Raw genomic sequence first — 111,902 nt, 5'->3', positions numbered from 1 at the left:
GATTGCACTGCTGCAACCAGCGCCGCGGAGTGACGCCGTTGGTCTTGTTGTTGATCCGATCCGGATAAAGGCGGTGCAAGTCGGCAAAGACCGTCTCCTTCATCAGTTCGGTATGCAGTGCGGCCACGCCGTTGATCGAATGGGCCCCGGCAAAGGCGAGGTTGGCCATGCGCACGCGCCGCTCTCCGCCTTCGTCGATAAGCGAGATCGCCGCGATCTGCGCGTCGTCGCAGCCCGCCTTGCGCGCCTCGCGCAGGACCCGGCTGTTGATTGCATAGATGATCTGCATGTGGCGCGGCAGCAGCCGTTCGAACAGCGGCAGCGGCCAGGATTCCAGCGCTTCGGGCAGCAGGGTGTGATTGGTGTAGGAAACGGTCTTCTGGCACAGCGCCCAGGCCTCGTTGAACTCCAGCCCGTGTTCGTCGACGAACAGGCGCATCAGTTCGGCCACCGCGACCGAAGGGTGCGTATCGTTGAGCTGGATCGCGGCTTTTTCCGGCAGGGTCCGGATGTCGTTCTCGTATTGCATGTGCCGGCGCACGATGTCCTGCACCGATGCCGCAGTGAAGAAGTACTCCTGCCGCAGCCGCAGTTCCTGCCCGGCCGGGGTCTGGTCAGCCGGATAGAGCACGCGCACGAGGCTGTCGGCCCGCACCTGCTCTTCCAGCGCGCCGAAGTGGTCGCCCGCATTGAAGGCATCGAGCCGGATCGGATCGAGCGGACTCGCGGTCCACAGGCGCAGGGTGTTCACCCGCTTGCCGCGCCAGCCCACGACCGGGGTATCGACGGCCGTCGCCTCGACCGCCTCGGCCGGATTCCAGGTCACGTGGTCGCCCTTGGCCACGACCTCGCCGCCAAAGCCGATCCGGTAGGAACATTCCATCCGGTCGAATTCCCAGGGGTTGCCGTGGGCCAGCCAGGTCTCGGGCAATTCGACCTGCCAGCCGTCGCTGATGCGCTGGCGGAACATGCCGTTCACGTAGCGGATGCCATAGCCGTAAGCGGGAATGTCGAGCGTCGCGAGGCTTTCCATGAAGCAGGCGGCAAGGCGCCCGAGCCCTCCGTTGCCGAGCGCCGCGTCGGGTTCCAGCTCCTCCAGCTCGGCAAGGTCGAGGCCGTGGGCCCGCAGAGCCTGCTCCATCTGGCGGGTCATGCCCATGTTGGACAGCGCATCGCGCAGCAGCCGCCCGATCAGGAACTCCATCGAGAGGTAGTACACCCGCTTGTCGCCGGCATCGTAGGTGCGGCGCGTCGATTCGATCCAGCGGTCGATAATGGCATCGCGCAGGGCATAGATCGACGCATTGTACCAGTCGTGCTTCTTGGCCGCCTTTTCGTCCTTGCCGATGCGGTGACGCAGGACCCGGACGATATGTTCGTCGAACTCCGACTGGAACGCGGTCTTGGAAGCGAGGACAGGATCAGTAGCCACGGGCGCACTCCTGAACATGCCGTCCGGGCCGCCCGTACAGGCGCCAGGATGCGGCACCGATTATCGCCGATACGGGGGCGACACCCTCCTCTCGATCCCAATCTTCCGATACATGGCTAGCACAGCCCCACCGCTCTACAAGAGCCATTGTGCAGTGCCGCAAAAAATTTGCGCGCAGCGTCAATCGGTGATCTATGTTCGCGCTGAGCCCCCAGCCGCGAAAGGTGCGCATGAGCCTGCCCGAGACCGCCCATTCGACGCCCTGGTGGAAGGGCGCCGTGATCTACCAGATCTACCCGCGCAGCTTTCAGGATTCGAATGGCGACGGCATCGGCGACCTGCCGGGAATCACCCGGCGGCTTGACCATGTCGCTGCGCTGGGCGTCGATGCCATCTGGATCTCGCCCTTCTTCACCTCGCCGATGCGCGATTTCGGCTACGACGTGGCCGACTATTGCGATGTCGACCCGATCTTCGGCACCCTCGCCGACTTCGACGCACTGGTCGCACGCGCGCACGAGCTGGGCCTCAAGGTCATCATCGACCAGGTCTATGCCCATACCTCGGACCTGCACCCGTGGTTCACCGAGAGCCGCGCCTCGCGCGAAGGCGACAAGGCCGACTGGTACGTCTGGCACGATCCCCGGCCCGACGGGGGACCGCCGAGCAACTGGCAATCCGTGTTCGGCGGCCCGGCATGGACCTGGGACGCCCGCCGCCGCCAGTACTACATGCACACGTTCCTCAAGGAGCAGCCGCAGCTCAACATGCATGAACCGGCGGTGCAGCAGGCCGTGCTGGACGTTGCGCGGTTCTGGCTGGACCGCGGAGTCGACGGGTTCCGCCTCGATGCGCTGAACCACGCGATGCACGACCCGCTGCTGCGCGACAATCCGCCTGCGCCGGAGGATGGCCGCGTCCGGACCCGGCCCTTCGATTTCCAGCTCAAGACCTACAGCCAGTCGCACCCAGACATGGTCCATTTCGTGCACAGGCTGCGCGCGCTTTGCGACGAATATGGCGCGGGCGCGATCCATACCGTGGCCGAGATCGGCGGCGACGAACCGCAGGCCGACCGGCGCGCCTATACCGCGGGCGAGAATCGCCTCAACAGCGCCTACGGCTTCGACTTCCTCTATGCCCCGCTGCTGAGCGCCGATGTCGTTGCCGCGACGCTCGAGCGCTGGACCGAAGGACCGGATGACGCGGGCGGCTGGCCGAGCTGGGCTTTCGAGAACCACGACGCACCGCGCGCCGTCTCGCGCTGGTGCGCCGGAGGCGACATGGCCCGTTTCGCCCGTACCAAGCTGGCCCTGCTACTCGCCCTGCGCGGCAATGCAATCATCTACGAAGGCGAGGAACTGGGCCTCGAACAGGACACCATCCCCTACGATCTGCTGCAGGACCCGGAGGCAATCGCCAACTGGCCGCTGACACTGTCACGCGACGGGGCCCGCACGCCGATGCCCTGGGACGAAAGCTGGCAAGGCGGGTTCACCACGGGCACGCCCTGGCTGCCCCTCTCGCCGCAGAACCTCTCACGCGCGGTCTCGCGGCAGGAAGACGATCCGCAATCGCTCCTGCAGTTCACGCGCAGGCTTCTTGCCTTGCGCAAGGCCCATCCCGCACTGCGGCTTGGCGATCTCACCGATTGCCGGGCGCAAGGCAACCTGCTGTCGTTCATCCGCAGCTTGGGCGAAACGCGCATCCTGTGCCTCTTCAACCTTGGCGAAGAGCCGGTCGCACTGCCCGAAGCGGCGCAGGGCGAAGTGCTGCTGCTGGTGAACGGGGGCGGCGACGGCGCCCTTCCCGGCTTCGGCTCGATCTGGCTGGAACTGGGCTGACGCGGCGGCGCGTGAACGCTGGTGCCCGCCGATTCCGTCCGGGCGAGCTAGGAAATCGTTGCAGGTCAGGCTAATGTCCCGCCCATGCATGACCTGACCGCGTTCGACGCCGCCGCGATCCTCATCGTCCTTGCTGCCGGGCTCGGTTACTTCAACTACCGCGTTCTCAAGCTCCCTTCGACCGTCGGACTGACGGTCATGGGCACGCTCGCCTCGCTGCTGATCGTCGCTTACGACAAGCTGGTGCCCAGCAGCAGCATGGCCGAGAAATTCGGGCGCTTCCTCAACGACATCGACTTCAGCACCACGCTGATGGAGGGGATGCTCTCGTTCCTGCTGTTCGCCGGTGCGATGCACGTGAGCTGGTCGAACATGCGCAAGGGCCGCTGGCCGATCCTGGTCTTCAGTACCGTGGGCGTAGTCCTGTCGACGGCAATCGTCGGCTTCGCCTTCCACTACCTGACCATGCTGCTCGGCCTCACCGTGCCCCTGATGTGGAGCCTCGTCTTCGGCGCGCTGATATCGCCGACCGACCCGGTTTCGGTCATGGCGGTGATGAAGCGTGCGGCCATGCCCGATACCCTGCAGGCCACGGTCGCGGGCGAGAGCCTGTTCAACGACGGCATCGGCGTCGTCGTCTTCACCATCCTCGTCTCGCTGGCGACCGGCGCCGAGACCTTCAGCTGGTCCTTTGCCATCGGACATTTCGTGCAGGAAGCGCTGGGCGGCGCAGTGCTGGGCCTCGTGGTCGGCTGGATCGGCTACGTCGCGATGAAATCCATCGACGAGTACAACATCGAGGCAATGATCAGCCTTGCCGTCGTGATGGGCGGCTACAGTCTTGCCATGGCGCTCCATGTCAGCGGACCGGTAGCGATGGCGGTCGCCGGCCTGATCATCGGCAATGCCGGTGTCGCCCATGCCATGAGCGACGTGACGCGCGACTACATCATCAAGTTCTGGGCGCTGATCGACGAGATTCTCAACGCCGTCCTGTTCCTGCTGATCGGCCTCGAAGTCATCGCCCTCGAATTCGAAAACACGTATATCCTCGCCGGGCTCGGCGCGATCGTGATCGTGCTCATCGCCCGGATGATTGCGGTCGGCGTACCGCTGGCAGCCATGAAGAGGATGATCGACATGGGTCCGCTCGCCTTTCCCACGCTGGTCTGGGGCGGACTGCGCGGCGGCATTTCGGTGGCGCTCGCGCTGGCCCTGCCCGCCTCGGTCATTCGTGACGAACTGCTGGTCGTCACCTACATCGTCGTCCTCTTCGCGGTCGTCGCGCAGGGCAGCACCATCTCCGGCCTGATCAGCCACATCAGGAACCGCCAGGCAACGGCCCCGGCACAGAAAGCCTGACCATGAACGACACCCCGACGGCCATGCCCGACGACCCTTTGCCGGGTCAGTCGAACCCATCCGGCGCTGGCCGGTCTTCCCCGCACGACGCACGCGAACCCAACGCCGCATTCGCCAGCCGGGTCGAAGCCGCCTGGAAGAAGCGGCCCATGTGGATACGCCGCGCCGAGGCATTCGTGCACCTCATGCGCCTGCGCCTGGCCCACGCGGTGCTGTTGCCGCAATTGACGCCGGATCAGGCCTACGACTTGCGCCAGCACGTGCGCAAGGACGGGGAACTGACCAACGGCTATATCCTGATGTCCGCACTCGCCGCAGGCATTGCCACGCTCGGCCTGCTGCAATCCTCGACTGCTGTCGTGATCGGCGCGATGCTCGTCTCGCCGCTGATGGCGCCGATCGCCTCGATGGGCTTCGGCTTCGCCTCGCTCGACGGCCATCGCATCCGCGACGCGGCCAAGGTGGTGGCGGTGGGCGCGGCCATCGGCATCCTTACCGGAATGCTGCTGACATGGCTTTCGCCGATCCGCAACGCCACGCCCGAGATCCTCGCGCGCACCGAACCCAACCTGCTCGACCTCGCCATCGCGCTGTTTTCGGGGATTGCCGGCGGCTACTCGACGGTGATCGGCAAGGGGGGCACTGCCATCGGCGTTGCCATCGCCACTGCGCTGATGCCGCCGCTGACCGTCATCGGCTACGGCATCGGCGTGTTCCAGCCGATGTTCGCGATGGGCGCGCTGCTCCTCTTCCTGACCAACCTTGCCGCGATCACTTTCGCCTTCGCGCTCATCGCGCGGCTATCCGGGGCTGCCCGTCCCTTCGGCAAGGTCGAATGGACGCCGCGCTACGTGACCATCCTTGTCGCGGCCTTCCTCGCCCTCGGCACGCCGCTGTCGATGACGCTGATGAAGCTGTCGACCGAGGCCAAGATCCGCACCGCCGCGCGGGCCGCGATCCTGCAGGCTTGCGGCACCAAGGGCGTCACCATTGCCCAGCTCGACGTCAAATCCGGCGTGTTCAGCGCGCCCTCGGTCGACGCCCTCGTGATCGCCCGCAGCTATACGACCAATGCCGAAGCCTCCGCCGAGGAGCTGATCCGCAAGGCCCTGGGCGACGAGGTGACTATCAACCTGCAGCAGGTTCTGGCCGCCGACGTGCAGGCCCAGACCCGAGCCATGGTCGATGCGGCGATGGAGCGCACGGCGGCCGGCATCGCGGCAGACGTCCCGCCGTTCAATGCCATCCGCCAGAGCGTGGGCCTGCCCACGCGCTCGGTATGGAGCGACCGCGCCCAGCGGATGGTCTATGTCGAACCGATACCAGCGCCCGGCTGGACCCTGGCGGACTATCGCACGACCGAACAGGCTGCGAGCAAGGAGACGCAGGGCTGGACAGTCCGAATAGTGCCGCCGGCACAGGCCGTCATGAACGTTGCCCTGTCAGGCGAGAACGGCAGGAAGCACCCGGAAGGCGCGATTTCCGCCGATCTGGCGCTATGGGCGCTCCAGCGCTGGGGCATGGCCAGGGTTTCGGTTTCAAGCGAAGACGAGGAACACCTCGGCGCCCTGGTGAAGTTCTTCTCCGATGCCGGGATCGAAGTGCAGGTCCAGCATCCGGTGCCCGCCCCGGGCGCCTCGCCAAAGCCGAAGGACACGGTCAGGCCGGGACAGGCGACGGATGAGGAAAGCGAAATGCTGGTGCCCACGGCGACAGTCAGGGTCTATGGGCAAAGCCCTTCGCAACAGGCTGCCGAAGCTGCACGCGCCACCGCTCAGAAGGCGGCAGCGGATAAAGCCGCGGCGCAGGACGCCGCGGGGCAGCAGACTTCGGGGCGATAGACCGCTATCAGGCAATCATCCGAAGCGGCGGCGAAGCTGAATTGCGCACCGAAGTCAGGAACGTGCGGTGGTTGCGGTGCAAGTGCTCGACGACCGGCGCATAGAGTGGCTGGACGAAGCGGATGCCAGCCTCGCGGCCAATGACCCAGCGCACTTCACCGCCCAGTCCTTCGAGCATTTCGGGGCGGACCACGACGATGTCGCCGACCCGCAAGGTCACCGCGCAGCTCTTGATCCGGCAACCGCCGGTGGAAATGTCATATACCATCACCTGGTCGCGAAACCCGTTGCGCAGGCGGCAGACGGCAGGGACCATGACGGACAACCTCTCTGCCTGGCGCGATGCGCGATCACCCTGATCCATTCCTGAAACTCCGACCCGATTTTATCTGCCGGGCAGATGCGACCCTTCGCCCGGCTCATGATCGGATAGGACGGCGACGGCGAAACAAGGTTAATAGGGGCAGGCCCTGAGTTCACCCTTAGGATTGCAGGAATACTGAGAGTCCGGCGGGCTGGCCGCCGGTTCCTGTCAGCCAATCGCGAAAAGCGCGATCGCGACGGCAAGGCCGATCGTCGGCACCACGACGGTGAGCAGGCCCACTGCAGGATAGGCATCGCGGTGGGTCTCCCCGCAGATCGCCCGGATCGTCGTTACCACGTAGCCGTTGTGCGGCAGACTATCGAGCGCGCCGCTGGCAATGGCCACGGTACGGTGGAGTTGCGAAGGGTCCGCGCCCATGGCCAGATAGCCGGGTGCCAGCAAGGGCAGCGCGATCGACTGGCCGCCCGAAGCAGATCCGGTAAGCCCCGCGATTACGGTCACCGCAATGGCCGCGCCGATCAGCGGATCGCCCGGCAGGTGCTGGACGGCATCGAGCGCCGCCTGAAATGCGGGCGACAGCGATGCCACGGCCCCGAAGCCGACGACCGCGCAAGTATTGGTGATCGCCACCACCGCCCCGGTCGCCCCGCGCGAAAACGCGGCGGGCATCGCCCCGCGCGAGCGCAGGCCGATCAGGACCGCGATTGCCGTGCCCGCGCCCAGCGCGACGACCAGCGCCCATTTGCCCAGCGACGCGCCGGGCAGCAGCGCCGCCAGACCGGCTATCGCCTGCGGATACTGGAAAAGCATGAAGACGCCGAGCACGGCGACAAGCGGCAGGATGCACAATAGCGGATGGGGCAAGTGCCGGTCGGCGGAACTGGTATCGTCGCCCGGCCTGCTCTCGAAGCGCTCACCGCGCGCCACGGCCCGCTTCACCATGCGGTCGAGCAGGAAATAGCCCAGGCCCGCCATCAGCAACGCGACGACGAGGCTGACCTGCCAGCCGGCGTAGGCGTCGGTACCCAGATACTGCATCGGGATCAGGTTCTGTATCTCGGGAGAACCCGCGCTCGTCATCGTGAAGGTCACCGAACCGAAGCAAAGCGCGCCAGGGATGAAGCGGCGCGGCATGTCTGCCTCGCGGAAAAGGTGCACGGCCAGGGGATAGACCGCGAAGCCGACGATAAAAACCGACACGCCCCCGTAAGTGAGGATGGCACAGGCCGCGACGACCGCGAGCACGGAGTGACGGATGCCGATTTTCCTGACAACCCAGTGCGCCACGCTGGCAGCCGCACCGCTTGCACCCATGACTTCGCCGAAGATTGCGCCCAGCAGGAACATCAGGAACCAGTCGCCGAAGAATCCGGTGAAGCCTTTCATGTAGGCAGTCGCGAAATCCGGCGCGCCTTGGGCAGCGAGCGGGGGCAACCACGCCAGCCCGCTCGTCCACGCGACGATCGCGGCGGCAATGGGCCCGGCAAGAAGGATGTTCACGCCCCGCACCGTCATCCAGATCAGCAGGATCAGGGCTCCTGCAAGACCGATGGCACTGATCAAGACCTCATTCTCCCTCAAGCATTGCCCGTCTTCGGCGAACGCGCGCATCCCTTGCGGATTTATCGCGTGTTGTCCTCATGTTGCAGTGACGGGCGCGGCTTGTCCATGAAGCAATGTGTCAGTTGGTTAAACGACCGTTACCCAAAGAAACCATAACCTCTTTTAACGCTATGACCCGTAACCTGCGGCTACTGACAAAACTTGGCGGTCGCATGGCGTTAAAGAAAATTTCCACGTCCCAGGTCGAACTGGGCATGTTCATTCACGGTTTTCAGGGAAATTGGCTGAGCCATCCCTTCTGGAAGGCCCGCTTCGTCTTGAGCGATGAAGACAAGCTCGAGACCTTGCGGGCAAGCAAGCTGGACGCCATCATCATCGACACCGATCGCGGCATCGACCTGCCCGCAAACGAGGACAGGGCTGCAGCGACCGTGGTTTCGGCGCCGCGCCCGAACGGCACCATGCAGTCCCGCCAGTTCGAAAGCCGCACGATGCCCCGCCCAGCCCCCGTCATCGCGCGTCCGACCGGCGGCGATTCAGCCGCGTTCAGGTCGGGGCCCGTTCCCATGGCGCGCGAATTCGGCAAGGCCCGGCAAACTGCAGGCAAGGCACGCAAGGTCATCTCCAAGGTCTTCCTCGAGGCACGCCTCGGCAAGGCGCCGCGGGTTGCCGAAGTGACTCCTGTAGTCGAAGACATCTACGCCTCGATCCAACGCAATCCTTATGCCTTTTCCGGCCTGATGCGTTGCAAGGCGGAAAGCGAGACGATCTACCAGCACATGCTCTCGGTCAGTGCGCTGATGATCTCACTGGCCCGGCAGATGAAGCTGTCGCCCAACGACACGCGCAATGCCGGGATGGCCGGGCTGCTGCTCGACGTCGGCGTGAGCCGGCTCTACGTCAACATCGATCCCCACGCGGGCGGCATCAGCGCGATCCCCAGCGACGTCTGGCATCGCCATCCCTACATCGGCAAGGACCTGCTCGAAGCGGCAGGAGAAGTTCCAGAGGACGTACTGAACGCGGTGATGCGCCATCACGAACGGCTGGATGGAACCGGCTTTCCGCAAAACCTCTCCGGCTCGCAGGTCGACCTTCTCTCACGCATGGCTGCGGTCTGCGACACGTACGACCACATCGTCTCGGGCATGCTCAACGGGCATGCGGCGGACCCTGCCAATGCCATGCAGGAACTGATCGAGATGCGCGACGTGTTCGACGGCGAAGTGCTGGACCGCTTCGTCGAGGCGCTGGGCGTCTATCCGGTCGGCTCGTTCGTGCTGCTGCGTTCTGAACGGATCGCCATGGTCATCGACCAGAACCCCGAAGAGCCCGCCGCGCCGACGGTGCGCACTTTCTACTCGCTGGCGAACCGCAAGCGTATCGTGCCCAAGACGATCGTGCTGTCCAACTGCTTCGGCGAGGACGCGATCATCGGCGTGGAATCGCTGGACGGTCTGGGCCTGCCCCCGGTGGAGGAACTGCGCGAGCAGATCCTGACCGGAAAGTCCGCTCAGGACTAGGACGCAGGCGCTGCAATTGCGCAACTGCCCGTCGCCTCGGCGCCGTCCGGGATAACAGGTAGTTCCGGGATGACTGGCAGTCAGTCGGTGACTGGCGCCTAGATTCCGTACCAGTAAACCAGCGTGGTCGAAAGCGCGGCGACCATGATCAGCACCAGCGGGATGCCCGAGCGCAAGTAGTCCGCGAAACGGTAGTCACCCTCGGTCAGGATCATCATGTTGGTCTGGTAGGCGACCGGGGTCGCGTAGCACAGGTTGCAGCCGAACAGCACCGCCAGCACCAGCGGCTCGGGCGGCAGGTTGAGCTGGCTGGCGATGTTGAAGGCGATAGGGGTGCCCACCGCCGCTGCCGCGGTGTTCGAGGCGAAGTTGGTGAGCATGGTGACGAAGACCATGATCGCGGCCAGCACGCCTGCGGGCGGCAGGTACTGCAGGCCGCTTGCCAGCAGTCCGCCCATCCATGCCGCGGCGCCCGAGACGAGGATGAACTTGCCGAGCGCAATCGAGGCGGCGACAAGGACGATGACCTGCGCTGACAGCGCCCGCCCCACCCTCTCGAAGCGTACGCACCCCGTCACGAACATCAGGATCGCACCGGCCAGCGAGGAAATCGCGATCGGCACGAGACCGACGCTGGCAAGGCCGACGGCGCCGGCCATGATCGCAAGCGCGACCGGAGCCTTGGTGGAACGCGTCACTTCCTGCCCGCCTTCCAGCTGCAACAAGCCGTCGCTCTCCGCAAAGCGGCGCAGATCGCCGGCCATACCCATGACCAGCATCACGTCGCCTTCCATCATGGGTGCATCGGGCGAATGCAGGCGGGTATCGCGGAACGGCTGGCGGGCGTGGTGGATGCCCAGCAGCGCCACGCCGACGAAGCCTGCCGTCTTGGGCGTCAGGCCGATCAGGCGGCTGTCGGGAGCAATGATCATCTCGGCGACCATCAGATCGTCGCCGGTGCGGCTGGAATTGGCGCGAATGCGCTCCAGCAGCCAGGTCGGCGCGAGCTTCGCGGAGAGCTTGCGGGCGGCCTCCTGCAGGTCTTCCAGCGTGCCCGAGGCCATGACCCGGCGGTCGACCGAGCCGTTCGCGCCGACCGGCAGCCAGACGCTCACCCCGGCAGGTACGTTGCCGCGCACTTCCTCGATGGTCTTGCCGCGCATCGGCGAATCGCCCTCGACCCGCAGCTTGGCAAGAAACGTGCGGCTCTCGACCGCCACGGCCTTGGTATTGTCGGGGAGCAGCCGCGGCATGACCAGCCAGATGTAGGGCAGCGCGAAGACCATTGCGCACAGAACAATCGGGGTGAAGTGGAAGACCGTGAGCGTCTTCATGCCCAGGTCCTGCGCGATCGAGACGACCAGCAGGTTCGTCGAGGTGCCGATGGTCGTCGCCATGCCGCCGATCAGGATCGCGGCATTGACCGGGATCAGCGTCTTCGATGCCGGCATGCCCCCGCGCCCCGCCAATTGAGCCAGAATCGGGATCATCAGCACCAGCACCGGAGTGTCGTTGATGATCATCGAGAGGAACATGCACATGACCACTGTCAACAGCAGGCCAATCGACCGGTTGTATTGCCATACCCTGGCCAGTGCCCGCGCCGCCGGGTCCAGTGAGCCGGTCACGACCAGCCCTCGACCGAGGATCATCAGCGAACAGATCGTCACCAGCGCGTAGTGCCCGAACCCCTCGAAGGCGAGCGCCAGTCCTGCATACTTGTCCTGCCCCGGCATCGGCAGGACGTAGAGCAGGAGCGCGATCGAACCGATCGTCAGCAGCGAAACGATTTCCACGCGCAGGGTGCCGTTGGCAAAGCCGTAGAACATCCCCAGCGCGATGAACATCGCGCCGAAGGCGTGGAGGTCTGGCAAGGCCATTGCGGGTTCCCCGGCCTCAGGCCTGCTGCTGCGTCCACTCGACCCGGTAAAGGTCGAAGCGGCGGTCGCGCAGGTTCTGGACGGTTCCCGACTGACGCGCGGTCAGCAGGGAATCGAGCGATAGATCGGCAATGGCGATGGTCTCGGTGTTGGCGGGAGCATGGGCCGCCACGCCATCGCGCGAGAAAGGAAAGTCCGAAGGCGTCAGGATCGCGCTCTCGGCATAGTGGACGTCCATGTTCTCGACGTTCGGCAGGTTGCCGACGACGCCCGAGGTCACGACGTAGACCTGGTTCTCGACCGCGCGGGCCTGGCAGCAGTAGTGCGCGCGCAGGAAGCCGCGCCGCTCGTCGGTGCAGAACGGCACAAAGAGCATGAGCGCGCCCTGATTGACGAGATGCCGCGCCAGTTCCGGGAACTCGCTGTCATAGCAGATCATGACCCCGATCGGGCCACAGTCGGTGGGAATGACATTGGCACCGTAGCCGCCCTGGATGTTCCACCACCTGCGCTCCGAGGGCGTGGGATGGAGCTTTTCCGATTCGTGCACTGCACCGTCGCGCAGGAAGGTGTAGCCGATATTGCGGATCTCGCTGCCGCCGCCTTCGCGCTTCACCTTGGTCGGGTGCGAGCCGCCGACAATGTTGACGTTGTAGCTTACCGCCATGCGCGACATGAACTCGACGAAACGGTCCGTATAAGTAGCGACTTTCTCGATCGCCTGGGCCGGCTGCAGCTTCTTCTCCTCAATGGAGAGAAGTTCGAGCGTGAACAGCTCGGGGAAGACCACGAAGTCGGACTCGTAATCCGAAGCGACGTCGACCCAGTACTCGACCTGTTCCTCGAACTGGTCGATCGTCTCGATCTTGCGCATCATGAACTGGACGGTTGCAACCCGCACCGAACTGGGCACGCGTTCCTTCAGGCCAGGCACGGCCTTGCCGGTATCGCGCGGTGCCAGCGGGTTGGTCCAGTACATCAGGACCGCGAAGCCACCCGATTCCTTGTCGTTGGGAATGTAGTCCGGCATGATTCCGCGCGGCTCGTACCCTTCGTTCATCTGGAACAGGATGACCTGGTCGCGGACTTTCTTCTCCCGCACGGCCTGCACGTAATCGGCCGGGTTGGGATACTGGCGGCGGCGGCGCGCGTAGCCGGGCATGCGCCCGGCAAAGGCGATGCCTTTGAGCTCGAAATGCTGACACAGTTCCTTGCGCTTGCGGTACAGGCGCTGGCCGATGCGCAGGCGGCGGAAGTCGGGATCGACGCAGACCTCGAAACCGTAGAGGACATCGCCGTCCACGGCCGGCGGGCGGCCATAGCCGCCGTTGCTGATCTCTTCCCAGGTATGCGGCTTGAACGCGAGATCGGCACTGACGATCATCGTCGCGCAGTGGCCGACGATCTTGCCTTCGTACTCGGCGACGAACTGGCCTTCGGGAAAGTTGATGAGCTGGCCGCGGATTTCGGCGCGGGTGAAGGAGTCGGCCTTGCCATAGACCTTGATGGACAACCGCGCGATGGCCGGAGCATCGGCAACCGTCGCTGGGCGAATGATGAGTCTTGCTTTGGTATGATCCATGTGCCGCCTTCTTACGCGCAGCCGCGCGCCGGGTTCCAGTGTCTATTGCATCGAAAGGAAAAAATCCGCGGACCGCGCCATCGAGGCTCCCGCGGCACGATGCAGTTGCGAGGTGTGGCATTTCTCACGCGCGACCATGGGACATTGCCCACATCGCGACCCGCAGTTCCCGCCTACAAATAGGATGCGCGTTGCAAGTTGCAATGCGCGCCCGGAACCAACGCCCTGAACGGCAATGCTTTTTCGTGGATCGCAATTTTCTTGCCCGGATCGGGATACTTTTACGCATCCGCTCCGTTATTTCTGATGAAAGGAGACATAGGCATGAGTGCTACACTGATCGCCCTCGCCCTGTTCGGCTGCAGCGACGACGGCAGCGCCTGCGAACGCCTCCGCATGCCGGTGGAAACCTATCAGACCCGCGCGCAATGCACGGCCAGGCTCGACGAAGCGCTGGGCAGCGACGCCGCCATACGCGCCGAATATCCCACCGTCTACGCCCAGTGCCTGTCGAGCAGGCAACTCTCGATGCTGGGTGGCGGCAAGGTTGACCTGCGCCGCGTTAACGGCGTGAATTTCGCCGCTGCGGGGCTTTAGCCGCGCCCGCGGTAGCTCTGCACGCCCTGATCGGGAACCCAGAGCCCATCGGGTACCGCGCCCGACTGCCAGAAGACGTCGATGGGTATGCCGCCGCGCGGATACCAGTATCCGCCGATACGCAGCCAGCGCGGTTTCATCTCGTCGAACAGGCGCTGGCCGATCCCGACCGTCACGTCTTCGTGAAAGCCGCTGTGATTGCGGAAGGAGCCGAGGAAGAGCTTCAGGCTCTTCGATTCCACGATGGTCTCGCCAGGCGCATAGTCGATCACGAGATGCGCGAAATCGGGCTGACCGGTGACCGGACACAAGGAAGTGAATTCCGGCGCGGCAAAGCGGACCATGTACAGGGAACCGGCGCGCGGGTTGGGCACATAGTCCAGCACCGCTTCGGTCGGAGACGCGGGAAGCGCGCTCTGCTGGCCAAGGTGAAGGGGGTTCGCGGGTGTATCGCTCATGCCCCGGCCATGACCCGAACGCGCCGCGATGACAAGCCTGATATGGCAGCGACGGAAGCAAGCAAGCGCCGGTTTGGCGGCAGGCCGCAACGGCTCGGCGCGGAGAGCCCGCGCATTAACTTTCGGTTCAGCGAGAATCCTGTGATGGCTCGCGCATGAGGGGCTTGAACGGGACTCACACTCGCATCACTCTTGCGCTGCTGCTAGCGGGCACACCGGTCATCGGCCATGCGCAGCCGGTCGGCTCGTGGAGCTTGCCCGAACCGGACTCGGCCTCCAGCGCACCTGCGCCGCAAGGGCCGGTCGACGCCCAGCACCCGATCCTTCGCCCGGAAACCGTTGAGACCGCTCCGTCGGCCAAACCTGCCGCCAGTCCGACGCCGGCTCCACTGGTCACCGCGCCGCCGCCTCCGCCTGCCGAGCCCACCGCACGCACGGCGGCCAAGCCCGCCACGCCCAAGACGACCGCGCCCTCCCAGCCCTCAGCCTCGCAGCGCCCAGCAGCGCAGGTCCCCGCCCCGGAGCCGACCGCAAGCGAAAGCCCCGCGCCCGTCGAGCCCTCTGCGCAGCCTGAACACCCCCCTGCCCCGCAGACAATCGAGCCCCAAGCCTTCGGCGCCGAGCCCCCGTCGCGGCCCGCATGGTGGTGGGCGCTTCCCGCAGGCATCGCCGCGATTGCCCTGGCGCTGTTCCTCCTGCGCCGACGCCGTCCGCAGGACCTGGAGTGGGAAGAAACCGGCGAGACCGCTACCGAGGCGCATCCGGAGAGCCCCCCTGCCGCACCCCCGCTCGATGCCGCGCCGACGCTCGATTCCGCACCGAGGCGTCCGCTGCCCGAACCCGCCTTCACGCCGGCTCCGCGCAAACCGGTCGTACCGCCACGCCCGGCCCCTGCCGCGGGCAGCCCAGCGCAAATTGGCGTCGATCTCGAACCGGTCGCAATGCGCCTCTCGCTGTTCTACGCCACGCTGCAGTACCGCCTCACGCTCACTGCCGAGGAAGCGCGCGGGCCGGTCACGGTGTCGGGAGACATGATTTCCGCCCACGCCTCGCTCTCGCAGGATCGGCAGCTGGCCCCGCAAGTGCAGGACATGGCCCGGCTTCATGACCTGCAGGGCCTTGAAGCCGGCGGGACAGCGCAGCTCAAGGGCGAGATCCAGCTGCCGCTGGCCGAGATCCGCGCCATGCGCCAGGGCGGCGCGGCGCTTTTCGTGCCGCTGGTGCGCCTGTGCCTGACCGGTGCCGATGGACTGGCGCTGCGCCGTGTCTTCACACTTGGCATTCCGGGCAGCGGCACCGGCCTGTCACCCTTGCGCACCGACACCGGCCCGCGCACCTTCGAGCCGCTTGCCGCCCGCGAAATCGAGGCCGCACGGCAAATACCCTTGCAAACGGGGACCTTGCCTCTCGACCCTCAACGCGCAGCGGGCTAGGCTTCTCCGCGCGACAGCGGAGATGATCTTGAGCGATTCAACGGGGCTGAAAAACAAGGCACATGCCACGAAGCTGGTCGGAGCCGGCCGGCGCAGGGAATGGACCGGAGCGGTCGTCAACCCGCCGGTCTGGCGTGCCAGCACGCACTTATACGATAGCACGAAGGACCTCGCGGAAGGACCGCGCCGCAACGAGGACGGTCGGTTTTTCTACGGCAGGCGCGGCGCGCCCACGCAGTGGGCCCTGTGCGATGCGCTGACCGAAATCGAACCGGGTGCCGCCGGTACGGTGCTCTACCCCTCCGGCGTGGCGGCCATCGCCGGCGTTCTCTTGACCCTGCTGCGGCCCGGAGACGTGCTGCTGATGACCGACAATGCCTATGACCCGAGCCGGGCCATGGGCAGGGGCCTGCTCCACGACCTTGGCGTCGAGACCCGCTTTTTCGACCCGCTCGACCTGTCCGCCTACGAGGCCCTGTTCTGCGAGAAGACGCGCGCAGTCCTGCTGGAGGCGCCGGGCAGCCTCTCGATGGAAGTGTGCGACGTGCCCGCGCTCGCCCGCATCGCCCGCGAGAAAGGCGCGGTATCGGTGCTCGACAACACCTGGGCCGGACCGCTGGGCTTCGCCGCTCTCGACAAGGGCGTGGACATTAGCCTGATGGCCCTCACCAAGCATGTCGGCGGGCACTCGGACCTGATGATGGGCTGTGCCAGCGCGGGGCCGGAACTCTATGCGAAACTGCGCCAGCGCGCGCAGCAGCTGGGCACCGTCGTCTCGCCCGACGACGCATCGCTGGCCCTGCGCGGCCTGCGCACGCTCAACTTGCGGCTCGGTCAGGAAACCGCCTCGGCTCTCGCCATTGCCGAATGGCTCTCGCGGCGGCCCGAAATCGCGCAGGTCCTGTGCCCGATGCTGCCCGGATCGACCGGCCATGAGTTCTGGAAGCGCGACTTCACCGGTGGCTGCGGCCTGTTCAGCTTCACCTTCAAGGGCGGCGACGGGGCAAGCCGCAACCGCTTCATCGATGCGCTGGAGCTGTTCGGGATCGGCTATTCCTGGGGCGGCTACGAAAGCCTTGCCCTGCCGATAGAGCCTTCGCACTATCGCACATGCATGGCCTGGCCGCCGCACGGCGGCGATCCGCAGGACTGCCACGGCGTGCGCCTGTCGATCGGGCTGGAAGACCCGAACGACCTTATCGCCGACATCGAACAGGCGCTCGCGCGGATGCAGGGATCGTGAGCGCCCCGCTCGATCCCGCGGCGGCGGGCACGCCTCTGTCCGATTCGACCAGCGCAGTCGATCCCGGCGTGCTGGTCCCGGCCCCCTCGCCCACCCCGATTGACGATCAGGCGATCTCAGGGGCAGAAGGGCTCAAGAACGCCGTCGCTTCGAAAAGCGGCACCGTCGGCGACATCATCAACTCGCTCGACAGCCTGGCGGTACAGGTCGGCGGGACGCGCATATCGGTGTGGGACCTGATCGTCGTCATGCTGGTCTTGGCGCTCGTGATCACGGTCGCCTGGGCTGCCAGCAAGTTCGCCGCAAGGGTGATCGGCCGCATGAGCCGGCTCGACACGACCCAGCATCTCCTGGCCGAAAAGATGGTCAGCCTCGTCATCTGGGGCATCGCGATCCTCGTGGGCATCGATGTCCTCGGCATAGACCTGACAGCCTTCGCGGTCTTTTCCGGCGCCTTCGGTCTGGCCATCGGTTTCGGCCTGCAGAAGACCTTCGGCAACCTGATCGCGGGAATCATCCTGCTGATGGACAAGTCGATCAAGCCCGGAGACGTCATCGCCATCACCGACCAGGCGGGCAATTCCACCTTCGGCCAGATCCGCCGCATCGGCATTCGCGCGGTTTCGCTTACGACCCGCGACCAGAAGGAATACCTGATTCCCAACGAAAACCTGATGATCAATCAGGTGGAGAACTGGTCCTACTCGTCCAAGAACGTGCGCATCCAGGTGCCGGTCGGCATCTCCTACAATGCCGATATCGTGAAGGCCGAGGAACTGATGCTGGAAGCGGCGCGCGGCGTGAAGCGCATTCTGGCAGCGCCGCCGCCCACCGCATGGCTGGAATCCTATGGCGACAGCTCGGTGAATTTCATCGTCCACTGCTGGATCACCGATCCCGAAGAAGGCACCGGAAACGTGCGCTCGGCGGTGCTCAAGAACCTGTGGCACCTGTTCCACGAGCACGGCATCGAGATCCCGTTCCCGCAGCGCGACATCAACTTGCGCCAGAACGAGGCGCTTCGCGACCTGATCGAGGCCATGCGCGAGAGCAAGGCAAGCAGCGGGAAGAACGCAGGACCCGGGCCCGAAGCCTGATCCGTCCGCCCCGAACGCGCAGCCCGAACGCTCAGTGCGTGGCTACGGGACGTTCCTTTTCCAATTCGAGGCGGTTACGCCCCTTTGCCTTGGCGCAGAACAGCGCAAGCTCGGCCCGCTCGATGGTCCGGTCGAGATTGTCGCCGATGTGGGCGATGCTGGCACTGGCGGTGATGGCAAAGCGGCTCTCGCCCACCTTCTGGCGCAGTTCGGCCAGCGTCGTCACCACGCGGTGGCAGATCGCCTGCGCCTGCTCGGTAGAGGTCCGCGGCAGCAGCACCGCAAAGCGCTCGGAACCGATCCGCGAAATGATGTCCTCGGCCCGCAGCATCTCGCGAAGCAGATCGGCGAAGACCTGCAGGACCTCGTCCCCGGTCGACTGGCCGTACTTCATGTTGATGGTGCGGAAGAAATCGATGCTGAACAGCGCCAGGCAGCCGTCCATGTTCGATTCGATCATGTGTTCGAGCATCGAGATAAAGGCGGCGCGGTTGGTCAGGCCGGTCAGTGGATCGGTATAAGTCGCGGCGAAGAGCTGGTCCTTGAGCTGGCGGCGCTCGTCGATGCTGCGCATGATGCTGAGCGCGCCGTAGATTTCGCCCTCGTCGTCGCGCAGGGCGCGCGCCTGGATCTCGAACCAGTGCTGGCGTTCGTCGGCGGTGACAGCCGGGAATTCGACCCATCGGCCCACTTCACGCCCCTCTAGCGCATCGGATAGCGCACGGCTGACCATGTCGCGGTGCGAGCTTTCGACGATGTCCAGCAGGTTGGGCGATATCAACGATCCGGGGATGCGGAAGCCAAGCCGCTCGAACGCCGGCGAGGCATGGACGATGAAACCTTCACGGTCCGTCTTCAGGATCACATCGGAACTGCTGTCGGCCAGCAACCCGTAAAGTGCCGAAGTCTCCTCTACCGTGAAATTCATGCCCATCGTCATAAGCCCCGGACTCTCGCTTCCCTACTGGACCGGAGAGCACCCGGGGCCCTGCCCCGGCGCACACATCCGTCCGATAACTGACGGAAACATCCGTCGCGTTAGCCCTGTTACCTAACGAAACTAAATATTTCCTTAATATTCAGTTATTTAACATCGAAAAACGGAACGGAAAAGCGGGATTCTCAGGGGTTGGGCCGGTTAACCATCTTTTATGCACAAGGCTTACGGGGCCGATCCCTCCAAGCCCCTGAATCTTGGGAAAGATGGAGCTTCACAGCTCGATCATGATCTTGATCTTCTCCGGAGTCGTTTCGACCGCTTCGGCAATCTGGCTGCGGCAGCGGGCGATCAGTTCGGGCAGGCCGACGATCGTGCGAGTCGGCTTGAGATCGGACGCCGTGACGCCCAGAGCCTGTGCAATCGGCTCGATGCGATCCTCGATCGGCCGCGCACGGTCCTGTTCCCAGGCCCATACGGTCGGTTTGCTGACGCCCAGCTTCTCGGCGAGTTCGCCCTGGGTCATGCCGCGCAACTTGCGCAGGCGGTGCAGTCGCTCGCCCAGCGTTTCGCCGCCGATCGCGGCAACGCCCTGGACCTTGGCCGAACCGTCCGGCTCGACACCCGGTTCGACCGCGCCGCGCAATTGTGCCGCGCTCAGTGCGAAAGCGGACAGCGCCTTGTCGAAGCTGCAGCCGTAGAGCGTGCCGCTTGCCCATTCGACCGTCGCGTGGACCTGGCCCGCCTCGGGGAAATCGAGGTCGATGGCCTCGCCGATCTCCAGTTCGGTCTTGCTCTCCATGAGCATGCCCGATTCGGAGAGGTTATGAATGACGACGGAGGTCTCGGTGCCGGACTCCAACGCACCGCGCGCTTCCAGCCGCAGCTTGCGCCTGTGCGCGCGCGGTCGGGCCGCATCGACCGGTAGTTCATCGAATTGAGCGGCAATGGCCATGCACGTAACCTCCTGAAAGATCCCCAAATCGTCACCCCTTACGGTTAAGATTTGGTTAGGAGGGCCTCCGCAGTCCGCCCCGGCATGTTTCGGACCACTGGCGAAACATGCGAAACTGGCGGAATTGCGCGCGCCGGAAGCCTCAACGGTTCGTCGCAACCGTGGCCTAAAGCTCCCCTTACCCCCTCGAAAGCCATTATGGCTGGCAATGGCGGGCCATCGCGGCCAAATGGCGCACCATGCAAGCGAATCCCGCCACTACCGGTCAGGAAGGCCGCATCGGCACCGTCTATCTCGTCGGTGCAGGCCCGGGCGATCCGGACCTGCTGACGCTGCGCGCCGCGCGGCTGCTGATGTCGGCCGGCCTAGTCGTGCACGATGGCCTTGTCGATCCGGCGATCCTCTCCATGGCCCGCTCGTCGGCGCGACTGATCTCCGTCGCCAAGAGCCGCTCGCGCCACACCATGGAGCAGGAGGCGATCTGCGACCTGCTGGTGAAGGAAGCGCTTGCCGGCAACGACGTCGTGCGCCTCAAGGGCGGCGATCCCTTCGTCTTCGGGCGTGGCGGCGAAGAAGCCGAAGCCTGCCGCGCTGCCGGGGTCCCGGTAGAGGTCGTGCCCGGCATCTCCTCGGCGCTGGGCGCATCGGCGGCGGCGCAGATCCCGCTGACCCACCGCGACCACGCCTCGATCGTCTCGTTCGTCGCCGGTCAGTGCAAGGGCCTTACCGATCAGGACTGGTCGGGCCTTGCCGGCAAGGGCCGCACCCTGGTGATCTTCATGGGCCTGGCCACCGCCGCCCAGATCTCGGAAAAGCTGATCGCCGACGGCCTGACGCCGGAGGTTCCGATCGCCGTCATCGAGAACGCGACCCGCAAGCAGATGCGCGTGCTGCGCGCCTCGCTGGCCGGCCTTGCCGATCTTGTTCGCGATGAGAGGGTGCAAAGTCCCGCCCTCATCGTTATCGGCGACGTCGCACGCGCCGAATCCGGCGATACCGACAATTCCATTCGCGCCCTGGCGCTTGAGGCCCAGAACATGGAGATAGGGCAGTGAAAATTCTTACGGGCAACGACCTGAAGACCGGAGCGGTCATCTGGTGGACCGGCGTGGGCTGGTCGCTGGACGTCAACGAATCGGCCGATGTCGGCGAGCATGGCGCGGCGGTCATCGCCCGCGAGGAAGGCGCGCAGAACGTCTTCGCCGCCTATATCATCGACGGCCAGAAGGACGCCGAGGGCGTTCGCCCCGCCCATATCAAGGACCGCATCCGCGCCCTGGGCCCCACCGTGCGCCCCGACCTGACGCTCAAGCCGTCCGAACCCGAAGCCGTGAACTGGGTGATCTGATGTACAAGTACGACCAATACGACCAGCAGATGGTCGACACGCGCGTCGCGGAATTCCGCGACCAGGTGAAGCGCCGCCTCGCCGGCGACCTGACCGAGGACCAGTTCCGGCCGCTGCGCCTGCAGAACGGCCTGTACCTCCAGCTGCACGCCTACATGCTGCGCGTTGCGGTGCCCTACGGCACCCTCAACTCGACGCAGATGAAGATGCTGGGCGACATCGCGGACAAGTACGACCGCGGCTATGGCCACTTCACCACCCGCCAGAACATCCAGTACAACTGGATCAAGCTGGAAGACACGCCCGACATCCTCGCCGATCTCGCCTCGGTCGAGATGCATGCCATCCAGACCAGCGGCAACTGCATCCGCAACATCAGTTCGGACCAGTACGCCGGTGCGGCTGCCGACGAAGTGATCGACCCGCGCCCCTATGCCGAGCTGCTGCGCCAGTGGTCGAGCTTCCACCCGGAATTCCTCACCCTGCCGCGCAAGTTCAAGATCGCCGTCATTGCCAGCGAGACCGACCGCGCGGCGATGAAGCTGCACGACATCGGCATCAGGATGGTCAGGAACGACGCCGGCGAGATCGGCGCGCGCTTCTACGTCGGCGGCGGCATGGGCCGCACCCCGATGATCGCGCCGGTCATCCGCGAATTCGTGCCGCTCGACCAGCTGATCACGTACTCCGAGGCGTGCCTGCGCGTGTACAACCGCTATGGCCGCCGCGACAACAAGTACAAGGCGCGCATCAAGATCCTCGTCCATGAACTGGGCAAGGAAGAATACACGCGTCAGGTCGAGGAAGAGTTCGCGCACCTGATGTCGCAGGGCATCGAGCCGCCGCTGGCCGAGCTTGAGCGCATCAAGCAGTACTTCGTCGACCCCGCCTACGAGACCGGCCTGTCCGACGAACTCGACCTGACCGATCCCGACTTCCGCCTCTGGGTGGAGCGCAACTGCCAGGAACACAAGCAGGCCGGCTACATCATCGCCACTGTCTCGCTGAAGCCGGTGGGCGGCATTCCGGGCGACGCTTCGGCCGACCAGATCCGCCTGATGGCCCAGCTCGCCAAGGACTACAGCTTCGATGAACTGCGCGTCACCCACGCCCAGAACATCGTCTTCCCGCACGTGAAGAAGGCCGACCTCTACACGCTGTGGCAGAAGCTCGACGAGGCCGGTCTCTCGACCGCCAACCTCGACACCGTGGGCGACATCATCGCCTGCCCGGGCCTCGACTACTGCAGCCTTGCAAACGCCCGCTCGATCCCGGTGGCGCAGAAGATTTCTGAGCGCTTCGGCAGCGCCGAGAAGCAGGCCGAGATCGGCGAGCTGAAGCTGAAGATCTCCGGCTGCATCAACGCCTGCGGCCACCACCACGCGGGCCACATCGGCATCCTCGGCGTCGACCGCAAGGGCGTGGAGAACTACCAGCTCCTGCTCGGCGGCTCGGAAGGCGCCGACACGTCACTGGGCAAGATCACCGGCCCGGGCTTCGACGAGGACGGTATCGTCGATGCCGTCGAAAAGGCCACGCAAGTCTATCTGTCCAACCGCGAGGACGGGGAACGCTTCCTCGACACGTACCGCCGGATCGGCATGGATCCGTTCAAGGAGGCTATCTATGGTTGATGTCCAGTTCCGCTTCCGTGACGATGAAGCGGTCAACGATCCCGCCGTCACGGTCGATGCTTTCACCGAGCAGAGCAATGCCTCGGCCGTGCGCATCGAGCCGGGCGACGACGCCCGCGACCTGCTGCCCCACCTCGACCGCATTGCGCTGGTCGAAGTGAATTTCCCGGCATGGACCGACGGGCGCGGCTATTCCTCGGCCCGGGTCCTGCGCGAAGCGGGATTTACCGGCGAGATCCGCGCCGTGGGCGATGTCGTGATCGACATGCTCAGTCATCTCAAGCGCTGCGGCTTCGACGCTTTCGCGCCCGACAAGCCGCTCAACCCGACCGACGCGCAGAACGCGTTCGAGCGTTGGGACAACGTCTATCAGGCGACGGCTGACGGCCGCCAGCCTATCTGGGCGCTACGGCACCCGGCCTGAGGCCGGCGCCAGACCCGGAGCTTCACCGAGGATTTCCGATATGACCGAAGCGACACGCATCCGCGACCGCATTGACACCGGCCCCCGCTTTGCCGAGGCCGATGCCGTGCGCCTCAACCGCCTCTTCCGCGGTACCGACACGATCGAAATGCTCGAGACGGTGCTCAAGGAAGGCATGGCGGGCGATGTCGGGATCGTGTCCAGCTTCGGTGCGGAATCCGCGGTGCTGCTCCACCTCGTCTCGCAGGTCGACCCCGGCGTGCCGGTCCTGTTCCTGGAAACCGGCAAGCACTTCCCCGAGACACTCGCCTACCGTGACCTGCTGATCGAGCGCCTTGGCCTCAAGGACCTGCGCAACCTGACCCCGGATGCCGAGGAACTGGCCAAGAAGGACGAATCCGGCCTGCGCTGGTCCTACGATCCGGACGGCTGCTGCGACATCCGCAAGGTGAAGCCGCTGGCAAAGGCCCTGCTCGGCCTGGATGCCTCGATCACGGGACGCAAGGCTTTTCAGGCCTCGACCCGCGCGACGCTGCCGCGTTTCGAGATCGACACGACCGACGAACAGGGCCGCCTCAAGATCAATCCGTTGATCGACTGGTCGCCCGAACGGATTGCCGCCTATATCGAGGAGCACGACCTGCCGCCGCACCCGCTGGTGGCCGAAGGCTATCCCTCGATCGGCTGCATGCCGTGCACCAGCAAGGTCGCACCGGGCGAAGACCCGCGTTCGGGCCGCTGGCGCGGTTGGGACAAGACCGAGTGCGGCATCCACGTCGCGCATCACACACCCGACCATACCGAGCAGGTTGCACCGGAATTCGACCCGGGCCTCTAAGGGCTCCCTAGCGACCCCACTACCAACCCGGCTGCGTAACCGCGCCCTTGTGGTTCCGCCCAAGGAAGGGGGCTTACCCGCCTGATGTCGGGTCCGGCTCAGCTTGTCGCGGGCGCGGTGCCGCCGGGGTGCCTCCCTGCCCTTTGCGGCAGAACTGCAATCAGCAGGACGATGCCGAGGACCAGCACCGCCGTTGCGATCGGGCGGCTGAAATCGAGCCCGCCCTGCGCCAGCGGCTTGTCGAGGAAATCGCCAACGGTGGCGCCCAGCGGGCGAGTGAGCACGAATGCCACCCAGAACAGCGCCACGCGGTTCGCCCGGGTAAAAGCCCAAAGCGCAACGAGCGCCAGCAGCAGGCCGCCGAAAAGGGCCGCGCCTCCCAGATAGCCCAGACCGCCGTCATCGGCGGCCCAGTCTCCCAGCGCGGTTCCAAGGGTCTGCGAAAATGTGATGGTCAGCCAGTAAAAGGCCTCCGTACGCGCCGAAACGACCGTATCGACCGACACCGAGCCATTCACGGCTTTCCAGACGAGCAGCGAGCCGATCACCAAGGCTCCCAGAACAAGCGTTCCGCCGGGATAACCGATACCAAGCGAGCGGGTGGCGAAGTCGGCCATTGTCGTGCCGGCCGTGGTCGAGGCCACGATCGTCGCCCAATAAAGCCAGGGGCGAAACTGCACAGCCCGCACCTGGGCCAGGATCAGGAGGACGAGCGGCACGAAAAATACCAGGGTGCTCAGCCAATAGCCAAGGTCGTAAGTCATCGACAGCGTATCGCCGCCGGTTTCGCCCAGCGTCGTCGCCAGAATCTTGATGATCCAGAAACCCAGCGTAATCGCCGGCACTTTCGTCGCCTTATGTCCCATCATGCCTCGCCGCATCGAATTGCACGTCTCTGAATGATGCCGCGGGACGGCCCATTCCTCAGTGCCTGCCCAGATTTTTCAAGGGTCGCTTGCGGTTGCATGGAAAGAACCGGGGCGTGAGATAAACGCAAGGCCGCTGCCCTTACCCTTGCTGGCGCAGGGCACTACATCGCGAACATGTCCATACCGCAGTGCAGCATCAACGAGTCGAGCGGCGCCTCCGCCCGCGCGGTCCACCCCTTTCTCGTCACACTGGCGCTGGCAATGGGTGCCTTCGCGATCGGCACGACCGAATTCGCGGCGATGAGCCTGGTGCCCTATTTCTCCCGCGATCTAGGGATTACCGAGCCCCAGGCCGGCCATGCGATCAGCGCCTATGCCTTGGGCGTGGTGGTGGGCGCTCCGGTCATCGCGGTACTGGCCGCGAAGCTGCCGCGCCGCGCTCTGCTGATCGGGCTCATGGCCATGTTCGCGCTGGGCAACGGCCTGTCCGCCATGGCCCCAAGCTATGACCTGCTGTTGCTCTTCCGGTTCCTAAGCGGCCTGCCGCATGGGGCCTATTTCGGGGTCGCCGCGCTCGTCGCAGCCTCGCTGGTGCCATCGAACAGGCGCGCGCAGTCCGTTGCGCTGGTCATGTCCGGCTTGACGGTCGCGACGATCATCGGCGTGCCGCTGGCGAACTGGCTCGGACAGGCAATGGGCTGGCGCAGCGGCTTTGCCGTCGTATCGGGCCTTGCGCTGCTGACGATGGCTCTCGTCGCGCTGTTCGCGCCGCACCAGACTGCCGCGAAAGGCGCCAGCCCGATGCGCGAGTTGGGCGCACTGCGCCGCCCGCAAGTCCTGCTGACGCTGCTGACCGGCGCCATCGGCTTCGGCGGCCTCTTTGCCGTCTATACTTACGTCGCCTCGACCCTGATCGAGGTCACCCACGTCTCGGAAAGCATGGTGCCGGTGATCCTGGCCGTGTTCGGCGTCGGCATGACGGTGGGCAACCTGTTCTGGGCCTGGGCCGCCGACCGCGCCCAGAACCGCGCGGCCATAGGTGCCCTGCTGTGGAGCGCGGTCGCCCTTGCGCTGTTCCCGCTGGCGGCGGGCAATATCTGGAGCCTCACTGCGGTCATCCTCCTGATCGGTTTCGGCGGCGGGCTCGGCACGATCCTCCAGACCCGGCTGATGGACGTTGCCGGCGAGGCGCAGGCGCTGGCCGCCGCAGCGCACCACAGCGCCTTCAACATCGCCAATGCCCTTGGCCCATGGCTGGGCGGGCTGGCGATCACGGCGGGCTATGGCCTCACGTCGACCGGATGGATCGGCGCCGCGCTTTCACTTGCCGGTCTCGGCATCTTCATTGTGACGATAACGCAGCATCGCAAGCAGGTGGACCTGCAGCCCGCCCTGGCCTGATGCTTGCGGAAGGCTAATGCTCGACGCGGCGTTCGAGTTTCATGTGCACGGTGCCCGGTGTCGTTTCCACGGCGCTGACAAAGAATTCCTTGCCCGGCTTGCCAGGCCCGAACAGGGGCGTGCCGCCGCCGGTTTCCTTGGCAATGACGCGCAGCCACATCTCGTCGGCCATGCCCGACAGCAAAGCGGCCTGCACCGTGCTCGCCTCGCCGATGGCAAGGACGGCTTTCTCTCCGGCTGCCTGCTCCGCCCGCTCGAACGCTTCGGTGAAAGTGTCGAGGAAATGGAACCGCAAGCGTTCGTTTTCCTTGGGGTAGCGTGCTGGCGGCGGATCGTCGGACACGACGAAAATCGGCACCTGCAGCTCGTAATTGTCAGCGAACCAATCCGGGTCCGCCACCGTATCGAAGCTGCGGCGGCTCATCACCACCGCACCGCAGGCGGATACCAGCGGCTGACGCAAGTCCGCACGGTTGAGGGCCTCGATGGGAATGATGCTTTGGCCACGAGCATCGGCACAGAACCCGTCCATGCTGGTGGCGGCATCGATAATCATCCTGCCCATTCCACTCACTCCCGACTTCGTGCCACGCCGCATGCAGTGGCACACTAGCGGTAACAATCCGCCCAACCCCGTCAGAGTTCCCATAGGTCGGTCAGGCGGTGCTGCGACTAAACGACCACAAGGGGCATAGTGTACCATGCTCCTATCCAACCGGGCTACGTCTTTATGCGAGGGTCCCTGCCCCATCGCCGCCATGTCATCCGCAGTATGGAAATTGCGTCGCAATAAGGATTAGCCAATTGTCCTTTTGACGCACGGCCTCAATGATCGCCAACTGTTCCTTCGGTCAGGCAGCAATCGGGCCGATTTCGACAATAGACCATCCAGAGCAACAGTTTAACCGATCATCATCAAGCTCGCATTGCCGCCTGCTGCGGTCGTGTTGATAGAGATGGAGACTTCCTCCAGCAGGAAATCGAGCGGCCACTCCAGATCCTTGCCCGGCAGAGAAGCGTGGACCGTGACAATCGCGCCGGGGCGTCTTGCGACTGCCTCGCAAGCCTTGCGAACGTCCTCGCTACCCCCTTCGACAAGCACGGCACCGAACGATTCGTCCGAGTCGCTTTCGAAGAAGGACGCCACTTGTGGCGGCAAGTCGGCGGGAAGCGCCATGCCTTCCACCACCGCGCGGTTGCCCGTTGCCAGTGCTGCGGCGATCTGTGCGAAGAGCCCTTCGCGCGTCTTCGGGAACAGCAGGATCCGGCCGCGCGGATGCAGCGCATAGAGGTTACGTTCTCCGACCGGGCCCGGCAGCGCAAGCTCGGTGCCGAGCGCGCTGGCCGCACCCATCGCGCGGGCGCGATCGGCGGCCGCAGTCTCGCCTTGCCTCTCCAGCCACTCGATAAAAGCACCAAGCGCATCGAAAGGTTTTCCCGAGGGCGGGAGGACCTGCGGCGGAACCGTGACCAACCGCCCCTGGTAGAGCGGCCCGCCGGCCTTGGGGCCGGTCCCCGAAAGGCCGCGCCCACCGAAAGGCTGCACCCCGACGATGGCACCGATGATGTTGCGATTGACATAGAGGTTGCCTGCCTTCGCGCGCGAAGTGACTTGTGCCACGGTACCGTCCAGTCGCGTATGCAGGCCGAAAGTCAGGCCGTAACCAGTAGCGTTGATCGCATCGACCAGCTTGCCGAGGTCCGCCCTGCGGAAACGCAGCACGTGCAGGACCGGGCCGAAGACCTCGCGGCCGAGATCCGCAATACTGTCGATCTCGATGATCGTCGGGGCCACGAAAGTGCCATGGGCTGTCTCGTCAGCGGGGACCGCGACCTGCTCGACCTTGTGCCCGCGCTTGCGCATCGCTTCGATGTGCGCGTTGATGTTGTCCCGGGCCTCGGCCGTGATGACCGGGCCGATGTCGACGGCCAGTTGCTGCGTGTTGCCGATGCGCAATTCGGCCAGCGCCCCCTTGAGCATGGTCAGGGTCCGCTCGGCGATATCTTCCTGCAGGCACAGCACGCGCAATGCCGAGCAGCGCTGGCCCGCACTGTCGAAGGCCGAAGCGATGACGTCGCCCACGACCTGTTCGGCCAGTGCCGAGGAATCGACGATCATCGCGTTCTGTCCGCCGGTTTCGGCGATCAGCGGGATCGGCTTGCCGGCCGGCGACAGCCGCGAGGAAAGCTGCCGCTGGATCAGGCGCGCCACTTCGGTGGACCCGGTGAACATCACCGCTGCAACCTTGGAGGCGGCCACCAGCGCCGCGCCGACCTTGCCGTCTCCGGGAACGAGTTGGAGCGCATCCCTGGGAACGCCGGCCTCGTGCAGGATACGCACGGCTTCGGCAGCAATCAGCGGGGTTTCCTCGGCGGGTTTGGCCAGCACCGGATTGCCCGAGACAAGCGCGGCGGTGACCTGCCCGATGAAGATTGCCAGAGGGAAGTTCCACGGGCTGATGCAGACCACAGGGCCAAGCGGCGCCTGATCCTCGCCCAGCGTATCGCGGGCCTGCGTGGCGTAGTAACGCAGGAAATCGATCGCCTCGCGCACTTCGGCAATGGCATTTGCGGCCGACTTGCCCGCCTCGCGCATGACGAGACCCATGAGCACCCCGATCCGGTCCTGAAGGACGTCCGCGGCGGTTTCCAGCATAGCCGCGCGCTCGGCTACCGGCACATGCTTCCAGCGGCTGAGCGCCGCGCGTGAGACTGCCATTTCCGACACTTGGGGCGCGGCTTCGAAGACGCAGCCCACGACGTCACGATGATCGGCCGGGTTCAGGACCGGGCGCTCCTCTCCCTGCCCATATTCGGGCATGGCATACCAATCGATACTTGCGGATTTGCGCAATTGACCGGCCAGGGCCGCCAGCTCGGCTTCGCTGGACAGGTCGATACCGTCCGAATTGCGGCGATGAGGGTAGAGGTCGCGCGGCAGGGCGATCAGCGGATGTCGCGCACCCGGCTCGGGCATCGCGCGCACGACGTCGACCGGGTCGGCGGCCAGTTCCGAAACGGGCACCGACGGATCTGCGATGCGGTTCACGAAAGACGAATTCGCGCCGTTCTCCAGCAGGCGCCGCACAAGATAGGCCAGCAGCGTCTCGTGAGTCCCGACCGGCGCATAGATGCGGCAGGGCCGATCGAGGTTATCCTTGCCGACGACCTGCTTGTAAAGCGGTTCACCCATGCCGTGCAGGCACTGGAATTCGTATTGGCCCACGCTGAAATCCGGCCCCGCAAGGTGGTAGATCGTCGCCAGCGACTGCGCATTGTGGGTCGCGAACTGGGGGAACACCGCGTCCGGCGCGGCCAGCAGCTTGCGCGCGCAGGCGATGTAGGCAACGTCGGTATGGACCTTGCGGGTATAGACCGGGAAGTCCTCCAGCCCGTCGACCTGAGCGCGCTTGATCTCCGCATCCCAATAGGCGCCCTTGACGAGGCGGACCATGATCCGCCGCTGCGCCCGGCGGGAAAGATCGACGATCCAGTCGATGACGGCGGGACAGCGCTTGCCATAGGCCTGGACCACGAAGCCAAGGCCGTTCCAGCCAGTAAGTTCGGGATCGAGCGCAAGGCTCTCGAGCAGGTCCAGCGACAGCTCGAGCCGGTCGGCTTCCTCGGCATCGATGTTGAAGCCAATGTCATACCGCTTCGAAAGTACCGCCAGCGCCTTCACCCGCGGCAGCAGTTCGTCCATCACCCGCCCTGCCTGCGCCCGACTGTAGCGCGGATGTAACGCGGAGAGCTTGATCGAGATGCCGGGGCCTTCATAGACGCCCTTGCCGCCCGCAGCCTGGCCGATGGCGTGGATAGCGTTCTCGTAGTCCGCATAGTAGCGAGAGGCATCGGCCGCCGTCGTCGCAGCCTCGCCGAGCATGTCGTAGCTGTAGCGGAAGCCCCTGGCTTCCAGCTCGCGTGCTCGCTTCACGGCTTCCTCGATAGTCTCGCCGGTGACGAACTGCTCACCCATCATGCGCATCGCCAGATCGACGCCACGGCGGATTACCGGCTCACCGGCACGCGCGATCAGCCGGGTGAGTGCAGCGGACAGACCCTTGTCATCGACGCTGCCGACAAGCTTGCCGGTCACCACCAGCCCCCAGGTCGCGGCATTGACGAAAAGCGACTTGCCATTGCCGAGGTGGCCGCTCCAGTTGCCCTCGGCGATCTTGTCACGGATCAGCGCGTCGCGGGTATCGTCATCGGGGATACGCAGCAGCGCCTCTGCAAGGCACATGAGCGCGACGCCTTCCTGGCTGGAGAGCGAGTATTCCTGCACGAGCCCTTCCACGCCGCTGCCCCTGGGACCGCTGCGCAGTGCAATCACGAGACGGCTGGTGGTATCGCGGATATCCGAACGCAGCTTGTCGTTCAGGCTCGCCGCACCGAGCAGAGGAGCCATGCACTCGGCTTCGTCCCGGCGATAGGCGGCCGTTATTGTCTCGCGCAGCGCGGAAGCGGGGCGGACGGGCGGGGCGAAGTCGGAAAAGGGCTCGATCTGGGTCATGCCGTCATGTTAATCCAAGGCAATGCGGCAATCTGCCTTTTCAGATGCCATAGGAAGATCTATTTTCCCAATTATCAGGATAATTTTAGGCCATGTGAATGACTTTGACCGACAAAGAGGTCGATCTGGATAGAACGGATCGGAAAATCATCGCGGCACTGCGGGAGGACGGGCGCATGACCGTGACGGACCTCGCGCGGGGAGTCGGAATCAGCAAGACGCCCTGCCAGGTGCGCCTGCGCCGCCTGCTGGAATCCGGGGTCATCCGGGGCTTTCGTGCCGTCGTCGACCCGGCCAGCCTCGGCCTCGATCACGTCGCCTATACCGAGGTGAAACTGTCGGACACGCGCGAGCAGGCGCTGAGCGAATTCAACGCGGCAGTACGGCGCCTGCCGGAAGTCGAGGAATGCCACATGATCGCCAGCAGCTTCGACTACCTGCTCAAGGTCCGCACGGCTGACATCCGTCGCTACCGCATCGTGCTGGGCGAAAAGATCTCCAGCCTGCCCCACGTGTCTAGCACATCGACTTTCGTGGCGATGGAAACGGTCAAGGACGCCAACAGCTGACCGGGAAATTGCCCGAACGACGGTAAAATAATACCCATGCGCTGCTCGGCCGCGCGATACATTCCGCTGGCCAGAACCGACAGTCGGCAAGGCTGCCTCAGGTCATCGCAACAGAGCAATGAATCGTCGCTGTGACAAGCATGAAAGTCACGGTTTCGGAGACATGCACGAATTTCTGGCCGTCGGTGGTTCAGTTATATATTTCGATCTGATAAGCACCCCATATTACTAGGAGTAACCAGCACGAGCACCGGCAGTGCGGCCGGCAGGACGGTAAAAGAACAATCCCTACGCGAAAGTCCCTAGACCGGAGGCCCCGACTGACCTCCGCAAGTCGATCGCTTTCCCCTCGTGCAATCCGGCGCGAAACCCCGCGCAAGCCGCGTCACCTGCGGCTGTCCGGCACCCTGATCGCGGCAGCCATGGCCATGTCGGCCATCCCTGCGGCCGCAATCGCTGCACCGGCTCCGTCCTTCTCTGCCAGCGAACCGCTTTCCAGCGACACCGGCTATACCACGCTGGACTGGGACGCTTCGGGCGAGGTTGTCATCCAGCAGGCACGCAAGGCGGATTTTTCCGACGCCCGGACGATCTACGAAGGCCCGAACCATGCGCTGTTCCTTTCCGGACTCTCCGGCGGAACCTACTACTTCTCGCTGCGCGACGAGACCGGGGCGCAATCTGCGCCGCTCAAGCTCACGGTCACGCACCAGTCGCTGACCCAGGCGCTGATCCTGACCGCAATCGGCTTCCTCGTCTTCATCGCCACGGTCGCGGTGATCTTCCGGGGAGCGCGCGATGACAAGTGAAGCCGCCCTCCTTCCGGCCGGCGTCGGATGGGCCCTGCTCGCCGCCTTCAGCGTGCTGTGGATCGGCCTCGGCATTTACTGGGGCCGCCGCAACAAGAGCTTCGAGGATCATGCCCTGGCCGGGCGCAATATCGGCCTCGCGCTGGGATCGGCAACGGCAGCGGCGACCTGGATCACCTCGAACACGACGATGCTGGCCCCGCAATTCGCCCTGCAACTGGGCGTATGGGGCATGCTCGCCTACTCGACGGCGGCGATCGGCCTGCTGCTCTTCGCGCCGATGGCAGGCCGCATCCGCAAGCTGATGCCCAACGGCTATACCAGCGGGGACTTCTTCCGCCTGCGCTACGGCCGCGTCGCCTGGGCGGTGTTCCTGCTTTTCACCCTGTTCTACTCGCTGACCTGGCTGGTTTCGATGGCGATGGCCGGCGGCATCCTGCTCAACACGCTATCGGGCATCCCCTATGCCTGGGGCATGTCGGTGATCCTGGGCGTTTGCGTCCTCTATACGATGCGCGGCGGTTTGGCCGCGGTGATCGGCACGGACTTCATCCAGAGCCTGATCATCATCGTGGGCATCGTCATTGTCGGCGTGGCGGTGCTCTCGCACGTCCCGGTCGAGAAGATCCACTCCAATCTCGCCACCGAGCGCCCTGCCCTGCTCGACGTGCTGTTCCCGGCGGCGATCATGGCGATCTTCAACAACCTGCTGTTCGGGCTGGGAGAGGTCTTTCACAACAACGTGTGGTGGAGCCGCGCCTTCGCCTTTCGGGAGGGCGTGGCGGGCAAGGCCTTTGCGCTGGGCGGCCTGATCTGGTTCCCGATCCCCTTCGCGGCCGGTTTCGTCGCTTTGGCCTCCGGCGCGCTCAACGTGCCGGTGCCCGCCGCCGACATGGTGGGCCCGCTGGTCGTCGCCGAAGTGCTGGGTGAAGCCGGTGCCATCGGCATCTTCATCATCGTGTTCTGCTCGCTCGCCTCCAGCATCGACAGCCTGCTGGCGGCAACCGCAGACCTGATGACCGAGGACGTCTATCGTCGCATGTTCCGGCCTGCCGCCCATCCCGAGACGCTCAAGAAGATGGCGCAGTGGGTAACGCTGGGGCTCGGTCTGTTCACCTGGGCGGTATGTTTGCCGCGCATCGGCACGCTGGCGACGGTACTGTTCTTTGCCGGCCCCCTGGTCGGCTCGATGATCTGGCCGATCGTCACCGGTCTTTACTGGCGCCGCGCCAACACGACCGGCGCAGTCGGCGGGATGCTGCTGGGCGCCGGCGTCGGCCTGTTCTTCTATTTCGCTATCGGCTTCTACGTGGCATCCTTGATCGCCACTGCCGTCTCCATGATCTGGGTGCTGGCCTGCAGCGCCCTGTCCAAGACCCGTTTCGACTGGGCCCTGCTGAGGGAGGCTGAATGACCTTCTCGACCCAATTCCTGTCCGTTCTCGTCTATGGCTCGCTGGCATGGTGCGCCGTCACCGCGCTGGGACTGGGCGCCCTGCTCATCCGCGACATCGCGCGGGGAGAGATCTGGTGACCCTGCCGGCATCGCGGGTCGACCACGCCCCCGCCATCGTCAAGCGCCCGGGCAAGATCGGCAATTGCCCGAACCCGGTCGACTTCATCGCGAAATCGCCCAAGCTCAAGCTGCACGTGCTGGACCAGTTGCGCGGTGCATCGGTGCTCTCCGCCGCGCAGTTCGACAAGGACCTGCTGTGCGAACTGGCCAAGTTCGCGGCCTACCTGCAGCTCAAGCGGTTCGAAGTCGGCCGTGCCATGGACGACAAGATCATGGCCGCGGCCTTTTTCGAACCCAGCACCCGCACCCGGCTTTCCTTCGAAAGCGCCATGCTCCACCTCGGCGGCAAGACGATCAGCGTCGCCGACGGCAAGACCACCGGCGTCGCCAAGGGCGAATCGATGCGCGACATCGGCCAGATGTTCAATTCCTACGCCGACGTCGTCGTGGTGCGGCATACCGAGCAATCGGCCGTGAGCGAAATGTGCGAGTACTTGCGCGTACCCCTGCTCAACGGCGGCAACGGCTCCGACGAACATCCCACGCAGGCGCTGGCCGACTGGTACGCACTGCTCAAGTGGCGGCCCGAGATCGCCTGGGCCAGCCTGCCGGAGAAGTTCCGCCTAAACATCGGCATCATCGGTACGCCGGGCAACATGCGCACGGTCAAGTCGTTCCTGATGCTGGCGCTGCTGTTCCACGAGAACATCAACCACATCACCATCTTTTCCGAGATGGCCGACCCGCTCGGTGAGGAACTGCGCGAACTGACGAAGAACAGCCCGATCGGCATCGACTTCTCGCAGAACCTGCAACAGAGCCTCGAGTATCTCGACGTCATCTACATGAACGCCATTGCCTACCTGGGCGACGGCTATCGCTTCTTCGGGGATGCCTTCTCGCTCAACGACAAGAGCAGGCTGAAGGACGACACGGTCATCCTCCACCCGCTCGCACGCGGCGAGGAACTCGACGTCAGCCTCGATGACACCCAGCACAACCTCTATTTCAATCAGGCCGACGGCGCCGTCTGGATCCGCCAGGCGTTGCTGCTCGCGATCTTCGGTCGGGTCGCGGAAGTCGTGCCTGCAGAACTCCTCGCCTGACCGGCGGGCCCAGAACCAAGGATACAACGACGATGTGTGGCATTGCCGGACTGTGGAGCCCCGGGGGCTACTCCGACAACACCCCGAAGCTGGCCGAGAAGATGGCCGACCGCCTCTACCACCGCGGCCCGGACGGGCGCGGCTTCCATTTCGATCCGGACCATGGCCTCGCCATGATCCACACCCGCCTCTCGATCATCGGCCTCAATGCCGGCGACCAGCCGATCTTCGACAAGGACGCAGGCCTCGTCCTGACCGCCAATGGCGAGTTCTACGACTACAAGCGCCTGCGCGGCCTGCTGCGCACCGACGGCTTCGAGTTCACCACCAAGTCCGACAGCGAGATCGCGCTCAAGCTCTACCGCAAGCACGGCTTCGATTTCCTCGAACAGCTGCGCGGCGAATTCGCTTTCGCGATCTTCGATGAAAAGAAGGAACAGCTGATCCTGGTGCGCGACCGCTTCGGGATCCGGCCGCTGTTCTGGCACAACGGTCCCAATGGCTTCTTCTGGGGCAGCGAGATGAAGGCCATGCTGGCCCATCCCGACGTGCCGCGCGAAGTGTGCCCCAAGGCGCAGCTGCACCAGATGATGCAGGTCATGGTGCCGGGCATGACGCTATACAAGGACATCCAGGCCGTCCTGCCCGGGCACATGCTGATCGTCACCCGCAAGGGCGACGGCTTCGAGGTTGAGCAGAAGCGCTACTGGGACGCCGAGTTCCCGCTCGATGGGCACCACGACATCCGCTCGGACGACGAGCACATCGAGGCCGTGCGCGAAAAGCTGGTGGAATCCATCACCTTCAGGCTGGAGGCTGACGTTCCCGTGGCCTGCTATCTTTCAGGCGGCATCGATTCCTGCTCGATCCTGGGCATGGCCGCGGCGATCCAGCAGTCGCCGGTCAAGGCCTTCACCATCTCGTTCGACGACGACCGCTACGACGAGGCCCATATCGCCACGGAAATGGCGGAAAAGGTCGGCGCGGACCAGGACATCCTGCGGGTCAAGGCAGAGGACCTCTACGGCAAGAACTTCGAGGACGCGGTGATGTTCTCGGAGCGCACGTTCTACAACACGCTGGGCGTCGCCAAGATGCTGATGAGCAAGCACGTGCGCGACGTCGGCTACAAGGTCGTGATCACCGGAGAAGGCTCGGACGAACTGTTCGGCGGCTATGCCCAGTTCAAGGCCGACCTGTTCCTTCACGATCCCGACTATGCCGCGACGCCTGCGGCTGAGGAGATGCGCAAGCGCAATGCCATCTTCTCAGGCTCGGTCCTCGCAGAAGAAACGATCAGCCACCCCGCTTTCGAGGAAGTCATGGGTTTCACGCCGAGCTGGATCCAGCCCTGGATGCTCACCCTTGAGCGCGTGAAGCCGCTGCTTTCCGACGAGTTCAAGGCAAGGCTCGGCGACTACGATCCCATCGCCGCCATCGCTTACAGCCTCGACAAGTCGATGCTTGATGGGCGCCACGTGCTCGACAAGGTCCAGTATTCCTGGATCAAGACCATGCTGGAAGGCCAGATCCTCAACTGGGGCGGCGACCGCGTCGACATGGCCAACTCGCTGGAAAGCCGCCCGGCCTTCCTCGACCACCACGTGGCCGAACTGGCCATGCGCATCCCGCCGCATGTGCGCGTGCGCGACGGAGTCGAGAAATGGGTCGTGCGCGAGGCGATGAAGCACGTCCTGCCCGAAGTGCTCTACAAGCGCGAAAAGTTCGCCTTCATGGCGCCCCCGGCGCATACTGACGTGAAGAAGGCGGCCGAGATCGACAAGCTGATCGAGAAGTGGCTGTCCTCGGAAAAGATCGCCTCGCACGGGATTTTCGACGAGGCAAAGATGCGCGCCTCGATCGAGGAATACCGCAAGTCCGACGATCATGCGCAGAACACGCGCAAGGACATCATCCTAAATCACGCCATCGCACTGCACGCGATGGAGGAGCTGATCTGAGGTTCGAAAGGACACGCCGGGGTTGACCGTCAAGGTCAATCCCCTGCCAGTAGGTCGCTACCTTCCCGTCGAACTGGAACCGGTCAGTCGGTACCTACGGCGAAAAGCTGTTTGTCGTCGGGGCGCGGCAGGGAACCGTCGAAGTTCGGCAGCGGCTCGAAGACTTCTTCGGTCACGGACACATTTGACAGGCCATCGACCTTGAAGTGGCCAAGGCGACGTTCCTCGTCGCTGCGCCAGTTCTTGCGCGGATTGAGCGCGCTCACGAAAAGGTCGCCGTGCCGCTCGAAAAGCTGATGCGGGGCAAGCTCCATCTCGCTGCCATTGTACATGGCAACGATAAGGCGCTTGAGGGCAATGGCCTCAATAATCGATCGTTCTGGCGACACCGTAGTCATAGTAGCGTTTTGCATTGCAGCAAAATGACGAATTCACCCCTTCGTATCAAGTTGCATTCTATGCCATATGTCTTGCGCATGACGCAACTCAATCGCTGTCAGCCGCCCACCACTTCCCCGCGTTCGGGCAAGACGGCTTCGTTGCAGGCCAGTTCGGTGACGCATTCGTAGAGCAGCTGAGTCCCGCGCTCGATGTCGGACCAGTGCGTCCATTCGTCCGGTGCGTGACTTACGCCCTTGACACTCGGCACGAAGAACAGCCCGGCCCGCGTATGTTCGCAGAAGAACTGGACATCGTGCCCGGCGCCCGAAGGCATGATCTTGTAGCTGTACCCGAGCTTTCTGGTCTTGTCCTCGATCAGCTCCATGATCGTGCGGTCGCAATAGGCGGGCTCGAGCCAGGACATCTGTTCGTACTCGAAATGCAGCTTGTGCTTGCGGGCAATCGCTGAAAGCACCCGCTCGCAGGCTTCCGCCAGCGCCTTCATCTTTTCGTGATCGAGGTCACGCCCGACGATGGTGAAGTCCACTTCGCCCGGAACCGTGTGGGGAAAGCCCGGCTTGCAGGCGACATAGCCGATGGTGACGCGGCTCTTGTCGGTGCCCTCCTCGTCGATGATGCGCGGGATTTCATGGGCGAAATCGACCATGCCCATCAATGCATCGGCGCGCATGTCCATCGGCGCGGTCCCGGCATGGTCGGCCTTGCCGATGAGCCGCACCTTCCACTTGAAGACGCCGGAAATGCCCTCGACGATGCCGATGGTGATCTTTTCCGTATCGAGCACCGGCCCCTGCTCGACGTGGAGTTCGAGAAAGGCGCGGATCGTTTCGGGCCGACGGTAGGCGTGCAGCGCCTTGAGGTGATCGAGGCCGACTGCTGCCATGGCGTCGCGCAGCATCAGCCCATGTTCGTCAGCCGCGCTGTCCAGCCATTCGCGGGTCAGGTGCCCGGACAGCGCCTGCGCGCCGAGCATCCCGCCGAAGCGGCCTTCCTCCTCGCTGGTGGCGATGACCTCGACCGGAAAGACCGGCTCGACGCCGTTCTCCTTGAGCGTGCGAACCACCTCAAGCCCGGCGATCACGCCCAGAACGCCGTCGAACATGCCGCTGGCCGGGACGGAATCGAGGTGCGAGGCGATCACCACTGCGGGCTTGTCCGCAGGGCCGTAGCGACCGATGACGTTGCCTGCACCGTCCATCTCGTGGGTCATGCCCAGGCTCTCGAACTGCTCGCGCAGCCACGCCCGGGCGGCCATGTCCTCCGGGGAGAATCCCTGTCGGTAGACGCCGCGATCAGCCTCGTTGAAACCGAACCTCGATACGGCGGTGATGTCTCGCTCGATCCGTTCGATATCAACCTGGGCCACGCGTCCTCCTTCTTGTTTTGCGTGACGCGAGGGTAACGCCTTCAAAGCCAAAGGGGCAACCCCCGGCTCGGACTCGTCTCAGCCCTGGTCGATATACTTCGTTTCCAGAAAACGGTTGCGTGTCGCCAGTGCGTCGAGGTCATTGCGCGACAGGTCATGGCTCATCGCCTCGATCTCGTCAGCGATTACGCACAGCCCGTCGACGAGTTGTTCGGACGGCGTGCTCCCGGCATGCTCCTTGTTGCGCAGGGCCGGCGGGATACGGGTATAGCTGTCGACGAGCCCGGGCAGATGTTCGGCGAGCAACTTGCGCACCTCGCGCGCGGCCGGTCCGTTCTCGTTGAGCGTGGCCAGCTGCGGCGCGAGCTGTTCGAGGCGCACGCCGATCATGTCGATGGCGTCGATGGCGGCATCGGGCAGCGCCCGGCGGCGGGCCTCCAGCCACAGTTCGGTCGATCCCGCCAGTTCGGCCAGTTCGACGCCCGAAAGCTGGTCTGCCCTGGGCCGGGGCGTTGCCGGGTAGATGGACAGGACCACGAAGACGATGAAGCCCAGCAGCATCGTCAACAGCCAGGTCGTGTCGGACAGGCCGTCCATGAAGATACCGGTGCCAATTGCCGCGACCAGGATGGCCGCCAGCGCCAGGAATGCACGGCGGATACGCCGCCAGCGAAAGCGCCAGCGTTCCTTGCGCGCATGGTAGAGCCGCGCCGCGCGCTGCCTGCGGGCGGCACGGATGATCTCCTGCTGAACGGGGGAACGGCCTCGCGCCATCGCGGCTTAGTCCAGGGCCTCCAGCATCGACTTTGCCGCCTTGCCGTCTCCCGATGCCGCCCCTTCGGACTGGCCCTGCGCGCGGGCGATATAGGCCTTCGACTTGCCGATCTCGCCTTCCAGCGAAGTGACCGTCTGCTTCATGCTGTCGAGCGCCTGCAGCTTGAACGTGTCTATCGAATCCATCGTATCGTAGATGTTCTGGAAGGCGCGGCTGAGCGTCTCCAGCGGGATCGTCGAACTGGCCGCCTGCTGGTGGATCTGGGCGGTGTTGTCCTTCAGCATCTGCCCGGTGGCATCGATGATGTTGGCGGTCGTGGTGTTGAGCGCGGTGATCTGGTCGAGCACGAGACGCTGGTTCGTCATCGCCTGCGCGACGGTGACCGCAGTGCGAAGCGCGCCGACCGTGGTGGTCGAGGCACGATCCACGCCCTTGATCAGCTCGACGTTGTTCTTCTTCACAAGGTCCAGCGCCAGGTAGCCCTGCACCGTGACTGCCATCTGCGTCAGCAGGTCCTGCGTGCGCTGGCGGACGTAGAACAGCGCGGTTTCGCGCAGGGCCTTGGCCTTGGCCGGATCGGTGTGATCGAGATCCGCCGCCTTCTGCTCGAGCGTCTCGTCGAGGGCCTTGGACATGAACACCATCTGTTCAAGCTTGCCCATCGCCTTCCACAGGTTCTGGCGCTCGACATCGATGGCAGCATTGTCCATCAGCAGTTCGTCCTTGCCCCCCTGCAGGCGCGCAAGGATCGCGCTGATATGGCTTTGCGCGGACTTGTAGCTGTCGAAATAGTTGCGCAGCTTGCTGCCGAACGGGATGATCCCGAAGATCTTGCGGCGCGTCGTGAGGTCACCCTTCGTCGACGGGTCGAGATCTTCCACCGTGCGCCGCAGTTCGGCAAGATCCGCGCCGACGCCGCTCGTCTCGTCCATCGCCCGGATCGGACGGTCGAGGAAACGGTTGGACTGCCCGGCCGCCTCGGCGATTTCCTTGCGGCCCATGTTGGTGATCTGGTCGACCCGGCGGCCGAACTCGGGCGAGTTGGAATCCTGGGCAACCAAGTCCTCGACGAATTCATCGACACGCACCTGCAGGCGGGACTTCTGCTCCTCGTCGACCGGCACGAGACCGGCGGCCTTCTCGGGCTTCACGACGGGCACCGGATCGGGTGGAGTCAGCTTGAGCTCTTCAGAAGCCTGATCCGTCGCTAGCGCCATCTACTGTCACCTTCTTGCCTGCGGAATGCACCAAGTCGCTGTGAAGTTAGGTTTGCTGCCGGCCGAGTACAAGGAAAACAGGGCCCGGTCGCCGCCCTTGGTCGGATCGCGTCAACGCTTGCTCGATTCCTCCTCGCCTGCGCCGATCCAAAGCATCGTGTCGTCCCGGGCCACCACGGCAAGGTCCAGCCCCGAGGCCCGGGCCCGGCGCACCGCAAGGTCGGTCGGCGCGGAAATCGCCACCAGCAGCGGGCACCCTGCGCGCACCGTCTTCTCGACCAGTTCATAGGAACAGCGCGAGGTGACGACGATGAAGCCCTGCCCCGGATCGATGCCCTCGCGCGCCATCGCGCCGACCAGCTTGTCGAGCGCATTGTGGCGGCCGACATCCTCGCGCACGAGCTGGACGGTTCCGTCAACCGCACTGAAAGCTGCGGCGTGCGTTGCCGAAGTCCGCCTTCCCAGGTCCTGCCGCTCGCGCAAGGCCACAAGCGCGCTGCGGATAGCCTCGGGACGAACGGGCGGCGCGGCGGGCAACCGCGGGAGCGGACGCAAGGCGGCTTCGACACCCTCGATCCCGCAGATCCCGCAGGAACTGTCGCCCACGCGGCGGCGGGCGCGTTCGAGAATGGGGCCAAGCCGCGCCTCCGGCAGGTTCACCCGCGCGACGAAGCCTTCGCCCCAATCGCCGTTCTCGACCCGGTGGACCGCCACCTCGCCGACTTCGCCGGCCTGCGCGAGACCTTCGGCCATCAGGAAACCGGTAACGAAATCCTCGATATCGAGCGGGGTCGCCATCATCACGGCATAGGCAATCCCGTTGGTCTCGATGGCGATGGGCGATTCCACGGGAATGACAACTTCGCACGGCTCGCCGGCGCCTGTCGCATAAGGGTTGCGCTCCGCGCCGATCAGGGCCGCGCCAATCAGGGCTGCGCCGTCCGTTCCGTTCCAGTGATCTTCACTCATGGCACCGTGATAGGCCCTGGGCCGCGAAAGGCCATGCCCGAAGGCTCAGATTTCCGCCTGAATCTGGCCATAGGCCAGCAGCGCGAACAGACCGGTCCCGCCGATGACATTGCCGATCAGGGTCGGCAAAAGGTGCATCCCAATCGCCTCGCCGAAGCTCATGTCGCCATGCAGCGCCAGCATGAACATCTCGGTCGACCCGGCGATCACATGCGTGAATCCGCCCGCCGCGATCAGCCACGCGAACAGGCCGACGACGATGATTTCAAAGCCCTTGGAACTGGGCAGCATCCAGACGATGGCAGCCACGAAGAAGCCGGCCGGAACCCCGTTAAGCAGGGCTTCCATGCCCCGGCTCTCCGCAGCATGGCGCGACACCTCGAGCATCGCGGCGATCAATTCGCTGTCCGGCGAACCGATCGTGACGGCAATGATCGCACTCGCCATCGTCCCGATCATGTTCGCCAGCAGAACGATCAGCCAGAGCCGCCCCGTACGGTAGAGCCGCATACCGCTCGGCCCCGCCAGCAGCGGCAGGACGACGCTCAGGGTGTTTTCGGTGAAAAGCTGGAGCCGCGATAGCACGACGAGGATAAAGCCCATCGCATAGCCCCACGCAGCAATTATCTCGCGCTGGGGATGGCCCTCGTATGCGTCGTAAAGCAGGCCTTGGCACAGGACAGACGTGGAGATGCCGTAACCCGCGGCAATGCCCGACCACCACAGGGAAGCGGCGGGGCGGTGCAATTCCTCTTCGCCCTCGCGCCGGATGACGGAAAAGACAGTCAGGGCCGAAAGCCGCTGACTGTCCTTGACCTTCGACCTTTCGCGGCGGCTCAGCCCGGCCTCGTCCTGCGCGAGCTCCCTGCTCACGTCCTCACGATCGGGATGGGTCATCGCGCGTCTGGTTCCTCCGGCGGATTGCCCGGAAGAAACGTCTCAGCTTACCGCGATGTTCCCTTCCGGTCAGGCTTTCAGGCGCTCGGCATGCCAGTCGACATGCTCGGCCATGAACGTCGAGATGAAGTAGTAGGAGTGGTCGTAGCCTTCCTGCATCCGGATCGTTGCCGGCTGGCCCGTCTTCTCGCAGGCCTGGATGAGCAGATCGGTGCGCAGCTGTTCCTCGAGGAAGCCGTCCGCCGTGCCCTGGTCGACCAGCAGGTCGGGCAGGCGAGCGCCGTCCTCGATCAGGGCGCAGGCATCGTATTCGCGCCAGTTAGCACGGTCGCCGCCGATGTAGCCGGTCAACGCCTTGTCGCCCCAGGGGCAGGACAAGGGCGAGACGATCGGCGAAAAGGCGCTCACCGAGCGGAACCGCCCGGCATTGCGCAGGCCGATGGTGAGCGCACCATGGCCGCCCATCGAGTGGCCGGTGATGCCCTGTCGGCCCATGTCGACCGGGAAGTTCGCGGCAATCAGCGCGGGAAGTTCCTGCTCGATGTAGGAGCGCATGCGAAAGTTCTTCGCCCAGGGCTCCTGCGTCGCATCGACGTAGAAGCCTGCGCCCTTGCCGAAGTCGTAAGCCTCATCGTCCGGCACGTCGTCGCCGCGCGGCGACGTATCGGGAGCGATGAAAATCACGCCATGCTTTGCGCAGGCGGCGCGAAATTCGCCCTTTTCGGTGACATTGGCATGGGTGCAGGTCAGCCCCGAAAGATACCACAGCACCGGAAGTTTCGCGCCCGGCGCATGGTCCGGGACGAAGACAGAGAATGTCATCTCCGTCTTCGTCTGCGCGGACTGGTGCCGATAGACGCCCTGGACGCCGCCGAAGGACTTGTTGGTCGAAACGGTTTCCAGAGTCACTGCGTCACTCGCCCTCGGGCAACTGGGTGAAGGCGCAGATCTTGTTGCCGCAAGGGTCGCGCAAGTAGGCGCCATAAGCATTGCCGGGGGCCTGCGCGCGCCTTCCCGGCGCACCTTCGTCGCTACCGCCATGGGCAAGGCCGGCCGCGTGGAAGGCGTCGACTGCCTCCTTGGTGGCCGCGGCGAAGCCGATCGTCCCGCCATTGGCATGGCACGCCGCATTGCCGTCGGCCGGCTTTCCGACGCCGAAAGCGCCGGTCGGGCTCTGGTAATAAACGCGATCGCCGAAGGTCATTCCTTCCCCGATCCCCAGTGCACCCAGGGTCGCGTCGTAGAACTGCTTGGCCTTCGCGGGGTCGTTGGAGCCGACCATGATATGCGTGAACATCGGGCTATCCCCTCTTGAAGCTTAGTAGACGACTACACTGCGGATGCTCTCACCCGCGTGCATCAGATCGAAACCCTTGTTGATTTCTTCAAGGGAAAGGACGTGGGTGATCATCGGGTCGATCTGGATCTTGCCGTTCATGTACCAGTCGACGATCTTGGGCACATCGGTGCGGCCCTTCGCGCCGCCGAAAGCCGTGCCCTTCCAGACGCGACCGGTGACGAGCTGGAACGGACGGGTGGCGATTTCCTTGCCCGCTTCGGCAACGCCGATGATGATCGATTCACCCCAGCCGCGATGGCAGCATTCGAGCGCCGTGCGCATCACTTCGGTGTTGCCGGTGCAATCGAAAGTGTAGTCCGCACCTCCGTCGGTCATCTGCAGGACCTTGGCGATGGTGTCCTCGCGGCTCATGCCCTTCACGTCGAGGAACTCGGTCATGCCGAACTTGCGGCCCCAGTCCTCGCGGTCCGGGTTGATGTCGACGCCGATGATCTTGTTGGCACCGGCCAGCTTGGCGCCCTGGATCACGTTCAGGCCGATACCGCCCAGGCCGAAGACGACGACATTGTCGCCGACCTGTACCTTGGCGGTGTTGGTCACTGCGCCAACGCCGGTGGTAACACCGCAGCCGATGTAGCACGAGGTCTGGAACGGAGCATCCTCGCGGATCTTGGCGACGGCGATCTCGGGCAGGACGGTGAAGTTCGAGAAAGTCGAACAGCCCATGTAGTGGAAGATCTTCTCACCCTTGTAGGAGAAGCGGCTGGTGCCGTCTGGCATCAGGCCCTGCCCCTGCGTCGCACGGATCGCGGTGCACAGGTTGGTCTTGCCCGAGAGGCACGACTTACACTGGCGGCATTCCGGCGTGTAGAGCGGAATCACGTGATCGTCCGGCTTCACGCTGGTGACGCCCGGGCCGACTTCACGCACGATACCTGCGCCTTCGTGGCCCAGGATCGAGGGAAAGATGCCTTCGGAATCGAGTCCGTCGAGCGTGTAGGCGTCGGTGTGGCAGATGCCGGTCGCCATGATTTCGACCAGGACTTCGCCTTCCTTGGGGCCTTCCAGGTCGACTTCGACGATTTCCAGCGGTTTCTTCGCTTCGAAAGCGACTGCGGCGCGGGTCTTCATGTGCGCAAACTCCTCTTGATCGAAGCGCTTTGTAGGACTCGCAGGTACTGTGATAAAGCGCCCCGCAGGAAAAGGATTATCACAGCAAGGGGATAATGGTGCTGGCCAACTGGGACGGTATCGAAGAGTTCGCGATGGTCGCACGTCTGGGCAGTTTCACGGCCGCAGCGCAGGCCTATGGCGCCTCGGTGACGCACATGAGCCGCTCGCTCGCGCGGCTGGAAGGCCGCTTGCAGGCCCAGCTCCTGCACCGCACCACCCGCTCACTGCGCCTGACCGAGACGGGGCAGATCTTTCTCGAGACCTGCAAGCGCCTGATCGAGGAGCGCGACGAGGCCATCGCCGCCATCGCCTCGCAAGGCGAACCGAGCGGACACTTGCGCATCACCTGCTCCTATGCGCTGGGCGAGAAATTCGTGGCGCCGATCGTGCGCGAGCTGTCGACCACCTACCCGTCGCTGACGGTCACGCTCGATCTCGACAATGCCGTCGTCGACCTCATCGCCGATGGCTATGACCTTGCGATCCGTACCGGCCAACTCAACGATTCCCGCCTCGTCGCCACGCGGGTGGCTTCGCGCGCGCTCATCACCCTTGCCTCTCCGGCCTATCTCTCCCGCCGCGGTCGGCCCGCGGACATCGAGGACCTGCGCCGGCACGAGTGCCTCGTGGGATCGAGTGCGCAGTGGCTGTTCAAGGGCAACGCGACGTTCCGCCCGCAAGGGCGCTGGCGCTGCAACAGCGGCAATGCGCTGATCGAGGCGGCGCTCGCAGACATGGGCATCTGCCAGGTCCCGCGCTTCTATCTCGGCAATCACCTTAGCGAAGGCCGGCTTGAACCCGTCCTGCCCGATCTCAACCCCGAGGAGGAGCCGATCTGGGCCGTCTATCCGCAGCGCCGCCACCTCTCGCCCAAGGTCAGCGCCATGGTCGAAGCCCTTCGCACGAGCCTGCCCGCTTATCTCGCCACGGCCAGCGGCCTCGTCGCCTGAGCCCGCTGCGGCTATCCCCGCCCGCAAACGTCGCCTCCGCAAAAGGGAGCGTCAGGACCAAGTCCGGGGTGACGGCAATATCGCGAACTTCTATGGACCACTCCCAGGTCCTGAATCCACCATCCGGAGCTCGTTCATGTCCCTACACCTCGTCCGCGAAGGCGCCGTCGCCCGCATCGAGATCGACCGGCCCGAGCGCCGCAATGCGTTTCGACAGGACATGTGGGCGCGCCTGCCGGAACTGGTCGCGGAAGCAGCGGGCGACAGCGCCGTAAAGGTCATGGTGCTGACCGGCAGCCACCCGGGCATGTTCTGCGCCGGGGCCGATATTTCCGAGATGCTCGACAACCGCGCCAACCCAGACTGGCTCGCGGCCAACCAGGCGGCGATCAACCGCGCCCAGTACGAATTGACACGCGCCCCCATGCCGACCATCGCTTTCGTCGATGGCGACTGCATCGGCGGAGGGCTGGGCCTCGCACTTGCCTGCGACATGCGCCTGGCGACGCGGCGCGCCCGCTTCGGAGTGACGCCGGCCAAGCTGGGCATCGTTTACCCGCTGCACGACACCCGGTTGCTGGTCGATCTCGTCGGCCCCGGACAGGCCAGTCGCCTGCTCTACACCGGCACGTTGATCGACGCCGAAGAAGCCTTGCGCATCGGTCTGGTCGAGGAACTGGCCGAAAGCGCCCATGCCCTTGCCGCCTCGATCGCCGCCAATGCCACCTACAGCCTCAAGGGCCTCAAGCAGATGATCCGCTGGGCCCGCGACGGACAGATCGAGGACGACCGGGGCTCGCTCGACCTCTTCGCAGCAGCCTTCACCGCACCCGAATTCGAGGAACGCGCCGCGGCGTTCGTGGCTCGCCGGCGCTCATGACCTTACGTTTCTGATCCGAGCCCGCGCAGGATCAGACTGGTCACCAGTCGAGCGGATTCCCGCGCACTGAGGCGGCAGCTCGTCAACTCGCGGTGACCGGAAGAAAACAGGCAGGCGAGCAGCAGTTCTTCGGCACCGTAGAGTTCTGGTTCGCTCAGATCGGGATTGGCGACGAGGGCCATTTCGCGGAAGATCGCGCGATATTGCAGGTTGATGGCGCGGACGGCCTCGGCCACTTCCGGATTGCGATGCCCTTCGGCCAGCACCTCGTGGATCAGCGCCGAATCCTTCTCGACGCTACAGCGGACAATCATTTCCTCCAGCACGGCTCCGATGGACGCCTCGCCTTTGCGAATGCGGCAGACGTCGGAGGTAAGTTCGACAAGCAGGCGCGCGGTATCGGCCTGAATAATTGCGCGGATGATGTCCTGCTTGCTGGGAAACACGCGATAGATGGCACCGACGCTGACTTCGGCCTCTTTCGCCAGATCGGCCATGGCCGTCTGGTGAAACCCCCTTTCCGCAAACAACTTGCGCGCGGCGAAGACCACCTTGTCCTCCGCACTCAATTTCTGCTGCACTGCACAATCGCCAGCCAATTTCCCCTCCAATTCGCTTGACGCCACATTGGCAGAGTGTTTAGAGGGCTGCAAGCGGAATGAACGTTCATTCCGGATTTCCTTGATCCCCCCAAGGTGAACATGACCTTTAAGAACGCCTCCTCCATGGTGCTCGCACTGGCCCTTCTGGCCGGCTGCAGCTCGTCAGAACAGCCGCAGCCCCCGGCGCCGAAGGTCGGCGTCGTCAAGCTTGCCGAGCAACCGGTGGAACTGACGACGGACCTCCCGGGCCGAATTCAAGCCTCTGAAACTTCCGAGGTTCGCCCCCAGATCAGCGGCGTGATCCGCAAGCGTCTCTTCGCGGAGGGCAGCTACGTGAAGGCCGGACAGATCCTTTACGAGATCGAGGACGCACCGTACCGGGCCGCGCTGGGCACCGCGCAGGGCAATCTTGCCAACGCCCGGGCGACCGTGGGATCGACCCAGCTGCAGGCCGATCGGTTTCGCGACCTTGTCACGATCAATGCGGTCAGCAAGCAGGAATACGACAATGCGCTAGCGGCCGCGCAGCAGGCGAAAGCCAATGTTGCGGCGCAAAAATCGGCCGTTGATTCGGCCCGCGTCAACCTGGAGTTCACGCGCATCCGCGCGCCCATCTCCGGGCGGATCGGCCGATCGTTCTATACCCGCGGCGCCTTGGTCCAGACCGGCCAGAGCGATCCGCTGGCAACGATCATGAGCACCCAGAGCGTTTACGTAGACGTGACCCAGTCCGCTGCGCAGATCCTCGACCTCAAGGAAGCGCTGGCAAGCGGCGGCCTCTCGCGGGAGAGCCGTGACAGCGCCCGCGTCAAGCTGATCCTGCCCAACGGCAAGACCTATCCCATCGAAGGCAGGCTGCAATTCGCCGAAGTTTCGGTCGATCCCGAGACCGGCAGCGTCACCCTGCGCGCCACTTTCCCCAACCCGGACGGCCTGTTGCTGCCCGGCATGTTCGTGCGGGCCCGGCTCGTCGAGGGGGAGAAGCAGAACGCTATCCTCGCCCCGCAGCAGGGCATCAGCCGCGACCCGCGCGGACGCGCCACGGCGCTGGTGGTCAACGCCGAGAACAAGGTGGAGATGCGCCAGGTCAAGGCAGAACGCCCGATCGGGGACAAGTGGCTCGTCACCGAAGGCCTGAAACCCGGCGACCGGCTTATCGTCGAAGGACTCTCCGGCCTGCGGGCCGGCACCACGGTCACTCCCGGGGCCCCGCAGCAGGTCACGGCCGCCAGGACGCCTGACCGCACCAAGACCAAGACTGCAACCGTCGCCGAAAGGCGCTGATCCGTCATGTCGCGCTATTTCATCGACAGACCCATCTTCGCCTGGGTCATCGCCATTGTCGTCATGCTCGCGGGCATCATCGCCCTGCGGGTTCTGCCGGTCGCCCAGTTCCCGACCATCGCCGCGCCGGCGGTGACGGTCAGCACGACGTATCCCGGCGCCGATGCCCAGACGCTCGAGAACACCACCACGCAGGTGATCGAGCAGCAGATGAAGGGCATCGACAACCTGCGCTACTTCTCGTCGACGAGCGATTCGGCGGGCAACCTCGCGATCACGCTGACCTTCGACCAGGGCACCGACCCCGATACCGCGCAAGTCCAGGTCCAGAACAAGCTGGCACAGGCCACACCCCTGCTGCCCGAGGACGTCCAGCGTTCAGGCGTGCGCGTGGCGCGCGCTGCCAAGGACTTCCTCATCGTCATGGCGCTCTATTCCGATGACGGATCGCACGACCAGGTCGACATCGGGGATCTCATCTCCTCGAAGCTGCAGGACCCGGTGAGCCGTGTCGACGGCGTCGGCGATACCCAGTTGCTCGGCGCTCCCTATGCCATGCGCATCTGGCTCGATCCGTACAAGATGGCCAACCTCAAGGTGACGGTCTCGGACATCACTGCCGCGGTCAAGGCGCAGAACGCCCAGATTTCCGCCGGCCAGGTCGGCAGCCTCCCTGCACCCGAAGGACAGGCGCTCAACGCAACGGTTACCGCGCAGTCGCGCCTGCAAACCCCCGAACAGTTCGGCAATATCCTGCTGCGCACCGACAGCGACGGCGCCAACGTGCGCCTTTCCGACGTCGCCCGCGTCGAGATCGGCGCCGACAACTACAGCTTCCTTGCCCGCTTCAAGGGCAAGCAGGCCGCTGCGCTGGCGATCAAGCTCGCCCCCGGCGCAAATGCGCTCGACACTGTCGAAGGCGTGAAGGCGGCGGTCGCAGAAGTTTCCAAGCAGTTCCCGGCCGACATCCGCATCGAGTACCCGGTCGACAACTCGACCTTCATCGAGCTTTCCATCAGCCAGGTCGAACACACACTGATCGAGGCGATCATCCTCGTCTTCGTGGTGATGTTCCTGTTCCTGCAGAACTGGCGTGCGACGCTCATCCCGACGATCGCGGTCCCGGTCGTGCTGCTGGGCACCTTTGCCATCCTTCTGGCTGCCGGCTTCACCATCAACACCCTGACCCTGTTCGGCATGGTGTTGGCGATCGGCCTGCTGGTCGACGACGCCATCGTCGTGGTCGAAAACGTGGAACGCCTGATCCAGACCGAGGGGCTCAGTCCGAAGGAAGCCGCGCGCAAATCGATGGACGAGATCAGCGGCGCGCTGGTCGGTGTCGGCCTCGTGCTGTCGGCGGTGTTCCTGCCGATGGCATTCTTCGGCGGCTCCACCGGCGTCATCTTCCGCCAGTTCTCCATCACCATCGTTTCCTCCATGGTGCTCTCGGTTCTGGTCGCGCTGATCCTGACCCCGGCCCTGTGCGCGACGATCCTCAAGCCCTCGCGCGAGGACCATGGCGAACGCGGCGGCTTCTTCGGTTGGTTCAACCGCACGTTCGACCGCGGCGTCGAGCGCTACAGCAACGGCCTGCGCCGGGTGGAACGCAACTGGAAGCGCTCACTGGCCGTCTACGCGATGATCGTCGTGGGCATGGGCGTGCTGTTCTGGCGCCTCCCCGGCGGCTTCCTGCCCGATGAAGACCAGGGCTTCCTTTTCGCTCAGGCAATGATGCCCTCGGGCACGACCATGGAAGAAACCCAGCGCACCGTGGACCGCATGACCGACTACCTGCTCAACGAAGAGAAGGACGTGGTCGATTCGATGCTCAGCATCGGCGGCTTCGGCTTTGCCGGACAGAGCCAGAACGTGGCGATCGCCTTCATCAAGCTGCGCCCTTGGGAAGAACGTGAGGGCGAGGGCATGGGCGTCACCGCGCTGGCCGAGCGTGCCAACGTTGCCTTCCACAAGCTCGGCGTCGGCCAGATCTTCGCGTTCGCCCCGCCGGCAGTGACGGAGCTGGGCAATGCCACAGGCTTCGACTTCGAACTCAAGGACGAGGCCAACCTCGGCCACGAGGCGCTGATTGCCGCGCGCAACCAACTGCTCGGCATGGCCGCGCAGGACAAGCGCCTCGCAATGGTGCGCCCCAATGGCATCGAGGACACTACCCAGCTCAAGCTCGACGTGGACAAGGAAGCCGCGGGCGCCTTCGGCCTTTCGATCCCGGACATCAACACGACACTCAGCACCGGCTTCGGCGGCAGCTACGTCGACGACTTCGTCGACCGTGGCCGCGTCAAGCGCGTCTACGTGCAGGCCGACTCCGAATTCCGCACGACGCCCGAATCGCTCGGCAATCTCTTCGTACGCGGCAGCGGCGGCGAGATGGCCCCGCTGGCATCCTTCTCCTCAACCGAGTGGGGCTACGGTCCGGCTCGCCTCGAGCGCTACAACGGCGTCTCCTCGGTCGAGATACTCGGTTCCGCCGGCCCCGGCTACAGCACCGGCGAAGCGATGCAGGCGATGGAAGAGCTGGCAGCGAAGCTTCCGCCCGGCATCGGCTACGAATGGACCGGCATCTCCTATGAGGAAAAGCTGTCGGGCAGCCAGGCCCCGATGCTCTACGCGCTTTCGCTGCTGGTCGTGTTCCTGTGCCTTGCTGCGCTCTACGAGAGCTGGTCGGTGCCGATCGCAGTCATCCTCGTGGTGCCGCTGGGCGTCGTGGGCGCCTTGCTTGCCGCGACCTTCGTGGGCCTTGCCAACGGCATCTACCTGCAGGTGGGCCTGATCACGACGATTGGCGTCTCGGCCAAGAACGCCATCCTCATCGTCGAATTCGCCGAGGAAAAGATGCGCGATGGCCTCAGCGCCGCCGAAGCCGCGCTGCAGGCCGCCAAGCTGCGCCTGCGCCCGATCCTCATGACCTCGTTCGCATTCATCTTCGGCGTGCTGCCGCTCGCGGTTTCCAGCGGAGCGGGCGCCGGCGGACAGAATGCCATCGGCTGGTCGGTCGTGGGCGGCATGCTATCGGCGACGGTCCTGGCGGTCTTCCTCGTGCCGCTGTTCTTCTTCGTCGTTAAGCGGATCTTCCGCCAGGACCAGCCGAACCGCGAAGCGCACGCCGCTACCACCGACGATGCACCTCTCGAGCAGGATTGATCCGATGAACCGCGCAACCCGATCGCTCTGGCTTTGCAGCGCCCTGGCTCTCGCCGGGTGCAACATGGCCCCCAAGTACGTGCGCCCGGACCTGCCGGTTCCGGCGGACAGCCCCTCCGGCGCTGCTTACGATAACGCCGCATTGCAGGGCTCTGCGCAGGATCTGGCAAGCACCGCCTGGGAAGACTTCTTTACCGACGAACGGCTGCGTGAAGTGATCCGCACGGCGCTGGCCAGCAATCGCGACTTGCGCGTATCGCTGGCCAATGTCGAGCAGGCCCGAGCGCTCTACAAGGTCCAGCGCGCCGACCTTCTGCCCGGCGTTGCCGCCAGCGGCAGCGCGACCTACCAGAAGCTACCCTTTGCTGCGGCGGGCCAGGTCAATGGCGGCGGTGCGGGGCGAATGGACAACTACTCGGCTTCGCTTGGCGTTTCCGCTTGGGAGCTGGACCTCTTCGGCAGGGTACGCAATCTGACGAAGGCCGCGCAGGAAGACTTCTTCGCCGCGCAGGCGAACCGCGATGCGGCGCAAGTCGCGCTCGTCGCCGAAGTCGCTTCGGCCTGGCTAACGCTTGCGGCAGATAGCGAGAGCCTCGCCTTCTCAACCAGAACCGCGCAGGCTTATGACGAAACCGTCGCGCTGACCGAAGCGCGCTTCAAGGCGGGCGTCGCATCGCAGCTCGAAGTGAGCCAGGCCCGCACGAGCCGCGATCAGGCGCGTTCGGACATCGCCGCGCTGACGACGCAGGTTGCGCAGGACCGCAATGCGCTGGAACTGCTTGCCGGGACGAGCCTCGACCCGGCCACGCTGCCCGCCGCCCTGCCTGGAAATGGTGCGACCATCGGCCAACTGCCCGCCAATGTGCCTTCCACCGTCCTGCTGCAACGCCCCGACATTGCCGCTGCCGAACACCAGCTGATCGGTGCCAATGCCGACATCGGCGCGGCGCGCGCGGCCTTCTTCCCGCAGATCTCGCTCACGGCCGCCCTGGGAACGATGAGCCTCGGGCTGTCGAACCTGTTCAAGTCCGGCAGCGAGACCTGGTCGGTCGCACCCTCCGCAAGTCTTCCAATCTTCGATTTCGGCAAGAGGGCCGGCAACCTGCGCTATGCCAAGGCCACCCGCGATGCGATGGTCGCCCAGTACGAGAAGAGCGTGCAGACCGCGTTTCGCGAAGTCGCCGACGCACTCGCGCGGCGAGGCACCATCGACGAGCAGCTCGATGCGCAGGTTTCACTGCGCGACAATGCGCAAGTCGCCAACCGACTGTCGCAGGCGCGTTTCAGCAAGGGGGTGGATAATTTCCTGACCACTCTCGATTCGCAGCGCAGCTACTACGCGGCCGAGCAGTCCCTGATAGCCACGCGATTAGTGCGCGGCGCGAATGCCATAGAGCTTTACCGCGCTCTTGGCGGAGGCCTCAAATAACCGATGCCCGCTCAGAAAGCTTGAGAAACCGCGGCTTGCGCCGCGCCCGTCAGCGCATCAGGTGCCAGTACAGGATATAGGCAACGCCGAGCCAGCTGCTTGCCATGCAAATGCGATTCCCGATGGAATCCAATAGCGTCATATCAACCTCTCCCGGAGCTTTCATCCAGTTCCCGGACTTATTATCCAGTGAATGCTGAAGGCTAACACGAGTTTGGCGCGATGACCAGTACCCTGTGAAGGACCCGATCGCCCCGGACTTTTGCCAGTGGGGCCTTGTGCGCGCCGGCGCTAGGACATGGGTTTAGCGAATCCGCCGGGGACAGCGCGGATCACCCCGGAAGAAGAGAGTGCCGATGCCGACGATCCGCTATTCCGCGCCGCTGCAGGTCCTCGTGGCAGTGCGCGGGCATCCCTTCGACCGCACAGCGTTCGATGCGATCTTCCAGGACATGGAAGGAATTGCGGCAACCATGGTCGATCAACCCGCTGCCTCGCAGCTCATGAACCCGCAGGGGTTGGCGCCTTACGATGCCCTGGTCCTCTACGACATGCCGGGCCTCGACTTCGACGCGCCGCACGAGCCGCCTGCCCTCATCGACCCCGGACACGCTTTCCGGGAGGGCTTTCGCGCCCTGCTCGAAGAGGGCAAAGGCATCGTCGCGCTGCACCATGCATTGGCCGGATGGCCCGCCTTTCCCGACTATGCCGAAGCGCTGGGCGGCACTTTTCTATATCGCTCGCGCGAGGTTCGCGGGCAGCTTCGTCCCGATTCCGGCTATCGGCACGGCGTGGAGTACACGGCGCAAGTCACCGCCACCGCGCATCCGGTGATGGCTGGCATTCCCGCCAGCTTCGCAATGAAGGACGAACTCTACCTTGCCGAAATTTTCACCGATTCCGTGACCCCGCTGCTGCGCGCCGATCACCGCTTCGATCGCGACGGCTTCCACTCGGCAACCGCCGCGATGGAAGGGCGCATGTTCGACAATCAGGGCTGGGAACATGAGCCGGGCAGCGACCTCATCGGCTGGACGCTGAAGTCGGGAAACAGCCCGGTGGTCTACCTCCAGCCGGGCGACGACCGGACGACTTACGACAACCCGGTCTATCGCCGACTGGTGGAAAACGCGATCCGCTGGGTCGCCTCGCCCGAGGCACGGGACTGAGCCTGCCTTACATCGCCGGGTGCGTGGCGGTGAGGCCGCCGTCGGCGACAAACATGCCGCCCGTGCAATAGCTGCCTTCGTCGGATGCCAGAAACAGCGCGAGGTTCGCGATCTCGGCCGGGTCGGCCATGCGTCCCAACGGCGACATTGCGTCGAACACGTCCTTGAGTTCGGGCGCAGCGGCGATGTGTCCGGAAAGGATTGCGGTGAGCGTCGTTCCCGGGTGGAGCGTATTGCAGCGGATCGGCAGCTTCTCCTGCGCGCACCAGGCCGCGATCGAGCGGGTAAGGCCGACCACGGCATGTTTCGACGTCGTATAGGCGGAATCGAAGGCAAGGCCGAGCAGCGAGGTGGTCGAGGCCGTGTTGACGATCGATCCGCAACGCCCTTCTGGCAGGTCGCGCATGGCCGCAATCGCGGCACGGCAACCCAGCATCGGCCCGGTGACATTGACCGCCATGATCCTTTCCCACCCTGCCAGGTCGGTTTGGTCGATCGGCTTGTTGAGGACGATCCCGGCATTGTTGCACAGCACTTCAAGGCGGCCATCGCGGCCAAGGACCCGGCCCATGACTTCGGCCCAGCCCGCCTCGCTGGCCACATCGAGGCGCACGAAGGTGGCGCCGGCTTCGCCTGCAATGCGCTCGCCCTCCTTCTCGTCGAGATCCGCGAGCCAGACCCTGGCGCCTTCGGCAACGAACCGCCGGACCATGGCTTCACCGATGCCCGACGCACCCCCGGTGACCAGCGCCACCTTGTCCTGCAGCCGGCCCATCAGTCGAGGCTCACGCCGAACAGGGTCGAGCGCGGCTCACCGGTATCGGTATAGACCGGCTCGGTGCCGGCCACCGAGTAGAGCTTGATGTCGAAGGCGCTCAGCTGAAACGATTCCAGGTGTCCGCGCATTTCGAGATAGGAGCTGTGCCTGAAGTGTCGCAGGAGATCGCGTTCGCTCTCCCACTCCTCGTAGACGTGCATCAGCCCTTCCTCGAGTGGATCGACCGACCAGTTGTAGGCGACACAGCCTTGCTCTTCGCGGCTCTGGGCAATGAGATGCGCCCCGCCGCGCACGACCTGCGCGCAGACGTCGCCGCCACCGAAGCGAAGCCATCCGGCCACGATGATACGCATTGAAGCTGTCCTTTCCCATTCTGTCCCGCATGCGTGCCGCAACGCGCGCTTCGCGCAATCGTAAGGCAAGCCGACCGGGAAGGCGCACTGTCAAAAGGCGCAGCTGCCGCCGACTGCGGCGCGGCGCTCATTGTGCGGGATAGACGCCGGCGAGAACCTTGTCGAAATGGCCGGCCACCTGTTTGTTGCAGGTGCACGCGCGTGAGGCGAGCGCTTCGGGGTCGAGCACCTCTATCCCACCGCGTCGGGTGCGCAGCATGCCGTCGCGCTTGAAGCGCTGCAGGACCCGGCTCGCATAGCTGCGGCCAATTCCCATCATCGAGGCGAGTTGTTCCTGCGTCATCGTCACATCATGGCTGCCAGTCCGTTCCACCGCCGCCGAGAGCCATTTCGCAGCGCGATGCTCGATGGTGTGGACAGCGTTGCAGGCGATCGACTGGAACACCTGCGCCATCAGGCAATCGGCATAGCGGGCGAAGAGATGCGCAATCGCATAGGATTCCCGCTTGAGACGTTCGAGGTCGCGCAAGTCGATTCGCAGGAAGCGCCCGCCGTGCAGGACATTGGCACGGGCATAGGAAGGCAGGCTGCCTGCACTGACGACTCCGCCCAGCGCCCCTTCGCGGCCGATCAGCACGGTTTCCACCGCAACGCCGCAGTCCAGCTCGACGAAATAGGAACACAGCGCTGAGCCCAGAGGAAAATAGCAAAATTCGACGTTATCGCCCGGATCGTAGATCACGTGCCCGGAGCTGAAACTGCACTCTTCCAGGCGGGAATCGAGTAAGTCGCGATCCTCGGGCCGCAGGGCCGAAAGCAGACTACTGCCCCCATGTGTGATTGTAGCCGTCATCGTCTCCCGTCCGTCGCAGACACCTCGCAGCAGGTTCGCAAGTGTGAACACCAAGGGCTGCGCAATGTTCCCGCGGCAAGCGTGCGGTAGTGAACAGACGGGGCAGCAAGATGCTGTTAGAGAGTTACGCAGGAACATTTCGCAGATTTACGAATTCAACCACACCGATGGGGTGCCCCCTGTCTCTGCAAATGTCTTCGCCCCGAAAGTCGAGTCCACTATGTGCGCCGCTATGAATAATGCTGAAGCACCTGATATGCTGGCGGAATTACGCGCAGCAACTGCGCAGGCTCATGCCCGACTGGACGGTGCATTCGGCGCGCTGGACCTTTCCGAGAGGGACGGTCTGGCCCGGTTTCTCAGCGCCCATGCGATCGGCCTGGGGCCCCTTTTCCCCGTCTTCCGCAACTTCGTCGAGAGCGAACTTGGCATGAATTGCCCGGATTACCCGGCGATGCTGAGCGAAGACCTCAGATCCCTGGGCAACGATCCGGACGACCTGCCGCAGCTGGCGGTCGATCCGGCGCTTCAGGCACCGTCTGCGCCAGTCGGCGTGGGCTATGTCGTTGCCGGCTCCCGGCTCGGCATGGCGGTTCTTCGCAAGCAGGGTTACTGGGGCGAGCAATCCACTTCGGCCACTCCAGGCAGATACATGGAAGACGAAAGTGGTCATGCCGTCTGGAAGACACTGATGCCCTGGCTCAAGGGCCGGACATTCGATCAAGGTGAACGCGAGGCCGTCACGGCCGCCGCGTTGGCCGCTTTTTCATCATTCGCCAGCGCGTTCGCCGTCAGTGCAGGCCGAAAGAACACAATAGAAACGGGGGCTGATGGCTGACGACACACATCAGGTGGACCTTACCACCTGTGACCTGGAACCCATTCACGTAATCGGCCGGATACAGAGCTTCGGTTGGCTCCTGTCGTTCTCCAGCGACTGGATCATCAACCATGCCTCGCTCAATTGCGAAGAGCTTTTCGGAAAACACCCACGCGATCTGGTCGGCCTCATGGCCAAGGACTTCCTGTCAGGCAGCGCCCTGCACGACATCCGCACGCGCCTGCAGATCCTGAACGGCGCCAACTCGGTGGAGCGCATCTTCGAAGTCGACCTGCTGGGCGACGGTCGGCTGTTCGATACCGCCATCCATCAGTCGGGCCGTTCCTACATTCTCGAAATCGAGCCGCATGAGGGCGGCCGTCGCCGCGACTACGTCAGTTACGTGCGCCCGATGATCGATCGCCTGCGCGATTCCACCACGATCGAGCAGCTTTGCGCCAGCGCCGCGCGGCACTTGCGCGGATTGACCGGCTTCGACCGCGTCATGGTCTATCGCTTCGAGGGCGACGGTGCCGGCGAAGTGGTGGCAGAAAGCCTCAACGGCATGGTCGACAGCTTCAAGGGACTGCACTTCCCCGCTTCGGACATTCCTGCCCAGGCACGGCGCCTCTACGCGCGCAACATGCTGCGCATCATCAGCAATGTCGACGATCCGACGGTGCCGATCCATCCCACCTGCGGTCCCAACGGCGATCCGCTGGACCTTTCGATGTCGGGTCTGCGCGCCGTATCGCCCATTCATATCGAATACTTGCGCAACATGGGCGTCAAGGCGTCCATGTCGGTGTCGATCATGCGCCGGGGCAAGTTGTGGGGCCTGATCGCCTGCCACCACTACTCGCCCCTGGTGCTGTCGTATTCGGTACGCACCGCGAGCGAGCTCTTCGGTGAATTCTTCGCCTATCTGCTCGACCAGAAGGAAACCGACTTCACACTGGAAAAGCGCGCCGATTCGATGCGTCTGCATGATGAGATCATGTCGCGCGTGGCTGGCGGCGGGACCCTGCTCGAAGCCTTCGGCGAATTCACCGAATCGATCGGGCGCGTGATCGATTTCGACGGCGTCATCGGCTACGTCGACGGCCAGTTCATTGCCTACGGCGATGCGCCCGACAAGGAACAGTTCATCGAACTGGCCCGCTTCCTCAACACAACCGGTGCGAGCACGGTCTGGTCGACCGACAACATTGCCGCGATCTTCGAACCCGCCCGCGAATGGGCTGACAAGGCCGCAGGTCTTCTGACGCTTCCGGTATCGCGCACCCCGCGCGACTACATCGTGCTGTTTCGCAAGGAACAGCTGAGGCAGGTCAACTGGGCTGGCAATCCCGAAAAGGCGGTCGAGCTCGGCCCCAATGGCGTGCGCCTGACCCCGCGCAAGAGCTTCGAGATCTGGAAGGAGGAACGTCGCGGCTATTCGCGCCCCTGGACCTCGGAGGAGAGTTCTGCCGCGGAATCGCTGCGCATCACCCTGCTTGAGGTCGTCCTGCGCCTCGCCGATGCCGCCAACGTCGAGCGCAAGCAGGCAAGCCAGCAGCAGGACATGCTGATCGCCGAACTCAACCACCGCGTGCGCAACATCCTCAACCTGATCCGTGGCCTCGTCTCGCAGAGCAAGGAAGGGGCGCGCTCGATCGACGAGTTCGCCGAGATAGTCGGCAGCCGCATTCATGCCCTCGCCCGCGCGCACGACCAGGTGACGATGACCGACTGGTCGCCGTCTTCCATTTACGAACTGATCCGCACCGAGACCGCCGCCTATGCTTCCAACAGCGCCAATCGGGTCGTCATCGACGGCCCCGATGCACTGATCGCTCCCGGCGCCTTCACCACGCTTGCCCTGGTCGTGCACGAACTGATGACCAATTCGTGCAAGTACGGTGCACTGTCGGATTCGTCGAGCACGGTGAACATCATGCTCAGCCATGGCGACGACGGTTCGCTGGAGATCAACTGGCGCGAAAGCGGCGGCCCGCCCGTAGCCGAGCCGACAAGGCGCGGTTTCGGCTCGACGATCATCGAGCGCACCATTCCGCACGAGCTGGGGGGCTCGGCATCGTTGGTCTATCCCAAGGATGGCCTGCGCGCGATGTTCCTGATCCCATCCGATCACGTTTCGAGTTTCGCTACACCTTCGGCCGCGCCGCGAGAAATACAAGGAGAGCCGCCTTCGGCGACCGACATGGCAGGACATCTCATGAGCGGCACCGCGCTAATCGTCGAAGACAACGTCATCATCGCCATGGAGGCCGAGGACGTGTTGCGCTCCTTCGGCTTTACCGACTGCCGCATCGCGGGTTCGGTGTCGGCTGCGCTCGAGACGATCGAGGACATGAAGATCGCTTTCGCCATGCTCGATATCAACCTGGGCAAGGACACCAGCGAGCCCATCGCCGAAGCGCTGCAGGAACGCAGCGTGCCCTTTATCTTCGCGTCCGGCTACGGCGAACGCTCGCTGCAGGCCGGCGCGTTCAAGGGGGTCCCGGTAGTCACCAAGCCTTATGGCGAACGCGAAGTCCGCTCCGCGATCGCCAGGCTCCTGCAGGGTCGCACGGCCAGCAAGGAAGAGGCCGGTAGGAACTGATCGGGGGCAAAAGGCGATCGTCAAGGTGCGGTGTTCTCGCGACCACTGCCCGCCGGCCCGCCCTTACAAGGGAACATCTCCCGAGGTTCGGTCGTTTCCGGTTCAGGCAAGCGCGGAAATTCCACGCCACTCTGCGCCACACAGATGCAAGGACTGATCCATGGCAGACGCACGCATATTCCAGGACCTCAAGGCAGACCACGACCGTCATCGCAAGATGCTCGAGCAACTGGGCGAGACGCAGGGCGATTCCAACGAACGCCGCGCGCTGTTCGAGGAGCTGCGCCTGGAACTGCAGGCCCATGCCGCCGCCGAAGAAGAATCGCTTTACGCCACGATGCTGGCCGATCCCGATTTGCGCGACGAAGCCCGTCACTCGGTTTCCGAGCACAAGGAAATCGATGACTTCCTTGCCGAACTGATGGACACCGACATGAGCTCGGGCGCCTGGCTCACCAAGTTCAAGGACATGCGCCACCGCTACCTCCACCACATCGACGAGGAGGAGGAAGACATGTTCCCTGCGGCCGCCAAGGACCTGCCTGCAGAGGAAGAAAGGAAGATCGCCGCCATCTTCGAGAAGCGCAAGCCGAAGGAACTGGAAATGGCCGCCAAGGACGGACCCGGCGACGAACGCGAATAGGCCTGCGACGCGGATTCGCATGCCTGCTGCCAGCGTCCGCTGATGCAGGCCTGCAAAAGGGCCCTTCCGCCGCCTGCTGCGCCGGGAGGGCCCTTTGCGCTTTCAGGGAACGCATGGGGCCCCGGCGCGTTGAATCGACATAATCCGAGGAGAGGTGACATGGAAAAGCAGATGGATCGGGAAATCCGCAAGACGTTCTGGAACGCCTTCCATTCCAGCCCCGTAGTCATGATGCGTCTGAACGAGACCGCCGGTCACGCCGAGCCGATGACGGCGCAGCTGGACAAGGAAGCGCATCACGCAATCTGGTTCTTCGCCAAGCGCGGAAATCGCATCGCCCGGGGCGGCAAGGCCATGGGCCAGGTCGCCACGCTGCGGCACGATGTCTTCGCTTCGCTTTCCGGCCTGCTGGTAGAGGAAACCGACCCCGCCGTGCGCACCAAGCATTGGAGCCACGCGACCGAAGCCTGGTTTCCCAACGGCAAGGACGACCCCAACGTCATCATGCTGCGGTTCGATATCGACGACGCGGAAGTCTGGACGGCGCATATCGGCGTCAAGGGGGCATTCAATCTGCTCACCGGTCGCCCCATCGATCCCTCGCAGGCCGGCGATCACGTGCTTGGCGCGGTCTGATCCCTCACACCGCGAACAAGGGGGACGCGGGAACGTGCGCTTCTCGCGTCCCTTGCCATTAGCCGTAGCTGTACCCGGCAGCTTGCACGAACCCGTCCTGCAGAACCAAAGGTGATATTGAAGCCGGGAATTTCGGGACTTCAGCCTTGCGCCGGATCGACGCGGCCGCTTCGGCGCGAGAGCAGGTAACGCCATACCCCGATACAATTGATGACGAAGAGGACGAGGTTCTGCGTGCCTATCCCGGCCGCGTCATCGTCGAGGAAACCCCATCCGATCAGTGCCATCGAACTCGTCACAAAGATTACGAAGCCAGCACCAGTCCACTTCCGGCCGAGGTTGAGTGAAACGATCAGCGCCGCCAGCGTACCCGCGGCGGCGCCATAATATTGCATTGCCTGCAACCAGAAATCGCTCATCCCGGCACTCTTTCCACCAGGTGGGTCAGACCTGTCGCAGGGGTTCGAGTTCGCGCGGTCGCCCGGCCTCCGGGCATCCAGCCAGCGCATAGGTGATCGCTGCCAATATGCTCTGGCGCGAAAAAGGCTTCTGGACGATCCCCACGGCCGTATCGGCCGGCATGTCGATCTGCGCCGGATTGGCCGTAACGTAGATAACGCGGGCGCCATAACGTCCGGCAAGCTCGCGGGCGATTGCCGGGCCGGTCAGTCCGTCACGCAGGTTCAGGTCTACCAGCGCAATGTCGGGGGCCTCACCCAGCTTGGCAAGCGATGCCGTATCGGGAACTGTTCCGAGAACCGCGTAGCCACCATCGGCGAGAATGTCTTCCAACTGCAAAGCGAGCAGGAATTCATCCTCGACGATCAGGACCTTGGCAGAATCTGGTAAACTTGCGCCCACGGTTAGGCTTTCCTCTTCAGGCGGCAAGACTTTCAACGTCATCCGCATTCGCAATCTTGACCAGCTCTTCGAAGAACGCGTCGATGGCATCGCCCTTCAGAACGAAATCGTGGCGCGCGTCCGGAAGCTGGCCGGATTCGATGACATTGGCGAGCATGGCGCGCGCGCGGCAGATGCGGCTCTTCACCGTCCCCAGGGCGATATCGCAGATCCCGGCGATTTCCTCATAGGACAGGTTGCCGGCAGCAACCAGGATCAGCGCTTCGCGATAAGATTCGGGAATGGCGGTAAGGGCGCGCAGGACATCGCCCAGCTCGACGGAGCTTTCCTGCGTGGCTGGTGCGCGAAGGATGCGCTCGGCCGCCACTTCGTCATAGTCGCCATGGAAGCGGGCGCGACGCGCTTCGCTGTAGAAGTGGTTGCGCAGGATCGTGAAGATCCATGCCTTGAAATTGGTGCCTGCCGCATAGCGGTCGCGGGCCGCCCATGCCCGCAGCATCGCTTCCTGCGCCAGATCGTCAGCCCGGTCGCGGCATCCGCACAGACCGCGCCCGAAGGCACGCAGGTGCGGGGCGACTTCGGCCAGGGCACGTTTGAAATCACGGTCGTTGAGTGCCGTGGCAGTCTCTTGCTCGGGAGCGCTCCCTGCTTGGGCTGCTTCTGACATTACTGGACCCTCCATCATTGTCTCTCAGCAAACCAACGCCAGCCGAAGCGCGAAAGTTCCCGAAAGCGGGGTGCAGGCCGCGTAAGCTGCGGCTTTACCGCACACATGTGTTTGAAAAATAGCAAATTATGGCAGTTAGCCGCGCTTGCAAAAAAGCAAGGCGCCGAAAAATATTCCGCGTCTTGCCGGGAACAACCATGCCTTGAAAACATTGAGGCCTCCGTTCACGCTGTGGTGAACGAAGGCCTCCGGGATCGGGTCACCACCGGGTTGCGGGGGGAGGTGGGGAGCCAGTGGTGATACTGCGCAAACGTGGAGGAACCGAAAGAGTTCCCGAAAATGAGTCAAATCGAAAAAAATTTTCCGGTTGCCCTTGTCGACCTGCCCCGTCAGACCTTTGAACCAGTCAATAAGGCGTCAAAGATCTAATCTTGCACCACACGGGAAAATGTTCCCATTGCCGAGGTATGCGAATGTCCGTCTCAGACCAGATTGCCACCAACCTTCCCTACTTGCGCCGCTACGCGCGTGCGCTGACCGGGTCGCAGCAGTCGGGCGACACTTACGTACGCGCGACGCTGGAAGCCGCTCTGGCCGACAACGCCCTGCGCGACGAAATCGCGGCAAGCCGTGCTGCCCTCTATGGCGCATTCACCCGCATCTGGTCGACCGGCCACGTCGAGCAGCAAGGCCTGGTCGGCGCGGGCGAACGCCATGAGCAGGCGGCCCAGACCCGTCTCGCCCGGATCGCACCGACGCATAGGCAGGCCTTGCTGCTGACGACGGTCGAGGATTTCTCGCGCGACGATACCGCCAGCATCCTGGGCGTCTCGCCCGTCGACGTGGACGTGCTCGTCGACCAGGCGATCGCAGAGATCGATGCCGAAAGCGCCACCGAAGTGCTGATCATCGAGGATGAGCCGCTCATCTCGATGCAGCTCGAAGGTCTCGTGTCGGAACTGGGCCACAAGGTCGTTGGCACGGCCGCCACCCATTCCCAGGCGGTCGAGATCTTCGAACGTCACCCGGCCGGCCTCGTCCTGGCGGACATCCAGCTCGCGGACGGCAGCTCGGGCATCGATGCGGTCGAGGATCTGCTCAAGTTCGCCGACGTGCCGGTGATATTCATCACCGCCTATCCCGAGCGCCTGCTGACCGGCGAAAGGCCCGAGCCGACCTATCTGGTCACCAAGCCGTTTCAGGAAGCCACCGTACGCGCTGCGATCAGCCAGGCTCTCTTTTTCGGGTCTAGCAAGCCGCTGGCCTGACGCCCGCCGCCAGAGCGCATCGGCCTCGGGAACGACCCCTCCTCATTTCAGGAGGGGTTTCTCTTGCGTAAAGAGGCTTGACTGGCCCCGGCTGCCCGCGATCAACCCTGCTGCTGAGAGCGCAGGGCGAATTCACGCGAGGCTCGCACCGGAACCTTGAGCGTACATTCGACGCCCCCGCGGTTGAACTGCAGATCGACTTCGGACTTGAGCTCGTGGGCCACGATCTTCTCGATCAGGTCGCGCCCGAAGCCGCGCTTCGCGGGCGCCTCGACCGGGGGACCGCCCTCCTCGCGCCAGAACAGCTCAACCAGATGTGGCGAGATCAGCTTCCAATCGATGTGGATGCGCCCGTTCGGCGTGCTCAGGGCCCCGTACTTGGCCGCATTGGTTGCCAGTTCGTGGATCGCCAGACCCAGGGACATCGCGTCGTTCGGAGCCAGCTTGATGTCCGGCCCCGCCATCTCGACGTGGCTTTCGTTGCCTTCCATGTAAGGCGCAAGTTCGGAGCGCACGATGTCCTCGAGCGCGGCGTTGCTCCAGTCAGAACGGGAAAGCAGGTCATGCGTCGCCGAAAGCGCGCGTATGCGGGCAGTCAGGCTTTCGGTGAAATCGTCGATGTCGCTTGAACGGCGGCGGGTCAGCGCCGCGATCGACAGCACGTTGGCCAGTGTGTTCTTTACCCGATGATTGAGCTCTCGGGTCAGGGAATCGCGGATCGAAGCCTGGCTGGTAAGCCATTCGAGCACCCGGCGATCCTCTGCCGCGCGCTTGGTGATGAAGCGACCGATCGCCATGACCATCAGCGAAGCGAGTGCGCCGAAGAACAGGGTTATGCGCGAAAGCGGAGAAAGCAGGCCCGCCTGCTTGTCGCTTACCTGCACCACCCAGGAATGGCTGCCGACGTCGATGCGCCGCTCCATCGTCGGCCCGCTCGTACCTTCGGCCCGCCGGTCGGCCAACAGGGTTTCCGGCGACACATGGTCATCGTAGATGGCCACTTCGATGCGATCGTTGCGGTAGAGTTCGCTGGCCGAAGAGAGAAAGGTATCGGCCCGGAACGGACTGTAGACGAAGCCCTTCACGCCGCGGCCCCGGCCCTGCTTGATGATCACCGGCATGTAGATCAGGAAGCCTGCGGCATCGAGATCGCCCCTGTCCTGCACGAGATGGACCTTACCCGAGGCGACCGGCTTGCCCAGCTTCATCGCCTTCTCCATCGCGGACCTGCGAACCGGTTCGGAGAACATGTCGAAGGCGACAGCGGTGCGGTTCACCCGCGACATGGGCTCAAGGTACACGATCGGGGTCGAATACTCCTGCCCGGGTTCCGGACGGGGGTGGACGATGAAATCGAGCCGCCCGTTCTCCTGCTGGGCGACCTCGATGAAGGGCAGGTTGTCGACCGGTACGAGCGGCGCCCAGCCCATGCCAAGCGAGCCGTAAAGGCTGCCGTTGCCCTGCAGATCCTTGGCAAACTCCTTGAACTGTTCGGGATCGACCTCGCTCTGCGAGGCGAAGAGCGCGGCACCGGCACGCAGGAGTGCCATATTCTCGGTGACACGGCGTTGCAGGGCAGATGATATCTCTGTCAGATTGCGGTCGAGCTCGACCTGCCGGGTCAGCCGGTCGGCGCGCTCTATCGCCATGACGGACACCGCGGTCGTGATGCTGGCAATCAGGAAAAGCAGGAAGGGCCAGCCACGCGGAAACCTGTGAAACCACGCCTGCTTCTTCACTCTGTCCAGCAAAGCCTGGTCAATCACCCCGCAATTCCCGGCCCTTTGAAAACGCGCCAACGCGACCCGACGCGCTATCTCGCAACACTCATTCGACTCTGTTTCATTCGAGGGAACCACACGCGCAGTCAATGGTTCCACTGGTGTAGAAGTAAATTGCGCAGACTTCGGCAACATTTGGTGTCGTTACGAGACAGGCCGATCGCGACAGCGACCTCGGCCTTGACCCGCCCCGCACAAATCCGCCAAAAGTCACAGGGTATAGGAGTTAGTGTTGAATCAGCCCAAAGGTAAAGGCGAACCGGGAGCAATTCCCGCGATGCCGCCGGCATCCGGACGGGGGGATGAACCCGGATGGGCCGGTGGGCTGAGGAAGCTTTATAACTCCGTGGTGGACGAACCGCTTCCGGACAGCTTCAAGGATCTCCTCAAGAAGCTCGACGGCGGCGGCGATGCCTGACCGGACGGAGCATAACGCCGCCGACGAAGCATTCCGCCTGGAATTGCTCTCTGTCCTGCCCCACCTTCGCGCCTTTGCTCGCGGCCTTTCCGGTCGCCCTGACTTTGCCGACGACCTCGTGCAGGAAGCGGCGATCAAGGCGTGGACGGCCCGCGAACGCTATACCCCCGGCACGAACATGCGAGCGTGGACCTTCGCTATCCTGCGCAATCACTACCTTTCGGAGCTGCGCCGCTCCAAACGAAGCACCGACCTCGACGAAGGCGCGGCAGAGCGCATGCTGGTGATGGAGGCTGACCAGGAAGGCCCGCTGCATCTCTCGGACATGGAAGACGCCCTGCAGAAGCTGGCTCCTGAACGGCGCGAGGCGGTGCTGCTGATCGGCGCGTCGGGTTTCAGCTATGAAGAAGCCGCCGAAATTGCGGGCTGTCCGATCGGCACCATGAAGAGCCGGGTCGCGCGTGCGCGCACGGATCTTGCACGGATGCTCGATGGCGAGCCGGAGTTGACGGCCGAACCCCGCGCCCGCCGTTCGGGCTGACTTCCTGGGCAAGGCCGCTCTCCTCGATTGCAGACAAAAAAAAGCCACCCTCGCGAGGGTGGCTTTCTTGTTCATCACGCTGGTCTCGCGCCTGCCGCTCAAGGCGTGGCAGGCGCGATAACCCATCTCAGGCCGGGTAATTCCAGGCCGTGCCGCGGTCGAAGTTGTCCGACGCGAACTTCCAGTTGATCAGATTCTCCAGCACCGCCTTCACATAGGCCGGGCGCTTGTTCATCTGGTCGATGTAGTAGGCATGCTCCCACACGTCGATGGTGAGCAGCGGGTTCACGTCCGAGGTGATCGCGGTCGCGGCGTCGTGGGTCGAAATGACCTTGAGCTTGCCGCCATCGACGACGAGCCAGGCCCAGCCGGACGCGAAGTGGTTGACCGCTTCGTTGGTCAGCGCCTCGAGCAATGCGTCCATCGAACCGAAGTCGTTCTTGATGGCGGTTGCGAGGCTTTCGCTGGGCTCCGTCTTCTCGGGGCTCAGCGAGTGCCAGTAGAAGCCGTGATTGTATACCTGGGCAGCATTGTTGAAGAGCGGGCCCGAAGCCGACTTGGTGATCTCTTCAACCGACTTTCCGGCATTGTCGGTACCCTCGATGGCAGCATTCAGCTTGTCGACGTAGGTCTTGTGGTGAGCGCCATGATGAATCTCGAGGGTCTTGGCTGAGATGTGCGGCTCGAGCGCATCCTGTGCGTAAGGCAGCGGCATGAGGGCAATGGTCATGGCAATTCTTCCTGTTCCGGTTGTCAATTGCTTGGTTAAGGCACCCGCGCGGACTGGTGCCGGGGGTGCCGATGGATACGGGGGGCTATGTCTGGTCTCAAGTCCGGTAATTCAAGCATATAAACGCGACATTTTCACTTTTCCGCCCGACTTTTTTAGGCCTGGCGCGCACGCTTCGGACATGCGCCGACGCGCTCCGGGCCGATCCCGGAGCGCGCCGCACCTGGTCTTGACCCAGCTTCTTAGCGGACCGAACCGCGACGGAAGAGGTTAACGATCGCCAGCAGAACGACCGCACCCAGGAACGAGACGAAGAGCGAAAGAAGGTCGAACGAACCGCTGGTAATTGGCGCTCCGCCAATCAATGGCGTAATGATGAAACCAGCGATCAGCGAACCGACGATACCAACAACAATATTGAGCAGAATGCCCTGCTGCGCGTCGGTACGCATGAGAATGCTTGCCAGCCAGCCAATTACACCGCCGACAAGTAGAACAAGGATCAATGTCATTTTTCCGTCTCCGATAATTGTCTGATCGACTTGTTCAACGGGCCGGCAAGCGCTTGGTTCCTGACAGTCAACAACGGCTCATCGCATCGACAACTTGAGGTGACGCCCGTCATGGTATCGCTTCGGAAGGCGAAACTGATCGAGGGGCTGCCTCGTTCCAAATGATAAGGAAGCCGATCAGGAAAGCCGTCATGTACGCCCCGCGCCGAGAACGAACGTTCGCCGCACTGGCCGCCGCCACGATCGTAGCCGGCGGACTGGCAGCGCTTGTGACCGGCCTTGCCGTCAGCTTGCCCCTGCCCTCCTTGCCTGCCGCATTGGAAGCTGTACTTCCGATCCGCGAACTTCCTGAAAAGCCCAAGCCAAGGCAAACGCCCAGCCCCTCTCCCACTCCTGCCCCAGACCCTGCGCAGGCGGACCGGGGAGCCACGTCACCGCCCGATTACGGTGCGAAGGCCAGCCCCGTCGTCGCCCCGCAGACACTCAGGCCTCCTCTTTCGGAGCCGCCGCTGATTGCCGCGCCCAAACCTGACAGCGGCAAGGCCGCAAATGAAGGCGCGTCCGATCGCGATGGCCCCGGTCTGGGATCGGGCGGCAGCGGCACCGGATCGGGTGACGGCTTTGCAGGGAAGGGATATGGCAGCGGTAACGGCTACCGTCGGCCGGCCACGCTTCCCCGGCAGGTCAGCGGCAAGCTCCATTTCTCTGAGCTCCCGCGGGATCTCAGGCAATCGCGAGAGGGAGCCGAGTTGACCTTGCGCTACCGCATCGGCGTGGACGGTCACGCCAGCCAGTGCCGCATTCTCGTCTCGAGCGGACGCCCTGAACTCGACGCGCACACCTGCCGCACAATCACCGAGCGCTTCCGCTTCAAGCCCGCGAGGGATGGAATGGGCAATCCCGTGCCTTTCGTCATGACCGAGATCCACGGGTGGTCCGACGTCACCGATTGAGCCGCGTCCAGTTCAAAAGCACGGAGCAGTGTCTCCGCATTCGAAAAAGCCGAACATCTGGATCGGTTTTATCCCAATTCTTCGGACACCCGTTGCACCATAGATAGGGGCTCACAACGAGCCACAGGGGCTCGCTACGAAAATCTCGGAGAATTCCCATGGCTGCACATGCAATCGAAACCGCTACCCGTCCCGCCTCCTCGAGCAACGATGTCCTCGCCCTCGTCGGACGCATCGCCATCGCCGTCATCTTCATTCTCGCCGGCACCTCGAAGATCACCGACCCCGCCGGCACGATTGGCTATATTGCCTCGGTCGGCCTGCCCTTCCCCACGCTCGGCCTGATCGCCGCCATCCTTGTCGAAATCGTCGGCAGCATCGCACTGATCGTCGGCTACCGTACCCGCGCGATCGCGCTGCTCCTTGCAGTGTTCTCGGTCGTGACCGCAGTGCTCTTTCACAACCAGCTGGGCGACCAGATGCAGTTCCTGAACTTCTTCAAGAACATCGCCATCGCCGGCGGCCTCCTCAACGTCGTCGCCCTCGGCGGCGGCCGCCTGAGCCTCGACGCCCGCAAGTAAGATACGGCCAAACCTGAACTCAGGAAGGCGCCGGTCCGAGTGACCGGCGCCTTTTCCCTGTGCACGCAAAAGCGAAGAGCGGGCCGAAACCCGCTCACGCTACTTGCTGAACTTCTCGGGAAAATGGTGCCCAGAAGAGGACTCGAACCTCCACGCCCTTGCGAGCGCCGCCACCTGAAGACGGTGCGTCTACCAATTCCGCCATCTGGGCACGGGCGGGGTGCCGCGTTGCGATCCCCGCTAGGTAGGAGCGCGCCACTACGGGCTGGCCGGAAGCTTGTCAACGCCCTTTGCTCCACAAATGCCATTTGTTTTTCACTTCCTGCCAGATCGGCTGGGCAAACAAGAGCGTTTGGCCGGTTGCCCCGGCGGGGGGCTTATGCCAATGGCAAAAATCATGCGTAGCGACGCGGGTCCTCCCAATTCTCCGCGCGGCATTCGAAGGACGAAAAACCTGACCATGAGCCAACGCCCCACCGATTCTCTTGCCGGTAAGATCGTGACTGTCCTTGGAGGCAGCGGATTTGTCGGCCGTCACCTCGCCCAGGAACTGCTGAGCCGCGGCGCGCGCCTGCGCATTGCCAGCCGTAATCCGCAGAAAGCCTATGCGATCAAGCCGCTGGGCAACCTCGGGCAGGTGCAGTTCGCCCGGGTCGATGTAACCAGGCCCGATTCGCTGGCAGCCGCGCTGGCGGGGTCGGATGCAGTGGTGAATCTGGTGGGCGCCTTCTCCGGCAACCTGGACGCGCTGCAGGGCAAGGGCGCGGGCGCGATCGCCGCTGCGGCCAAGGCCGCCGGCGCATCGGCGTTCGTCCACATCTCGGCCATCGGCGGGAATGCCGATTCGGATGTCGACTATGCCCGCACCAAGGCGGAAGGCGAGGAAGCGATCCGCGCGGAGTTTCCGGGCGCGACGATCCTGCGCCCTTCGCTGCTGTTCGGCCCGGACGACAACTTCGTCATGATGTTCGGTCGCCTTATCGGCACCTTCCCGGCCCTTCCCGTGTTCGGACCCGAAGCGAAGCTGCAGCCGCTGTTCGTGGACGATGCGGCCCAAGCCATTGCCAATGCCTTGGGCAACCCCGCCGCGCACGGCGGCAAGACTTACGAGATCGGCGGCCCCGAGGTCATCACCATGCTGGAACTCAACCAGCGCATCGCCAAGGCGGAAGGCCGCTCGCGCAGCTTCATCGCCCTGCCCGATTCGGTGTCCGAACTGATCGCCTCTGCCACCGGCTGGCTGCCGGGCGCGCCGATCACCAGCGACCAGTTCAAGCTGCTCAAGGCTGGAAGCGTCGCCAGCGGCGACCTGCCCGGCATCGCCGAACTCGGCGTATCTCCGCGCCCGCTCGGCCTGTTCCTGGACCGCTGGGCCACCCAGTTCCGCAAGCACGGCCGCTTCGGCGCCAAGTCGGCGGCGTAAATGTCGAGTAAGCCAGTCACATCCGTGACTGGCTAGCGGCCCCAGCCCACGCCCCCACCCGGCCTCCCACAAAGTATATTGCCATGGGAGGCCGGGTGGGGGCGTGGGCTGGTGCCGCAAGGCCCGGGCGGATGCCTGCGCCGCACTGGCCATCAGGCCAGATAATCAGGCATCCACTTCGGCGTAGTGACTTGGCGGCTGGATGACTTCCATGCGCTCGCTGAGCAGCGGACGGAAGCTGGGACGCGACTTCATCACGAGATACCAGCCGCGCGATTGCTCGTGGCTCGACCAGTCGATACCACCGAGATAGTCGGCAACGGAGATCTGCGCGGCCGCGGTCAGGTCGGCCAGCGTCATCGTCGAGCCGGCGAGCCAGGGCCGGTGGTCGATCAGGAAATCGATGTAGTCGAGATAGTCGTGCGCCAGCTTCATGGCCTCGCGCAGCATCTTGGCGTCAGGCGACTGGCGCAGGACGAGGCGCTTCTTCATCCGCTCATGCAACAGCGGACCGGAGACGTCGTTGAAGAAGCTCTCATCGAACATCGCGATCAAGCGGCGGATCTCGGCGCGCTGCTGGGCCGTGCCGCTGATCAGCGGATTACGGTCGACCGTCTCCTCGAAATACTCGCAGATGGCGCGGCTGTCGCAGAGCACGATGTTGCGATCGGTTTCCTTGATCACGGGCGTGCGTCCGGCCGGGTTCATCGCGAAGAGGCGGTCTTCGTTCTCCCAGGGGCGGGCTGACTGCAGTTCGTAGGCAATGCCTTTTTCCGCCATGAGCAGCCTGACCTTGCGGCTGAAGGGGCAGAGCGGAAACTGGAAGATGTGCCACATGATCATCCCGCATGCCAAAGCTGCCGGTCAGCGTCCACCCGGCATGGAATCTCCGCCCACATGAACGCGTGGATAACTGCGCGACCGGGCCGATGTCGGTTAGCCGGTAGTCTTGCCGCCGTTGCGCAGGATGATCTGGCGGGCGAGATCCTTCTGTCCCTCGGCAATGCGCGTATCGACCGAAACGAAGACCTTGCCCTGCCGGATCTGGCGCTCGATGTAGTTCGCCTCACGCCCGTCGACGTCCTGGTCGGTCAGCATGCGGGCCATGGCGCCGCCGGTTGCACCGATGATCGCACTGACGGCAGCGACCGAGGACAACGAACTGGCGGCAATGGCACCCGCAGCCGCAACCAGACCGATCCCCGGGATCGTAAGGACCGCGACGCCCAGCAATGCACCGGCGAGGCCGCCGCCGGCAGCAGCGGCAGCGACGCTGCGTTTGGTGTGCCCGGCCACCCTGCTCTGGTCGGCATCCTCGAAATCACCTGCCCGCCAAAGGAGCGAGATGGAATCTTCCGGAATCCCGGCATCCCGCAGATCGGCGACGACGCGCTCGGCATCGCGCCGGCGGTCGAACAGCGCTGCAACGAGATGGCGCTTGGCCATGCCCATCTCCGCCCGTGCACTGGCGAATGCCTGGGCGAATTCGTCTCGATCCTGACTCGACGCGAAAGTCGCCCGCAGCCCCGATGAATGATGCAGGCGCGCCACGCTCGGCGACACATCATGATGCGTTAGCGTGCGCAGCAGCATTTCGATGCTCGATCGCTGCATCTTCTGGTCTGTTCCGCGATTGATCCATTCGAGAAGCAACGGCCGCGGATGGTTCGACTTGAGATAGTTGAGAACCGCCAGTTCCTCAGCCTTGATCACGAAAGCGGGATCAAGTTCAATTTTGACATCCCTTCCCATTCCATACGCATTACAGCAACTTGCGGGCTGATTGCCAGACAGGAATGATAACTGTCCCCGCTTCGGACAGAGGAGAATAAACAGGTAAAGGCTATTGATGAGACTCAAAGTTGCGATGAGTTCTCAACTTCATCCGTACTTCAGGTCAATTCAGACAGTTACTTCACGCCACTGGCCCGTAGCGAGGCCATCGAGCGTCCAGTCGCCGACCTGCCAGCGCACAAGGCGCAAGGTCGGATGGCCTACGGCCGCCGTCATTCGCCGCACCTGGCGATTGCGCCCTTCGCGAATCGTCAGGCGCAGCCAGCGATCCGGCACCGTCTTGCGGAACCGAACCGGCGGATTGCGCGGCCACAGGTCGGGCGCATCGATCGGCTCGACTTGCGCCGGCCGGGTCATCCCGTCCTTGAGCGCCACGCCCCGGCGCAGGCGTTCGAGGCTCGCCTCGTCAGGCTCTCCCTCGACCTGCACGAGGTAGGTCTTGGCCAGCTTGAACTTCGGGTCGGCGATACGCGCCTGCAGGCGGCCGTCGTCGGTCAACAGCAGCAGCCCTTCGCTGTCGCGGTCCAGCCGGCCTGCGGGATAGACGCCGGGCAGATCGATGAAATCGGACAAAGTCGCGCGCGGCGTGGGCGAACGCAGGTCGGTGAACTGCGAAAGGACATCGAACGGCTTGTTGAAGAGGATCAGGCGCGCCAAGGGATCATGCCTTTGCAGTTGGGGGGCGGTCGCCCGCCTTGGCCATGGCAAGCGCCCCGGCGAGAAGGACCATGCCGATCACATCGACCGGCGTCAGCGCTTCCCCGAAGGCGAGCCATCCGATCGTTGCCGAAATCGCGGGCTGGGTCAGCAGCGCAAGGCCGATGACCAGCGGCGGAAAGTGGCGCAGCGAATACACGAGGAAGCCCTGCCCGATCAGCTGGCTGGTGCAGGCCAGCGCAATCAGGGGTGTCCAGTTGCCCGGCACGATCTGCTCGCCCAGCAGCCAGGCAATCAGCAGCATCAGCGGCACGCTGGCGAACATCGAATTGAACAGCAGCGAATATTGCCCCAGCCGCCCGCGCACCGAATTGAGCATGAGGATGTAGACGGCATAGAAGAAACCCGCGAGGAGGCAAAACAGGTCGCCCACGAAGTTAACGTGGCTGATCTCCAGCGAACCGCCCATCAGCAGCCCGGCCCCGATCAGCGCTGCAATGATCGCCGCCAGTTCCAGCAGGTGCGGACGGCGCCGCGCCGCGATCAGGCCCCAGGCCATCAGGATCACGCTGCCGCCGTTGCCGAACAGCGAGGCATTGCCCAGCTTGGTCCTCACGATGCCGACATGCCACGCGGCCAGGTCCAGCGCGAAGGCCACGCCCGCCCCCAGCACGATCAACAGGGCCATACCGCCAACCCGGCGCTGCACGGTCGGTTCACGCAGGCTGAGCAGAAACACGAAGGGCATTGCGATCATCAGCCGCCAGTACCCTGCCGCGACCGGCCCCGTATCGGCAAGCCGGACCAGCCACGGCCCCAGTGCCAGCCCACAATTGGCAAGCAGCAGCGCCGCGACGTGCCGCGCCGTCCAGTCGTGACCGGGACGGTGCTGAGGCATGGGAGATGTATCGGTGGTGGCCATCGTCGCGCCCTAGCGGTGCACAGGCCCCGCCGTACATGGCAAAAATTGCATCCGTCCATGCACCTGCATAGGGAACAGGCGGCGCGCTCACGCTCTATTGCCTGCGGAGGGTTCTTCACGATGCTCGCAACGCTGCGCTCAAACTGGCTGTCGATCCGGGCAAGCTACTGGTTCTACCCCGCACTTTTCGCACTGGGCGGGCTGCTGCTGGCACTCGTCCTCGTCCACCTCGACCGCATTGGCGCGAGTCGCTGGCTCAGCGAGACGAACTGGATCATTCCGGCTCGCCCAGAGGGCGCCAACAACATCCTGACAGTCCTGTCCGGCTCGATGATCGGCGTCGCCTCCACCGTCTTCTCCATCACGATCGCGGCGGTCGCCTATGCCAGCGGCACCTACGGCCCGCGCCTGCTGACCAATTTCATGGAAGACAAGGGCAACCAGCTCAGCCTCGCCACGTTCATCGGCACGTTCGTCTATGCGATCACCGTGCTGCGCGCCGTGCGCTCGCAGGACGAGGCCGCCATCGGCGCAGTTCCTGCCGAAGCGATGTCGAGCGCCGGCTTCGTGCCGCAGCTCTCGCTTCTCGTCGCCTTTGCGCTGATGATCGTTGCCGTGGCGGTGCTTGTCTATTTCCTCCACCACATCCCTGCGAGCATCCGCATCAACACCGTGCTGCAGAACATCGGCGAGCGCCTTCTGCGCGAGATCGACGGGCGCTTTCAGGAAAGCGGCGACAAGGATCCGCCAGTGCGCCCCCTGCCCGCAGGCACCCCCGTTCCGGCAAGCGAAAGCGGCTATGTGCGCCTCATCGAGTTCACGACGCTGGTGGAACTGGCCCGTAAGCACGAGCTCCTGCTCGCCCTCAGGGTGCGGCCCGGGGACTTCGTCTATCCCGGCGTTCCGCTGGTGCTGGCGGGCGAGCGACGATTGCCCGATCACCTGGCCCACTCGGTGCGCGAGGCTTTCGCCATCGGCGGCTCGCGCACTTCGGAGCAGGACCTGGAGTTCTCGATAGACGAACTGGTGGAAATCGCCCTGCGGGCCCTTTCACCCGGCATCAACGATCCCTTCACCGCGATCACCGCGATTCACTGGCTCGGCGCGGCCACTGCCGAGATCGGACGACGGCGCCTCGACAAGGAGAAATGGAACGAGGGCGATCCGGATTGCCCGGTTTTCCCGCCGACGAACGACTTCGCGCACTTCCTCCAGCGCGGTTTCGTGGCCGCGCGCGGGGCGATTGCCAGCAATCGCCTGACCGCCCTCGTCGCGCTGGACGCCCTGGCAACCGCTGCGGGGCAGGTGCTGGGCAGTCACCGCCGCGGCCTGCTGGTCCGCGAGGCCGGCGCACTGGCCGACCTCGCCGCAACCATGCTTCCCGATCCGGACGTGGACGAGATCCGCCGCCGTCACGCGGCGATCATCGCCGGACTGGAAGGCCCCGTCTAGAGCGCTTCCCGATTTGATTGCATCAGATCGCGCGCTCTAGGTTTTTGATTTGTCGTATTTTCCGAGTCGTCAGGTGATTCCACCTGACTAGAAAATGCTCTAGGCGGCCTGCTCCTCATCGCGCGTCTTCCACAGGGACCAGACCACGCCGCCCGCGATCAGCGCCACGGTTACGCCAAGGCTGATGAGCGGCGGGAACTTGGCCCCGCCCATCAAAAAGTCGGACACGAAGATCTTGCCGCCGATGAACACCAGCACGGCCGCCAGCGCATATTGCAGGTAATGGAAGCGGTGCACCATCGCTGCCAGCGCGAAGTAGAGCGCGCGCAGGCCCAGAATCGCCATGATGTTCGAGGTGTAGACGATGAAGGTGTCGGTCGTGATCGAGAAGATCGCCGGCACCGAGTCCACCGCGAAGACGAGGTCGGCGAGGTTGATGACCACAAGGGCCAGGAACAGCGGCGTCGCCGCCCATGCCACCTTGCCTGCCGCATCGGGCACCTTCACGAAGAAGTGCTCCGCGTGATGCTCCTTGGTCACGCGCATGTGCGTGGAAATCCAGCGGATCACGCGGTTCTTGCCGATGTCCGGCTCATGCTCTCCGGTAAAGAGCATCTTCACGCCGGTGAACACCAGGAAGGCGGCGAAGATGTACATGACCCAGTAGGCCGAGGCGAGGATCGCCGCGCCGCCCGCGATCATCAGGCCGCGCAGGACGATGACCGCCAGGATGCCCCACAGGAGCGCACGGTACTGGTACTTGGGCGCGATCGAGAAGAAGCCGAAGACAAGTGAAATGACGAAGACGTTGTCGATCGAGAGCGCCTTCTCGATGAAGTAGCCGGTATAGTATTCCATGCCCGCGGTCGCCCCCTTCTGGAACCAGACCCAGGCACCGAAGACCATGGCGATCGCGATGTAGAAGACCGACAACTTGAGGGATTCGGCAATGCCCATTTCCCGGTCCTCCTTGTGCAGGAAGCCGAGATCGAAAGCGGTCAGCAGCAGGACGATGGCCACGAAGGCCAGCCAGAACCAGGCCGGAGTACCCAGCCAGCTTGCAAAAAGAAATTCCATGAAGATGCGCTTGTCCTAACGAGGAAAAGGTGCGCCGGCGCGTGAATGGGGGGCTACGCGCCGGCGCTGGGATTACAGGCTCAATTGCCCGGCAATGGGGGGCAAATGCCGGCTGAGCCTGTCCCTTATCCGCGTCTTCATTCTCTTGAGCAGCGCGATCTCGTGCGGATCGGCAAACCGCCGCCCTTGCGCCAGGCGCAGCAGGGCATCGAGGCGCTGTTGGCGCTCCAGCAGGCGGAAAATGCGTTCGGTCATGTCATATCCCTATCGAACAGGTTGTAGGTTCGATCGGATGAGCCAATGCCAGGTTCCTGAGAGCCGGACCGTAGGGAGAAACCTCAATCAGCGTTCCGGATCCTGCATCGGTTTTATCCGATGCGGTCCGACATCACGTGGCGCCTGCCCGGTGGAAACTTTTGCGTTCCACACAAGCTTGCGCCGCGCCAGAGGGGCCCGGCCCGCAGACCCCTTAATAAGACCGAATCGTTCAACTTTCAACATCAATCGGAGCAACCGGGGATAGCTGGCCAAGGATATGCTGTGCGGCCTGTCGGACCACTTCAGCTTCTCCGAGATTTGCGCGATCTTAACCGGCGGCGCCTAGCAAGTCGCCATGCGCATGATCGCCCGACTCGCCGCCGCGGCTTCCGCCCTTGCCGCCATGGGCCTGCCCGCCACCCCATCGGCGGGACAGACGGCACCTTATACCATTGCCGAAACCGGCCGCGGCTATGCCCGCCTGCAGGACGCAGTGGACGCCATCGGTAACGCCAAGGGCACCATCCTCTTCGCCTCCATGCGCTTTTCCGATTGCGCGGTGCAGACGCAGGGCGAAATCACCTACAGGGCGAAAGTGCCCGGCCAGTCCGTCCTCGAAGGCGTCGCCTGCGAAGACAAGGCCGCGCTCGTCCTGCGCGGGCGCAGCGCCACCGTCGAAGGCATGGTCTTCGCCAATATCAGGGTTGCGGACAAGAACGGCTCGGGCATCCGCCTCGAAGGCGGCAATCTCGCGGTCACGCAGTCGTGGTTCCGTGACAGCGAGCAAGGCCTGCTCACCAGCGACAATCCGCAGGGCACGATCGTCATCGACAAGTCCACCTTCACGCGTCTGGGCACGTGCGAGGGCGGCGGCGGATGCGCCCATTCGATCTACGTCGGCAACTACGGCGCGCTTATCGTCACCAGAAGTCGATTCGAAGCGGGAGCCGGTGGTCATTACGCCAAGAGCCGTGCCCAGCGCGTTGCGATCCTCGATTGCAGCTTCGACGATTCGCGCGGGCGCGGCACCAACTACATGATCGACCTGCCCGACGGCGCGACCGGCAAGATCGCCGACAACTGGTTCGTGCAGGGCCGCGACAAGGAAAACTATTCCGCCTTCGTCGCGGTTGCCGCCGAACACCGCAACCACAGTTCTGAAGGGCTGGAGATCGAGGGCAACAATGCCCGCTTCGCCCCGGGAATCGAGCGAGGCAGCGCCTTCGTGGCAGACTGGTCCGGAGACAACCTGCGGTTGAGCGGCAATGTCCTGGGGCCCGGCCTCAAGCGTTACGAGCGGCGCTGACCGACTTTCGTCGGGGTTGCCAGCGCGCCTCATGAGCCTTAGCCGATAGCCATGACATCGGGTTCGAGTCTCTTTCTGCGCATGCGCCTCTGGGCGGTGCTGCTGCTTGCCGCCATCGGCATGCAGGCGGCCGAACCCATTCGCGCGCCGCTGGAAAGGGTCCCCGGCTCGGCCTTCAGCGCTGCGACACTCGATGTCGCGCTGGTCACGACCCGCAAGTCCGAAGCAGCAGCGACACAGGAACTGCCGACAACGCCGGTCACACGCAGCGTGCCCGCCGAGGCAGCCATGCGCCCGCTGGCGATCGCCTCCGGTCCCCGCCTGCGCCTGCTTCCCGAGGCCCGCGGACCACCGCCGCGCCGGCATCCCGCCAGGCTTCCCGACCTGCGCGGACCGCCCACCGCCTGAACTCGCCCGCACCGGCGCCGGAATGGCGCCTGACGCCAACGATTTCAGGAATACTGTTCCATGTCATACGAAGACACCGGCGCGATCCGCGCCGACGAGCGCGCGCGCATCGTCAGCCTGCTGGCGCGCTATCCAGACCTGCCCGGTCCCGAGTTCGATGAACTCAGGACCTGGTTCGAGCGCGGGGCCACTCCGCTCGACCTCGGCCTGATCGCCGGCAACCCGGACGTAGCCGAGCAGTACAGAGCCTTTCGCGAATCCCAGATCGACCGCTTCACCCAGCGCGACATCTGGAAGGCCGGAGCCTTCGCGGCGGCAATCTTCGCCATCTTCGGCGGGATTTTCCTGCTGATGCCGCACTGATCCGGCAGGCCGGGACGCGGGGCTCCCCCCGAACCCCAACCCCGCGTCCCGGCCGACCTTCAAGTCATGTTAGAACACGAGTTCAGAGAATGTGACCGGTACGGTCGCGTTTGGTCTTGAGGTATCGTTCGTTGTGGGGATTGGGCGGAAGCTGGTGCGGTACGCGTTCGGCCACCGACACACCCACGGCCTCCAGCGCTTCGACCTTGGCCGGGTTGTTCGTCATCAGCCGGATTTCGTGGACGCCAAGCAGGTCGAGCATGCGCGCAGCGACCGGGAAGTCCCGTGCCTCTGTGGGCAAGCCGAGGCGATTGTTGGCATCGACGGTGTCGAAACCCTGGTCCTGCAGGCGATAGGCCCGCAGCTTGTTGATCAGGCCGATCCCGCGCCCTTCCTGGCGCATGTAGAGCAGCACGCCCCAGCCCCCGGCGCGCGCCTCGTCGGCCATGGCGCGAAGCGCGGCGTCCAGTTGCGGACCGCAATCGCACTTGAGGCTGCCGAGGATGTCACCGGTCAGGCACTCGGAATGCAGCCGCACGAGCGGGGCGCGGTTTCCGTCCTGTTCGCCGATCACCAGCGCGACATGCTCGCGCAAGTCGTCATAGGAGCGGAACGCCACGATCTCTGCATCCTCGCAGGCCGCAACAGGCAGATGTGCACGCGAAGCGACGGCGAGGCGCGCGGTGTCCTTCCACGCGTCGAGGTCGGCGGGCGAAACCTCCTGCACTTCACCGTCCATCGCCGGCGCCACGAGGAAAGCCGGTAGAATGCCGGCCAGACGCGCAAGCTCCATGGCCGTGCGCGCCACTTCCATGTCGTCGATGTGCTCGGCCGCGAAGGGCCCCTTCATGGGATGGACGAGGTCAAGCGCCGGGTCGGCAACGGCACGGGCCGTCTCGAGATCGAAGGGCTCTGCCGCGCGGATCAAGACCGGCGCCTCGGGTACGGCCGCCTCGCGCTGGTTCGCCAGCTTGAGCGTGACCGCCCTGGCCGCGGAGATCAGCATGCGCGGCGCGGCGACGCCGGGGCCGAAGCCCGTTTCGGCGGGCAGCAGCACTGCGCCGCCCGTCACGCGGATCGGCCAGCCATGGCGCAACGCATCGAGCGCCAGGGCAACGCGGCGCGGCCCGCTCGCCGGGGTCGGGGCGCTCGCCTCGCTCAGAGGTCGAACTCCGTGATCAGCGGCACGTGGTCGCTGGGCTGTTCCCACTTGCGCGTTTCCTCGACGAAACGATGCGCCGTGGCCTGCCCGGCCAGGTCCGGAGAGGCCCACATGTGGTCAAGACGGCGGCCCTGGTCCTTGTTGCGCCAGTAGCTGCGATAGGACCACCAGGAGTAATTGCGCTCCGGTGCAGGAATGAACTTGCGGCCCAGGTCGACCCAGCCGTGCGCATCCTGGAAGCGGCCAAGCGTCTCCACCTCGATCGGCGTGTGGCTGACGACCTTGAGCAGCGCCTTGTGATCATAGACATCGCATTCGAGCGGGGCGATGTTGAAGTCGCCCACGATCAGTGTCGGGCGGTCGATCTTGTCCGCCCACGCGGTCATGCGGGCAAGAAAGTCCAGCTTCTGGCCGAACTTGGGATTGACCTCGCGGTCAGCCACGTCACCGCCTGCCGGAATATAGACGTTCTCGAGGATCAGGCCCTTGCCCTGCCCCTGCAGTTCCACGCCGACGTGGCGGGCCTCGCCATTGTCCTGCCAGTCGTGGCGGCTGTACTCCTCGAACGGCACGCGGCTGACCGTGGCGACGCCGTGGTAGCCCTTCTGGCCGTGGATCGCGCGGTGCGTATAGCCCAGCCGCTCGAACATCTCGTGCGGGAAGAGGTGCTTGGCGACCTTGATCTCTTGCAGGCACAGGACGTCGGGCGTCTGTTCGGTCAGGAAGCGCTCGACCTGATCGATGCGAAGGCGGACTGAATTGATGTTCCAGGTGGCAATCTTGAGCATGTCAGGGGCTTTAGGTGCGCTCAGGGCGAATTGCCAGTGCCGCTTGCGATCCTCGCTGCAGTTCCAAAGGAAAACCCTCGACCCGGGGGCAGGGGGTCGAGGGTTCCATAAGCGTTCGTCACGCTAAGCCAGAAGCGCTCTTACGGAGGCGCGGGCAACAGGGGGGAAACCCGCCTCGAGCCGCTCTGACAAGATCAATTTAGGATCGATTGGCTTGCTGCCAAGTGAACAGAATTAAGGAAAGTGTCGCAGTTTGTCGCAGGCGCCACACAACCAGCGACGAACCGAGGTTTCCTATCGACGAGTGCGGCGACGCGGATCGTTCCAGCGGAAGTCGTTGTCCGTCACCGGCACCCCGTAGCGCTGGTTCTTGAGCTGGATGGTCGTGCGCTTGTTCTGCGAATCGAGCGCGACCCAGTAGGACAGTTCCAGACCGCCGGGGGCCGAGGCCTTGCGGGTGAAGATCAGGGTGATTACGCCATACTCGGGGTGCTTGCTGTCGCGCACCTCGACGCTGACCACATTGGGATTGCCGGTCGGCTTGACCGTGCCGAACTTCGCCACGTCGCGATTGGGATCGAGCAGCGCGCCTAGCGGGCTGTTGCTGATCGGCCAGCGCTGGACCTGGTTGACGTCATAGTCGATCATCGTGAGCGCCTTGCCGTCGCTCACGATCAGCATGTTGACGCTCTTCTCGTACTGGAAACGGATCCGGCCCGGACGCTTGAGCGTCAGGGTCCCGGTCACCGACTGGCCGGTGCGATCGGTCTGGACGAAATCCGCGCGCAGCGTCGAGATACCGCGCAAGGCCGCGACCGCCTCGTTCAATTGGGCGCTTTCGGCGTTCGTGGCGGCCAAGGCCGCTTCGCCGGGAACGAGGGCAGGAACGGCAAGCGCGGCCAAAGCGGCCGCGCCAACACAGGATCGAAAGGTCATTCGAATTCGTTTCATGGCTATGTCCCTAGGTCCACAGCCTTGAACCGACCGTGAACCTTACTTGATCTTGGCTTCCTTGAACTCGACGTGCTTGCGCGCGACGGGATCGTACTTGCGAAAGCTCATCTTCTCGGTCGTGTTCCGGGGATTCTTCTTGGTGACGTAGAAAAATCCGGTGTCGGCGGTGGAAACCAGCCGAATCTTGACAGTTGCGGGCTTCGCCATGGCGTTTTCCTGTAATCTCTTCGTTTCAGCCGCCCTGGCGGCCGGCATGTCCGTTGAAAACAATCGAGGACGGCCAGAAAGGACCGCCCCTCAAGGCTGCGGCCCATGCTTCAGCGTCGGCGCAAAGTCAAGCCGCCCGAGGCGTTTCACTCCTCCGGAAAGGGCCGGATCGGCTCAAGAACGTCGAATTTCTCTTTCAGCGGCTTGTGATCGAGCGGTTCCATCTCCAGCGGCGCCGGATCGACGCGGGTATCGGGAAGCCGATCGAGCAAGTCGCGAATCAGGGTGAGTCGCCCCCGGTGCTGGTCGTTGAAGTCTACCAGCGTCCAGGGCGCATGGCGCGTATGGGTCGCCTTGAGCATCTGCGCCCGGGCCTTCGTGTAGTCTTCGTACTTGAGCCGGGCCGCCAGATCGACGGGCGAGAGCTTCCAGCGCTTGAGCGGATCCTCGAGACGCTCGAACAGGCGTTCCTCCTGCCGCTCCTGGTCGCAGGTCAGCCAGTACTTGAACAGGAGGATGCCATCCTCGACCAACATCCTTTCGAAGACCGGGGCATCGCGCAGGAAGGCCTGCACCTGCGGCTCGGTCGCATAGCCCATGACTTTCTCGACCCCCGCGCGGTTGTACCAGCTGCGGTCGAACAGGACGATTTCGCCCCGGGCCGGCAGGTGCGGGACGTAACGCTGGAAGTACCACTGGCCCTGCTCACGCTCACTGGGCGCGGACAGGGCGATGACGTGAACCTGACGGGGATTGAGCTTGGCGGCGATGGCGTTGATCGCCCCGCCCTTCCCTGCCGTATCCCGGCCTTCGAACAGGACCAGGATGCGCGCGCCGGTGGCGGCGGCCCAGCGGGCCATGCCGACCAGTTCCTCTTCCATGGGCTCGAGCAGCTTGTCGTAGGCCTTGCGACCCAGCTTGTCCTTCTGCTTCTTGCCCATGTCAGATCATCCCCGTTCCAGCATGGCCTGCGACAATGCGGCCTATGTCAGCAGGTAGAGTGCCAGAGAACCGGCAGCGATGCGATACCACGCGAAAGGCGAGAAGCCCGAACGGCTGACGAAGGCCATGAACGCCTTGATCACCACCAGGGCGACGATGAAGGACACGACGAAGCCCACCGCGATCTCTCCCCAGCCGACAGGACCGGTGCCTGCCATGAGCTGCTCGCGCGCGCCCAGCAGTTCCAGCGTGGTTGCGCCCATCATCGTGGGCACCGCCAGGAAGAAGCTGAACTCGGCCGCGGTACGGCGCTCCACGCCCATCGCCAGCGCGCCCATGATCGTCGCGCCGGACCGGCTGACGCCGGGCACCATGGCCAGGCACTGGGCCAGCCCCACACCCACGCAGGTCTTCATCGAAAGCTCGGATACGCCGGTCAACGGCCCCTGCTTCGCGACTTTCTCGATGACGAGAATGGCGATACCGCCGACAATCAGCGCCCAGCCCACGATGCTGGGCTGACCGAGCAGACCTTCGATCCAGTCCTTGAGCAGCAGACCGAGAACGGCAGAGGGCAGGAAGGCCAGCAGCACGTTACGCACGAAGCGGATCGATACCGGCTCAAGCTTGAGCAGGCCCATGCCCACGGCCCAGAACGTACGCCAGAACTGCACGATCACGGCAAGGATTGCGCCCAGCTGGATGACGATGTTGAAGGTCGCCCATTGGGCGGCATCGTATCCGAACAGTTCGGTGGCGAGGATGAGATGGCCAGTCGACGAGACCGGCAGAAACTCGGTGAGTCCCTCGACGATGCCGAGAAGAATTGCAGTAAGGGTCAGGTCCATCGCGGCGCAACCAAGCCGCAGCGCCCCGGCAAGTCAAGGCGGCACGCGCTGCGATGCAAAATAGTCAGGCCGAAAAACGGGATGACCCGCTGATCCCCCATGCAAAAATGCCCGGGACAGGTCCTGCCCCGGGCATTGAAATCACCAGATCCGCACGCGCTGATCGGGCGGCAGATAGAGCTTGTCATCCGGCTTGACGTCGAAAGCCCTGTACCATTCGTCGAAATTGCGGACGATGCCGTTGATGCGGTAGTGCGGCGGCGAATGCGGGTCGGTCATCAGGTACTGACGCGCCTGCTCCTCGCGCACTTTCGAACGCCACACCTGCGCCCAGGCCATGAAGAAGCGCTGGTCGCCGGTATAGCCGTCGATTACCGGCGCTTCCTTGCCGTTCAGCGAGAGCTTGTAGGCACGGTAGGCGAGGCTGAGGCCGCCCAGGTCGCCGATGTTCTCGCCCATCGTCAGCTTGCCGTTCACGCAAGTCTTGCCCTCGTCGTAAGGGCAGAAGGCGTTGTACTGCGCCTCGAGCTTGTCCTGCAGCTTCTGGAAATTGGCCTTGTCCTTGGCCGTCCACCAGTCGCGCAGGTTGCCCGATCCGTCTGACTTGGCACCCTGGTCATCAAAGCCGTGGCCCATCTCGTGGCCGATCACGCCGCCGATCGCGCCGTAATTGACCGCAGGGTCGGCCGATAGGTTGAAGAATGGCGGCTGCAGGATCGCGGCCGGGAAGACGATCTCGTTGAAGGGCGGATTGTAGTAGGCGTTCACGGTCTCGGGCAGCATGAACCATTCTGCCCGGTCGACAGCCTTGCCGATGCGGTTCATGTCGAAGTCGTTCTGCCACTTGCCCGCGGCCATCATGTTGCCCAGCGGATCGTTCTGCGTGAAAGTCAGGCCCTCGTATTCCTTGAAGGTATCGGGCGCGCCGACCTTGGGCGTGAAAGCCTCCAGCTTGGCCTCGGCTTCCTTGCGGGTTGCCGGCCCCATCCACGAAAGGTCATGGAGGTTGAGCGCCATCGCCTTGCGCAGATTGGCGACGAGATCCTCCATCGCCGCCTTGTTCTCGGGCGGATAATATTTCCCGGCGTAGATCTTGCCGAGCAGTTCGCCAGCCATCCCCTCGACCGCGCTGATGCCGCGCTTCCAGCGGGGGCGCTGCTCGGGCTGACCGGTCAGGGTCTTGCCGTAGAAATTGAAAGTCGCATCGTCGATGTCGCTGGGCAGGACCGATGCGTGATCGCGCAGGAAATGCGCCGCCAGCCATGCCTGCCAGACCGCGACCGGCACTTCGTCGACCAGCTTGATCGCGGCCGGGAGCCCGCCGCCGAACAGGGTCTGGGCCTTCGCCGCATCGATCTTGGCGTCTTTCAGCTCCTCTGCCGTCGGCGGGATCTCGGCTGCGATGACGTAGCTCGCCTTGCCCGCGCCCACGGTATCGATGAAAGTGCGCACGAGGCCATCGGAACCGAAGGCCTCGAACTCACCCATCGACAGCTTGTTGTAGGTGAGATCGCGGTTGCGCGCAGCGGCGCGGTCCCAGTCGGCCTGGGCGATGCGCATTTCCAGCGACATCACCGCCTTGGCAGCCGAAGCCGGATCGGCATAGCCTGCCTTGCCAAGCACGAAAGCCAGGTAATCGAGATACTTGGCGCGGATTTCCTGCGAGCGCTCATCGTTCTTGAGGTAATAGTCGCGGTCCGGCAGGCCCAGCCCTGTGATCGCGGCCTGCAGGGCATAAACGTCGCTCTGCTTGGGGTCGGCATCGACATAGACGCCCAGCGGCGAAGCATATCCCGGCGAGGCGAAAAGCTTCATCAGGTCGGTCGGCGTCTTCGCAGCGAAAATCGCTTCGAGATAGGGACGCGCCGGCTTGAGCCCGGCTGCGTTGATCGCGGCGGTGTCCATGAAGGCCGAATAGGCGGCAGCAACCCGCGCGGCATCGCTGCCCGGCGCCGGCTTCGAAGCGATCAGGTCATCCATGATGCCGTGCAGGCGCTGGCTGGACAGTTCACGCAGTTCGTCGAACGAGCCCCAGCGGGTGCGGTCGGCCGGCAGTTCGGTCGTCTCGACCCATTTGCCATTGACGAAAGTGTCGAAGTCGTCGCCCGGCTTTACGTCCTTTTCCATCCATTGGGTCTGGACGCCGAAATCGCCCCAATCGGCTGCGGCCGGGTCAGAGGCGGCGACGGGATTGTCGGCAGCGCTGAGCGGGGCAGCGGAAAGACTGAATACGAAGGCTGAAATGGCGGCGCTCGACGCAAGCGCCCTGCCGAGAATTCGAGGCATGCCTGATCCTTTTCGGATGGTTCGACACGAGACTGAACGAGTCCGGATGACCCGCCGATGAAGCGCAACATAATTTCCTTGTTGCGCAATTCCAGTCTTTTACGCGTCCAGGGTCGAACGCTGGTCGGGACGCATGTCGAATTGTAGCGAGGCAAGCCGTGCGTAGAGCCCGCCTGCAGCCGAAAGCGTGTCGTGCGTGCCCTGCTCGACGATGCGGCCACCGTCCATGACGATGATCCGATCGGCTTGACGCACAGTGGCGAGGCGATGCGCGATCACTAGGGTCGTGCGGCTCTGCATCAGGCGGTCGAGCGCATCCTGCACCAACCGCTCGCTTTCGGCGTCGAGCGCGCTGGTCGCCTCGTCCAGCAGAAGGATCGGCGACTCGCGCAGGAGCGCGCGGGCAATCGCGATGCGCTGGCGCTGGCCACCGGACAGACGGGCGCCGTCTTCACCGAGGAAGGTATCGAGGCCCTGGGGAAGATCCTTGAGGAACTGCTCGGCATTGGCCGCGCGCGCTGCCTGCCAGATCGCCTCATCGTCAGCGGCCCAATTGCCGTAGCGCAAGTTGTCGCGTGCGCTGGCGGCGAAGAGCACGCCTTCCTGCGGCACGAGCGCAATGCGCTGGCGGATTTCGGCAGGATCGGCCGATGTCAGCTGTACGCCGTCGATCTTGATGGAGCCGCTCTGCGGATCGTAGAATCGCTCGGCCAGCTGGAACAGGGTCGACTTGCCCGCGCCCGAAGGCCCGACGATCGCCACGGTCTCACCGGGATCGACAGTCAGGCTGAAATCCTTCAGCGCGGCCTGCTCGGGCCGGGTGGGATAGCGGAACGTCACGCTCTCGAAGGCAAGTTTTCCGCGGGCCGGGCTGGGCATCGCCTGCGGCCGTGCCGGAGGCGAGATCGCCGGACGCTCACCCAGCAGTTCGGCCAGGCGGCTTGCCGCGCCCGCGCCGCGCACGAGGTCGCCATAGACTTCGGTCAGCGAACCGAAGGCGCCCGCGACAATGCCTGCGGTGACGACGAAAGCCGCGATCGTGCCGCCGGTGATCGTGCCTTCCGCAACGCCGACCGCGCCGCGCCACATGATGACCGTGATCGATCCGAAGATGAGGAACATGATGACCGCGGTCATGATCGCGCGGATGGTGATGCGCCGCTTGCCGGTTTCGAAAGTACGCTCGACCGCCTCGCCGAAGCGGCCCATCTCGCGGCCTTCCTGGTTGAATGCCTGGACCACGCGCAAGGCGCCGAAGACTTCCGAGGTCATCGCACCGATATCGGCCACACGGTCCTGGCTGGTGCGCGAGACCGCCCGCAACCGCCGTCCGAATGTCGCAATCGGCAGGATCACGAGTGGAATCGCGACGATCAGGCCGATAGTCAGCGTCGGCGCCAGAGCAAAAAGATAGGCCACGCCGCCGATTGCCATGATCGCGTTACGCAGGGCGACCGAAACGGTCGTACCGACAATCTGTTCGATGATCGCGGTGTCCGCGGTCATGCGCGAGGCGATCTCCTTCGGGCTGTTTTCCTCGAAGAAGCTGGGCGAAAGCGACAGCAGGTGGCGCTGGACACGCAGGCGGATGTCGGCGACGACACGCTCGCCCAGCCACGAAACGCTGTAGAAACGGATCGCCGTGGCGACTGCGAGCACCGCGACGATGCACAGCAGGGCGATGAACCACTTGCGGATCGCCGTCGGGTCCGCGCCCTCGGCGAAGCCCTGGTCGATAATCTGACGGAATCCGTACGGAATGGCGAGCGTGGAAGTCGCCGTGGTGATCAGCGCGCAACCGGCCACCACCATGCGCCCGGGATAGTGGAACAGCTCGCGCCAGACCATGCGCAGCGGACCCAGGCTCTTGCGACGCGGCGACTCTTCGCCTGTCGTCGAGGCTTCACTCTGCGGCGTTGGGGTCTGGCCCGGATTGGCGTCCATGCGCGGCCCCTTACCGCGTTGAGACGCTAAGGGAAAGGCCCGAGGTCGCAGCAAAGCCAAAGGTGACCACAAGCTGTTTCAATTGCTATGCAAAAGACCGAAATCGGAAATGCCGCATTGCACAAGGGTCAATTCATCCCCAGAATGAAGGGAATCGTCAGGACGGCTGCGTGCGGCGGCCAGGAGATGAATCTTGCTTTACAACATGTATGAATTGCAGCGCACCATGCTTGGTGGCGCAGCGGCATGGGCATCGGTCGGTGCCGAGATGCTAACCAACCCGAGCCTTCCCCTGGGCTATACCGGTCTCGGCCCGATCATGGCATCGGCGCTCGAAGTCTTCGCCCACGCGGCCTCTCCGCGCGGCAAGCCCGATTTCGACATCGAGACCGTGAAGGTCGGCGATGACGTCTACCCCGTCACAGAAGCGATCGTGCTCCATCGCCCGTTCGGCAACCTGCTGCGCTTCGATCACCCCGGCCTGCCCGAGAATGCTCCCAAGCTGCTGGTTGTCGCCCCCATGAGCGGGCACTACGCCACACTCCTGCGCGGCACCGTCGCGCGCATGCTGGAAACCTGCGAAGTCTACATCACCGACTGGGCCGACGCGAAGATGGTGCCGGCCTCTGCCGGTCGCTTCGACCTCGACGACTACATCGACTACCTCGTCGACTTCCTCCATCACATCGGCCCGGGCACACACATGCTGGCCGTGTGCCAGCCCTCGGTGCCTGCCTATGCCGCAGCCGCGATCATGGGTGCCAAGAAGGATCCCTGCCGCCCCGCGACGCTCACGATGATGGGCGGCCCGATCGACACCCGCGAAGCGCCCACCAGCGTGAACGACGTCGCGATGCAGCAGCCGCTCTCGTGGTTCGAGCACAACGTCATCGCCGATGTCCCGCTGACCTATCCGGGCAGCGGCCGCCGTGTCTATCCGGGTTTCCTGCAACTTACCGGCTTCATGGCGATGAACCTGGGCAGCCACATGATGAGCCACTACGGAATGTTCAAGCACCTCGTCGAAGGCGACGGGGAAAGCGCGGCTGCCACCAAGGCCTTCTACGACGAATATCGCTCGGTGTGCGACATGACCGCGGACTTCTACCTCCAGACGATCGAGCACGTGTTCCAGAACCATTCGTTGCCCAAGGGCGAATTCGTCCACCGCGGCGAGCGGATCGACCTGGGCGGGATCCGCGACACGGCGCTGCTCGCGGTCGAAGGCGAGAACGACGACATCTCGGGCATCGGCCAGACCAAAGCTGCCCTGCACCTTGCCACGCACCTGCCGGAAGAGCGCAAGAAGTACTATCTCGCCGAGGAAGTGGGCCACTACGGTATCTTCAACGGCAGCAAGTGGCGCAACCGCATCGCGCCGGTCTTGGAAGACTGGATCAAGCGGCACCAGAAGACCGCCCTCAAGGTGGTCGCCTGAGCCCACCTGCAGGCATCTTCGGCCAGTGAAGCGCAGCGCCGGCCCGCCTCGACCGCGGGTCGGGAAGCTGCGCTCCCGACTGGAACTCCCTGCAGGAAAGCGCTATATTGATCGCATGGTTTTGAAGCTCGGACGGCGAGAGGTTATCAAGGGTGCGATTGCGGCAGGCGCCGGAATTGTCTTGCCCGGACGCGCGCTCGCCGTCGACGCAGCGGCCTCCAGCCTGACGCCCTACGAACGCAAGATCATGGATGTCGCCTCCCGCCAGGCAGAGCGCGTCGGCAACAAGGTCTGGCGCACCGATCTGGTCGGGATCGCCGATTTCGCGCAGCCCTCGTGGAAGCCGCGCCTGCATTTCGCCAACATTGAGGCCGGAACCGTCCGCAGCTTCCTGCTCGCGCACGGCAAGGGCTCCGATCCGGAGCACAGCGGCTGGCTGCAGCGCTTTTCCAATACTCCCGGTTCCGAGGCGACCTCTCGCGGCGCCTTCCTCACCTGTGAATGGTACAAGGGCAAGTACGGCACATCGATCCGCCTCGTCGGGCTGGACGAGGACAACTCGATGGCGCTTCAGCGCGCCATCGTCATGCATCCGGCCTGGTACGTGGACCAGTCGATGATCGACAAGTGGGGCAAGCTGGGCCGCAGCGAAGGTTGCTTCGCGATGAGCAATTCGAACTTCAACGAAGCCCTCTGGCACCTTTCCGGCGGTCGCCTGCTCTACGCCGACCGCATCGGCGAAGACGAAGCCTGGGCGGCTTCCCCGCAATTTTCCGAGCCTGAAGGTTAATCCCTACAGCGCGGGGACCACTTGCCTTCCCGGCGCGCTTCCCGGCACCTGCATTGCATTACGCTTCGCGCGACCATACTTCCGCGTCTCAGACCGGAGCAGACCGCAGATATATGGACGGGCAAATCGACAACGCTGACTGGCCACTGTTCGGGTGGGTCGACGATGTGCGCCCCGCTCTGGCGCAAGCATCCGATGCCGGTCGGCCCGTCGTGCTGGCCACCCTGTACCGCGTCGAAGGCAGCGCCCCGCGTGGCCCGGGCGCACAGATGGTGTTCGATGGCTCTGCGGCAAGCGGCTATTTCTCCGGAGACTGCATCGAGGGCGACGTCGCCAGCCACGCAGCGCGCGTCCTGACCGACGGTGAACCGCGACACCTGCACTACGGCGCCGGCAGCCCGTGGATCGACATCCGCCTGCGCTGCGGCGGTGCATTGCATATCCTGCTCGAGCGCATCTCGCCAGACGACGAAGCCTTGCATGAACTGCTGCGCCACGCGGCCGAGCGCCGGTCCTGCCAGTGGCACAGCGACGGCTCCATGCGCCGCGTCTCGGCGCAGGACGGGGCGCTGCTGAGCCTGACCGACCAGCCATTCTCGCTTGCACGCCGCTACGATCCGCCCCGCCGGCTGATCGTCTCCGGGGGCGATCCCGGTGCGCTGGCGGCGGCGCGGCTCGGTGCTCTTGCCCAGTTCGAAACCTATCTCGTGCGACCGGACGGCCCATCCTCCCCGCCGCCGTTCCCGGTGGCCGGATACCTGCGGGAAGCGCCGATGCAGGCGCTCGAGAGCCTTGGTGTCGATCGCTGGACTGCCTATCTCGGAGCGACGCACGAAGATCACCACGACCTCGGCGGGTGCCTCGCGGCCCTGCGCGGTTCGGCAGGCTATGTCGGCATGGTCGGTGCAAAATCGCGCGCGGCCGGGCGCCTGGCCGCTCTCGAAGCTGCCGGTGCGACGCGACAGGAACTGGACGCGCTGCACTTCTCTCCGGGCATCACGGGTCTTGGCAAGTCGCCATGGGAAGTCGCCACCGGCATCATCGCCGAGATTATGCAGGCGCTCAATCCGGCGAAGGAACGCGCATGACCCGCGTCGCGCTGGTCCTCGCGGCCGGATCGGCGATGCGTTTCGGCAGCGACAAGCTCTCTGCTCCGTTCAATGGCGAGCCGCTCCTGTTCCATGCCATCCGTGCAGCGCGCGCGGCGCCGGTCAGCCGCGTCATCGTCGTCGCTCGTCGCGGCCTCGAAACCGGCACCTGGGAAGGTTCGCCGCCCGTCGAAATCGTGCGCATCGCCAGCACCTCCCTCTCGCAGTCCCTGCAGGCAGGCATCGCTGCCGCCGCCGAGGCCGATGGCGCCTTCGTCTTCCTTGGCGACATGCCGCGCATCCCGCACGAAATTGCCGAGCGTCTCGCCCACGCGATCGGCGACGGCTTTGCCGCCATGCCGCGCGAGGGCGGCCGCCCCGGCCATCCGGTACTGCTTTCCGCCCGCGCCTATCCGGCGATTGCCGGGCTCACGGGCGATCAGGGCGCAGGCAAGCTGCTGCGACAGCGCCCCGACGTTGTCTTCGTCGATTGCACGGACCCGGCGATTCACGCCGATGTCGACACTCCTGCAGACCTGGCGCAATTGAGGCGGACCGAACCGGGCTGAGGCCGCGTCAGGCCTGCCCGGTAGCGTTAGACAGCAGCGCGGGATCGATGCCCTCGGCCTGCCAGGTCGCGTTCCACCGCTCATCCACGGGCGTATCGAACAAGACTTCGGGATGCGGGTCGGCCGCATACCAGCCGTGGTGGCGCATTTCGCCTTCCAGTTGCCCGGCGCCCCACCCCGCATAGCCAAGCGCCATCAGCCAGCGGCTCGGCCCGCGTCCCTCGGCTATGGCGCGCAGCACTTCCATCGAGGCCGAGAGTGCACAGAGCGGCTGAACCGCAATCGTGTCTGATCCGCCCCAATCGGTGGAATGGAGCACGAAGCCCCGCCCCGGCTCGACCGGCCCGCCGTTACAGACCGCACGGTCGGGCGCAGCGCCGGGATCGATGCCCAGCTCGTTCAGGACGTCATGGAAAGTCACGCCTTCGCGGACCTGACCGATGCCGATACCGAGCGCCCCGTTTTCGTCATGAACGCACATCACGTTGACCGAGCGCTCGAAACGGGGATCGAACATGCCCGGCATGGCCAGCAGAATGCGGCCGGAAAGATATTGTTCTTCAGTCACAAGGCAATTCTACGCCCTTGGGCAGGCCCGGCAAGCAGGATCGGCACCCAAAGGGTCGATCCGGCGCATCTGAAGATGATGATGAAGGGGCCTTGAAGCGCCGGCTCCCTCCCCCCGAAGGGAGCCGGCGCGCCCGTCTCGGAAATAAACCAAGCGGGTCACACCGGGGTAACTAACCGAAAGTTTCAGCGAGTTCCACTGTTCTCGTCAATAACTTGCAAGTATCTCGGTTATGGCTATCCAAGCGCGCATGGCACATAATCGAATTCGTTATCTTGCAAGCACTTCACTGGTCATCGCCGCCGCGATCATCTCCACGCTGCCGGCTCATGCCGCGGATTCCGGCGGCGGCCCGGACACACCCATCGTCGTGACCGGACGCGGGCTGGAGGAAAGCCCCGCGACGCCGGCCTACGACGTCGAGACCATCGCACGCGACCAGATCGTGACCAGTGCATCGGGCCGGATTGAGGACGTGCTTTCCTCCATCGCCGGGTTCCAGCAGTTCCGCCGGTCGGACAGCCGCTCGTCCAACCCTTCGGCACAAGGCGTGACCCTGCGCGCGCTCGGCGGCAATGCTTCCAGCCGCACGCTGGTCCTGCTCGACGGTGTACCGATTGCCAATCCCTTCTTCGGCTACATCCCCCTCAGCGCCCTCGCGCCCGACCGGCTCGCCTCGATCCGCGTGACCCGCGGCGGCGGCGCGGGCGCCTTCGGCACCGGCGCGGTATCGGGTACGATCGAACTGACCAGTGCCGGGCCGCGCGACATGGGGCCGCTGCAGGCTCTCGCCCTCGTCAACGACCGCGGAGAGACGCAGACTTCGGCAACGATCGCGCCCGATCTCGGAGCAGGCTTCCTCGTCGCCAGCGTCCAATGGGACCGCGGCCAGGGTTTCTGGACAACGCCCAGGTCGCAGCGCGTCGATGCTTCGGCACGGGCGGCCTATGACAGCTGGTCGGCCAGCCTGCGCGGCGTGGCTCCGCTCAACGACACCGTCGAGCTGCAGGCCTCGGCCATGGCCTATGACGACCAGCGCACCTTGCGCTTCAAGGGAGCGGATTCGACGTCGTCCGGCCAACAGGCTTCGCTGCGTCTGGTCGGCCGGGGCGATTGGCAGTTCGACATTCTGGGTTATGTCCAAGCGCAGGACTTTTCGAATGTCGTGATCAGCTCGACACGCTTCGTGAAGGCGCTGGATCAGGCCAAGACCCCGACGACGGCGGTCGGCGGCAAGTTCGAGCTTCGCCCCCCGGTCGGCGACGCGCATGTCCTGCGCATGGGCGCGGATGTCCGCCTGACTGAAGGGCGACTGCTGGAAATGCCCTACAGCACTTTCACCGGCGCGCGCACCGCGATCCGCCGGGCCGGCGGTGATCAGTCCGACGTCGGCTTCTACGTCGAGGACGACTGGACGCTCGGCAATCTCGTCCTGACTGCGGGCGGGCGCGCTGACCGCTGGACGATCCGCAATGGATTCTACCGCGAAATCACGCCCAGCGGCGCGGTCAACGAGGACACGGCCTTCGCCGACCGTTCAGGCTGGACCGGCAATGTGCGCGGCGGCTTCGTCTGGCACGCCAGCGAAGCCCTTGCCCTGCGCGCAGCCGCCTATACCGGCATGCGCCTGCCCACGTTGAACGAACTCTACCGCCCCTTCGTCGTCTTCCCGGTGGAGACGCAGGCCAATGCCGCGCTCAGGCCGGAAAAGCTGCGCGGTTACGAAGTGGGTGTCGACACCCGGCCGTTCGAGGCCCTGACCCTGTCGCTGACTGCGTTCGACAACAAGCTCAAGAACGCCATCGCCAATGTCACCATTTCCGATGACGGTAACCTGCGCCAGCGCCAGAACGTCGATGCAATCCGCGCGCGCGGGCTGGAGGGGACCGCAGCCCTCCACCTCGGGCAAGTGGAGTTCGACGGCTCGCTGAGCTGGACCGATTCCCAGGTCGAGGCAAGCGGCATCCAGGCCGACCTCGACGGCATGCGCCCCTCGCAGGTTCCCAAGCTTGCGGCGAGTGGCACCATCGCGTGGCTGCCCAAGCCGGGCTGGCGCATTGCGGCGACAGTGCGCCACGTCGGCCGCCAGTTCGAGGACGACCAGGAAACGCAGGCTCTGCCCGCGGCCACCACGCTCGATGCCTATGTGAAGGTTCCCGTCATGCCGCTCGTCTCGGTGGTGCTGCGGGGCGAGAATCTCACCGACGAGACCATCGTCACGCGCAATCAGTCCGGTTCCATCGACCTGGGCACGCCGCGCACCGTCTGGGCGGGGCTGCGCGTCGGTTTCCGCTAGGCTTTCACCAACGGCTTGCGACAGGCTCTGGCCCTTCGCGCCTCCAGCGCATAAGGAAGCCCGATGTCGCGCATGACCGTCAACGACCGGCCGGTCGAATTCGAGATGGATCCGCAGACGCCCCTGCTGTGGGCGCTGCGCGACGCTGCCAATCTTACCGGCACCAAGTACGGCTGCGGAGTCGGCGATTGCGGGGCCTGCACGGTGCTGGTCGACGGCTCGCCGCTGCGGTCTTGCCTCATCACCATTGCCGAGTGCGAAGGCCGCTTCGTCAAGACCATCGAAGGCCTTTCGGACGACCGTTCGCATCCGGTGCAACAGGCCCTCGTTGCCGAACAGGCGATCCAGTGCGGGTTCTGCACCCCGGGCATCGTCATCAACGCCGCCGCCCTGCTGGCGCGCAATCCCGATCCGGACGAAGCGGAAATCAAGCGGGCGATCTCCAACTTGTGCCGCTGCGGCGTCTATCCGCGGCTCGTGCGTGCGGTGCAGCGCGCCGGGCGGGTCATGCGCCGCGAAGAGACGATCAGCGCCGCGCCGGCACCGGGCATCACCGCCGAAGACGCTGCGCGGGCCGTTCCCGCGCTGGCGTCTGCAGCCGCTTCCGCGGACACCGGCACCGCCACCGACACACCCCAGAATTAATCAGGAGAAGGCCATGAAGGCGACCATCTGGCACAACCCCAAGTGCGGCACCTCGCGCAAGACCCTCGCCGTGCTCGAGGAAACCCCGGGCGTCGAAGTCGAGGTGATCGAATATCTCAAGAATCCGCCGAGCGCTGCCAAGCTGGCGCAACTGTACAAGGATGCCGGGATCACGCCGCAGGAAGGCCTGCGCATGCGCGGCACCGACGCCGCCGAACGCGGGCTGCCCGATGCCGATGCCAAGGCCGTGCTCGACGCCATGGCCGCCGAACCGATCCTGATCGAACGCCCCCTGGTGGAGACCGACAAGGGCGTCAGGCTGTGCCGTCCGCAAGACAAGGTCCACGAAATTCTCTGACCCTACAGGGTCGTTAACTTGCAAAGGTCAGTGGAATCTGCCACCGACTTTGCTGCACAAAAATGACGACAACAATGCGAGAGCTTCCGCCAGCATGACCAGCACAGAGCTTGCCCGTGAGGCACTGCCCCAGAAGTTGAAGCGGAAAATCAAGCGGTCCCTCGGACCATGGGGCGTCTTCATCGAAGGGTTCCTGCGCAATCCGGTGATGGTCGGCTCGATTGTCCCGTCGTCGCGATTCACCATCAACCGCATGCTCAAGCCGGTCGACTGGGCGAACTGCAAGCTCTTCGTCGAGTATGGCCCGGGCGTCGGCACCTTCTGCCAGCCGGTCCTCGATCGTCTGCCGCGCGACGGCATGCTGATCGTGATCGACACCAACCCGCTCTTCATCGAGTACTTGCGCAAGAACATCAGCGACAGCCGCTTCAAGGCCGTGCTGGGTTCGGCTGCGGACGTCGAGGAAATCGTCAAGGCGCACGGTTTCGAAAAGGCGGATTACGTATTGTCCGGCCTGCCCTTCTCAACCCTGCCCGACGGCGTCGGCCCCGCCATTGCCGCGGCGACGCACCGCGTGATCCGCAAGGGCGGCGCGTTCCTGGTGTACCAGTTCACGCCGCGTGCACGCGATTTCATGGCGCGCCACTTCAAGCGGATCGACAACGGCATGGAAGCGATAAACGTGCCGCCCTGCTTCCTCTACTGGGGCTGGAAGGACGAAGACGAGGGCTGAGGCCCTCGCGCGCTTCCCCGCTATTCATTCCACCAACCGGCATCGCCCTCTTTGCTGGGGCGATAAGCCCTGCGCCGTCACCGTCCGGTCACGGTCCGGCCTGCCACGGCCATGGCGAAGGGCTGCAGCGCCCGCTCAGATGAACGGCGCGCTATCCGCCTCAGGAGTGTTCCCGGCAAGCTGGCGATGGCTCGCAGCGATGATCGCCACGAGATAGAGCGCCATCAGCGCACTGAGGGCCGAACCGACCAGCGCCTCCACGATCATGGCAACATGATCGGACGCCAGCAGCGCCAGGGGAATGCCGATCAGGACATTGACCATGATCAGCAGGACGATGAACGCGACGATGAACAGGCCGTAGAAGGTCAGCAGGCGCGTGGTATTTCCAGCGGTCAGGTTCCAGGAGCGCGACAGCGCCGCAATCGGATTGGTGGCCTGCTCAACCGCGACGACAGCCGCCGTCAGCGAGAGCCGCACCGCCACGAAGACGGTGATCGCGGCCACGATGGCAACGCCCACGAACATTCCGGCCATTCCTGCAAGGGCGCCCAACAGGCCGATCACGGCCAATGCGACGAGTGCGAGGACGAAACCGCTGATCAGCTGCGCGAGCAAGTAGGGGACGACCCCGCGCAATCCGCCCTTTATCGCCTCTCCCACCGTGGGCCGCCTGCTCCCGTCGAGAAGCCGCAGCAGCGCCAATGTGCCGAGAGCCTGTATCAGCGCCATCGGAATCAGCATGGGCATGATCGAGCTGTAGTAAGCCGTGACCATCTGGACCATCTGCTGCTCACTCATCCCCGCAGCCGGTTCGGGCTGCGGAAAGAAGATCGCGAAGGCAAGCTGCGGCAACATGAAGAACACGCCGGCAAGCGCAAGGACGACCTCGCGATTGGCCGAAACCGCACCCGAGGCCTGCTTCCAGGCAAGATTGCTGTCGAAATTCATGTTCTACTCCGCATGCCGTCGCACAGGCGCCAGCCTAAAGGCACTTGATAACCGCAGGGAATGCCGCCACGCAACGCGGCATGACGATCCCAGACACGCTTCCCGGTGATATCGAACTGCGGGTGAGCCGCGAGCCGGTGCCCTATCGCGCCGCGCTGGAGGAAATGCAGGTACGCAATGCCGCTATCGCTGCGGGCGAGGCGCGCGAGCTGGTCTGGCTGCTGGAACATCCGCCGGTCTATACCGCAGGAACCAGCGCGGCCTCCGCCGAACTGCTCGACCCGCGCTTCGAGGTGGTCGAGGCCGGGCGCGGCGGGCGCTATACCTATCACGGCCCGGGCCAGCGGGTCGGCTATATCCTGCTCGACCTGAAGAAGCGCGCCCGCGACGCGCGCGGTTTCGTCCATGCCGTGGAAGGTTGGGTTATCGACACCCTGCGCGACTTCGGCATAGAGGGTTTCCGGAGCGAGGGCCGTATCGGGATCTGGACTCAGGACATCGACGGGCGCGAGGCGAAGATCGGCGCGATCGGCGTGCGCATCCGCAAATGGGTAACGATGCACGGATTTGCCGTGAACATCCGCCCCGACTTGTCGCATTTCACCGGCATCGTGCCTTGCGGTATCGAGGAATTCGGCATTACCAGCCTTGCGCGGCTTGGTCATGACGTCGATTTCGACACATGGGACAAGGCGCTGATCGCAAGGGCCGATTCCTTCCTTGCTGCGCTTGAACGTCCCTGCCCGCCCGCCGACGGCAAACCGGAGACCCATGAATGATGCACCGGCATTTGAAGTTCTGGACGGCCCTCTCGATCGCCGGCGCCGCAGTGTCGAGCCTGGGCGGCTGCAAGGACAATGCCCCTGCCCCGAAGGAGGCTGCGGGCGAAAAATTGCTGCCGCGCTCCGTGACCGACGACATGCTGCCTTACGACACGGTTCGCTCGCAGTCCCCGCTGGCCAATCCGGAAGCGGCGGCAAGCGGCGATACCGGGCCCAGACCGGCAAGTGCACAGGCCACGGACGCAGCCGAAGAGGCGCAGGCCGCCGCACAGGAAGCAACGGCCGCCGAAACGGCGCAGCCCGCTCCGCAGGCCGAATAAACCGGACTCAGCTAAGCCGGACGCAGCAGGGCCGAGAGGCGCTGCCCCTCGGCAGCATTATCACCTTCGCCGGCCGCATCGATTGCTTGCCGCGCCATGGCCAGGTGCGTGCGGTCGATCATCCGGCCCCGATGCGGCAGTGAAGCCTGATCCGGGTTTGCCGAAAAGAGGGCGAGGATCTCGCGGGCCTGTGCCAGTTCCTCCCCGTTCGGGGTGAATGCGGCATTGATCGTCGCCACCTGTCCCGGGTGGATCGCGAACATCCCGGCAAATCCATCGGCGCGCGCCTGCTGCGCAGCTCTTGCAAGCCCGTGATCGTCCTCGAAACGCTCGAAAGGCGCATCCACGGCGACGGTTCTGCTGGCATGCGCAGTGAGAAGCGTCTGCGCCCGCACCAGGCGCGCCGCATCGCTCCGCTCGCCTTCGACGCCGTGCAGGAGACTGCAACCCATGGCGACACCGAGGCCCGCGACGCTCCACGTCAGGCCGAACAGGCGCTGGTGCGGCGTATCGAGATATTGCGCCATGCCGAACAGGCCGCGCGGGCTGTCGCCGGCGACGGGCATGATCCGCACCGAGTTGGCGGCGATGCCGTTTGCCTGCTCCAGCTCGTAGATTTCGCTGGCAAGTTGGCGGACCGCTTCCGGGCCGGTCGCTCCGGGAAGGATGATGCCGTCCGGCGCGCCGGGCATGACCGCCAGAAGGTCGTCGCGCGATAACCCCGAATCGAGCGCGTTGATGCGCACCCAGCGTCCCATCTGCCGGTGTTCGAGCAGATTACGGCGGTGTACCGAGAGCCACTCGCACGCCATGGCGCGCGCCTCGCGCCTTGCCGCATCGGGCACGGTATCGGCAAGATCGACAACGACCACATCCGCCCCGGTGCCCATGGCAAGGCCCAGCCGTTTCTCGCTGCTGCCCGGGACGACCAGCCAGGACCTGTACTTCATCTTCAACGACCCGCCTTCCGCGATCGCGGCATGCCCCAGAGGCATGCCTCGCCGCACGAGGGTAGTCCGCCGCCCGTTAAGAAAATCTGGAAGCCGGCCCCGACGACCGGATCACAGCGCCTTTTCGTAGATCGCGTATTCCCGGTTCACCTTGCTGTCGATGGCATCGGCGATCGCGACCATCCCCTGGTTGTCTTCGAGGATCCAGCCGATCTCGCCTCGCTGCGAATCGAACATCTGGGTCGCGGAACGCCGGATGTACTCGATCATCATGAAAGCGAGCTGGCTGGCAAGGCGCGAGGACTGCAGCTTCTTGCGTACGCCCATCAGCGGCACGCGCATGTCGGCCGGCTTGGGCTTGCGCAGCCACAGGGCCAGCTTGAGCCAGCCGAGCAGCGACGGCTTGCCCTTCTTGCCGTTGATCCGCTTCTGCACCTGGTTGAGATCCGGCAGCGTCATCATGAAGGCCACCGGCTCGCCTTCGTACTCGGCAATGCGGATCAGGCTGGGATGGACCAGCGGCTTCAGCTTCTTGCCGGTATGGGCGATTTCCCGGTCGGTGAAGGGCACGAAGCCCCAGTTGTCCGACCACGCATCGTTGAGGATGTCGCAGATGATCGCGGCTTCTTCGTCGAAACGCTTGAGATCGACTTCGCGCACGCGGATCTTGGCGTTCTTTTCGCCCGAGGCGACGATGCGCTGGACCAGCGGCGGGAACTGCCTGGTCACGTCCAGATCGTAGGTGTAGAGCGTCTTCGCCAGCGCGTAGCCCGCGCCCTCGATCCACGGCTGATAAGCGGCATTGTGGTGCGCCATCATCACCATCGGCGGGTGATCGAAGCCGCGAACCTGCAGGCCGGGCTCTTCCCATACGGACAGGTTCATGGGCGCCAGCACGCGGGTCATGCCTTGCTGGCGCAGCCAGTTCTCGGCAGTTTCGATAAGGGCGCGGGCGACGTCCTCGTCCTCGGCCTCGATCGCGCCCCAGTTGCCCGTTCCCGGGCCCATGCCCTGCTCAAGCGGCAGGGTCAGCGCCAGTTCATCGATGTGCGCCGATATGCGCCCGACGATACGGCCCTCGCGCCGTGCCAGGAACAACTGGCAACGGGCATGGTCGAAGAAAGGATTCTTGCCGGGCGTGAACTTCTCGAGCTCTTCCATGCGCAGATTGGGCACCCAATTTTGATCTTGCGCATTGAGACGATAGGCAACGTCGACGAAGGCCTTGATCTCGGCCTTGCCGGAAACGGGTGTGATGACTAGTTGGGCGTTCGCCACGATCCTGCCTTTGTTGTGTGCGAGAAGGATTATCGATACGCGACCTGCGTGCGGTCCCGGCATATTGTCAAGTCGGGCATGGCGGGAGATCGCGGCAACCCCGGCTCGAATCACGGAAATTCCCGGAATCGACCCACAGGAATGCTTTTTGGATTGATTGCATGATTGCCCAGGACGTGATCGACGCCCCCGCTGCCGCCCCGGCGCAGCAACAGAGCGGGACTATCAAGAAGTCGGCGATTCCCGACGACAAGGAGATGCTGCGCGCGGCCGTAGAGCTGACCCGCGACATTTCCGCCGCGCTTCCGCGCATCTACTGGCCGGACATGCTGGCCTCGGCCGCGCTGGGCTACGCCGCGCTGGCGGGCGCCATCCTGATCGCCAATCCCTGGCTCGCAACGCTCAGCGGCATCCTCGCCGCTCTTGCGCTCTACCGCGCGCTGCTGTTCATCCATGAGCTGACCCATATCCACAAGGACGCCCTGCCCGGCTTCCGCTTCGGCTGGAATCTTCTCGTCGGCATTCCGCTGCTTACGCCTTCGCTGATGTATGAAGGCGTGCACACGCTGCACCATGCGCGCACGCGCTATGGGACGGTGGACGATCCGGAATACCTGCCGCTGGCCCTGATGAAGCCCTGGAGCCTGCCGGTCTTCGCCCTCACCGCGATGCTGCTGCCTTTCGCCCTGTTGCTGCGCTCGGCCGTGCTGGTGCCGCTCGGCGCGGTTATCCCGCCCCTGCGCCGCCTCGTCTGGGCACGCTTTTCGGCCTTGGCGATCAATCCCGAATTCCGCCGCCGGCCGCCCGAAGGCGATTTCAGGCGCATGGTCTTCTGGCAGGAGCTGGGCTGCTCGGCCTGGGCGATCGCCCTGCTCGCCAGCACGCTGGTGCTGGGCTGGCGCCCGCTGCTGATCGCTCTGTGCGTCGTATCGCTAACCGCCTTCCTCAACCAGGTCCGCACCCTCGTGGCGCACCTGTGGGAGAACGACGGCGATGCGATGACCGTGACCGCGCAGTATCTCGATTCGGTGAACGTGCCGCCGCCGGCAGTGCTGGCACCGCTCTGGGCCCCGGTGGGCCTGCGCTATCACGCCTTGCACCACCTGCTTCCCAGCATGCCCTATCACTCGCTGGGCGAAGCGCACCGCCGTCTGAGCAAACATCTGGGCCTCGATACGACCTACACCAAGGCGAGCTATCCCGGCCTGATGCCGCTGATGTCACGGCTCGTCGGCAGCACGATGCGGCCTCGGTAAGAACGGGAACGCCCCGCCCGGCAACCTCGAACAGGTTGCCGGAAGCGGCGCCTATTCCTCGGTCCGGATGAGGACGGTTTCGCCGATCAGCGCGAAGAGCAGGAACGGCGCCCATGCCGCGATCAGCGGCGGGTAGCCGCCGAAGTTGCCCATCGCGAGCGCGGCGTTGTCGAACACGAAGTAGGCAAAGCCCAGCGCCATGCCGATCACGGCGCGGATGAGAAGCTGGCCTGAACGGGCCAGGCCGAATGCCGCGACAGCGCCCAGCAAGGGCATCAGCGTTGAAGAGAACGGGCCGGAGATCTTGTGCCACCAGGCAGCCTCCAGCTCGCTCGTCCGGCGTCCGGCATCGCGCAGAGCCAGGATCGACGAAGCCAGCTCGACGATGTCCTGCGAATCCGCGTCCACCTTCGACATCGTGATTTTCTCAGGCGTGATGCCCGGTGCGACGGTGGCGGTGGCAAGCGTCGTCGTCTTCGTGCCGGCAACGTCGAAGCGCACCGGCTTGTCCAGCTTCCAGCCCGGATTGAGGTAGGCCGCATCCGGCGCGCGCAGCTGCTCGACGATCATGCCGTTGGCATCGCGCCGGTAAAACGTGACCCCGTGCAGGACCATGCCATTGCCGGTCCCCTCCAGCGACTGCGCCAGCAGGAGATCCCGCCCGTCGGCAAGGTACAGGTTGCTCTTTGCCCCGGCCTTCTTGGGGATCGGGCCATAATCCACGGCCTGCCAGGCATCGAGCGTGGCGCTGGCACGGGTTACGACGCGTTCGTTGAAGCCGAAGCTGAGCACCGATACGGCGAGCGCCGTCAGCATCAGCGGCGCCAAGATCTGGTGCGCGGACAGGCCCGCCGCCTTCATCGAGATGACTTCACTGTTCTGGTTCAGCGTCGCCAGGGTGATGATCGTCGCCAGCAGAACCGAATAAGGCAGGAACCGCGCGATCAGCTGGGGGATGCGCAAGCTTACGTAGTAGAACAGCTGCGCCTCGCCATTGCCCGAATAGGCCAGGATATCGCCGCTCTCACCGAGCAGGTCGAGCACCTGCAGCACCAGCACGAGCATGAGCAGCACCGCGACGATGCGGGTGATGAAGAGCCGCGCGAGGTAGAGCGTCAGCGAGCGCGAGGGAAAGAATTCAAGCTGCATGTCAGGACGGATCCGCTGAGGCCGGGAGGAGCGGGCCGCGACGCTTGCGGCGCAGCAGTGACTTCAGGCGCTTGCTGACGCTCTCGGCGCCTTTTTCGAGCCAGCCGATCGCCTGTCCGCCCGGTACATAGGCGACGCGGTAGTACATCAGGAGAATCAGCAACGCGAGCACCAGGAACGGCCCCCACAGGCCGATGATCGGATTGATCCGCCCAAGCGCGGCGACGTCCGCCGCGTACTGGTTCACCTTGTGATAGGCCACGACCATGACGATAGAGACGAACAGGCCGAGCGAAGAGCTCGATCGCTTGGGCGGGATTGCAAGCGCCACCGCGAGCAGCGGCAGCAGCAGCATCATGATCACTTCGACCAGACGGTAGTTGAAGTTCGCCTGGCTCGCTACGCGCTCCTGCCTGGGCCTCTCGTCGCTCCAGCCCAGCTTCATCAGTTCAGGCAGGAGATACTCGCGGTCCTCGCCGCCGCGTTTGCGGAACTTCTCGATCTGCGGCAGGTCGATCGGCAGGTCGTGGCGGGTGAAGCTGAGGACGCGCGGGCTGCTGCCCGGCATATCCTGGATGATCTGGCCCTGCTCGAGCCGCAGGATGACCGTGTCGGGCGCGCCCTGCAGCGCAAGGAACTGGCCCTCGCGCGCGGAGATCGAGAGCACCTGCCCCTTCTCGTTGGCGACGCGCGCGAAGATACCGATGAGACGGCGCCCATCGTCGCGGCTCTCATCGATGCGCAGCGCAATTCGGTCCTTGAGCGCGGTAAATTCGCCCACCTTGATCGAGGCGCCCAGTGCACCGGACTTCAGCTCGTAGTTGAGCTGCTCGTAATAATAGCGCGAGAGCGGCTGCAGGTAGCCCACGATGGCCAGGTTGAGGCCGGCCAGGACGATCGTGATCAGGTACGGCACGCGCAGGAGCCGCGTATAGCTCAGCCCCACGGCACGCATGACGTCGAGTTCGCTGGACGTGGCGAGCTTGCGAAAGGCGAGCAGGATGCCGAGCATCAGGCCCAGCGGTATCGCCAGGCTGGCATATTCCGGCAGCAGGTTGGCGAGCATCTTGAACACGACGCCCACGGGACCGCCCTGCGTTGCGACGAAGTCGAACAGGCGCAGCATCTTGTCGAGCACGAGCAAGGAAGCCGCCAGCAGGAAGATGCCGAGCATGGGCATCAGCACGAGGCGGAAGATGTAGCGATCGATGGCGCTGAAGAATTTCACGTGTTCGTCGTCACATTACCGTCCTTCCTCTGGCCCTTAACGGCTAGCCGCGGCGGGCGAAAGGCATTTGTCGGCCTAACCCCCGATAAGCTGGGCCTTTGACGGCGCAGTGCGACCCAATGGCAGCCTCCGCCTTCCCAAACGCAGGATCGCGCCCGACGCGGGACATCCTGCCTCGTGCCGCATGGACTATTGAACTTTCGGAAAGTGCAGGCGGTTCCCCGCCGATCGATCGGCGGGCAATCAGGCCTTTTCGAGGGTGCACTGCAGGGGATGCTGGTTCTGCCGGGCGAAATCCATCACCTGGTTCACCTTGGTCTCGGCGATCTCGTAAGGAAAGATGCCGCAGACGCCGACGCCCTTCTGATGCACGTGGAGCATGACGCGGGTCGCCTGCTCAAGATCCATCTGGAAAAATCGCTTGAGGACCATCACCACGAATTCCATCGGGGTATAGTCGTCATTGAGCATCAGCACCTTGAACTGGCTCGGCTTTTTGGGCTTTGCGCGGGTCTTGGTGGCGATGCCGACCTGCTCGTCGCCACCCGGGTTGCGGGTGGAATCATCATCGTCCCCACAGCGCATGGGCGAGGGACGGAAGAGATCTGAATCGGCTGGATCGGGATGCATGGCGGTTAGAATATCGTAACGGAGCACTGAACTACAAGATGCCCCGGCCAGATAGTACGATTTTCACGCTTGGCCGACCGGGTGCGCCATTGCCACCCGGTCGGCCATTATGCGTGCAATCCTTAGAGCGAGGTCTGGCGGACCTTCTCCATGGCCATGCTGACGCGGCCCGAGATCGGGGCCATCACGTCGCTCATGAGCTTGAGCATGGCTTCGCTGTTCTTCGAGCTGTAGGCGACAGCGCTGTCGAAGTTCTTGCGCATCATATCGCCCTGGATCTTGAAGAAGTCGGTCGGCGACTTGGCAGCGGCGAGTTCCTTGATGTCGCCCGACATGGTTTCGAAGGTCGAGCGACCTTCCGAAACGATCTCGGAGCCAAGGCCTTGCATGCCTTCGGCGAAGATCTTGCCGGATTCCATGACGGCTTCGACGTTGCCCTTGGTGAATTCGTTCACTTCACCCATCATGGTGGTGCTCTTTTCGAATGCGGCCTTGGCCTTGGCCTGGGCCTCGGTCATCGCCTGCTGAATTCCTGCGAAGTTAGCGCTCATGTCCATTGATTGTTCCTCGAGCATGAAGTTGGTGAAAAGTCCTGCGAATACGGGTGACTTGGCATCGACGGTCTTGGGCGCCGCCTTGGTTTGAGGTGCTGCGGGCTTGGCCGTAGCAGGCTTTACCTTTGCGACCTCCAGCGCCGGCTTGGCCGGAGCGGCCTTGACCGGAGCGACGGGTGCCGGCTTCGGCTTGGCAACCGCAGCTGGCTTCGACTTGGCGGCGGCAGCCTTGGGCTTCACCGCAGTCTTGGGTTTGACGGCCGCCTTGGGGGCAGTCTTCGCCTTGGGCGCGACCTTGGCCGTCGCGGCGTCGGACGTGTCAGGCGCCGCAGCTTTCGTTTCCACGACCGGAGCCGCTTCGGGCTTGGCTTCCGTGGCCGGAGTTTCTTCGGGCTTGGATGCTTCGGTCGGGGTCACTGCAAGCTCATCCTTTTTCGCTGCTGATTCCTCTGGAGCGGCTTTCGCCGCCGTCGCCTTGGCTAACGGCTTGACGGATTTCCCGGCCTTGACCGAAGGCTCGTCCGAAGCAGACGCTGCCGCCGCTTCGTAAGCCTTTTCGGCAAGCGCCTTACCCTTCTCGTCTTCGGTGCCGGCCATACGCTTCAATCCTGCTTTCCGCATTCTGCGGTCGGGCCAACTGCAGCCCGATTCGGTAGTCAGCGATTCGAGAGTTCTGTTTGTTGCGTTGCACAATACGATCTCGCACAAGCGAAGTCAATATCGAAATTGTGCGCTGCACAATAAATGCTGCAATGCAGCAATCGCGCCCGGACAAGGGATCCGGTGCGGGGCGGCAGTCCTCTCTCCAATGTCGCGCCGCAGCGCGCTGCCGATGCGACATTACCGAATTCGGCACCGCATGGGTATCCGCAATTTCCGAAGGGTTCGTGACAGTTGCGCGGAACTGCCGATTAAATTTCGGTAGCGCCGGTGATCATCGCATCACTACGCACAGGTGTTCACCGGCAACGTGCCCCCCCCAGGAAGCGCACAGCACCAGGCGGAAACGCACCCCGCCCGGCGCGCCCTGACAACGGCCCTATCAGCGCGTCATCACGTAGCGACCCGGCGCGTCCTCGATGACCTTGTCGCCGCGTCCGCCCGGGCGCCGCTTGCCGCGCGCGGAGACTTCTTCGTTGCCATGCGCACGAATCCACTCAATCCAGTGCGGCCACCAGCTACCCGGGTGCTCCTTGGCTCCGGCGACGAATTCCTCAAGCGTGTCGGGCGATCCGTCGTGTGTCCAGTACTGGTACTTGCCCGAGGACGGCGGATTGACCACGCCTGCGATATGCCCGGATCCTGCCAGCAGGAAGGTCTGCGGCCCGGAAAGGTAATGGGTAAACTTCCAGACGCTCGACGGCGGCGCGATGTGATCCTCGCGACCGGCCTGGACATAGGCCGGCGTGGAGATGCGATGCAGGTCGATCGGCACCCCGCAGGCGCTCAGCGAATCCGCCACGACAAGCCGGTTGTCGCGGTAGAGATCACGCAGGTAATCGCGATGCCAGCGCGCCGGCAGGTTGGTGACGTCGCCGTTCCAGTGCAGCAGGTCGAAGGCAGGATATTCCTCGCCCTTGAGGTAATTCTTCTCGACGTAGTTCCAGATCAGATCGTTGCCGCGAAGGATATTGAAGGTGGCCGCAAGATAGCGTCCGTCGACGTAGCCCTCCGGCGAAAGCTGGCCGATCGTCTCGATCTGCTGGTCGTCGACGAAGACCTTGAGGTCGCCTGCCCCTTCGAAATCGACCTGGGCGGTAAAGAAGGTCGCGCTGGCAACCTTGTCGGCCTCGCCCTTGCGCGCCAGCACGGCCAGCGTCGCCGCCAGGGTCGTCCCGGCAACGCAATAGCCGATGGTGTGGACGGCCGGCACCTTCAGCCTCTCGCGCACATGATCGATCGCGTCGATCTGGGCCCGGATGTAGTCGTCCCAGACGAGACCCGACATCGAGGCGTCGGCAGACTTCCAAGAGACCATGAACACGGTCAGCCCCTGCTCGACCGCCCAGCGCACGAAGCTCTTCTTCGCGTTGAGGTCGAGGATGTAGAAGCGGTTGATCCACGGCGGGAAGATCACCAGCGGCGTCGCCAGCACCTTGTCGGTGGTGGGCGTGTACTGGATGATCTGGAACAGGTCGGTCTCGTGAACGACCTTGCCCGGCGTCACCGCGATGTTCTCGCCCAGCTTGAACGCGGCCGGGTTGGTATGCGTCAGTTGGCCCTTGCGCAGGTCGTCGAGCATATGCTCGAACCCGCGGATCAGGCTCTCGCCGCCAGTCTCGTTGGCTTTGGCCAGCGCCACCGGGTTGGTAAGCGGAAAGTTCGCCGGGCTCAGTGCATCGACAATGGTCTTCGCCGCGAACATCAGCTGCGCCTTGCGGCCCGGCTCGATGTCCTCGATCGCCTCGGCGTGCTTCATCACTTGCGAGGACAACAGGAGGTAGAGCTGGTGCAGGACCGCGAAGACAGGCTTGCTGCGCCACTCCGGATCGGCGAAGCGCCGATCGCGAAGCGGCATATGGGGATCGCCCTTCGCTTCCTCGAATGCACGCGGTCCCATGCCGTATTGGCCGAGCACGGCCGTCAATACGGCGATGACCTCGTCCCACAAGCCCTGCTGCACTTCCGGGTTGGAGAGCGGCAGCTGGCGCATCACGGCCTCGAGAGTCGCGATCCACTTCACCGGGTCGGTATAATGCGATTTCTCACCCGACGCCTTGCTCAGCTGCTCGACCTGAAATTCGGTCCAGATCGACTGCAGGCGCGCTGCCACTTCCGCCCATTGGACGGCCTTTTCCGCGCCCTGGGAACTTTCTGCAGGCAACATCTGACCGAAGAGAGTCGCCATGCCCTTGGCCTGGCTGCGAAGCATATCCGAGAACACTTCCGTAGCATCAGTAGCCATGAATCACGAAACTCCCTTGGTTCGTGACCTAGTCTTAGTTGCACTGCACAAACTGTCGACCCCCCTTCTGGGCAAGATCCTTGCGCAATCCACGCGATCGGCATTTGCGCCGCGCGCGTAATCCCCTACAGGAAGCCACGCGGCAATCCCGCCGCCATCATGGATTTATCGAGGTCATGGAAGACGAGTTCTACCGCATCAAGCGCCTGCCGCCCTACGTCATCGCCGAAGTCAACGCGATGCGGCACGCAGCACGCCAGGCGGGACGGGACATCATCGACCTCGGCATGGGCAACCCCGACCTGCCGCCGCCGCAGCACGTAATCGACAAGCTGTGCGAAGTGGCGCAGAAGCCCGATGCCCACGGCTACTCCGCTTCTTCGGGCATTCCGGGCATACGCCGCGCCCAGGCGAACTACTATGGCCGCCGCTTCAACGTCGACCTCGATCCCGAGACCGAAGTGGTGATGACCATGGGCTCGAAGGAAGGCCTGGCCAGCCTCGCCACGGCGATCACCGCGCCGGGCGATGTCGTGCTCTCGCCCAATCCCAGCTACCCGATCCACACTTTCGGCTTCATCATCGCCGGGGCGACGATCCGCTCGGTGCCGACGACGCCGGACGAGCGCTACTGGCAGTCGCTGGAACGCGCGATGGCCTTCACCGTGCCGCGCCCGTCGATCCTGATCGTCAACTACCCGTCGAACCCCACGGCCGAAACCGTCGACCTCGCTTTCTACGAACGCCTCGTCGCCTGGGCCAAGGAGAACAAGGTCTGGATCCTGTCCGACCTTGCCTACTCAGAACTCTATTACGATGGACAGCCGACCCGTTCGATCCTCGAGGTTCCGGGCGCCAAGGACGTTGCCGTCGAGTTCACCTCGATGTCCAAGACCTTCTCCATGGCAGGCTGGCGCGTCGGCTTCGCCGTCGGCAACGCGAAGCTGATAGCCGCGCTCAAGCGCGTGAAGTCCTACCTCGACTACGGCGCCTTCACGCCGATCCAGGCTGCCGCCTGCGCAGCACTCAACGGCCCGCAGGACATCGTCGAGAAGAACCGCGAACTGTACCAGAAGCGCCGCGACGTCATGGTCGAGGCCTTCGGCCGCGCCGGGTGGGAAATCCCCAGCCCCAAGGCCTCGATGTTCGCATGGGCCCCCCTGCCTCCTGCCCTCAAGGAGATGGGCAGCCTCGAGTTCTCGAAGCAGCTTCTTACCGAAGCCGAAGTCGCGGTCGCGCCGGGCGTCGGATATGGCGAGGACGGCGAAGGTTTCGTGCGCATCGCCATGGTCGAGAACGAGCAACGGCTGCGCCAGGCCGCCCGCAACATCAAGCGCTTCCTGACCTCCAAGGGGGTCAACACACCAGGCACCTGAGGGCCTCAAACAGGCCGACATGGTATTTTCTCACATAAAAAACTGTGATTGATGTGACATTCCTGTAAGTTTTTATGTGTTGTTTTTGAATGCTCAAGTCCGACAATCTGCGTGCACGAGTTGAAGGCCTGCACGGAGATGGGGGAAATGATGGCCAGCCTGGACACCGCCAAGAATGCCGACCAGCGCAAGGGAGCCAAGCAGGGCTTCTGCTGGTTGGCCTCGGGCGACATACCCAAGGAACTGGATCTGCGGCGGTCCGGCTGGAAGCTCGTCGAGCGCGACCGGCCGAGCGAGGAATGCATCGGCATCTTTCATGCCGCCGGCCTCGACAACATGGGCTGGATGCACATCCTCGCCTCGTTCGGAGTGGAAATGCGGCGCCACGTCCTGGTAACGGGCGTGGAGCTTGCACACGAACGGGCCACGCTGCTGCAGATCGGGTTCGGCGACGTCGTTTCTTCGGATATCAGCCTCGAGGAACTGGATGCCCGGGCCAGCCGCGTCGCCGAGGCGCTGCAATGGCTGCCGCGGCATCGCAAGATCGGCTCCCTCTCGCTCGACCTGCTCGCGCGAGAGGCCTTCGGCGACGACAAACCGCTCAATCTCAACCCGCGTGAATTCGCCCTGCTATGGCGCCTCGCGGACTGTGTCGGCCAAACCGTCAGCAAGCAGTCGCTGATCCAGGACGTCTGGCGCATGGGCTTCGTGCCGGAGACCAACAGCATCGCCGTCCACATGTCCCGGCTGCGGCGCAAGCTTTCCTTCGTGGAGCTGTCGGGCATGATCGAGACAAGCTCGCCCGGCGGTTATCGCCTTACCCTGCCCGACGATCACGAAGAGAGTCGCGGCGCCCACTCGCAGTACGGCAAAGTGGCCCCGGCGGGCTCCGGACAGCCCCGCGCCTCCAAGCACTGACTAAAATGCGCGGCGCGCGTCATCCTAGGCCTTGCCCGCGATCGCGGAGAGGTCCGCCGGCGTGTTGATGTTCGGGATCGCGCCGTCGATCTTCGCCTTGCGCGCGCCGATCCTGTCGGCGAAGCGCAGCATCGAATGCTTCTCATCGCTGTGGAGCAGCGCTTCGATCGACTTCGTCGCCGAGGCCGGCCAGAGGCCGATCACCGGCTGATCGGCCAGACAGGCCGGTGCTGCGCCCAGAAGGTCGAGCAGGTTGTCGGGCAAGGACGCAACATCGACGCCGCAAGTCAGCACCGTTTCGTAGCCCTCGTCCCGCGCGTGATGCAGGGCCGCGGCGATGCCGCCCAAGGGGCCCATCCCGGGGCGCGGCCAGTCCGGCAGGGTCGGCGCAGGCGCCGTCTCGCGCCCGACCACGATCACGTGATCGCACAATCCTGCAAGCGCATCGACCGCCAGGGCAAGCAAGGTGTGCCCTTCCAACTCCGCCAGAGCCTTGTCACTGCCGAAACGACTGGATTGTCCACCTGCAAGAACGGCTCCAAGGATCATCAATGCGGCTCCACCTGCGGCCCCGCCAAGGCCGGCGCGGCAATTCGAGCCCAGCGTAGCGCAACGAAGCCCTTAGCCAAACGATAGTTTTCAACGGACGCGCGAATCGGATTGCGCCCGGCCCTGAGGGTTGCTAGGGGCGCACC

The 111,902-nt window shown here is 64.3% G+C and carries 107 protein-coding genes and 1 tRNA gene (1 of these 108 cut by a window edge); 53 read left to right on the top strand and 55 right to left on the bottom strand.

The annotated features are described in order from the left end of the window. Window positions 1-1,450: the 5' portion of a glycogen/starch/alpha-glucan phosphorylase gene (locus PP1Y_RS11125; protein ID WP_013832316.1), read on the bottom strand. It extends 998 nt beyond the left edge of the window; 1,450 of the gene's 2,448 nt are visible here — the first part of the coding sequence; it begins with the start codon at window positions 1,448-1,450; the stop codon falls past the left edge of the window. 212 nt (window positions 1,451-1,662) lie between these two features. Here PP1Y_RS11125 and PP1Y_RS11120 point away from each other — a divergent pair, with 212 nt between their 5' ends. The 3 genes from PP1Y_RS11120 (at window position 1,663) to PP1Y_RS11110 (ending at window position 6,479) form a co-directional block, all read left to right on the top strand. Beyond that, window positions 1,663-3,276, top strand: coding sequence for an alpha-amylase family glycosyl hydrolase (locus PP1Y_RS11120; RefSeq protein ID WP_013832315.1), 1,614 nt, complete (start codon window positions 1,663-1,665; stop codon window positions 3,274-3,276). An 84-nt stretch (window positions 3,277-3,360) separates the two neighbouring features. Next, complete coding sequence (locus tag PP1Y_RS11115) at window positions 3,361-4,638, top strand: sodium:proton antiporter (protein WP_013832314.1); 1,278 nt, start codon at window positions 3,361-3,363, stop codon at window positions 4,636-4,638. 2 nt (window positions 4,639-4,640) lie between these two features. After that, window positions 4,641-6,479: a DUF389 domain-containing protein gene (locus PP1Y_RS11110; RefSeq protein WP_041558782.1), complete on the top strand. Its 1,839-nt coding sequence runs from the start codon at window positions 4,641-4,643 to the stop codon at window positions 6,477-6,479. 7 nt (window positions 6,480-6,486) lie between these two features. On the opposite strand, the gene PP1Y_RS11105 is transcribed toward PP1Y_RS11110, so the two are convergent. Further along, a complete protein-coding gene (locus PP1Y_RS11105; RefSeq protein ID WP_013832312.1) occupies window positions 6,487-6,843 on the bottom strand; it encodes a PilZ domain-containing protein in 357 nt (118 codons plus the stop codon). A gap of 168 nt (window positions 6,844-7,011) precedes the next feature. After that, entirely contained in the window at window positions 7,012-8,367 is a 1,356-nt protein-coding gene (locus PP1Y_RS11100; RefSeq protein WP_041559240.1) for a GntP family permease, read from the bottom strand. A gap of 212 nt (window positions 8,368-8,579) precedes the next feature. Between PP1Y_RS11100 and PP1Y_RS11095 the strand changes: the two genes are divergently transcribed. Continuing rightward, the gene (locus tag PP1Y_RS11095) at window positions 8,580-9,890 is read left to right on the top strand and encodes an HD-GYP domain-containing protein (protein WP_013832310.1); all 1,311 of its coding nucleotides are present in this window, start codon (window positions 8,580-8,582) and stop codon (window positions 9,888-9,890) included. 98 nt (window positions 9,891-9,988) lie between these two features. Here PP1Y_RS11095 and PP1Y_RS11090 read toward each other — a convergent pair whose 3' ends face one another. Then, window positions 9,989-11,770, bottom strand: a complete 1,782-nt coding sequence (locus tag PP1Y_RS11090; RefSeq protein ID WP_013832309.1) for an SLC13 family permease — start codon at window positions 11,768-11,770, stop codon at window positions 9,989-9,991. Window positions 11,771-11,786: 16 nt separating this feature from the next. Next, the gene (locus PP1Y_RS11085; protein ID WP_013832308.1) at window positions 11,787-13,352 is read right to left on the bottom strand and encodes a carbon-nitrogen hydrolase family protein; all 1,566 of its coding nucleotides are present in this window, start codon (window positions 13,350-13,352) and stop codon (window positions 11,787-11,789) included. 324 nt (window positions 13,353-13,676) lie between these two features. Here PP1Y_RS11085 and PP1Y_RS11080 point away from each other — a divergent pair, with 324 nt between their 5' ends. Next, window positions 13,677-13,949 (top strand): hypothetical protein, encoded by a 273-nt coding sequence (locus tag PP1Y_RS11080; protein WP_232512622.1) that lies wholly within the window; start codon window positions 13,677-13,679, stop codon window positions 13,947-13,949. Here the strand turns inward: PP1Y_RS11080 and queF are convergent. Then, window positions 13,946-14,407, bottom strand: coding sequence for a preQ(1) synthase (gene queF / locus PP1Y_RS11075; protein ID WP_013832306.1), 462 nt, complete (start codon window positions 14,405-14,407; stop codon window positions 13,946-13,948). The two genes, PP1Y_RS11080 and queF, sit on opposite strands and share 4 nt — an antisense overlap. A 164-nt stretch (window positions 14,408-14,571) precedes the next feature. On the opposite strand from queF, the gene PP1Y_RS11070 reads away from it, so the two are divergent. From PP1Y_RS11070 to PP1Y_RS11060, 3 genes are read left to right on the top strand one after another with little or no spacing between them, the layout of a single operon-like run. Further along, complete coding sequence (locus PP1Y_RS11070) at window positions 14,572-15,840, top strand: hypothetical protein (protein ID WP_148274951.1); 1,269 nt, start codon at window positions 14,572-14,574, stop codon at window positions 15,838-15,840. 22 nt (window positions 15,841-15,862) lie between these two features. Then, window positions 15,863-17,083, top strand: a complete 1,221-nt coding sequence (metC, locus tag PP1Y_RS11065) for a cystathionine beta-lyase (protein WP_013832305.1) — start codon at window positions 15,863-15,865, stop codon at window positions 17,081-17,083. Beyond that, the gene (locus PP1Y_RS11060; protein WP_013832304.1) at window positions 17,080-18,180 is read left to right on the top strand and encodes a mechanosensitive ion channel family protein; all 1,101 of its coding nucleotides are present in this window, start codon (window positions 17,080-17,082) and stop codon (window positions 18,178-18,180) included. The genes metC and PP1Y_RS11060 overlap by 4 nt, the downstream gene beginning before the upstream one ends. 31 nt (window positions 18,181-18,211) lie before the next feature. On the opposite strand, the gene PP1Y_RS11055 is transcribed toward PP1Y_RS11060, so the two are convergent. Both PP1Y_RS11055 and PP1Y_RS11050 read right to left on the bottom strand, forming a co-directional pair. Next, a complete protein-coding gene (locus PP1Y_RS11055; protein WP_232512621.1) occupies window positions 18,212-19,108 on the bottom strand; it encodes a GGDEF domain-containing protein in 897 nt (298 codons plus the stop codon). Between the two features lie 283 nt (window positions 19,109-19,391). Further along, window positions 19,392-20,072, bottom strand: coding sequence for a helix-turn-helix domain-containing protein (locus PP1Y_RS11050; RefSeq protein WP_013832302.1), 681 nt, complete (start codon window positions 20,070-20,072; stop codon window positions 19,392-19,394). A gap of 239 nt (window positions 20,073-20,311) precedes the next feature. Here PP1Y_RS11050 and cobA point away from each other — a divergent pair, with 239 nt between their 5' ends. Genes cobA through PP1Y_RS11025 form a run of 5 tightly spaced genes read left to right on the top strand, consistent with a single transcriptional unit; the run spans window position 20,312 to window position 24,316 of the window. Beyond that, entirely contained in the window at window positions 20,312-21,127 is an 816-nt protein-coding gene (gene cobA, locus PP1Y_RS11045) for a uroporphyrinogen-III C-methyltransferase (protein WP_013832301.1), read from the top strand. Continuing rightward, window positions 21,124-21,420, top strand: a complete 297-nt coding sequence (locus tag PP1Y_RS11040) for a DUF2849 domain-containing protein (RefSeq protein ID WP_007013544.1) — start codon at window positions 21,124-21,126, stop codon at window positions 21,418-21,420. Before cobA ends, PP1Y_RS11040 begins: the two co-directional genes overlap by 4 nt. Then, complete coding sequence (locus PP1Y_RS11035) at window positions 21,420-23,054, top strand: nitrite/sulfite reductase (protein ID WP_013832300.1); 1,635 nt, start codon at window positions 21,420-21,422, stop codon at window positions 23,052-23,054. The genes PP1Y_RS11040 and PP1Y_RS11035 overlap by 1 nt, the downstream gene beginning before the upstream one ends. Further along, the gene (locus PP1Y_RS11030; RefSeq protein WP_007013542.1) at window positions 23,047-23,478 is read left to right on the top strand and encodes a DUF934 domain-containing protein; all 432 of its coding nucleotides are present in this window, start codon (window positions 23,047-23,049) and stop codon (window positions 23,476-23,478) included. The genes PP1Y_RS11035 and PP1Y_RS11030 overlap by 8 nt, the downstream gene beginning before the upstream one ends. Window positions 23,479-23,518: 40 nt before the next feature. Continuing rightward, the gene (locus PP1Y_RS11025) at window positions 23,519-24,316 is read left to right on the top strand and encodes a phosphoadenylyl-sulfate reductase (protein ID WP_007013541.1); all 798 of its coding nucleotides are present in this window, start codon (window positions 23,519-23,521) and stop codon (window positions 24,314-24,316) included. A gap of 98 nt (window positions 24,317-24,414) precedes the next feature. On the opposite strand, the gene PP1Y_RS11020 is transcribed toward PP1Y_RS11025, so the two are convergent. Continuing rightward, window positions 24,415-25,182, bottom strand: coding sequence for a hypothetical protein (locus PP1Y_RS11020; protein ID WP_013832299.1), 768 nt, complete (start codon window positions 25,180-25,182; stop codon window positions 24,415-24,417). Between the two features lie 177 nt (window positions 25,183-25,359). Between PP1Y_RS11020 and PP1Y_RS11015 the strand changes: the two genes are divergently transcribed. Beyond that, window positions 25,360-26,586, top strand: coding sequence for an MFS transporter (locus tag PP1Y_RS11015; protein WP_013832298.1), 1,227 nt, complete (start codon window positions 25,360-25,362; stop codon window positions 26,584-26,586). Window positions 26,587-26,599: 13 nt separating this feature from the next. Here PP1Y_RS11015 and PP1Y_RS11010 read toward each other — a convergent pair whose 3' ends face one another. Together PP1Y_RS11010 and putA are read right to left on the bottom strand one after the other, a co-directional pair. After that, complete coding sequence (locus PP1Y_RS11010) at window positions 26,600-27,151, bottom strand: dihydrofolate reductase family protein (RefSeq protein WP_013832297.1); 552 nt, start codon at window positions 27,149-27,151, stop codon at window positions 26,600-26,602. A gap of 336 nt (window positions 27,152-27,487) precedes the next feature. Then, window positions 27,488-31,099, bottom strand: coding sequence for a trifunctional transcriptional regulator/proline dehydrogenase/L-glutamate gamma-semialdehyde dehydrogenase (putA, locus tag PP1Y_RS11005; protein WP_013832296.1), 3,612 nt, complete (start codon window positions 31,097-31,099; stop codon window positions 27,488-27,490). A gap of 98 nt (window positions 31,100-31,197) precedes the next feature. On the opposite strand from putA, the gene PP1Y_RS11000 reads away from it, so the two are divergent. The 6 genes from PP1Y_RS11000 (at window position 31,198) to asnB (ending at window position 37,059) form a co-directional block, all read left to right on the top strand. Continuing rightward, the gene (locus PP1Y_RS11000; protein ID WP_013832295.1) at window positions 31,198-31,668 is read left to right on the top strand and encodes an Lrp/AsnC family transcriptional regulator; all 471 of its coding nucleotides are present in this window, start codon (window positions 31,198-31,200) and stop codon (window positions 31,666-31,668) included. 428 nt (window positions 31,669-32,096) lie between these two features. Continuing rightward, window positions 32,097-32,477 carry a hypothetical protein gene (locus PP1Y_RS10995; RefSeq protein ID WP_013832294.1) on the top strand — a complete coding sequence of 127 codons (381 nt, stop codon included), beginning with the start codon at window positions 32,097-32,099 and terminating at the stop codon, window positions 32,475-32,477. After that, the gene (locus tag PP1Y_RS10990; protein WP_013832293.1) at window positions 32,467-33,891 is read left to right on the top strand and encodes a sodium:solute symporter family protein; all 1,425 of its coding nucleotides are present in this window, start codon (window positions 32,467-32,469) and stop codon (window positions 33,889-33,891) included. Before PP1Y_RS10995 ends, PP1Y_RS10990 begins: the two co-directional genes overlap by 11 nt. Further along, window positions 33,888-34,010 (top strand): hypothetical protein, encoded by a 123-nt coding sequence (locus tag PP1Y_RS26500; RefSeq protein WP_007013532.1) that lies wholly within the window; start codon window positions 33,888-33,890, stop codon window positions 34,008-34,010. Before PP1Y_RS10990 ends, PP1Y_RS26500 begins: the two co-directional genes overlap by 4 nt. Further along, window positions 34,007-35,098: an aspartate carbamoyltransferase gene (locus tag PP1Y_RS10985; RefSeq protein ID WP_041558779.1), complete on the top strand. Its 1,092-nt coding sequence runs from the start codon at window positions 34,007-34,009 to the stop codon at window positions 35,096-35,098. Before PP1Y_RS26500 ends, PP1Y_RS10985 begins: the two co-directional genes overlap by 4 nt. Window positions 35,099-35,130: 32 nt before the next feature. Beyond that, complete coding sequence (gene asnB / locus PP1Y_RS10980) at window positions 35,131-37,059, top strand: asparagine synthase (glutamine-hydrolyzing) (RefSeq protein WP_013832291.1); 1,929 nt, start codon at window positions 35,131-35,133, stop codon at window positions 37,057-37,059. A gap of 83 nt (window positions 37,060-37,142) precedes the next feature. Here the strand turns inward: asnB and PP1Y_RS10975 are convergent, their stop codons facing one another. The 9 genes from PP1Y_RS10975 to PP1Y_RS10935 all read right to left on the bottom strand — a co-directional run bounded on the left by PP1Y_RS10975 (window position 37,143) and on the right by PP1Y_RS10935 (window position 45,116). Next, the gene (locus tag PP1Y_RS10975) at window positions 37,143-37,457 is read right to left on the bottom strand and encodes a WYL domain-containing protein (RefSeq protein ID WP_013832290.1); all 315 of its coding nucleotides are present in this window, start codon (window positions 37,455-37,457) and stop codon (window positions 37,143-37,145) included. 98 nt (window positions 37,458-37,555) lie between these two features. Then, entirely contained in the window at window positions 37,556-38,827 is a 1,272-nt protein-coding gene (locus PP1Y_RS10970; protein WP_013832289.1) for a Zn-dependent hydrolase, read from the bottom strand. A gap of 78 nt (window positions 38,828-38,905) precedes the next feature. Next, window positions 38,906-39,601, bottom strand: a complete 696-nt coding sequence (locus PP1Y_RS10965) for a hypothetical protein (RefSeq protein WP_041558778.1) — start codon at window positions 39,599-39,601, stop codon at window positions 38,906-38,908. A 6-nt stretch (window positions 39,602-39,607) separates the two neighbouring features. After that, complete coding sequence (locus PP1Y_RS10960; protein ID WP_007013527.1) at window positions 39,608-40,819, bottom strand: toxic anion resistance protein; 1,212 nt, start codon at window positions 40,817-40,819, stop codon at window positions 39,608-39,610. A 111-nt stretch (window positions 40,820-40,930) separates the two neighbouring features. After that, a complete protein-coding gene (gene fdhD / locus PP1Y_RS10955) occupies window positions 40,931-41,788 on the bottom strand; it encodes a formate dehydrogenase accessory sulfurtransferase FdhD (protein WP_013832287.1) in 858 nt (285 codons plus the stop codon). Between the two features lie 45 nt (window positions 41,789-41,833). Continuing rightward, complete coding sequence (locus PP1Y_RS10950; protein WP_013832286.1) at window positions 41,834-42,685, bottom strand: formate/nitrite transporter family protein; 852 nt, start codon at window positions 42,683-42,685, stop codon at window positions 41,834-41,836. Between the two features lie 69 nt (window positions 42,686-42,754). Next, window positions 42,755-43,594, bottom strand: coding sequence for an S-formylglutathione hydrolase (gene fghA, locus PP1Y_RS10945; RefSeq protein WP_041558777.1), 840 nt, complete (start codon window positions 43,592-43,594; stop codon window positions 42,755-42,757). A 4-nt stretch (window positions 43,595-43,598) separates the two neighbouring features. Next, on the bottom strand, window positions 43,599-43,982 hold the full coding sequence (locus PP1Y_RS10940; protein WP_041558776.1) for a VOC family protein: 384 nt from the start codon (window positions 43,980-43,982) through the stop codon (window positions 43,599-43,601). A gap of 21 nt (window positions 43,983-44,003) precedes the next feature. Then, window positions 44,004-45,116, bottom strand: a complete 1,113-nt coding sequence (locus tag PP1Y_RS10935; RefSeq protein ID WP_013832284.1) for an S-(hydroxymethyl)glutathione dehydrogenase/class III alcohol dehydrogenase — start codon at window positions 45,114-45,116, stop codon at window positions 44,004-44,006. Window positions 45,117-45,211: 95 nt separating this feature from the next. Between PP1Y_RS10935 and PP1Y_RS10930 the strand changes: the two genes are divergently transcribed. Both PP1Y_RS10930 and PP1Y_RS10925 read left to right on the top strand, forming a co-directional pair. Further along, complete coding sequence (locus PP1Y_RS10930; RefSeq protein ID WP_013832283.1) at window positions 45,212-46,108, top strand: LysR family transcriptional regulator; 897 nt, start codon at window positions 45,212-45,214, stop codon at window positions 46,106-46,108. Between the two features lie 136 nt (window positions 46,109-46,244). Then, a complete protein-coding gene (locus tag PP1Y_RS10925; RefSeq protein ID WP_013832282.1) occupies window positions 46,245-46,988 on the top strand; it encodes an enoyl-CoA hydratase/isomerase family protein in 744 nt (247 codons plus the stop codon). A gap of 2 nt (window positions 46,989-46,990) precedes the next feature. On the opposite strand, the gene PP1Y_RS10920 is transcribed toward PP1Y_RS10925, so the two are convergent. Then, entirely contained in the window at window positions 46,991-47,539 is a 549-nt protein-coding gene (locus tag PP1Y_RS10920; protein ID WP_232512618.1) for a TetR/AcrR family transcriptional regulator, read from the bottom strand. Between the two features lie 174 nt (window positions 47,540-47,713). Here PP1Y_RS10920 and PP1Y_RS10915 point away from each other — a divergent pair, with 174 nt between their 5' ends. The 4 genes from PP1Y_RS10915 to PP1Y_RS10900 all read left to right on the top strand — a co-directional run bounded on the left by PP1Y_RS10915 (window position 47,714) and on the right by PP1Y_RS10900 (window position 54,634). Next, window positions 47,714-48,874 (top strand): efflux RND transporter periplasmic adaptor subunit, encoded by a 1,161-nt coding sequence (locus PP1Y_RS10915; protein ID WP_013832280.1) that lies wholly within the window; start codon window positions 47,714-47,716, stop codon window positions 48,872-48,874. Window positions 48,875-48,880: 6 nt separating this feature from the next. Beyond that, window positions 48,881-52,036 carry an efflux RND transporter permease subunit gene (locus PP1Y_RS10910; protein ID WP_013832279.1) on the top strand — a complete coding sequence of 1,052 codons (3,156 nt, stop codon included), beginning with the start codon at window positions 48,881-48,883 and terminating at the stop codon, window positions 52,034-52,036. A 4-nt stretch (window positions 52,037-52,040) separates the two neighbouring features. Continuing rightward, window positions 52,041-53,465, top strand: coding sequence for an efflux transporter outer membrane subunit (locus PP1Y_RS10905; protein ID WP_013832278.1), 1,425 nt, complete (start codon window positions 52,041-52,043; stop codon window positions 53,463-53,465). A gap of 356 nt (window positions 53,466-53,821) precedes the next feature. Continuing rightward, entirely contained in the window at window positions 53,822-54,634 is an 813-nt protein-coding gene (locus PP1Y_RS10900; protein ID WP_013832277.1) for a ThuA domain-containing protein, read from the top strand. 7 nt (window positions 54,635-54,641) lie between these two features. Here PP1Y_RS10900 and PP1Y_RS10895 read toward each other — a convergent pair whose 3' ends face one another. The 3 genes from PP1Y_RS10895 to PP1Y_RS10885 all read right to left on the bottom strand — a co-directional run bounded on the left by PP1Y_RS10895 (window position 54,642) and on the right by PP1Y_RS10885 (window position 56,618). Beyond that, entirely contained in the window at window positions 54,642-55,409 is a 768-nt protein-coding gene (locus PP1Y_RS10895) for an SDR family NAD(P)-dependent oxidoreductase (protein ID WP_013832276.1), read from the bottom strand. Next, a complete protein-coding gene (locus tag PP1Y_RS10890; protein WP_013832275.1) occupies window positions 55,409-55,765 on the bottom strand; it encodes a putative quinol monooxygenase in 357 nt (118 codons plus the stop codon). The genes PP1Y_RS10895 and PP1Y_RS10890 overlap by 1 nt, the downstream gene beginning before the upstream one ends. 127 nt (window positions 55,766-55,892) lie before the next feature. Next, window positions 55,893-56,618: a Crp/Fnr family transcriptional regulator gene (locus PP1Y_RS10885; protein WP_013832274.1), complete on the bottom strand. Its 726-nt coding sequence runs from the start codon at window positions 56,616-56,618 to the stop codon at window positions 55,893-55,895. A gap of 43 nt (window positions 56,619-56,661) precedes the next feature. On the opposite strand from PP1Y_RS10885, the gene PP1Y_RS10880 reads away from it, so the two are divergent. From PP1Y_RS10880 to PP1Y_RS10865, 4 genes are all read left to right on the top strand, one after another. After that, window positions 56,662-57,456 carry a biliverdin-producing heme oxygenase gene (locus PP1Y_RS10880; protein WP_232512616.1) on the top strand — a complete coding sequence of 265 codons (795 nt, stop codon included), beginning with the start codon at window positions 56,662-56,664 and terminating at the stop codon, window positions 57,454-57,456. Continuing rightward, on the top strand, window positions 57,449-60,043 hold the full coding sequence (locus tag PP1Y_RS10875; RefSeq protein ID WP_013832272.1) for an HWE histidine kinase domain-containing protein: 2,595 nt from the start codon (window positions 57,449-57,451) through the stop codon (window positions 60,041-60,043). Before PP1Y_RS10880 ends, PP1Y_RS10875 begins: the two co-directional genes overlap by 8 nt. A gap of 160 nt (window positions 60,044-60,203) precedes the next feature. Beyond that, complete coding sequence (locus tag PP1Y_RS10870) at window positions 60,204-60,686, top strand: hemerythrin domain-containing protein (RefSeq protein ID WP_013832271.1); 483 nt, start codon at window positions 60,204-60,206, stop codon at window positions 60,684-60,686. 159 nt (window positions 60,687-60,845) lie between these two features. After that, window positions 60,846-61,322, top strand: coding sequence for a pyridoxamine 5'-phosphate oxidase family protein (locus PP1Y_RS10865; RefSeq protein WP_148274949.1), 477 nt, complete (start codon window positions 60,846-60,848; stop codon window positions 61,320-61,322). A 140-nt stretch (window positions 61,323-61,462) separates the two neighbouring features. Here the strand turns inward: PP1Y_RS10865 and PP1Y_RS10860 are convergent, their stop codons facing one another. The 3 genes from PP1Y_RS10860 to PP1Y_RS10850 are packed head-to-tail and all read right to left on the bottom strand — an operon-like array spanning window position 61,463 to window position 62,850. Continuing rightward, window positions 61,463-61,741, bottom strand: a complete 279-nt coding sequence (locus tag PP1Y_RS10860) for a hypothetical protein (RefSeq protein ID WP_013832269.1) — start codon at window positions 61,739-61,741, stop codon at window positions 61,463-61,465. A gap of 25 nt (window positions 61,742-61,766) precedes the next feature. Then, window positions 61,767-62,225, bottom strand: a complete 459-nt coding sequence (locus PP1Y_RS10855) for a response regulator (RefSeq protein WP_013832268.1) — start codon at window positions 62,223-62,225, stop codon at window positions 61,767-61,769. Then, window positions 62,200-62,850, bottom strand: coding sequence for a sigma-70 family RNA polymerase sigma factor (locus PP1Y_RS10850; RefSeq protein WP_013832267.1), 651 nt, complete (start codon window positions 62,848-62,850; stop codon window positions 62,200-62,202). The genes PP1Y_RS10855 and PP1Y_RS10850 overlap by 26 nt, the downstream gene beginning before the upstream one ends. Before the next feature lie 473 nt (window positions 62,851-63,323). Here PP1Y_RS10850 and PP1Y_RS10845 point away from each other — a divergent pair, with 473 nt between their 5' ends. Next, entirely contained in the window at window positions 63,324-64,118 is a 795-nt protein-coding gene (locus PP1Y_RS10845; RefSeq protein WP_013832266.1) for a response regulator, read from the top strand. Window positions 64,119-64,219: 101 nt separating this feature from the next. Here the strand turns inward: PP1Y_RS10845 and PP1Y_RS10840 are convergent, their stop codons facing one another. After that, window positions 64,220-65,884 (bottom strand): CHASE domain-containing protein, encoded by a 1,665-nt coding sequence (locus PP1Y_RS10840; RefSeq protein WP_041558773.1) that lies wholly within the window; start codon window positions 65,882-65,884, stop codon window positions 64,220-64,222. Window positions 65,885-66,131: 247 nt separating this feature from the next. On the opposite strand from PP1Y_RS10840, the gene PP1Y_RS25745 reads away from it, so the two are divergent. Continuing rightward, window positions 66,132-66,317, top strand: a complete 186-nt coding sequence (locus tag PP1Y_RS25745) for a NepR family anti-sigma factor (protein ID WP_139383950.1) — start codon at window positions 66,132-66,134, stop codon at window positions 66,315-66,317. Beyond that, entirely contained in the window at window positions 66,310-66,858 is a 549-nt protein-coding gene (locus PP1Y_RS10835; RefSeq protein WP_013832264.1) for a sigma-70 family RNA polymerase sigma factor, read from the top strand. Before PP1Y_RS25745 ends, PP1Y_RS10835 begins: the two co-directional genes overlap by 8 nt. Before the next feature lie 127 nt (window positions 66,859-66,985). On the opposite strand, the gene PP1Y_RS10830 is transcribed toward PP1Y_RS10835, so the two are convergent. Next, a complete protein-coding gene (locus tag PP1Y_RS10830; protein ID WP_013832263.1) occupies window positions 66,986-67,588 on the bottom strand; it encodes a superoxide dismutase in 603 nt (200 codons plus the stop codon). Between the two features lie 242 nt (window positions 67,589-67,830). Then, the gene (locus tag PP1Y_RS10825; RefSeq protein WP_041558772.1) at window positions 67,831-68,100 is read right to left on the bottom strand and encodes a GlsB/YeaQ/YmgE family stress response membrane protein; all 270 of its coding nucleotides are present in this window, start codon (window positions 68,098-68,100) and stop codon (window positions 67,831-67,833) included. Window positions 68,101-68,291: 191 nt separating this feature from the next. Between PP1Y_RS10825 and PP1Y_RS10820 the strand changes: the two genes are divergently transcribed. Together PP1Y_RS10820 and PP1Y_RS10815 are read left to right on the top strand one after the other, a co-directional pair. Next, window positions 68,292-69,053, top strand: a complete 762-nt coding sequence (locus tag PP1Y_RS10820) for an energy transducer TonB (protein ID WP_041558771.1) — start codon at window positions 68,292-68,294, stop codon at window positions 69,051-69,053. Between the two features lie 158 nt (window positions 69,054-69,211). Continuing rightward, on the top strand, window positions 69,212-69,634 hold the full coding sequence (locus tag PP1Y_RS10815; RefSeq protein WP_013832262.1) for a DoxX family protein: 423 nt from the start codon (window positions 69,212-69,214) through the stop codon (window positions 69,632-69,634). A 124-nt stretch (window positions 69,635-69,758) separates the two neighbouring features. On the opposite strand, the gene PP1Y_RS10810 is transcribed toward PP1Y_RS10815, so the two are convergent. Next, window positions 69,759-69,845 (bottom strand) — tRNA-Leu (locus PP1Y_RS10810). Between the two features lie 249 nt (window positions 69,846-70,094). Between PP1Y_RS10810 and PP1Y_RS10805 the strand changes: the two genes are divergently transcribed. Continuing rightward, window positions 70,095-71,057, top strand: coding sequence for a complex I NDUFA9 subunit family protein (locus PP1Y_RS10805; protein WP_013832261.1), 963 nt, complete (start codon window positions 70,095-70,097; stop codon window positions 71,055-71,057). A 165-nt stretch (window positions 71,058-71,222) separates the two neighbouring features. Here the strand turns inward: PP1Y_RS10805 and PP1Y_RS10800 are convergent, their stop codons facing one another. The 4 genes from PP1Y_RS10800 to PP1Y_RS10785 all read right to left on the bottom strand — a co-directional run bounded on the left by PP1Y_RS10800 (window position 71,223) and on the right by PP1Y_RS10785 (window position 74,430). Beyond that, window positions 71,223-71,894 carry a glutathione S-transferase family protein gene (locus PP1Y_RS10800; RefSeq protein ID WP_013832260.1) on the bottom strand — a complete coding sequence of 224 codons (672 nt, stop codon included), beginning with the start codon at window positions 71,892-71,894 and terminating at the stop codon, window positions 71,223-71,225. 99 nt (window positions 71,895-71,993) lie between these two features. Then, window positions 71,994-72,809 (bottom strand): hypothetical protein, encoded by an 816-nt coding sequence (locus PP1Y_RS10795; protein ID WP_007013409.1) that lies wholly within the window; start codon window positions 72,807-72,809, stop codon window positions 71,994-71,996. Between the two features lie 150 nt (window positions 72,810-72,959). Continuing rightward, a complete protein-coding gene (locus PP1Y_RS10790) occupies window positions 72,960-73,508 on the bottom strand; it encodes a pseudouridine synthase (RefSeq protein ID WP_013832258.1) in 549 nt (182 codons plus the stop codon). Window positions 73,509-73,512: 4 nt separating this feature from the next. Next, window positions 73,513-74,430: a DMT family transporter gene (locus tag PP1Y_RS10785; protein WP_013832257.1), complete on the bottom strand. Its 918-nt coding sequence runs from the start codon at window positions 74,428-74,430 to the stop codon at window positions 73,513-73,515. Between the two features lie 120 nt (window positions 74,431-74,550). On the opposite strand from PP1Y_RS10785, the gene PP1Y_RS10780 reads away from it, so the two are divergent. Next, window positions 74,551-75,882, top strand: coding sequence for a DUF2254 domain-containing protein (locus PP1Y_RS10780; RefSeq protein WP_013832256.1), 1,332 nt, complete (start codon window positions 74,551-74,553; stop codon window positions 75,880-75,882). Between the two features lie 99 nt (window positions 75,883-75,981). On the opposite strand, the gene PP1Y_RS10775 is transcribed toward PP1Y_RS10780, so the two are convergent. Next, a complete protein-coding gene (locus tag PP1Y_RS10775; protein WP_013832255.1) occupies window positions 75,982-76,959 on the bottom strand; it encodes a TerC family protein in 978 nt (325 codons plus the stop codon). A 72-nt stretch (window positions 76,960-77,031) separates the two neighbouring features. Next, a complete protein-coding gene (locus tag PP1Y_RS10770) occupies window positions 77,032-77,214 on the bottom strand; it encodes a hypothetical protein (protein ID WP_041558770.1) in 183 nt (60 codons plus the stop codon). A 358-nt stretch (window positions 77,215-77,572) separates the two neighbouring features. Between PP1Y_RS10770 and PP1Y_RS10765 the strand changes: the two genes are divergently transcribed. Genes PP1Y_RS10765 through PP1Y_RS10755 form a run of 3 tightly spaced genes read left to right on the top strand, consistent with a single transcriptional unit; the run spans window position 77,573 to window position 79,294 of the window. Continuing rightward, complete coding sequence (locus PP1Y_RS10765) at window positions 77,573-78,523, top strand: hypothetical protein (protein WP_041558769.1); 951 nt, start codon at window positions 77,573-77,575, stop codon at window positions 78,521-78,523. 51 nt (window positions 78,524-78,574) lie between these two features. Then, a complete protein-coding gene (locus PP1Y_RS10760) occupies window positions 78,575-78,931 on the top strand; it encodes a hypothetical protein (RefSeq protein ID WP_041558768.1) in 357 nt (118 codons plus the stop codon). A gap of 60 nt (window positions 78,932-78,991) precedes the next feature. Further along, window positions 78,992-79,294 (top strand): hypothetical protein, encoded by a 303-nt coding sequence (locus tag PP1Y_RS10755; protein WP_013832253.1) that lies wholly within the window; start codon window positions 78,992-78,994, stop codon window positions 79,292-79,294. A gap of 82 nt (window positions 79,295-79,376) precedes the next feature. Here PP1Y_RS10755 and ribA read toward each other — a convergent pair whose 3' ends face one another. The 8 genes from ribA to PP1Y_RS10715 form a co-directional block, all read right to left on the bottom strand. Continuing rightward, on the bottom strand, window positions 79,377-80,456 hold the full coding sequence (gene ribA, locus PP1Y_RS10750) for a GTP cyclohydrolase II (RefSeq protein WP_041559235.1): 1,080 nt from the start codon (window positions 80,454-80,456) through the stop codon (window positions 79,377-79,379). Beyond that, window positions 80,453-81,244, bottom strand: a complete 792-nt coding sequence (xth, locus tag PP1Y_RS10745) for an exodeoxyribonuclease III (RefSeq protein WP_013832251.1) — start codon at window positions 81,242-81,244, stop codon at window positions 80,453-80,455. Before xth ends, ribA begins: the two co-directional genes overlap by 4 nt. Before the next feature lie 294 nt (window positions 81,245-81,538). Beyond that, window positions 81,539-82,195 carry an outer membrane lipoprotein carrier protein LolA gene (locus PP1Y_RS10740; RefSeq protein ID WP_041558767.1) on the bottom strand — a complete coding sequence of 219 codons (657 nt, stop codon included), beginning with the start codon at window positions 82,193-82,195 and terminating at the stop codon, window positions 81,539-81,541. 42 nt (window positions 82,196-82,237) lie between these two features. Then, entirely contained in the window at window positions 82,238-82,405 is a 168-nt protein-coding gene (gene rpmG / locus PP1Y_RS10735; RefSeq protein WP_013832249.1) for a 50S ribosomal protein L33, read from the bottom strand. A gap of 146 nt (window positions 82,406-82,551) precedes the next feature. Further along, window positions 82,552-83,346 (bottom strand): polyphosphate kinase 2, encoded by a 795-nt coding sequence (gene ppk2, locus PP1Y_RS10730; RefSeq protein ID WP_013832248.1) that lies wholly within the window; start codon window positions 83,344-83,346, stop codon window positions 82,552-82,554. 42 nt (window positions 83,347-83,388) lie between these two features. Beyond that, complete coding sequence (locus PP1Y_RS10725; RefSeq protein ID WP_007013394.1) at window positions 83,389-84,195, bottom strand: undecaprenyl-diphosphate phosphatase; 807 nt, start codon at window positions 84,193-84,195, stop codon at window positions 83,389-83,391. 141 nt (window positions 84,196-84,336) lie between these two features. Further along, entirely contained in the window at window positions 84,337-86,481 is a 2,145-nt protein-coding gene (locus tag PP1Y_RS10720) for a M13 family metallopeptidase (protein ID WP_013832247.1), read from the bottom strand. Between the two features lie 99 nt (window positions 86,482-86,580). Beyond that, window positions 86,581-88,425, bottom strand: coding sequence for an ABC transporter transmembrane domain-containing protein (locus PP1Y_RS10715; protein ID WP_013832246.1), 1,845 nt, complete (start codon window positions 88,423-88,425; stop codon window positions 86,581-86,583). A gap of 193 nt (window positions 88,426-88,618) precedes the next feature. On the opposite strand from PP1Y_RS10715, the gene PP1Y_RS10710 reads away from it, so the two are divergent. The 4 genes from PP1Y_RS10710 (at window position 88,619) to PP1Y_RS10695 (ending at window position 92,310) form a co-directional block, all read left to right on the top strand. Then, a complete protein-coding gene (locus PP1Y_RS10710) occupies window positions 88,619-89,863 on the top strand; it encodes a polyhydroxyalkanoate depolymerase (RefSeq protein WP_013832245.1) in 1,245 nt (414 codons plus the stop codon). A gap of 115 nt (window positions 89,864-89,978) precedes the next feature. Beyond that, window positions 89,979-90,653 (top strand): murein L,D-transpeptidase catalytic domain-containing protein, encoded by a 675-nt coding sequence (locus tag PP1Y_RS10705; protein WP_013832244.1) that lies wholly within the window; start codon window positions 89,979-89,981, stop codon window positions 90,651-90,653. 113 nt (window positions 90,654-90,766) lie between these two features. Next, the gene (locus PP1Y_RS10700; protein WP_013832243.1) at window positions 90,767-91,741 is read left to right on the top strand and encodes an XdhC family protein; all 975 of its coding nucleotides are present in this window, start codon (window positions 90,767-90,769) and stop codon (window positions 91,739-91,741) included. Beyond that, a complete protein-coding gene (locus PP1Y_RS10695) occupies window positions 91,738-92,310 on the top strand; it encodes an NTP transferase domain-containing protein (protein WP_013832242.1) in 573 nt (190 codons plus the stop codon). The genes PP1Y_RS10700 and PP1Y_RS10695 overlap by 4 nt, the downstream gene beginning before the upstream one ends. A 7-nt stretch (window positions 92,311-92,317) precedes the next feature. On the opposite strand, the gene PP1Y_RS10690 is transcribed toward PP1Y_RS10695, so the two are convergent. Continuing rightward, on the bottom strand, window positions 92,318-92,827 hold the full coding sequence (locus tag PP1Y_RS10690; protein ID WP_232512718.1) for a YqgE/AlgH family protein: 510 nt from the start codon (window positions 92,825-92,827) through the stop codon (window positions 92,318-92,320). Window positions 92,828-93,128: 301 nt separating this feature from the next. On the opposite strand from PP1Y_RS10690, the gene PP1Y_RS10685 reads away from it, so the two are divergent. The 4 genes from PP1Y_RS10685 (at window position 93,129) to PP1Y_RS10670 (ending at window position 96,910) form a co-directional block, all read left to right on the top strand. Further along, the gene (locus PP1Y_RS10685) at window positions 93,129-95,174 is read left to right on the top strand and encodes a TonB-dependent siderophore receptor (RefSeq protein ID WP_013832241.1); all 2,046 of its coding nucleotides are present in this window, start codon (window positions 93,129-93,131) and stop codon (window positions 95,172-95,174) included. 63 nt (window positions 95,175-95,237) lie between these two features. Continuing rightward, a complete protein-coding gene (locus PP1Y_RS10680; RefSeq protein WP_013832240.1) occupies window positions 95,238-95,819 on the top strand; it encodes a (2Fe-2S)-binding protein in 582 nt (193 codons plus the stop codon). A 13-nt stretch (window positions 95,820-95,832) separates the two neighbouring features. Then, entirely contained in the window at window positions 95,833-96,177 is a 345-nt protein-coding gene (gene arsC / locus PP1Y_RS10675; protein WP_013832239.1) for an arsenate reductase (glutaredoxin), read from the top strand. 94 nt (window positions 96,178-96,271) lie between these two features. Then, window positions 96,272-96,910: a class I SAM-dependent methyltransferase gene (locus PP1Y_RS10670; RefSeq protein ID WP_013832238.1), complete on the top strand. Its 639-nt coding sequence runs from the start codon at window positions 96,272-96,274 to the stop codon at window positions 96,908-96,910. Between the two features lie 135 nt (window positions 96,911-97,045). Here the strand turns inward: PP1Y_RS10670 and PP1Y_RS10665 are convergent, their stop codons facing one another. Beyond that, entirely contained in the window at window positions 97,046-97,861 is an 816-nt protein-coding gene (locus PP1Y_RS10665; RefSeq protein WP_013832237.1) for a hypothetical protein, read from the bottom strand. 80 nt (window positions 97,862-97,941) lie between these two features. Between PP1Y_RS10665 and lipB the strand changes: the two genes are divergently transcribed. Both lipB and PP1Y_RS10655 read left to right on the top strand, forming a co-directional pair. Continuing rightward, complete coding sequence (lipB, locus tag PP1Y_RS10660) at window positions 97,942-98,640, top strand: lipoyl(octanoyl) transferase LipB (protein WP_013832236.1); 699 nt, start codon at window positions 97,942-97,944, stop codon at window positions 98,638-98,640. Beyond that, a complete protein-coding gene (locus PP1Y_RS10655) occupies window positions 98,637-98,963 on the top strand; it encodes a hypothetical protein (protein ID WP_013832235.1) in 327 nt (108 codons plus the stop codon). Before lipB ends, PP1Y_RS10655 begins: the two co-directional genes overlap by 4 nt. Window positions 98,964-98,974: 11 nt before the next feature. Here PP1Y_RS10655 and PP1Y_RS10650 read toward each other — a convergent pair whose 3' ends face one another. Both PP1Y_RS10650 and PP1Y_RS10645 read right to left on the bottom strand, forming a co-directional pair. Next, the gene (locus PP1Y_RS10650) at window positions 98,975-99,913 is read right to left on the bottom strand and encodes a CoA ester lyase (protein ID WP_232512615.1); all 939 of its coding nucleotides are present in this window, start codon (window positions 99,911-99,913) and stop codon (window positions 98,975-98,977) included. 111 nt (window positions 99,914-100,024) lie between these two features. Next, a complete protein-coding gene (locus PP1Y_RS10645; protein ID WP_041559234.1) occupies window positions 100,025-101,191 on the bottom strand; it encodes a GNAT family N-acetyltransferase in 1,167 nt (388 codons plus the stop codon). Window positions 101,192-101,352: 161 nt separating this feature from the next. Between PP1Y_RS10645 and PP1Y_RS10640 the strand changes: the two genes are divergently transcribed. Beyond that, entirely contained in the window at window positions 101,353-102,447 is a 1,095-nt protein-coding gene (locus PP1Y_RS10640; RefSeq protein ID WP_013832232.1) for a fatty acid desaturase, read from the top strand. Window positions 102,448-102,498: 51 nt separating this feature from the next. Here PP1Y_RS10640 and lptG read toward each other — a convergent pair whose 3' ends face one another. The 5 genes from lptG to PP1Y_RS10615 form a co-directional block, all read right to left on the bottom strand. Next, window positions 102,499-103,596: an LPS export ABC transporter permease LptG gene (gene lptG / locus PP1Y_RS10635; protein ID WP_013832231.1), complete on the bottom strand. Its 1,098-nt coding sequence runs from the start codon at window positions 103,594-103,596 to the stop codon at window positions 102,499-102,501. A gap of 1 nt (window position 103,597) precedes the next feature. Next, the gene (gene lptF, locus PP1Y_RS10630) at window positions 103,598-104,824 is read right to left on the bottom strand and encodes an LPS export ABC transporter permease LptF (RefSeq protein ID WP_013832230.1); all 1,227 of its coding nucleotides are present in this window, start codon (window positions 104,822-104,824) and stop codon (window positions 103,598-103,600) included. A 243-nt stretch (window positions 104,825-105,067) separates the two neighbouring features. Beyond that, window positions 105,068-105,409 (bottom strand): ATP-dependent Clp protease adapter ClpS, encoded by a 342-nt coding sequence (clpS, locus tag PP1Y_RS10625; protein ID WP_013832229.1) that lies wholly within the window; start codon window positions 105,407-105,409, stop codon window positions 105,068-105,070. Between the two features lie 167 nt (window positions 105,410-105,576). After that, complete coding sequence (locus PP1Y_RS10620) at window positions 105,577-106,605, bottom strand: phasin family protein (RefSeq protein WP_041558765.1); 1,029 nt, start codon at window positions 106,603-106,605, stop codon at window positions 105,577-105,579. A gap of 445 nt (window positions 106,606-107,050) precedes the next feature. Next, window positions 107,051-108,913: an alpha/beta hydrolase gene (locus PP1Y_RS10615; RefSeq protein ID WP_013832226.1), complete on the bottom strand. Its 1,863-nt coding sequence runs from the start codon at window positions 108,911-108,913 to the stop codon at window positions 107,051-107,053. Between the two features lie 176 nt (window positions 108,914-109,089). On the opposite strand from PP1Y_RS10615, the gene PP1Y_RS10610 reads away from it, so the two are divergent. Continuing rightward, window positions 109,090-110,289 (top strand): LL-diaminopimelate aminotransferase, encoded by a 1,200-nt coding sequence (locus tag PP1Y_RS10610; RefSeq protein ID WP_013832225.1) that lies wholly within the window; start codon window positions 109,090-109,092, stop codon window positions 110,287-110,289. Window positions 110,290-110,436: 147 nt separating this feature from the next. Next, complete coding sequence (locus PP1Y_RS10605) at window positions 110,437-111,207, top strand: DNA-binding response regulator (RefSeq protein WP_232512613.1); 771 nt, start codon at window positions 110,437-110,439, stop codon at window positions 111,205-111,207. A gap of 24 nt (window positions 111,208-111,231) precedes the next feature. Here PP1Y_RS10605 and PP1Y_RS10600 read toward each other — a convergent pair whose 3' ends face one another. Beyond that, window positions 111,232-111,756 carry a molybdenum cofactor guanylyltransferase gene (locus PP1Y_RS10600; protein WP_013832223.1) on the bottom strand — a complete coding sequence of 175 codons (525 nt, stop codon included), beginning with the start codon at window positions 111,754-111,756 and terminating at the stop codon, window positions 111,232-111,234. Window positions 111,757-111,902 lie beyond the last annotated feature (146 nt).

Source organism: Novosphingobium sp. PP1Y (assembly GCF_000253255.1).
Lineage (GTDB): Bacteria > Pseudomonadota > Alphaproteobacteria > Sphingomonadales > Sphingomonadaceae > Novosphingobium.
The sequence above is the reverse complement of the archived record's forward strand: the minus strand, read 5'-3'. Positions and strand labels throughout refer to the sequence as shown.

What these genes read in the sequence shown, in the direction of transcription:
- PP1Y_RS11120 (WP_013832315.1), top strand. Translation starts at nt 1,663, where the DNA reads ATGAGCCTGCCCGAGACCGCCCATTCGACGCCCTGGTGGAAGGGCGCC.
- PP1Y_RS11115 (WP_013832314.1), top strand. Translation starts at nt 3,361, where the DNA reads ATGCATGACCTGACCGCGTTCGACGCCGCCGCGATCCTCATCGTCCTT.
- PP1Y_RS11110 (WP_041558782.1), top strand. Translation starts at nt 4,641, where the DNA reads ATGAACGACACCCCGACGGCCATGCCCGACGACCCTTTGCCGGGTCAG.
- PP1Y_RS11105 (WP_013832312.1), bottom strand. Translation starts at nt 6,843, where the DNA reads ATGGATCAGGGTGATCGCGCATCGCGCCAGGCAGAGAGGTTGTCCGTC.
- PP1Y_RS11095 (WP_013832310.1), top strand. Translation starts at nt 8,580, where the DNA reads ATGGCGTTAAAGAAAATTTCCACGTCCCAGGTCGAACTGGGCATGTTC.
- PP1Y_RS11090 (WP_013832309.1), bottom strand. Translation starts at nt 11,770, where the DNA reads ATGGCCTTGCCAGACCTCCACGCCTTCGGCGCGATGTTCATCGCGCTG.
- PP1Y_RS11085 (WP_013832308.1), bottom strand. Translation starts at nt 13,352, where the DNA reads ATGGATCATACCAAAGCAAGACTCATCATTCGCCCAGCGACGGTTGCC.
- PP1Y_RS11080 (WP_232512622.1), top strand. Translation starts at nt 13,677, where the DNA reads ATGAGTGCTACACTGATCGCCCTCGCCCTGTTCGGCTGCAGCGACGAC.
- queF (WP_013832306.1), bottom strand. Translation starts at nt 14,407, where the DNA reads ATGAGCGATACACCCGCGAACCCCCTTCACCTTGGCCAGCAGAGCGCG.
- metC (WP_013832305.1), top strand. Translation starts at nt 15,863, where the DNA reads ATGATCTTGAGCGATTCAACGGGGCTGAAAAACAAGGCACATGCCACG.
- PP1Y_RS11055 (WP_232512621.1), bottom strand. Translation starts at nt 19,108, where the DNA reads ATGAATTTCACGGTAGAGGAGACTTCGGCACTTTACGGGTTGCTGGCC.
- PP1Y_RS11050 (WP_013832302.1), bottom strand. Translation starts at nt 20,072, where the DNA reads ATGGCCATTGCCGCTCAATTCGATGAACTACCGGTCGATGCGGCCCGA.
- cobA (WP_013832301.1), top strand. Translation starts at nt 20,312, where the DNA reads ATGCAAGCGAATCCCGCCACTACCGGTCAGGAAGGCCGCATCGGCACC.
- PP1Y_RS11035 (WP_013832300.1), top strand. Translation starts at nt 21,420, where the DNA reads ATGTACAAGTACGACCAATACGACCAGCAGATGGTCGACACGCGCGTC.
- PP1Y_RS11030 (WP_007013542.1), top strand. Translation starts at nt 23,047, where the DNA reads ATGGTTGATGTCCAGTTCCGCTTCCGTGACGATGAAGCGGTCAACGAT.
- PP1Y_RS11025 (WP_007013541.1), top strand. Translation starts at nt 23,519, where the DNA reads ATGACCGAAGCGACACGCATCCGCGACCGCATTGACACCGGCCCCCGC.
- PP1Y_RS11020 (WP_013832299.1), bottom strand. Translation starts at nt 25,182, where the DNA reads ATGGGACATAAGGCGACGAAAGTGCCGGCGATTACGCTGGGTTTCTGG.
- PP1Y_RS11015 (WP_013832298.1), top strand. Translation starts at nt 25,360, where the DNA reads ATGTCCATACCGCAGTGCAGCATCAACGAGTCGAGCGGCGCCTCCGCC.
- PP1Y_RS11010 (WP_013832297.1), bottom strand. Translation starts at nt 27,151, where the DNA reads ATGGGCAGGATGATTATCGATGCCGCCACCAGCATGGACGGGTTCTGT.
- putA (WP_013832296.1), bottom strand. Translation starts at nt 31,099, where the DNA reads ATGACCCAGATCGAGCCCTTTTCCGACTTCGCCCCGCCCGTCCGCCCC.
- PP1Y_RS11000 (WP_013832295.1), top strand. Translation starts at nt 31,198, where the DNA reads ATGACTTTGACCGACAAAGAGGTCGATCTGGATAGAACGGATCGGAAA.
- PP1Y_RS10995 (WP_013832294.1), top strand. Translation starts at nt 32,097, where the DNA reads ATGTCGGCCATCCCTGCGGCCGCAATCGCTGCACCGGCTCCGTCCTTC.
- PP1Y_RS10990 (WP_013832293.1), top strand. Translation starts at nt 32,467, where the DNA reads ATGACAAGTGAAGCCGCCCTCCTTCCGGCCGGCGTCGGATGGGCCCTG.
- PP1Y_RS26500 (WP_007013532.1), top strand. Translation starts at nt 33,888, where the DNA reads ATGACCTTCTCGACCCAATTCCTGTCCGTTCTCGTCTATGGCTCGCTG.
- asnB (WP_013832291.1), top strand. Translation starts at nt 35,131, where the DNA reads ATGTGTGGCATTGCCGGACTGTGGAGCCCCGGGGGCTACTCCGACAAC.
- PP1Y_RS10975 (WP_013832290.1), bottom strand. Translation starts at nt 37,457, where the DNA reads ATGACTACGGTGTCGCCAGAACGATCGATTATTGAGGCCATTGCCCTC.
- PP1Y_RS10965 (WP_041558778.1), bottom strand. Translation starts at nt 39,601, where the DNA reads ATGGCGCGAGGCCGTTCCCCCGTTCAGCAGGAGATCATCCGTGCCGCC.
- PP1Y_RS10960 (WP_007013527.1), bottom strand. Translation starts at nt 40,819, where the DNA reads ATGGCGCTAGCGACGGATCAGGCTTCTGAAGAGCTCAAGCTGACTCCA.
- fdhD (WP_013832287.1), bottom strand. Translation starts at nt 41,788, where the DNA reads ATGAGTGAAGATCACTGGAACGGAACGGACGGCGCAGCCCTGATTGGC.
- PP1Y_RS10950 (WP_013832286.1), bottom strand. Translation starts at nt 42,685, where the DNA reads ATGACCCATCCCGATCGTGAGGACGTGAGCAGGGAGCTCGCGCAGGAC.
- PP1Y_RS10940 (WP_041558776.1), bottom strand. Translation starts at nt 43,982, where the DNA reads ATGTTCACGCATATCATGGTCGGCTCCAACGACCCCGCGAAGGCCAAG.
- PP1Y_RS10935 (WP_013832284.1), bottom strand. Translation starts at nt 45,116, where the DNA reads ATGAAGACCCGCGCCGCAGTCGCTTTCGAAGCGAAGAAACCGCTGGAA.
- PP1Y_RS10930 (WP_013832283.1), top strand. Translation starts at nt 45,212, where the DNA reads ATGGTGCTGGCCAACTGGGACGGTATCGAAGAGTTCGCGATGGTCGCA.
- PP1Y_RS10925 (WP_013832282.1), top strand. Translation starts at nt 46,245, where the DNA reads ATGTCCCTACACCTCGTCCGCGAAGGCGCCGTCGCCCGCATCGAGATC.
- PP1Y_RS10915 (WP_013832280.1), top strand. Translation starts at nt 47,714, where the DNA reads ATGGTGCTCGCACTGGCCCTTCTGGCCGGCTGCAGCTCGTCAGAACAG.
- PP1Y_RS10910 (WP_013832279.1), top strand. Translation starts at nt 48,881, where the DNA reads ATGTCGCGCTATTTCATCGACAGACCCATCTTCGCCTGGGTCATCGCC.
- PP1Y_RS10905 (WP_013832278.1), top strand. Translation starts at nt 52,041, where the DNA reads ATGAACCGCGCAACCCGATCGCTCTGGCTTTGCAGCGCCCTGGCTCTC.
- PP1Y_RS10900 (WP_013832277.1), top strand. Translation starts at nt 53,822, where the DNA reads ATGCCGACGATCCGCTATTCCGCGCCGCTGCAGGTCCTCGTGGCAGTG.
- PP1Y_RS10895 (WP_013832276.1), bottom strand. Translation starts at nt 55,409, where the DNA reads ATGGGCCGGCTGCAGGACAAGGTGGCGCTGGTCACCGGGGGTGCGTCG.
- PP1Y_RS10890 (WP_013832275.1), bottom strand. Translation starts at nt 55,765, where the DNA reads ATGCGTATCATCGTGGCCGGATGGCTTCGCTTCGGTGGCGGCGACGTC.
- PP1Y_RS10885 (WP_013832274.1), bottom strand. Translation starts at nt 56,618, where the DNA reads ATGACGGCTACAATCACACATGGGGGCAGTAGTCTGCTTTCGGCCCTG.
- PP1Y_RS10875 (WP_013832272.1), top strand. Translation starts at nt 57,449, where the DNA reads ATGGCTGACGACACACATCAGGTGGACCTTACCACCTGTGACCTGGAA.
- PP1Y_RS10870 (WP_013832271.1), top strand. Translation starts at nt 60,204, where the DNA reads ATGGCAGACGCACGCATATTCCAGGACCTCAAGGCAGACCACGACCGT.
- PP1Y_RS10865 (WP_148274949.1), top strand. Translation starts at nt 60,846, where the DNA reads ATGGAAAAGCAGATGGATCGGGAAATCCGCAAGACGTTCTGGAACGCC.
- PP1Y_RS10860 (WP_013832269.1), bottom strand. Translation starts at nt 61,741, where the DNA reads ATGAGCGATTTCTGGTTGCAGGCAATGCAATATTATGGCGCCGCCGCG.
- PP1Y_RS10855 (WP_013832268.1), bottom strand. Translation starts at nt 62,225, where the DNA reads ATGACGTTGAAAGTCTTGCCGCCTGAAGAGGAAAGCCTAACCGTGGGC.
- PP1Y_RS10850 (WP_013832267.1), bottom strand. Translation starts at nt 62,850, where the DNA reads ATGTCAGAAGCAGCCCAAGCAGGGAGCGCTCCCGAGCAAGAGACTGCC.
- PP1Y_RS10845 (WP_013832266.1), top strand. Translation starts at nt 63,324, where the DNA reads ATGTCCGTCTCAGACCAGATTGCCACCAACCTTCCCTACTTGCGCCGC.
- PP1Y_RS10835 (WP_013832264.1), top strand. Translation starts at nt 66,310, where the DNA reads ATGCCTGACCGGACGGAGCATAACGCCGCCGACGAAGCATTCCGCCTG.
- PP1Y_RS10830 (WP_013832263.1), bottom strand. Translation starts at nt 67,588, where the DNA reads ATGACCATTGCCCTCATGCCGCTGCCTTACGCACAGGATGCGCTCGAG.
- PP1Y_RS10825 (WP_041558772.1), bottom strand. Translation starts at nt 68,100, where the DNA reads ATGACATTGATCCTTGTTCTACTTGTCGGCGGTGTAATTGGCTGGCTG.
- PP1Y_RS10820 (WP_041558771.1), top strand. Translation starts at nt 68,292, where the DNA reads ATGTACGCCCCGCGCCGAGAACGAACGTTCGCCGCACTGGCCGCCGCC.
- PP1Y_RS10815 (WP_013832262.1), top strand. Translation starts at nt 69,212, where the DNA reads ATGGCTGCACATGCAATCGAAACCGCTACCCGTCCCGCCTCCTCGAGC.
- PP1Y_RS10805 (WP_013832261.1), top strand. Translation starts at nt 70,095, where the DNA reads ATGAGCCAACGCCCCACCGATTCTCTTGCCGGTAAGATCGTGACTGTC.
- PP1Y_RS10800 (WP_013832260.1), bottom strand. Translation starts at nt 71,894, where the DNA reads ATGTGGCACATCTTCCAGTTTCCGCTCTGCCCCTTCAGCCGCAAGGTC.
- PP1Y_RS10795 (WP_007013409.1), bottom strand. Translation starts at nt 72,809, where the DNA reads ATGGGAAGGGATGTCAAAATTGAACTTGATCCCGCTTTCGTGATCAAG.
- PP1Y_RS10785 (WP_013832257.1), bottom strand. Translation starts at nt 74,430, where the DNA reads ATGGCCACCACCGATACATCTCCCATGCCTCAGCACCGTCCCGGTCAC.
- PP1Y_RS10780 (WP_013832256.1), top strand. Translation starts at nt 74,551, where the DNA reads ATGCTCGCAACGCTGCGCTCAAACTGGCTGTCGATCCGGGCAAGCTAC.
- PP1Y_RS10775 (WP_013832255.1), bottom strand. Translation starts at nt 76,959, where the DNA reads ATGGAATTTCTTTTTGCAAGCTGGCTGGGTACTCCGGCCTGGTTCTGG.
- PP1Y_RS10770 (WP_041558770.1), bottom strand. Translation starts at nt 77,214, where the DNA reads ATGACCGAACGCATTTTCCGCCTGCTGGAGCGCCAACAGCGCCTCGAT.
- PP1Y_RS10765 (WP_041558769.1), top strand. Translation starts at nt 77,573, where the DNA reads ATGCGCATGATCGCCCGACTCGCCGCCGCGGCTTCCGCCCTTGCCGCC.
- PP1Y_RS10760 (WP_041558768.1), top strand. Translation starts at nt 78,575, where the DNA reads ATGACATCGGGTTCGAGTCTCTTTCTGCGCATGCGCCTCTGGGCGGTG.
- PP1Y_RS10755 (WP_013832253.1), top strand. Translation starts at nt 78,992, where the DNA reads ATGTCATACGAAGACACCGGCGCGATCCGCGCCGACGAGCGCGCGCGC.
- xth (WP_013832251.1), bottom strand. Translation starts at nt 81,244, where the DNA reads ATGCTCAAGATTGCCACCTGGAACATCAATTCAGTCCGCCTTCGCATC.
- PP1Y_RS10740 (WP_041558767.1), bottom strand. Translation starts at nt 82,195, where the DNA reads ATGAAACGAATTCGAATGACCTTTCGATCCTGTGTTGGCGCGGCCGCT.
- rpmG (WP_013832249.1), bottom strand. Translation starts at nt 82,405, where the DNA reads ATGGCGAAGCCCGCAACTGTCAAGATTCGGCTGGTTTCCACCGCCGAC.
- ppk2 (WP_013832248.1), bottom strand. Translation starts at nt 83,346, where the DNA reads ATGGGCAAGAAGCAGAAGGACAAGCTGGGTCGCAAGGCCTACGACAAG.
- PP1Y_RS10725 (WP_007013394.1), bottom strand. Translation starts at nt 84,195, where the DNA reads ATGGACCTGACCCTTACTGCAATTCTTCTCGGCATCGTCGAGGGACTC.
- PP1Y_RS10720 (WP_013832247.1), bottom strand. Translation starts at nt 86,481, where the DNA reads ATGCCTCGAATTCTCGGCAGGGCGCTTGCGTCGAGCGCCGCCATTTCA.
- PP1Y_RS10715 (WP_013832246.1), bottom strand. Translation starts at nt 88,425, where the DNA reads ATGGACGCCAATCCGGGCCAGACCCCAACGCCGCAGAGTGAAGCCTCG.
- PP1Y_RS10705 (WP_013832244.1), top strand. Translation starts at nt 89,979, where the DNA reads ATGGTTTTGAAGCTCGGACGGCGAGAGGTTATCAAGGGTGCGATTGCG.
- PP1Y_RS10700 (WP_013832243.1), top strand. Translation starts at nt 90,767, where the DNA reads ATGGACGGGCAAATCGACAACGCTGACTGGCCACTGTTCGGGTGGGTC.
- PP1Y_RS10695 (WP_013832242.1), top strand. Translation starts at nt 91,738, where the DNA reads ATGACCCGCGTCGCGCTGGTCCTCGCGGCCGGATCGGCGATGCGTTTC.
- PP1Y_RS10690 (WP_232512718.1), bottom strand. Translation starts at nt 92,827, where the DNA reads ATGTTCGATCCCCGTTTCGAGCGCTCGGTCAACGTGATGTGCGTTCAT.
- PP1Y_RS10685 (WP_013832241.1), top strand. Translation starts at nt 93,129, where the DNA reads ATGGCACATAATCGAATTCGTTATCTTGCAAGCACTTCACTGGTCATC.
- PP1Y_RS10680 (WP_013832240.1), top strand. Translation starts at nt 95,238, where the DNA reads ATGTCGCGCATGACCGTCAACGACCGGCCGGTCGAATTCGAGATGGAT.
- arsC (WP_013832239.1), top strand. Translation starts at nt 95,833, where the DNA reads ATGAAGGCGACCATCTGGCACAACCCCAAGTGCGGCACCTCGCGCAAG.
- PP1Y_RS10670 (WP_013832238.1), top strand. Translation starts at nt 96,272, where the DNA reads ATGACCAGCACAGAGCTTGCCCGTGAGGCACTGCCCCAGAAGTTGAAG.
- PP1Y_RS10665 (WP_013832237.1), bottom strand. Translation starts at nt 97,861, where the DNA reads ATGAATTTCGACAGCAATCTTGCCTGGAAGCAGGCCTCGGGTGCGGTT.
- lipB (WP_013832236.1), top strand. Translation starts at nt 97,942, where the DNA reads ATGACGATCCCAGACACGCTTCCCGGTGATATCGAACTGCGGGTGAGC.
- PP1Y_RS10655 (WP_013832235.1), top strand. Translation starts at nt 98,637, where the DNA reads ATGATGCACCGGCATTTGAAGTTCTGGACGGCCCTCTCGATCGCCGGC.
- PP1Y_RS10650 (WP_232512615.1), bottom strand. Translation starts at nt 99,913, where the DNA reads ATGAAGTACAGGTCCTGGCTGGTCGTCCCGGGCAGCAGCGAGAAACGG.
- PP1Y_RS10640 (WP_013832232.1), top strand. Translation starts at nt 101,353, where the DNA reads ATGATTGCCCAGGACGTGATCGACGCCCCCGCTGCCGCCCCGGCGCAG.
- lptG (WP_013832231.1), bottom strand. Translation starts at nt 103,596, where the DNA reads ATGCAGCTTGAATTCTTTCCCTCGCGCTCGCTGACGCTCTACCTCGCG.
- clpS (WP_013832229.1), bottom strand. Translation starts at nt 105,409, where the DNA reads ATGCGCTGTGGGGACGATGATGATTCCACCCGCAACCCGGGTGGCGAC.
- PP1Y_RS10620 (WP_041558765.1), bottom strand. Translation starts at nt 106,605, where the DNA reads ATGGCCGGCACCGAAGACGAGAAGGGTAAGGCGCTTGCCGAAAAGGCT.
- PP1Y_RS10615 (WP_013832226.1), bottom strand. Translation starts at nt 108,913, where the DNA reads ATGGCTACTGATGCTACGGAAGTGTTCTCGGATATGCTTCGCAGCCAG.
- PP1Y_RS10610 (WP_013832225.1), top strand. Translation starts at nt 109,090, where the DNA reads ATGGAAGACGAGTTCTACCGCATCAAGCGCCTGCCGCCCTACGTCATC.
- PP1Y_RS10605 (WP_232512613.1), top strand. Translation starts at nt 110,437, where the DNA reads ATGATGGCCAGCCTGGACACCGCCAAGAATGCCGACCAGCGCAAGGGA.
- PP1Y_RS10600 (WP_013832223.1), bottom strand. Translation starts at nt 111,756, where the DNA reads ATGATCCTTGGAGCCGTTCTTGCAGGTGGACAATCCAGTCGTTTCGGC.